110 protein-coding genes, 3 rRNA genes, 1 pseudogene, 2 riboswitches and 2 other annotated features (2 of these 118 only partly in view) are annotated in these 115,343 nt (G+C 42.6%); of the genes and pseudogenes, 31 read left to right on the top strand and 83 right to left on the bottom strand.

Annotated features, from left to right (window positions below):
- Together icd and citZ are read right to left on the bottom strand one after the other, a co-directional pair.
- Positions 1-941 carry the 5' portion of an NADP-dependent isocitrate dehydrogenase gene (icd, locus tag HUS26_RS03655; RefSeq protein WP_173915863.1) on the bottom strand. 334 nt of this gene lie to the left of the window's left edge, so 941 of the gene's 1,275 nt are visible here — the first part of the coding sequence; it begins with the start codon at positions 939-941; its stop codon lies beyond the left edge, outside the window.
- Between the two features lie 112 nt (positions 942-1,053).
- A complete protein-coding gene (gene citZ / locus HUS26_RS03650) occupies positions 1,054-2,169 on the bottom strand; it encodes a citrate synthase (RefSeq protein ID WP_173915862.1) in 1,116 nt (371 codons plus the stop codon).
- Between the two features lie 203 nt (positions 2,170-2,372).
- Here citZ and ytvI point away from each other — a divergent pair, with 203 nt between their 5' ends.
- Positions 2,373-3,473: a sporulation integral membrane protein YtvI gene (gene ytvI, locus HUS26_RS03645; protein ID WP_173915861.1), complete on the top strand. Its 1,101-nt coding sequence runs from the start codon at positions 2,373-2,375 to the stop codon at positions 3,471-3,473.
- Between the two features lie 599 nt (positions 3,474-4,072).
- Here ytvI and HUS26_RS03640 read toward each other — a convergent pair.
- The 8 genes from HUS26_RS03640 to dnaE all read right to left on the bottom strand — a co-directional run bounded on the left by HUS26_RS03640 (position 4,073) and on the right by dnaE (position 14,811).
- Positions 4,073-4,465: an FxsA family protein gene (locus HUS26_RS03640; RefSeq protein ID WP_173915860.1), complete on the bottom strand. Its 393-nt coding sequence runs from the start codon at positions 4,463-4,465 to the stop codon at positions 4,073-4,075.
- 103 nt (positions 4,466-4,568) lie between these two features.
- Positions 4,569-6,329, bottom strand: coding sequence for a pyruvate kinase (pyk, locus tag HUS26_RS03635; RefSeq protein WP_173918734.1), 1,761 nt, complete (start codon positions 6,327-6,329; stop codon positions 4,569-4,571).
- A 35-nt stretch (positions 6,330-6,364) separates the two neighbouring features.
- Positions 6,365-7,324, bottom strand: a complete 960-nt coding sequence (gene pfkA, locus HUS26_RS03630; RefSeq protein WP_173915859.1) for a 6-phosphofructokinase — start codon at positions 7,322-7,324, stop codon at positions 6,365-6,367.
- Between the two features lie 166 nt (positions 7,325-7,490).
- Complete coding sequence (gene accA, locus HUS26_RS03625) at positions 7,491-8,453, bottom strand: acetyl-CoA carboxylase carboxyl transferase subunit alpha (RefSeq protein WP_173915858.1); 963 nt, start codon at positions 8,451-8,453, stop codon at positions 7,491-7,493.
- Positions 8,450-9,310, bottom strand: a complete 861-nt coding sequence (accD, locus tag HUS26_RS03620) for an acetyl-CoA carboxylase, carboxyltransferase subunit beta (RefSeq protein WP_173915857.1) — start codon at positions 9,308-9,310, stop codon at positions 8,450-8,452. Before accD ends, accA begins: the two co-directional genes overlap by 4 nt.
- 90 nt (positions 9,311-9,400) lie before the next feature.
- Positions 9,401-10,015, bottom strand: coding sequence for a FadR/GntR family transcriptional regulator (locus HUS26_RS03615; protein ID WP_173915856.1), 615 nt, complete (start codon positions 10,013-10,015; stop codon positions 9,401-9,403).
- 74 nt (positions 10,016-10,089) lie between these two features.
- The gene (locus tag HUS26_RS03610) at positions 10,090-11,328 is read right to left on the bottom strand and encodes an NADP-dependent malic enzyme (protein WP_173915855.1); all 1,239 of its coding nucleotides are present in this window, start codon (positions 11,326-11,328) and stop codon (positions 10,090-10,092) included.
- A 114-nt stretch (positions 11,329-11,442) separates the two neighbouring features.
- Entirely contained in the window at positions 11,443-14,811 is a 3,369-nt protein-coding gene (gene dnaE, locus HUS26_RS03605; protein ID WP_173915854.1) for a DNA polymerase III subunit alpha, read from the bottom strand.
- Between the two features lie 129 nt (positions 14,812-14,940).
- Here dnaE and HUS26_RS03600 point away from each other — a divergent pair, with 129 nt between their 5' ends.
- Positions 14,941-15,273 (top strand): YtrH family sporulation protein, encoded by a 333-nt coding sequence (locus HUS26_RS03600; RefSeq protein ID WP_173915853.1) that lies wholly within the window; start codon positions 14,941-14,943, stop codon positions 15,271-15,273.
- Complete coding sequence (gene ytrI / locus HUS26_RS03595; protein ID WP_173915852.1) at positions 15,273-15,776, top strand: sporulation membrane protein YtrI; 504 nt, start codon at positions 15,273-15,275, stop codon at positions 15,774-15,776. The genes HUS26_RS03600 and ytrI overlap by 1 nt, the downstream gene beginning before the upstream one ends.
- Positions 15,777-15,812: 36 nt before the next feature.
- Here the strand turns inward: ytrI and HUS26_RS03590 are convergent, their stop codons facing one another.
- Positions 15,813-16,748, bottom strand: coding sequence for a bifunctional oligoribonuclease/PAP phosphatase NrnA (locus tag HUS26_RS03590; protein WP_173918733.1), 936 nt, complete (start codon positions 16,746-16,748; stop codon positions 15,813-15,815).
- 124 nt (positions 16,749-16,872) lie between these two features.
- On the opposite strand from HUS26_RS03590, the gene HUS26_RS03585 reads away from it, so the two are divergent.
- Positions 16,873-17,178 carry a YtpI family protein gene (locus HUS26_RS03585; RefSeq protein ID WP_371809535.1) on the top strand — a complete coding sequence of 102 codons (306 nt, stop codon included), beginning with the start codon at positions 16,873-16,875 and terminating at the stop codon, positions 17,176-17,178.
- Between the two features lie 143 nt (positions 17,179-17,321).
- Here HUS26_RS03585 and HUS26_RS03580 read toward each other — a convergent pair whose 3' ends face one another.
- The 9 genes from HUS26_RS03580 to HUS26_RS03540 all read right to left on the bottom strand — a co-directional run bounded on the left by HUS26_RS03580 (position 17,322) and on the right by HUS26_RS03540 (position 25,741).
- Complete coding sequence (locus HUS26_RS03580; RefSeq protein WP_173915850.1) at positions 17,322-18,629, bottom strand: DRTGG domain-containing protein; 1,308 nt, start codon at positions 18,627-18,629, stop codon at positions 17,322-17,324.
- Positions 18,630-18,778: 149 nt separating this feature from the next.
- Complete coding sequence (locus HUS26_RS03575) at positions 18,779-19,459, bottom strand: metal-dependent hydrolase (RefSeq protein ID WP_173915849.1); 681 nt, start codon at positions 19,457-19,459, stop codon at positions 18,779-18,781.
- 23 nt (positions 19,460-19,482) lie between these two features.
- Entirely contained in the window at positions 19,483-21,033 is a 1,551-nt protein-coding gene (locus HUS26_RS03570; protein WP_173915848.1) for a polyamine aminopropyltransferase, read from the bottom strand.
- Positions 21,034-21,227: 194 nt separating this feature from the next.
- Positions 21,228-21,623, bottom strand: coding sequence for a DUF350 domain-containing protein (locus HUS26_RS03565; RefSeq protein ID WP_173915847.1), 396 nt, complete (start codon positions 21,621-21,623; stop codon positions 21,228-21,230).
- Positions 21,624-21,636: 13 nt separating this feature from the next.
- Positions 21,637-22,305 (bottom strand): DUF4247 domain-containing protein, encoded by a 669-nt coding sequence (locus HUS26_RS03560; RefSeq protein WP_173915846.1) that lies wholly within the window; start codon positions 22,303-22,305, stop codon positions 21,637-21,639.
- 63 nt (positions 22,306-22,368) lie between these two features.
- Complete coding sequence (locus tag HUS26_RS03555; protein ID WP_173915845.1) at positions 22,369-23,040, bottom strand: PspA/IM30 family protein; 672 nt, start codon at positions 23,038-23,040, stop codon at positions 22,369-22,371.
- Positions 23,041-23,058: 18 nt separating this feature from the next.
- Positions 23,059-23,568: a DUF4178 domain-containing protein gene (locus tag HUS26_RS03550; RefSeq protein WP_173915844.1), complete on the bottom strand. Its 510-nt coding sequence runs from the start codon at positions 23,566-23,568 to the stop codon at positions 23,059-23,061.
- A gap of 126 nt (positions 23,569-23,694) precedes the next feature.
- Complete coding sequence (gene ald / locus HUS26_RS03545) at positions 23,695-24,813, bottom strand: alanine dehydrogenase (protein ID WP_173915843.1); 1,119 nt, start codon at positions 24,811-24,813, stop codon at positions 23,695-23,697.
- Positions 24,814-24,982: 169 nt separating this feature from the next.
- Positions 24,983-25,741 (bottom strand): SDR family oxidoreductase, encoded by a 759-nt coding sequence (locus tag HUS26_RS03540; protein ID WP_173915842.1) that lies wholly within the window; start codon positions 25,739-25,741, stop codon positions 24,983-24,985.
- 200 nt (positions 25,742-25,941) lie between these two features.
- Here HUS26_RS03540 and HUS26_RS03535 point away from each other — a divergent pair, with 200 nt between their 5' ends.
- On the top strand, positions 25,942-26,394 hold the full coding sequence (locus tag HUS26_RS03535) for a universal stress protein (RefSeq protein ID WP_173915841.1): 453 nt from the start codon (positions 25,942-25,944) through the stop codon (positions 26,392-26,394).
- Positions 26,395-26,504: 110 nt separating this feature from the next.
- Here the strand turns inward: HUS26_RS03535 and HUS26_RS03530 are convergent, their stop codons facing one another.
- The 4 genes from HUS26_RS03530 to HUS26_RS03515 all read right to left on the bottom strand — a co-directional run bounded on the left by HUS26_RS03530 (position 26,505) and on the right by HUS26_RS03515 (position 30,451).
- Complete coding sequence (locus HUS26_RS03530) at positions 26,505-27,017, bottom strand: molybdenum cofactor biosynthesis protein B (protein WP_173915840.1); 513 nt, start codon at positions 27,015-27,017, stop codon at positions 26,505-26,507.
- Complete coding sequence (locus HUS26_RS03525; RefSeq protein ID WP_254434130.1) at positions 27,014-27,838, bottom strand: EcsC family protein; 825 nt, start codon at positions 27,836-27,838, stop codon at positions 27,014-27,016. The genes HUS26_RS03530 and HUS26_RS03525 overlap by 4 nt, the downstream gene beginning before the upstream one ends.
- Before the next feature lie 307 nt (positions 27,839-28,145).
- Entirely contained in the window at positions 28,146-29,333 is a 1,188-nt protein-coding gene (locus HUS26_RS03520) for an acetate kinase (protein ID WP_173915838.1), read from the bottom strand.
- A gap of 125 nt (positions 29,334-29,458) precedes the next feature.
- Positions 29,459-30,451: a class I SAM-dependent methyltransferase gene (locus HUS26_RS03515; protein WP_173915837.1), complete on the bottom strand. Its 993-nt coding sequence runs from the start codon at positions 30,449-30,451 to the stop codon at positions 29,459-29,461.
- Between the two features lie 417 nt (positions 30,452-30,868).
- Here HUS26_RS03515 and HUS26_RS03510 point away from each other — a divergent pair, with 417 nt between their 5' ends.
- Positions 30,869-31,672, top strand: coding sequence for an NAD kinase (locus HUS26_RS03510; RefSeq protein ID WP_173915836.1), 804 nt, complete (start codon positions 30,869-30,871; stop codon positions 31,670-31,672).
- A gap of 153 nt (positions 31,673-31,825) precedes the next feature.
- Here HUS26_RS03510 and HUS26_RS03505 read toward each other — a convergent pair whose 3' ends face one another.
- The 4 genes from HUS26_RS03505 to ezrA all read right to left on the bottom strand — a co-directional run bounded on the left by HUS26_RS03505 (position 31,826) and on the right by ezrA (position 37,892).
- Complete coding sequence (locus HUS26_RS03505) at positions 31,826-33,415, bottom strand: amidohydrolase (RefSeq protein WP_173915835.1); 1,590 nt, start codon at positions 33,413-33,415, stop codon at positions 31,826-31,828.
- Positions 33,416-33,482: 67 nt separating this feature from the next.
- Positions 33,483-34,685: a tRNA uracil 4-sulfurtransferase ThiI gene (thiI, locus tag HUS26_RS03500; protein WP_173915834.1), complete on the bottom strand. Its 1,203-nt coding sequence runs from the start codon at positions 34,683-34,685 to the stop codon at positions 33,483-33,485.
- Between the two features lie 14 nt (positions 34,686-34,699).
- Positions 34,700-35,830 (bottom strand): cysteine desulfurase family protein, encoded by a 1,131-nt coding sequence (locus tag HUS26_RS03495; RefSeq protein ID WP_173915833.1) that lies wholly within the window; start codon positions 35,828-35,830, stop codon positions 34,700-34,702.
- Positions 35,831-36,197: 367 nt separating this feature from the next.
- Entirely contained in the window at positions 36,198-37,892 is a 1,695-nt protein-coding gene (ezrA, locus tag HUS26_RS03490) for a septation ring formation regulator EzrA (RefSeq protein WP_173915832.1), read from the bottom strand.
- Between the two features lie 160 nt (positions 37,893-38,052).
- On the opposite strand from ezrA, the gene hisJ reads away from it, so the two are divergent.
- Positions 38,053-38,856 (top strand): histidinol-phosphatase HisJ, encoded by an 804-nt coding sequence (gene hisJ, locus HUS26_RS03485; RefSeq protein WP_173915831.1) that lies wholly within the window; start codon positions 38,053-38,055, stop codon positions 38,854-38,856.
- On the opposite strand, the gene refZ is transcribed toward hisJ, so the two are convergent.
- The gene (gene refZ / locus HUS26_RS03480) at positions 38,843-39,448 is read right to left on the bottom strand and encodes a forespore capture DNA-binding protein RefZ (RefSeq protein ID WP_173915830.1); all 606 of its coding nucleotides are present in this window, start codon (positions 39,446-39,448) and stop codon (positions 38,843-38,845) included. The two genes, hisJ and refZ, sit on opposite strands and share 14 nt — an antisense overlap.
- 124 nt (positions 39,449-39,572) lie before the next feature.
- On the opposite strand from refZ, the gene HUS26_RS03475 reads away from it, so the two are divergent.
- Together HUS26_RS03475 and rpsD are read left to right on the top strand one after the other, a co-directional pair.
- Positions 39,573-40,052 carry a GAF domain-containing protein gene (locus tag HUS26_RS03475; RefSeq protein WP_173915829.1) on the top strand — a complete coding sequence of 160 codons (480 nt, stop codon included), beginning with the start codon at positions 39,573-39,575 and terminating at the stop codon, positions 40,050-40,052.
- Positions 40,053-40,485: 433 nt separating this feature from the next.
- A complete protein-coding gene (gene rpsD, locus HUS26_RS03470) occupies positions 40,486-41,088 on the top strand; it encodes a 30S ribosomal protein S4 (protein ID WP_173915828.1) in 603 nt (200 codons plus the stop codon).
- 311 nt (positions 41,089-41,399) lie between these two features.
- Here rpsD and HUS26_RS03465 read toward each other — a convergent pair whose 3' ends face one another.
- Complete coding sequence (locus HUS26_RS03465; RefSeq protein WP_173915827.1) at positions 41,400-41,555, bottom strand: hypothetical protein; 156 nt, start codon at positions 41,553-41,555, stop codon at positions 41,400-41,402.
- Positions 41,556-41,861: 306 nt separating this feature from the next.
- Entirely contained in the window at positions 41,862-43,133 is a 1,272-nt protein-coding gene (gene tyrS / locus HUS26_RS03460; protein WP_173915826.1) for a tyrosine--tRNA ligase, read from the bottom strand.
- Positions 43,134-43,179: 46 nt separating this feature from the next.
- Positions 43,180-43,387: a binding site (T-box leader), on the bottom strand.
- 122 nt (positions 43,388-43,509) lie between these two features.
- Here tyrS and HUS26_RS03455 point away from each other — a divergent pair.
- The 4 genes from HUS26_RS03455 (at position 43,510) to HUS26_RS03440 (ending at position 49,244) form a co-directional block, all read left to right on the top strand.
- Entirely contained in the window at positions 43,510-46,635 is a 3,126-nt protein-coding gene (locus HUS26_RS03455) for a transglycosylase domain-containing protein (protein ID WP_173915825.1), read from the top strand.
- 128 nt (positions 46,636-46,763) lie between these two features.
- Positions 46,764-47,417, top strand: coding sequence for a GNAT family N-acetyltransferase (locus HUS26_RS03450; protein ID WP_173915824.1), 654 nt, complete (start codon positions 46,764-46,766; stop codon positions 47,415-47,417).
- 1 nt (position 47,418) lies between these two features.
- Positions 47,419-48,072, top strand: a complete 654-nt coding sequence (locus tag HUS26_RS03445) for an acetoin utilization AcuB family protein (RefSeq protein ID WP_173915823.1) — start codon at positions 47,419-47,421, stop codon at positions 48,070-48,072.
- Positions 48,069-49,244, top strand: a complete 1,176-nt coding sequence (locus HUS26_RS03440; RefSeq protein ID WP_173915822.1) for an acetoin utilization protein AcuC — start codon at positions 48,069-48,071, stop codon at positions 49,242-49,244. The genes HUS26_RS03445 and HUS26_RS03440 overlap by 4 nt, the downstream gene beginning before the upstream one ends.
- A gap of 292 nt (positions 49,245-49,536) precedes the next feature.
- Here the strand turns inward: HUS26_RS03440 and HUS26_RS03435 are convergent, their stop codons facing one another.
- From HUS26_RS03435 to HUS26_RS03370, 14 genes and pseudogenes are all read right to left on the bottom strand, one after another.
- Positions 49,537-49,815: an OmpA family protein gene (locus tag HUS26_RS03435; protein WP_173918732.1), complete on the bottom strand. Its 279-nt coding sequence runs from the start codon at positions 49,813-49,815 to the stop codon at positions 49,537-49,539.
- Positions 49,816-49,839: 24 nt separating this feature from the next.
- A pseudogene (gene motP / locus HUS26_RS03430) lies at positions 49,840-50,668 on the bottom strand (flagellar motor protein MotP).
- A gap of 47 nt (positions 50,669-50,715) precedes the next feature.
- A complete protein-coding gene (gene ccpA, locus HUS26_RS03425; protein WP_173915821.1) occupies positions 50,716-51,717 on the bottom strand; it encodes a catabolite control protein A in 1,002 nt (333 codons plus the stop codon).
- 185 nt (positions 51,718-51,902) lie between these two features.
- A complete protein-coding gene (locus tag HUS26_RS03420; protein ID WP_173915820.1) occupies positions 51,903-52,961 on the bottom strand; it encodes a bifunctional 3-deoxy-7-phosphoheptulonate synthase/chorismate mutase in 1,059 nt (352 codons plus the stop codon).
- 167 nt (positions 52,962-53,128) lie between these two features.
- Positions 53,129-53,455 carry a bacillithiol system redox-active protein YtxJ gene (gene ytxJ / locus HUS26_RS03415; protein WP_371809533.1) on the bottom strand — a complete coding sequence of 109 codons (327 nt, stop codon included), beginning with the start codon at positions 53,453-53,455 and terminating at the stop codon, positions 53,129-53,131.
- A 168-nt stretch (positions 53,456-53,623) separates the two neighbouring features.
- Positions 53,624-54,049 carry a YtxH domain-containing protein gene (locus HUS26_RS03410; RefSeq protein ID WP_173915819.1) on the bottom strand — a complete coding sequence of 142 codons (426 nt, stop codon included), beginning with the start codon at positions 54,047-54,049 and terminating at the stop codon, positions 53,624-53,626.
- Positions 54,049-54,483 (bottom strand): DUF948 domain-containing protein, encoded by a 435-nt coding sequence (locus HUS26_RS03405; RefSeq protein WP_173918730.1) that lies wholly within the window; start codon positions 54,481-54,483, stop codon positions 54,049-54,051. The genes HUS26_RS03410 and HUS26_RS03405 overlap by 1 nt, the downstream gene beginning before the upstream one ends.
- 161 nt (positions 54,484-54,644) lie before the next feature.
- The gene (gene murC / locus HUS26_RS03400; protein WP_173915818.1) at positions 54,645-55,952 is read right to left on the bottom strand and encodes a UDP-N-acetylmuramate--L-alanine ligase; all 1,308 of its coding nucleotides are present in this window, start codon (positions 55,950-55,952) and stop codon (positions 54,645-54,647) included.
- A gap of 210 nt (positions 55,953-56,162) precedes the next feature.
- Positions 56,163-57,275 carry a nicotinate phosphoribosyltransferase gene (locus HUS26_RS03395; RefSeq protein ID WP_173915817.1) on the bottom strand — a complete coding sequence of 371 codons (1,113 nt, stop codon included), beginning with the start codon at positions 57,273-57,275 and terminating at the stop codon, positions 56,163-56,165.
- 98 nt (positions 57,276-57,373) lie between these two features.
- A complete protein-coding gene (locus HUS26_RS03390; RefSeq protein WP_173915816.1) occupies positions 57,374-60,004 on the bottom strand; it encodes a DNA translocase FtsK in 2,631 nt (876 codons plus the stop codon).
- 150 nt (positions 60,005-60,154) lie between these two features.
- Positions 60,155-60,760 carry a YtpR family tRNA-binding protein gene (gene ytpR, locus HUS26_RS03385; RefSeq protein WP_173915815.1) on the bottom strand — a complete coding sequence of 202 codons (606 nt, stop codon included), beginning with the start codon at positions 60,758-60,760 and terminating at the stop codon, positions 60,155-60,157.
- Positions 60,761-60,762: 2 nt separating this feature from the next.
- On the bottom strand, positions 60,763-61,581 hold the full coding sequence (locus HUS26_RS03380; protein WP_173915814.1) for a DUF1444 domain-containing protein: 819 nt from the start codon (positions 61,579-61,581) through the stop codon (positions 60,763-60,765).
- 290 nt (positions 61,582-61,871) lie between these two features.
- The gene (locus tag HUS26_RS03375; protein ID WP_173915813.1) at positions 61,872-62,189 is read right to left on the bottom strand and encodes a thioredoxin family protein; all 318 of its coding nucleotides are present in this window, start codon (positions 62,187-62,189) and stop codon (positions 61,872-61,874) included.
- A gap of 36 nt (positions 62,190-62,225) precedes the next feature.
- Complete coding sequence (locus HUS26_RS03370) at positions 62,226-63,242, bottom strand: PTS transporter subunit IIC (RefSeq protein WP_173918729.1); 1,017 nt, start codon at positions 63,240-63,242, stop codon at positions 62,226-62,228.
- Positions 63,243-63,448: 206 nt separating this feature from the next.
- On the opposite strand from HUS26_RS03370, the gene HUS26_RS03365 reads away from it, so the two are divergent.
- Positions 63,449-63,889: a YtoQ family protein gene (locus tag HUS26_RS03365; RefSeq protein ID WP_173915812.1), complete on the top strand. Its 441-nt coding sequence runs from the start codon at positions 63,449-63,451 to the stop codon at positions 63,887-63,889.
- A 21-nt stretch (positions 63,890-63,910) separates the two neighbouring features.
- Here HUS26_RS03365 and HUS26_RS03360 read toward each other — a convergent pair whose 3' ends face one another.
- Positions 63,911-64,429 (bottom strand): DUF84 family protein, encoded by a 519-nt coding sequence (locus HUS26_RS03360; RefSeq protein WP_173915811.1) that lies wholly within the window; start codon positions 64,427-64,429, stop codon positions 63,911-63,913.
- 78 nt (positions 64,430-64,507) lie between these two features.
- Positions 64,508-65,575, bottom strand: a complete 1,068-nt coding sequence (locus tag HUS26_RS03355; protein ID WP_173915810.1) for a M42 family metallopeptidase — start codon at positions 65,573-65,575, stop codon at positions 64,508-64,510.
- Positions 65,576-65,726: 151 nt separating this feature from the next.
- Between HUS26_RS03355 and HUS26_RS03350 the strand changes: the two genes are divergently transcribed.
- The gene (locus HUS26_RS03350) at positions 65,727-66,047 is read left to right on the top strand and encodes a PepSY domain-containing protein (protein WP_173915809.1); all 321 of its coding nucleotides are present in this window, start codon (positions 65,727-65,729) and stop codon (positions 66,045-66,047) included.
- 46 nt (positions 66,048-66,093) lie between these two features.
- Here HUS26_RS03350 and HUS26_RS03345 read toward each other — a convergent pair whose 3' ends face one another.
- On the bottom strand, positions 66,094-66,954 hold the full coding sequence (locus HUS26_RS03345; protein WP_173915808.1) for an MBL fold metallo-hydrolase: 861 nt from the start codon (positions 66,952-66,954) through the stop codon (positions 66,094-66,096).
- Between the two features lie 62 nt (positions 66,955-67,016).
- Positions 67,017-67,658, bottom strand: coding sequence for a tRNA (guanosine(46)-N7)-methyltransferase TrmB (gene trmB / locus HUS26_RS03340; protein ID WP_173915807.1), 642 nt, complete (start codon positions 67,656-67,658; stop codon positions 67,017-67,019).
- 268 nt (positions 67,659-67,926) lie between these two features.
- On the opposite strand from trmB, the gene HUS26_RS03335 reads away from it, so the two are divergent.
- Positions 67,927-68,085, top strand: coding sequence for a hypothetical protein (locus tag HUS26_RS03335; protein WP_173915806.1), 159 nt, complete (start codon positions 67,927-67,929; stop codon positions 68,083-68,085).
- Between the two features lie 246 nt (positions 68,086-68,331).
- Here HUS26_RS03335 and HUS26_RS03330 read toward each other — a convergent pair whose 3' ends face one another.
- Together HUS26_RS03330 and HUS26_RS03325 are read right to left on the bottom strand one after the other, a co-directional pair.
- Complete coding sequence (locus tag HUS26_RS03330) at positions 68,332-69,144, bottom strand: phosphotransferase (RefSeq protein ID WP_371809532.1); 813 nt, start codon at positions 69,142-69,144, stop codon at positions 68,332-68,334.
- A gap of 147 nt (positions 69,145-69,291) precedes the next feature.
- On the bottom strand, positions 69,292-70,188 hold the full coding sequence (locus tag HUS26_RS03325; protein WP_256371074.1) for a diacylglycerol kinase family protein: 897 nt from the start codon (positions 70,186-70,188) through the stop codon (positions 69,292-69,294).
- A gap of 86 nt (positions 70,189-70,274) precedes the next feature.
- Here HUS26_RS03325 and HUS26_RS03320 point away from each other — a divergent pair, with 86 nt between their 5' ends.
- Together HUS26_RS03320 and HUS26_RS20195 are read left to right on the top strand one after the other, a co-directional pair.
- The gene (locus tag HUS26_RS03320; protein WP_173915805.1) at positions 70,275-70,514 is read left to right on the top strand and encodes a hypothetical protein; all 240 of its coding nucleotides are present in this window, start codon (positions 70,275-70,277) and stop codon (positions 70,512-70,514) included.
- Entirely contained in the window at positions 70,511-70,672 is a 162-nt protein-coding gene (locus HUS26_RS20195; protein WP_173915804.1) for an EAL domain-containing protein, read from the top strand. The genes HUS26_RS03320 and HUS26_RS20195 overlap by 4 nt, the downstream gene beginning before the upstream one ends.
- Before the next feature lie 91 nt (positions 70,673-70,763).
- On the opposite strand, the gene HUS26_RS03310 is transcribed toward HUS26_RS20195, so the two are convergent.
- The 4 genes from HUS26_RS03310 to HUS26_RS03295 form a co-directional block, all read right to left on the bottom strand.
- Positions 70,764-71,420: a hypothetical protein gene (locus tag HUS26_RS03310; RefSeq protein ID WP_173915803.1), complete on the bottom strand. Its 657-nt coding sequence runs from the start codon at positions 71,418-71,420 to the stop codon at positions 70,764-70,766.
- A gap of 141 nt (positions 71,421-71,561) precedes the next feature.
- Positions 71,562-72,119 carry an RNA 2',3'-cyclic phosphodiesterase gene (thpR, locus tag HUS26_RS03305; RefSeq protein WP_173915802.1) on the bottom strand — a complete coding sequence of 186 codons (558 nt, stop codon included), beginning with the start codon at positions 72,117-72,119 and terminating at the stop codon, positions 71,562-71,564.
- 65 nt (positions 72,120-72,184) lie between these two features.
- Positions 72,185-73,564: a dipeptidase PepV gene (pepV, locus tag HUS26_RS03300; protein ID WP_173915801.1), complete on the bottom strand. Its 1,380-nt coding sequence runs from the start codon at positions 73,562-73,564 to the stop codon at positions 72,185-72,187.
- An 8-nt stretch (positions 73,565-73,572) separates the two neighbouring features.
- Positions 73,573-74,583 carry a potassium channel family protein gene (locus HUS26_RS03295; protein ID WP_173915800.1) on the bottom strand — a complete coding sequence of 337 codons (1,011 nt, stop codon included), beginning with the start codon at positions 74,581-74,583 and terminating at the stop codon, positions 73,573-73,575.
- A gap of 158 nt (positions 74,584-74,741) precedes the next feature.
- On the opposite strand from HUS26_RS03295, the gene HUS26_RS03290 reads away from it, so the two are divergent.
- A complete protein-coding gene (locus HUS26_RS03290) occupies positions 74,742-74,960 on the top strand; it encodes a DeoR family transcriptional regulator (protein WP_173915799.1) in 219 nt (72 codons plus the stop codon).
- 43 nt (positions 74,961-75,003) lie between these two features.
- Here HUS26_RS03290 and HUS26_RS03285 read toward each other — a convergent pair whose 3' ends face one another.
- Both HUS26_RS03285 and HUS26_RS03280 read right to left on the bottom strand, forming a co-directional pair.
- Positions 75,004-75,729 (bottom strand): pseudouridine synthase, encoded by a 726-nt coding sequence (locus tag HUS26_RS03285; RefSeq protein ID WP_173915798.1) that lies wholly within the window; start codon positions 75,727-75,729, stop codon positions 75,004-75,006.
- Between the two features lie 9 nt (positions 75,730-75,738).
- Positions 75,739-77,358 carry a polysaccharide biosynthesis protein gene (locus tag HUS26_RS03280; RefSeq protein WP_173915797.1) on the bottom strand — a complete coding sequence of 540 codons (1,620 nt, stop codon included), beginning with the start codon at positions 77,356-77,358 and terminating at the stop codon, positions 75,739-75,741.
- A gap of 100 nt (positions 77,359-77,458) precedes the next feature.
- Here HUS26_RS03280 and HUS26_RS03275 point away from each other — a divergent pair, with 100 nt between their 5' ends.
- On the top strand, positions 77,459-78,721 hold the full coding sequence (locus HUS26_RS03275; RefSeq protein ID WP_173915796.1) for an NAD(P)/FAD-dependent oxidoreductase: 1,263 nt from the start codon (positions 77,459-77,461) through the stop codon (positions 78,719-78,721).
- 17 nt (positions 78,722-78,738) lie between these two features.
- On the opposite strand, the gene HUS26_RS03270 is transcribed toward HUS26_RS03275, so the two are convergent.
- From HUS26_RS03270 to leuS, 7 genes are all read right to left on the bottom strand, one after another.
- Positions 78,739-78,996 (bottom strand): hypothetical protein, encoded by a 258-nt coding sequence (locus tag HUS26_RS03270; protein WP_173915795.1) that lies wholly within the window; start codon positions 78,994-78,996, stop codon positions 78,739-78,741.
- Positions 78,997-79,066: 70 nt separating this feature from the next.
- Positions 79,067-79,180 (bottom strand): 5S ribosomal RNA (rrf, locus tag HUS26_RS03265).
- Between the two features lie 71 nt (positions 79,181-79,251).
- Positions 79,252-82,173: ribosomal RNA gene (locus HUS26_RS03260) — 23S ribosomal RNA — on the bottom strand.
- Positions 82,174-82,342: 169 nt separating this feature from the next.
- A 16S ribosomal RNA gene (locus HUS26_RS03255) occupies positions 82,343-83,911 on the bottom strand.
- Together the 16S, 23S and 5S rRNA genes form the textbook arrangement of a ribosomal RNA operon.
- Before the next feature lie 358 nt (positions 83,912-84,269).
- Entirely contained in the window at positions 84,270-84,605 is a 336-nt protein-coding gene (locus HUS26_RS03250) for a rhodanese-like domain-containing protein (protein ID WP_173915794.1), read from the bottom strand.
- Positions 84,606-84,623: 18 nt separating this feature from the next.
- Positions 84,624-84,935, bottom strand: coding sequence for a rhodanese-like domain-containing protein (locus HUS26_RS03245; RefSeq protein ID WP_173915793.1), 312 nt, complete (start codon positions 84,933-84,935; stop codon positions 84,624-84,626).
- 128 nt (positions 84,936-85,063) lie between these two features.
- Positions 85,064-87,478, bottom strand: a complete 2,415-nt coding sequence (gene leuS / locus HUS26_RS03240; RefSeq protein WP_173915792.1) for a leucine--tRNA ligase — start codon at positions 87,476-87,478, stop codon at positions 85,064-85,066.
- A 52-nt stretch (positions 87,479-87,530) separates the two neighbouring features.
- Positions 87,531-87,745 (bottom strand) — a binding site (T-box leader).
- 359 nt (positions 87,746-88,104) lie between these two features.
- Here leuS and HUS26_RS03235 point away from each other — a divergent pair.
- Positions 88,105-88,677 carry a class I SAM-dependent methyltransferase gene (locus HUS26_RS03235; RefSeq protein ID WP_173915791.1) on the top strand — a complete coding sequence of 191 codons (573 nt, stop codon included), beginning with the start codon at positions 88,105-88,107 and terminating at the stop codon, positions 88,675-88,677.
- Here the strand turns inward: HUS26_RS03235 and HUS26_RS03230 are convergent.
- Positions 88,672-89,715, bottom strand: a complete 1,044-nt coding sequence (locus HUS26_RS03230; protein WP_173918726.1) for a tetraprenyl-beta-curcumene synthase family protein — start codon at positions 89,713-89,715, stop codon at positions 88,672-88,674. The two genes, HUS26_RS03235 and HUS26_RS03230, sit on opposite strands and share 6 nt — an antisense overlap.
- Before the next feature lie 53 nt (positions 89,716-89,768).
- Positions 89,769-90,539, bottom strand: a complete 771-nt coding sequence (locus tag HUS26_RS03225; RefSeq protein ID WP_173915790.1) for an alpha/beta hydrolase — start codon at positions 90,537-90,539, stop codon at positions 89,769-89,771.
- Between the two features lie 61 nt (positions 90,540-90,600).
- On the opposite strand from HUS26_RS03225, the gene HUS26_RS03220 reads away from it, so the two are divergent.
- Positions 90,601-91,113 (top strand): gamma carbonic anhydrase family protein, encoded by a 513-nt coding sequence (locus HUS26_RS03220; RefSeq protein ID WP_173915789.1) that lies wholly within the window; start codon positions 90,601-90,603, stop codon positions 91,111-91,113.
- A gap of 54 nt (positions 91,114-91,167) precedes the next feature.
- On the opposite strand, the gene metK is transcribed toward HUS26_RS03220, so the two are convergent.
- Complete coding sequence (gene metK / locus HUS26_RS03215; protein WP_173915788.1) at positions 91,168-92,370, bottom strand: methionine adenosyltransferase; 1,203 nt, start codon at positions 92,368-92,370, stop codon at positions 91,168-91,170.
- 175 nt (positions 92,371-92,545) lie between these two features.
- Positions 92,546-92,657: riboswitch (SAM riboswitch) on the bottom strand.
- Between the two features lie 60 nt (positions 92,658-92,717).
- The gene (locus HUS26_RS03210) at positions 92,718-93,098 is read right to left on the bottom strand and encodes a thiol-disulfide oxidoreductase DCC family protein (protein ID WP_173915787.1); all 381 of its coding nucleotides are present in this window, start codon (positions 93,096-93,098) and stop codon (positions 92,718-92,720) included.
- A 164-nt stretch (positions 93,099-93,262) separates the two neighbouring features.
- Here HUS26_RS03210 and pckA point away from each other — a divergent pair, with 164 nt between their 5' ends.
- Positions 93,263-94,855 (top strand): phosphoenolpyruvate carboxykinase (ATP), encoded by a 1,593-nt coding sequence (gene pckA, locus HUS26_RS03205; protein ID WP_173915786.1) that lies wholly within the window; start codon positions 93,263-93,265, stop codon positions 94,853-94,855.
- Between the two features lie 65 nt (positions 94,856-94,920).
- Here pckA and ytkD read toward each other — a convergent pair whose 3' ends face one another.
- From ytkD to HUS26_RS03160, 9 genes are all read right to left on the bottom strand, one after another.
- Positions 94,921-95,391 (bottom strand): RNA deprotection pyrophosphohydrolase, encoded by a 471-nt coding sequence (gene ytkD / locus HUS26_RS03200; protein WP_173915785.1) that lies wholly within the window; start codon positions 95,389-95,391, stop codon positions 94,921-94,923.
- A 145-nt stretch (positions 95,392-95,536) separates the two neighbouring features.
- Positions 95,537-95,872: a hydrolase gene (locus HUS26_RS03195; RefSeq protein WP_173915784.1), complete on the bottom strand. Its 336-nt coding sequence runs from the start codon at positions 95,870-95,872 to the stop codon at positions 95,537-95,539.
- Between the two features lie 61 nt (positions 95,873-95,933).
- Positions 95,934-96,689, bottom strand: a complete 756-nt coding sequence (locus HUS26_RS03190; RefSeq protein WP_173915783.1) for a hypothetical protein — start codon at positions 96,687-96,689, stop codon at positions 95,934-95,936.
- A 79-nt stretch (positions 96,690-96,768) separates the two neighbouring features.
- A complete protein-coding gene (menC, locus tag HUS26_RS03185) occupies positions 96,769-97,863 on the bottom strand; it encodes an o-succinylbenzoate synthase (RefSeq protein WP_173915782.1) in 1,095 nt (364 codons plus the stop codon).
- Between the two features lies 1 nt (position 97,864).
- A complete protein-coding gene (locus HUS26_RS03180) occupies positions 97,865-99,328 on the bottom strand; it encodes an o-succinylbenzoate--CoA ligase (RefSeq protein WP_173915781.1) in 1,464 nt (487 codons plus the stop codon).
- 109 nt (positions 99,329-99,437) lie between these two features.
- Positions 99,438-100,256 (bottom strand): 1,4-dihydroxy-2-naphthoyl-CoA synthase, encoded by an 819-nt coding sequence (gene menB, locus HUS26_RS03175; RefSeq protein ID WP_173915780.1) that lies wholly within the window; start codon positions 100,254-100,256, stop codon positions 99,438-99,440.
- Between the two features lie 36 nt (positions 100,257-100,292).
- Complete coding sequence (menH, locus tag HUS26_RS03170; protein ID WP_173915779.1) at positions 100,293-101,093, bottom strand: 2-succinyl-6-hydroxy-2,4-cyclohexadiene-1-carboxylate synthase; 801 nt, start codon at positions 101,091-101,093, stop codon at positions 100,293-100,295.
- Between the two features lie 5 nt (positions 101,094-101,098).
- Complete coding sequence (gene menD, locus HUS26_RS03165; RefSeq protein ID WP_173915778.1) at positions 101,099-102,829, bottom strand: 2-succinyl-5-enolpyruvyl-6-hydroxy-3-cyclohexene-1-carboxylic-acid synthase; 1,731 nt, start codon at positions 102,827-102,829, stop codon at positions 101,099-101,101.
- Positions 102,829-104,220: an isochorismate synthase MenF gene (locus HUS26_RS03160; RefSeq protein ID WP_173915777.1), complete on the bottom strand. Its 1,392-nt coding sequence runs from the start codon at positions 104,218-104,220 to the stop codon at positions 102,829-102,831. The genes menD and HUS26_RS03160 overlap by 1 nt, the downstream gene beginning before the upstream one ends.
- A 215-nt stretch (positions 104,221-104,435) precedes the next feature.
- On the opposite strand from HUS26_RS03160, the gene HUS26_RS03155 reads away from it, so the two are divergent.
- The 4 genes from HUS26_RS03155 to HUS26_RS03140 all read left to right on the top strand — a co-directional run bounded on the left by HUS26_RS03155 (position 104,436) and on the right by HUS26_RS03140 (position 106,868).
- Positions 104,436-105,377 (top strand): 1,4-dihydroxy-2-naphthoate polyprenyltransferase, encoded by a 942-nt coding sequence (locus HUS26_RS03155; protein WP_173915776.1) that lies wholly within the window; start codon positions 104,436-104,438, stop codon positions 105,375-105,377.
- 203 nt (positions 105,378-105,580) lie between these two features.
- Positions 105,581-105,976 carry a hotdog fold thioesterase gene (locus HUS26_RS03150; RefSeq protein ID WP_173915775.1) on the top strand — a complete coding sequence of 132 codons (396 nt, stop codon included), beginning with the start codon at positions 105,581-105,583 and terminating at the stop codon, positions 105,974-105,976.
- A 22-nt stretch (positions 105,977-105,998) separates the two neighbouring features.
- On the top strand, positions 105,999-106,370 hold the full coding sequence (locus HUS26_RS03145) for a hypothetical protein (protein WP_173915774.1): 372 nt from the start codon (positions 105,999-106,001) through the stop codon (positions 106,368-106,370).
- Positions 106,371-106,379: 9 nt separating this feature from the next.
- Positions 106,380-106,868 (top strand): TspO/MBR family protein, encoded by a 489-nt coding sequence (locus HUS26_RS03140; protein WP_173918725.1) that lies wholly within the window; start codon positions 106,380-106,382, stop codon positions 106,866-106,868.
- Between the two features lie 52 nt (positions 106,869-106,920).
- On the opposite strand, the gene HUS26_RS03135 is transcribed toward HUS26_RS03140, so the two are convergent.
- Positions 106,921-107,511: an ECF transporter S component gene (locus tag HUS26_RS03135; RefSeq protein WP_371809531.1), complete on the bottom strand. Its 591-nt coding sequence runs from the start codon at positions 107,509-107,511 to the stop codon at positions 106,921-106,923.
- Positions 107,512-107,660: 149 nt separating this feature from the next.
- Positions 107,661-107,804: riboswitch (FMN riboswitch) on the bottom strand.
- Positions 107,805-108,035: 231 nt separating this feature from the next.
- Positions 108,036-109,094: a M20/M25/M40 family metallo-hydrolase gene (locus HUS26_RS03130; protein WP_173915773.1), complete on the bottom strand. Its 1,059-nt coding sequence runs from the start codon at positions 109,092-109,094 to the stop codon at positions 108,036-108,038.
- A gap of 119 nt (positions 109,095-109,213) precedes the next feature.
- On the opposite strand from HUS26_RS03130, the gene HUS26_RS03125 reads away from it, so the two are divergent.
- Positions 109,214-109,768 carry a thioredoxin family protein gene (locus tag HUS26_RS03125; protein ID WP_173915772.1) on the top strand — a complete coding sequence of 185 codons (555 nt, stop codon included), beginning with the start codon at positions 109,214-109,216 and terminating at the stop codon, positions 109,766-109,768.
- Between the two features lie 157 nt (positions 109,769-109,925).
- Entirely contained in the window at positions 109,926-110,924 is a 999-nt protein-coding gene (locus HUS26_RS03120; RefSeq protein WP_173915771.1) for a TrkA family potassium uptake protein, read from the top strand.
- Here HUS26_RS03120 and HUS26_RS03115 read toward each other — a convergent pair.
- The 3 genes from HUS26_RS03115 to HUS26_RS03105 all read right to left on the bottom strand — a co-directional run bounded on the left by HUS26_RS03115 (position 110,904) and on the right by HUS26_RS03105 (position 114,196).
- Positions 110,904-111,323, bottom strand: coding sequence for a YugN-like family protein (locus HUS26_RS03115; protein ID WP_173915770.1), 420 nt, complete (start codon positions 111,321-111,323; stop codon positions 110,904-110,906). The genes HUS26_RS03120 and HUS26_RS03115 overlap by 21 nt on opposite strands.
- A gap of 96 nt (positions 111,324-111,419) precedes the next feature.
- On the bottom strand, positions 111,420-112,766 hold the full coding sequence (locus HUS26_RS03110; RefSeq protein ID WP_173915769.1) for a glucose-6-phosphate isomerase: 1,347 nt from the start codon (positions 112,764-112,766) through the stop codon (positions 111,420-111,422).
- 263 nt (positions 112,767-113,029) lie between these two features.
- A complete protein-coding gene (locus HUS26_RS03105) occupies positions 113,030-114,196 on the bottom strand; it encodes an iron-containing alcohol dehydrogenase (RefSeq protein ID WP_173915768.1) in 1,167 nt (388 codons plus the stop codon).
- A 146-nt stretch (positions 114,197-114,342) separates the two neighbouring features.
- Between HUS26_RS03105 and HUS26_RS03100 the strand changes: the two genes are divergently transcribed.
- Positions 114,343-114,585 carry a DUF378 domain-containing protein gene (locus HUS26_RS03100; RefSeq protein WP_173915767.1) on the top strand — a complete coding sequence of 81 codons (243 nt, stop codon included), beginning with the start codon at positions 114,343-114,345 and terminating at the stop codon, positions 114,583-114,585.
- A 57-nt stretch (positions 114,586-114,642) separates the two neighbouring features.
- Here the strand turns inward: HUS26_RS03100 and yugI are convergent, their stop codons facing one another.
- Complete coding sequence (gene yugI, locus HUS26_RS03095) at positions 114,643-115,029, bottom strand: S1 domain-containing post-transcriptional regulator GSP13 (RefSeq protein WP_173915766.1); 387 nt, start codon at positions 115,027-115,029, stop codon at positions 114,643-114,645.
- 156 nt (positions 115,030-115,185) lie between these two features.
- Between yugI and HUS26_RS03090 the strand changes: the two genes are divergently transcribed.
- On the top strand, positions 115,186-115,343 hold the 5' portion of the coding sequence (locus HUS26_RS03090; RefSeq protein ID WP_254434129.1) for a helix-turn-helix domain-containing protein. The gene runs 199 nt beyond the window's last position; only the first 158 of its 357 coding nucleotides appear in the window; it begins with the start codon at positions 115,186-115,188; the stop codon falls past the right edge of the window.

The following is a 115,343-nucleotide window of genomic DNA, read 5'->3' as shown; positions in this document are numbered from 1 at the left end:
ATATAGTCTCCATTTAAGTTCATAGTAGCTACAACATCAAATTCTTTTGGACGTGTAAGAATCTGCTGAAGGAAGATGTCTGCAATCGCATCTTTAACTATGATTTTACCTTCTGCTTCGGCTTTGTCCTGAGCAGCATTTGCTGCATCTTTTCCTTCTTTTTCAACGATACGGTCGTATTCAGCCCATGTGAATACTTTATCTCCGAATTCTTCTTCAGCTACTTCATAACCCCAAGCTTTAAAGGAGCCTTCTGTAAACTTCATAATGTTTCCTTTATGAACAAGAGTTACATTTTTTCTGCCTTCGTTAAGAGCAAATTCGATAGCAGCACGTACTAAACGCTTCGTTCCTTCTTCAGAAACCGGTTTGATACCGATTCCAGAAGTTTCCGGGAAGCGGATGTTATGTACACCCATTTCATTCTGTAAAAAGTCGATTACTTTTTTAACTTCCGGTGTACCTTTCTGCCATTCGATTCCCGCGTAGATATCTTCTGTATTCTCACGGAAAATGGCCATATCAGTATCTTCCGGGCGTTTAACAGGTGAAGGTACGCCTTCAAAATAACGGACAGGACGCAGGCAGGTGAATAAATCAAGCTCCTGGCGCAGCGCTACGTTTAATGAACGGATTCCTCCGCCGATTGGTGTAGTTAAAGGACCTTTTATAGCAATCTTATACTCGCGAATGGTATCAAGTGTTTCAGCAGGAAGCCATTCTCCTGTTTTATCATAAGCCTTTTGACCAGCTAATACTTCTTTCCATTCAATAGATTTTTCACCATTGTATGCTTTATCAACAGCTGCTTCGATAACTCGGCTCGCAGCGGCCCAAATATCCGGACCGATTCCATCACCTTCAATGAAAGGGATAATAGGACGATTAGGTGTTTCTAAGTTTCCTTTTTGATCTACTGAGATTTTCTGTGATTGTGCCAAAATGAACCCTCCTAAGTTTATTGCATATATGATCGGGGGATAAATCCTCCCCTACTATCATACGTTATATTATTCATAATAAAAAGTGAGAAAAGCTAAAGACATTACTACCTTAGCGATCTTCAATCGGCGTGTAAGTCTGTCCTTTTGGTCCAACATACTCCGCACGAGGACGAATTAAACGGTTATCCGCATACTGCTCGAGAATATGAGCAAGCCACCCAGATACGCGGCTTACTGCAAAGATTGGTGTAAATAAATCATGATCAATGCCAAGGCTGTGATAAACAGATGCAGAATAGAAATCTACATTTGCCGGAAGGCCTTTATTCTCTTTAATATACTCTTCAATTTTGATAGACATTTCATAGTATTTAGAGTGACCTGTCAGTTCAGTCAGCTCGCGGGACATTTCTTTAAGGTGCTTCGCACGTGGATCGCCGTTTCTGTATACACGGTGTCCCATTCCCATGATCTTCTCTTTGTTTTCGAGCTTCTTCTCAATTGCCGGAATAGCATTATCCACAGATCCAATTTCAGTAAGCATAGCCATTACTTGTTCGTTCGCACCACCGTGAAGCGGTCCTTTAAGTGCGCCGATGGCTGCTGTAATTCCGGAATAAACATCGGATAAGGTTGCTACACATACACGGGCTGTGAATGTAGAAGCATTAAGCTCGTGATCTGCATGTAATACGAGAGCTTTATTGATAGCTTCGATCTCAACATCTTCTGGCTCTTTGCCATTAAGCATATATAAGAAGTTAGCGGCAAAGCTTAACCCGCTTTTTGGAGATATAGGTTCTTCACCTTTCCTAATTCTGGAGAAAGCGGTGACTATGGAAGGGATTTTCGCCTGTAAACGCAGTGCTTTACGCTTGTTGGCTTCTTCTTCCATTTCATCTGCTTCGCTGTCAAATAGTCCAAGCATTGAAATGGCCGTTCTTAAAGCCGCCATTGGGTGTACAGTTGAAAGATCATAAGATTTAAGATGATCAATGACCTCTTTTGGAAGTTCCATGTTTGTGTTTAGTTCTTCTTTAAAACCATCCAGTTCCTGCTTCGTTGGAAGTTTTTGATTCCAAAGCAAGTAAACCACTTCTTCAAAGCTAGAGTGGTTGGCTAAATCATCAATATCATAGCCCACGTATGTAAGCTTATCATCAATGATCGAACTAATTTTAGATTCTGTCGCTGTGATACCTTCTAAACCTTTAGTTGACGCCATAAGATCTCTCCTTTTGAAATAATGCTACATTCCCTCCTGAATAATGAGAAAACGCTTTACTTATTGCTCATTTATTTACTAGGATTTCTTCCCCACCGACAATTATAAAGTATTCTGACTTGAATGTGAATTGAAACCGGTTAATTTCCAACAATTTATAGCAATTTTTCCTATTTTTCATAGAAGGGAGCGTAAAAATTCAAATGATAACGATGAAACATTTCCAGCGTTTTAGTTTAATCATTGGGCTGCTTTTTATGACAATTGCCTTACTGGTCAGTGTATGGAAATACCTGTTTCCATTCGTTGCGGCTTTGGCAGTGTCCTGGCTTCTCCAGCCGTCTATCCGCTGGCTTCACAAATATATGAAGCTGCCTAAACCCTTAGCCATTCTATTACTGCTCTTTTCGATTAGTTCAATATTGCTGGGTCTTACCACCCTCCTTCTTACAAAAGCCATACATTTTATTCAGAATCTCACAAATGAAGATTTCTCTTCCTACATTTTAATTGTCGAACGAATTTACATTGAGTTTATTAATTGGCTGGATACAGTCTTCAACTATATTAATTATTGGCTCGGCTCCCTAAGTTTAGAATGGAGAGAGACCTTTTACAAATCTATTGAAGAGACAAAGCAAAATGCTATGCAGGCAGGCATGAATCAGCTTCAGCATCTGCTGGAGCTGTTTACTGGAGGATTGTCCAGCCTTCCCGGCTCTTTCATGGCTTTTGGTATTTTCCTGATGGCTACTTTTTTTCTCAGTAAAGACTGGGAGAAAATCAAGGAGCATACAGTCGAAAAGCTTCCCGTCCAACTAAGCGAAAGAAGCAATCAGTTATCTAAAAGCTTTAAGCGCACCATTCTGCAAATGATTAAAGCCCATATAATTCTTATGATAATTACGATCGTTATGGTGTTTACAGGGTTATCTGTGATCGATGCTCCTCACCCGTTACTGATAGCATTAACTGCAGGTATCCTCGATTTAATCCCTTATATCGGGACAGGCGTAATTTTTATTCCGTGGATCGCTTATTTATTTTTTACTGATCAATACTCACTGACGATTCCATTATCAACTTTGTATATTTTAATCATTATTACCCGGCAGGTAATTGAACCAAAAGTTCTGGCGTCTCACTTTGGAGTTCACCCTCTTATTTTGTTAGCTGGTTTGTTTTTAGGCTTTCAACTTTGGGGAGGCTATGCTTTAATTGTTTCGCCCCTTATCATTGCATTTTTCAAAGTGATCTATTCCTCAGGGCTGTTGAACCAAGTGTGGTCGTTTATAACGAAATAAAAAAAGAACTGGGTATTCACCAGTTCTTCAGCTTGTAGAGAGAAACCTCGTGCTTTTGAAACGACCAACTTCCTTTCAAAGGATAAGATGCAGCGAAGGGCTTCGGGAAACGGATCGCTTTCCATGGGCGTACGGTGAGCTTCCTTAAGGCTTCGCCTTTTAGGGATCTCACCTTGTACGTTCCTCCCATAGGAGTCTTACCGTTTCCCTTCGCCTCTATCCTCATATGTTTTTCTCTCCCGTTCTATAAGCTCTCTTCCCGGGGTCTACACTCTTAAGGATGCAGGGTACCGGGTGAAAGGTCAGCTGATTCCTCTTCTCGCATGAGGAGGATTCCATTCACCTTTTTCTTGTAATGGGAAGGGAAGCACCGAGACTCCTGCGGGAGACGCAAGACTGGCAAGACTCCACAGGGCTTAAAAGCCCGAGGAGGCTTGCCGTCTTCCCCGTGGAAAGTGAGGTGGTTCCCGGTCCATTCATCCCCTTTTATGGCCGATGGAATCCTGCCTGCCACACTAGCTTTAACAGGAAACTCCATGAGAAAAAAACTGTTGAGACTTTCTCGACAGCCTGAAGAACTGTGTACCAGTTCTTTTAGATTACCTGCGATAAATAGTGATCGTATTTTTGTTTGTTAATTTTACAATCAGCTTTCGCACGCTTCCTTTAAGCGGCCTGCGCGTAGAAGGGATTAATAAAACGAACCCTATCGTATCCGATACAAAACCCGGGGTCAGCAGAAAGGCCCCTCCTACTAAAATGCATGCCCCATCCAGCAGAGCATCACCCGGAGCCTCACCTCTTGATGCGGCCTCCTGGATTTTTCGGATCGTCTCCAGTCCCTGCTGCTTAGCGAGCCAGGCACCGATAACGCCGGTTGCGATTATTAATAAAATAACCCACCATGGGCCTACGAGATTTCCGGCCCATATGAGAATACCTATTTCTACAGCTGGCATAATTAAAATCAACAGCAATAACCAGCGGAACATATGAATTCTTCCTTTCTCTGTCTTTTCTTCTATTATAAAAGAAATAAGACCTTCAGGCTAAAAAAAAGACAGAGAGCCTTCACACTCTCTGTCTATATTTTTTCTACAGAACGCTCGCATGTCCTTCGTAAATATCTCCACGTGTACTGTCCATCGTAATATCCATACCATCTTTAATGGATTTAAGTGCATCTTCTACGCCAACGATAACAGGAATCCCGAGGCTGAGCCCTACTACAGCCGCGTGCGAAGTTAATCCGCCCTCCTGAGTAATAATGCCTCCTGCTTTCTCAATAGCCGGCATCATATCACGGTCTGTACCATAAGTGACAAGGATACTGCCGTCTTCTATACGGTGAAGAGCATCCTCAGCATCTTTAGCCACTACAGCGCGGCCGTAAGCTGTCTTGCGTCCTACTCCTTGTCCTTTTAAAAGTACGTCTCCAATAACGTGTACCTTCATAAGGTTTGTGTTTCCACTTTCACCGACAGGCACTCCGCCCGTGATAATTACACGGTCGCCGCGAGTCACTACACCTGAGGCAAGACCTTTGTCTACAGCTACATCAAGCATGTCGTCTGTGGAATGGGATTTTGGTCCCATCACCGCGTAAACTCCCCATACGAGAGATAATAGGCGATTTACACGTTCATTCGCCGTAATCGCGACAATTGGTGCCTGCGGACGATATTTGGAAATCATACGGGCTGTATGGCCGCTTTCTGTTGGTGTAATTACAGCATTCACCTGCAGGTTAATAGCGGTATGAGTTACAGACTGGCTGATTGCATCCGTAATCGTCATATCACTATGCTTGGAACGTTCGCTTAAAATCGCCTGATAATTTAAGCCTGTCTCTGTTTTCGTTGCGATATTGCTCATCGTCTGCACAGCTTCTTCCGGATAATCCCCGGCAGCAGTTTCCCCAGAAAGCATAATAGCATCTGTACCATCAAAGATAGCATTCGCTACGTCAGAAGCTTCCGCACGAGTAGGTCTCGGATTGCGCTGCATGGAATCCAGCATTTGTGTAGCGGTAATAACTGGCTTGCCGGCACGGTTACACTTCTTGATCAATGCTTTTTGAACTAACGGCACATCCTCTGGAGGAATTTCAACACCTAAATCACCGCGGGCCACCATAAGTCCATCACTGATTTCCAGGATTTCATCGATATTGTCGACACCTTCCTGGTTTTCAATCTTAGGAATGATTTGAATGTGTCCTGCATTGTGTTTTTCCAGAAGCTCTTTGATTTCAAGTACATCAGAAGCACGTCGTACAAATGAAGCAGCAATGAAGTCAACATCCTGCTCGATTCCAAACTCAATATCCCGCGCATCCTTTTCCGTGATCCCCGGAAGGTTCACACTAACGTTTGGCACATTGACACCTTTTTTATTTTTAAGGACGCCATTGTTTAAAATAGTTGTTTTAAGTTCATTGCGGTCCTTCACGATTTCTTCAACCTCAAGCTCAACAAGTCCGTCATCCAGAAGAATTTTGGAACCAGGATGTACGTCGTTGATTAATCCGGGATAAGTGACAGAGAAGCGCTCCGCATCTCCTTCAATTTCATCCATCGTAACGTAAACAGTTTTTCCTTTTTCCAAATAAGCTTCTCCATCTTTTAACTGGCCTGTTCTGATTTCAGGACCTTTCGTATCCAGCAGAATGGCCACTGTTTTGCCTGTGGCAGAAGCTGCTTCACGGATATTTTTAATACGTGCTCCGTGCTCTTCAAAATCTCCATGCGAGAAATTAAGCCGGGCCACGTTCATACCTGCATTAATAAGCTTTGTCAGCATTTCAGTCGACTCAGATGCCGGGCCTATCGTACTTACGATTTTTGTTTTTCTAATCATTCTTTATCCTCCTCAAAAGCCAATCCTGTCAATTATATTGATAATTCTTTAGAAAGCTGATACATTTCCAAATCAACTTTGTGCTCGCGACTTAATACTTCTAAGATATCATGGTTAACCATTTTATTGTTCTCTATCCCAACCATAATTCCGGCTTTTCCATCCATGATTAAATCCACAGCATAAGCACCTAGACGACTTGCCAGTACACGGTCACTTGCCGTCGGTGATCCACCGCGCTGGGTATGCCCTAACACGGTAACTCGTGTTTCAAGATCCGTCGCTTCTTCAACTCTTCGGCTGAATTCATGACCGCTTGTTACTCCTTCAGCAACGATAATAATGCTGTGCTTCTTCCCGCGGTCATGGCCACGCTTTAAGCGTTCGATTACTTCATCAAATTCATCGTCCATTTCCGGGATGATAATGCTTTCTGCTCCATCCGCTAAACCTGACCAAAGTGCAAGGTCGCCGGCATCTCGTCCCATAACTTCAATTACATATGTTCTTTCATGAGAGGTTGCAGTATCGCGGATTTTATCAATCGCATCGATGACCGTATTTAAAGCCGTATCAAACCCAATCGTGAAATCAGTTCCGGGAATATCATTATCAATCGTACCAGGCACACCAATACAAGGATACCCCTGTTCTGTTAATTTCTTGGCACCCCTGAAGGTTCCGTCGCCTCCAATTACAATCAGGCCTTCAATTCCATGCTTCTTCAGCTGTTCAATTCCTCTAAGCTGTCCTTCCTCCGTCTTAAATTCTTCTGAACGAGCAGAATAAAGCATCGTTCCGCCGCGCTGAATGATGTCACCGACAGAACCCAGTTCTAATTTCTCAATGGAACCTTCCATCAGCCCCTGGTAGCCGTGCTTAATGCCGTAAACCTCTAAATTATGATAAATGGCTTTACGAACCACAGCACGAATGGCTGCGTTCATACCTGGAGCATCTCCTCCACTAGTTAAAACTCCAATCTTTTTCATTGCCTTCACCTCAAAAGTTATACTTTTTTACTGTGTGCCCAATTGCCGGCTGAATCAAACTTCCCGAGCAATGAAAGCGCAAACAGTGGGATAAGATGACAAAAGCCGCACATATAAGCAAGTGCGACTTTTCCAATCTAGGACGTTTTCTAAAATCCGTGTCCTATTATATATCAAGTTGTTGATAATCGCCAATCATTTTATATTTTTCAAAGCGCTCATCCAGTAATTGGTTTTTCGGCTTCTGTAAAAGCTCGTCCAAAGCAATCTCGATATGCTTTTTCATTCTTTGTGCCTGTTCTTCAATATTGCGGTGTGCTCCACCACGGATCTCAGCAATCACTTCATCAATGACGCGCAGTTCTTTCAAATCTTTTGCCGTGATCTTCATCGTTTCCGCAGCCCGCTGTGCTAAGTTAGAATCCTTCCAAAGCAGAGCTGCAGCTCCCTCTGGGGAAATAACGGAGTAAGTAGAATTTTCCAGCATAAATATCCGGTCGCCAATACCCAGTCCAAGGGCACCGCCACTTCCTCCTTCTCCAATGACAACACATATGATCGGCACAGAAAAACCAGCCATCTCTACCAAATTTCTGGCAATTGCTTCACTCTGGCCGCGCTCTTCCGCAGCTTTGCCGGGATATGCCCCCTTTGTATCTATAAATGTAATTATTGGGCGGTTAAACTTATCCGCCTGCTTCATAAGACGAAGGGCTTTCCGATAGCCTTCAGGATGCGGCATTCCAAAATTACGCTTAATATTTTCTTTCGTATCTTTACCTCTCTGGTGGCCGATTACAGTCACAGGCTTTCCATTAAATTTGGCAATACCTGAGACAATCGCCTCATCATCACCGTAAAGACGATCCCCATGAAGTTCCAGAAAATCTGTAAACAAATGCTCGATGTATTCTAAAGTTGTCGGTCTTTCCGGGTGGCGGGCCATCTGGACGCGGTCCCATGGTTTCATGCGGTCATAAACATCTGTTTCGAGCTTTTCCAGCCTTTTTTCAAGTGTTGAGATTTCTTCACTTAAATCCATTTCACTTTCAGCGGTTAAACGCTTGAGCTCAGAAATTTTTTCCCGCAGCTCGATTACCGGCTTTTCAAAATCGAGTACATGCTTCATTCTACTTCCCTCCTTTCCTGATGGATATCTAATACAGTGGACAATGTCTCTTTCATATCATGGCGGTGGACAACACGGTCGATCTGTCCATGATGAAGCAGAAATTCCGCTGTCTGGAAGTCATCTGGTAACTTCTCCCGAATTGTCTGCTCAATAATGCGCCTCCCGGCAAAGCCGATGAGCGCTCCAGGTTCAGCAAAATTATAATCACCCACAGAAGCAAAGCTGGCTGAAACTCCTCCGGTCGTCGGGTGTGTCATTACAGAAATAAACAGTCCTCCGCTTTCGCTCAGACGTTTTAATGCGATGGACGTTTTACCCATTTGCATTAAGCTGAGTACACCTTCCTGCATTCTTGCCCCGCCTGAAGCTGTAAAAATAATAAAAGGGATGTTTTCTTTTCTGGCTTTTTCCACCGCGTTCGTAATTTTCTCGCCAACTACAGACCCCATGCTTCCCATTCTAAATCGGGCATCCATAACAGCTACAGCCGTTTTCAATCCATTGATGGAAGCCTTCCCGGTAACAACAGCTTCATTCAGAGCAGACTTTTGACGGTCTTTCTCCAATTTTTCTTCGTAGTCAGGAAAGTCAAGCGGGTTCGCTGATATCATATTTTCGTCCCACTCTTCAAAAGAATTCTCATCAAAGAGATAATCGATCCGCTCATATGCAGTAAGTTTATGGTGATGACCGCAATGAGGGCAGACATTCATATTACGATATAATTCTTTTCTGTAAAATATTTTTTGGCAGCTCGGGCATTTTTGCATCAGCCCTTCTGGTACATCCTGCTTTGCTTCTTTGCTAGGGATCGAAGCATAGCGTTTTTTCTTGCTGAAAAAGTCTCTAAGCAAGGTGATTCCTCCTTTAAACAAGGCTCTCTACTAGGTCATCATATATAAAGTAAGCTATATTTTATGCCGAAGGGTGTCGAAGCTGTAATATTAGTTGAGAGATGCCCGATCTTCATAAATAGCGATAATGGTATCTTTGCTTTCATGCTGTACGGCTTTATATAATTTTCTGTACAAATCATCAGGATAAGCGAGCTCATGGACGGTAGACGCGAAACCACACACCAATTGCCACATCGATAATAATAAAGGATGATTGCAGCGGTCGAATAAATAAGTAAATAATTGTTCGTGATATTGGCTTGGTGTATCTACATCTATAAATTGTCTCATTTCCTCTAATTGATTCTTGGAAAGTTGACCTGATGTGAGAAACAGCACTTCTTTTTCCAGCATTTCCTTAGCTGTTACAAGCTCTTCCCTCGTCCTTGTATCATTTAAAATAAATTTCGATAATAGTTCAACCATATGGTACGGGCGGTAGGCTCTCATGAAGGTGCCTTCCCCGCGCCTTGTTTCTATTAACCCTAAGAGTTCAAGAGCACGCAATGCTTCTCTAATAGACGATCGGCCAACCTGCAGCTGCTCACTTAACATTCGTTCAGACGGCAGCTTATCCCCAGGCTGAAGCTTTTCACTGTCTATATATGCTTTAATCTGCTCTAGAACTCCTTGATATACTTTTTCTTTAAAAGGATAGGTCAAGTAATGGAGCCTCCTTCTAGCAATCCAAACATGAAAGAGAAAAGCCTAAACGGCTTTTCTCCAGGTCCACTCCTCTAATCTTCGTCGATTAATGTGAGCTGTCTTGTTTTTTCTGCAACCTCTTCAGGGTCCACATGGTGTCTGGCAACTCCTGATTCCATGGCAGCCTTGGCAACACTTGCCGCTACAGCAGGTGCAACTCTTGCGTCAAAAGGTGCTGGGATCACATAATCCTCATTTAGGTCCTCTTCGCTGACCAGCTCTGCTATTGCTTCTACAGCAGCAATTTTCATTTTTTCATTGATTCGAGTGGCCCGAACATCAAGAGCTCCCCGGAAAATTCCAGGAAAAGCCAGGACATTATTTACCTGATTTGGAAAATCCGAACGTCCTGTACCAATAACACGGGCACCTGCTTCTTTTGCATCTTCCGGCATGATCTCAGGTTCAGGGTTAGCCATTGCAAATATTATGGCATCATCGTTCATTTTTGAAACCATTTCTTTAGAAAGAGCTCCACCTACGGATACACCAATAAATACATCGGCGCCTTCCATAACTTCTTCCAGGTTTCCAGACTGCTTGTACTTATTCGTAATCTTGGCGACTTCATCTTTAACATCGTTCATTCCTGTCGGGCGCCCTTCATAAATCGCACCTTTGGAATCACACATAATAATGTCGCGGACGCCAAAATGATATAGCAGCTTAATAATCGCAATACCAGCAGCCCCTGCACCATTAGCAACTACTTTGATTTCAGAAAAGGACTTTCCGGCAATTTTAAGAGCGTTCACTAGACCAGCAACTGTAACAATGGCTGTGCCGTGCTGATCATCATGAAATATAGGAATATTTGTTTCTTTCTTAAGTCGATCTTCGATGATGAAGCAGTTTGGTGCTGCAATATCTTCTAGGTTAACACCGCCAAAAGTAGGTTCCATCAATTTTACTGTCTGGACAATTTCGTCGATGCTGCTTGTATTTAAACAAATTGGAAACGCATCCACTCCGGCAAAGCTCTTAAATAAGGCCGCTTTACCTTCCATTACTGGAAGTGAAGCTTCTGCTCCAATATTCCCAAGCCCTAAAACAGCAGATCCATTACTCACAACGGCTACCATATTCCCTTTCATGGTATAATCGTAAACCGTTTCTTTATGATCATAAATTTCTTTACAAGGCTCTGCTACTCCTGGAGAATAAGCTAAGCTTAAATCCCTCGCATTTCTTACCGGGACTTTGGATACAGTTTCTAATTTTCCTTTATTGGCACGGTGGATATGAAGTGCTTCATCACGCAAGTTTGACACAAATACACGCTCCTTTAAAACTTTAGAATAGGCCGATTTTAGTGGTCAGACCACCATTTAACTCCTTAATTATAACAGATGAATGCTATGTGTAAAGAAGATCAAAAAACTGGACTAAGATTTTTTGAAGTCGGCATCCTTTTCGTGATAAGCCTGCAGGACAACGGAGGACTCACCAAAGAATTCATGTAATTTATTCAGACACTTTTCTGAAGCAGACAGTGAATAAGAAGACTCCAGCTGATAGGTTTTTCGGTCTTCAGATATAAAAATTATTACAGGTATATTACCCGGGAAATAGGAAGAAATTTTTCTAAGCCTATCAATTGAGTTCTGTTCTTCTTTAAGGGAGACTTTAATAAATAATCTTTTTCTTACTCTAGGTTCTTTATTCAATTCCTCATAAGGCGTTATGCTGTTAATGATCCACTGGACCTTTCCATTTCTCGATTCCACCTTACCCTCGATGAGGACCAGCATTTTCTCCCCCAGCCATTTCCTGGCTTCGCGGTGAGCATCCGGAAATAAGACAGCTTCCATTTCTTCCGTTTCATCGCTTATCGTTAAAAAAGCCATTGGATCTCCGCGTTTCGTTCGGATTTCTTTTATTTTTTCTACGACGGCTGCCGTTTTGACAGCTTTTCCTTTGCTCGCTTCTTTGCTCCTTCTCAGATCCACGTACCCTTTATCCATTAACAGTCTCCGATGGTTTTCGAGCGGGTGCTCGGAAAGGTAAGTCCCAAGCACATCTTTCTCCATCGCAAGTTTCTTCAAAACGGGAAACGGCTCCATCCGTTCGGCCGGTTCATCCATGCTTAAATCGTTATCGAATAACCCAGGCTGGTCCTGAAACTCCTTAAAGAGCTCCCCCTGTTCAAGAGCCTGATCCACACTTGCCAGAAGGCTTGCCCGGTTCTGCTGCAGTTCATCAAAAGCTCCTGCCATGACCAGTGCTTCAATGACACTGCGAGTAATGTGCTGGGAAGGAAGACGAAGGCAAAAATCATTTAAATGCTTATATCGCCCTTTTTTCCTTTCTTCAACGATTTCCTTTACTGCTTGAAATCCTACTCCTTTTATCGAGAGAAGGCCAATCCGAATGGCTCCCTGTTCATCAATCGCATACGCATAACTTTGGTTGATAGATGGGCTTTTTACTTTAACGCTGAACTCCCGCGCTTCCCGTATATAGGCAGCCAGCTTCTCATGATCTCCGAGTGTTGAATTAATTAATTCAGCGATAAAAAGAGCGGGGTAATGGGCTTTGGCAAAGGCTAAATAGTAAGAGATCACACTGTATGCGACTGCATGGCTCCGGTTAAACCCATAGTTGGAAAAGCGGACAATCCAGTCAAATACTTCCACAGCGACTTCCCTGTCGTACCCCTTGCTCTCGGCCCCCTCAATAAAGCGGTTCCGCTGTTTCTCAAATACGTTCTGCTGCTTTTTACTGACAGCCCTTCGCAATAAGTCGGCCTCTCCTAAAGAGTACCCTCCGATTTTCTGGGCAACCTGCATAATTTGTTCCTGATAGATAAGCACACCATACGTTTTGCTTAGGATGGGTTCAAGGTCCGGGTGAGGATATTGTACTTGCTCTCTTCCATGCTTTCTATTAATATAGACCGGAATATATTCCATAGGGCCCGGGCGATAGAGAGCATTAACAGCGACAATATCCTCAAAGTGAGTAGGTTTTAGTCTTTTTAAAACGTTTTTCATCCCTTGGGATTCAAGCTGAAAGATTCCGTTAGTCTGGCCCTGCCGCAGAAGTTGGAGTGTTGGAGCATCATCGAGACTCAGGGCCTCAAAATTAAACCCGCTGTCTTTATAATTATTGATCTTTTCTTTTAACTTTCTAAGCAGCGTTAAATTTCTAAGCCCTAAGAAATCCATTTTAAGCAGCCCGACAGCCTCAATATCCCCCATTGCCAATTGAGTGAGATGTATGTTTTCCTGTCCCTCCATTAGCGGGGTATAGTTGGTAAGGGGCTTTTCACTTATGACGACACCCGCGGCATGTGTAGAGACGTGCCTTGGCAGACCTTCGAGCTTATGGGCTATATGGAAGGCTTTTTTCAGCTTTTCCGATGACCTGATATAGTCTTTAAGCATCTCTGATTCCTGGACCGCCTTTTTTAATGACCGTGAGCCCGAAGACGGAATATGGTTCAGAATAAAGTTGACGTCATCTGTTTCTACGTCAAGTGCTTTAAATACTTCTCTCAGCACACTGCGAGTTGCAAAGGTGCCAAACGTACATATTTGCGCCACATGATTTTTTCCGTACTTGCCGGCTACATATTCGATCACTTCATCCCGGCGGTCATCGGGAAAATCAATATCGATATCAGGCATTGAAATCCGTTCCGGGTTTAAAAACCTTTCAAATAATAACCCGTAGGCTAATGGGTCTACTTGTGTAATTCCTAAAAGATAGCTGACAATCGATCCTGCGGCAGACCCTCTTCCAGGCCCTGCTTCAATCCCCTGCTTTCTTGCGTGTTCCACAAAGTCCCAGACGATTAAAAAGTAGTCACTGAATCCCATATTTGATATAACCTGTAATTCATGAGCCAGCCGTTCCTTTGCTTCTGGCCTTGAAGCTCCATATTTGATGCAAAGCTGAGTTTCGCAGAGATTTTTCAAATATTTATCAGCATGAACTCCATCGGGCAGAGGATAAGCAGGGAGCAGCTGCGTATCTAGCGGTATAGATATATCACATAAATCGGTCAGTTCTTCATTCGTCTGTAATACTTCCGGCCAGACTTCCTGAAAGTATTCCTTCATTTCTTTCTGCGATTTTAAGTACTGGTGATTGTCCAAGTTATGATTATTTTGAAAAACACGGCCTTCATCCATCGACCTCAGACAGTGATACGCTTCTGCATCTCCTTTTTCCAAGTAACGAACATCGTTTAAATAAACGGCGGGAATCTCTCTTTCTTCACACCACAGTTTCAGAGATTTATGCATTGGCCGTTCAGTATGCAGGCCGTAATCTTTCACACCCATATATAAGTGTTCGAAATGACTGCTCCATTCCCCAAATTCTTCTTCCACGCGATCAAAGTTATGATTTATTATAGAAGCCCCCCACGAGGTATCTCCTATAGTGACAACGACGATCAGCCCTGCTGCCTTCCCCTTCACGTCTTCCAGGCTCAGGGCTTCTTCTCGAGTCTGAATCATCGTACTTAAACACAATAGAGACTGATAGCCCTGGTTGTTTTTGGCCAGTAGAACAACAGGGAATGATTCGCTCTTGAAGTTTAAATCTGCCGTCATCCCTATCAACGGCTTAATTCCTGCATTCCGGCAAGCCTTATAAAAAAGCACCGCCCCGCTCATCACTTCATGGTCCGTTAACGCTAAAGCAGAAAAACCCAGCTTTTCTGCTTGTTGAACTAAAGACGGAATCTGGATGGTGCTTTTCATAAGACTGTATCCACTATGTACCTGCAAGTGAGTTAAAGACAAAACGAACACCTCTTTTCTATATTAATTATATGGATTTCCAATCTCTTAAGAAAGTGTCTTGCATATATATTTACTTTAAAGAATAGTTTTTACTAATAGGGGAAGTCTCACACGAAAGAGGTATTAATTATGGAAGAGAGACTTGTGATTTCTATGATTCAATGTTTCTTTATTGCATTTGGGGTCATAATGGGGGGGACGTTAATTGGTAGTATCGGCAGTTTCCTGACAGGAGAAGCTCCGTTCACCTCTATGCACCGGATAGCAAAAGGACTTAGGATTTGGGCTATTGTCGCCGCAATCGGAGGAACTTTTGACGCGATCAGCAACTTTGAGAAAGGGATATTTGAAGGCTCTACGTTCGATCTCTTTAAGCAAGTGATGATTATTGTCGCAGCCATGGGCGGTGTCCAGGCAGCCTTGTTTATATTTGAGCTTCTGGTAGGTGAGGAGGTTATTTGATGTACCTTCCCCCTCAGTTAAGAACCAAGGAGTGGCGGCGTTTTTTTGCCGGCTGTGCTTTGGGCATGATCACAGGGTATATTTTATTCGTGTTTATTAATGATCAGCTTCATGAACATCTCGAGGAGGAAAACATTCAGCTCTCCACCGAGTTAAACGAACTGGAAACAAAATACGACCATTTACTGAACGCGGAGAAAGAAGAAGATGAGCAGAGGAACGAAGCACTGACGATCCAGGAAATATCTCCTTCCTTCACGAATACAAAGGCGCTGCAAATAGACAAGCTGACACAGCACGAATTATCATTTATGGTTCGCAAACAGCTTGAATCAATTACAGGGGAAAGTATTGAAGAGATTGCTGATCACAGCGAACTAATTCTTTCAGCTATTGAAGGGAAACCTTTTGTGATCGAAGACTTCACCTACAAACTCGAGGTCGTTCAGCTCATCATTTCCAATCGGGTCGATTTAAAATTAAAAATATCTATAGAAAGTTAAGAGAGTTGTCCTATTCGGAAACTCTCTTTCTTGTTATTACTTAAATTCCATACAGACATCTCTCAGTTTTTGTTCAATAACCTCTGTTTCTTCCCAGGACTCTGCGGATGCTCCAGCTGCCATCGGATGGCCGCCTCCATTATGCTCTGCCGCAATTCCATTGATTACCGGACCCTTAGACCGTAAACGGACACGGATCTGGTCTTCTTCTTCAATAAAGTAAGCCCAAGCAAGGATTCCGTCCATGTCTCCTAATAAGCCGACAAGAGCACTCGTTTCTGAAGCGGTAACCTGAAATTTTTCAAGGATCTCATTCGTTAGCCTTACTGTGCTGTAGCCTTCAGGGTGAACGGTAAAGTTCTGCAGTACATACCCTTTTAATTTAGCCACATTTATCGGAGTGCTGTACATATTGTTATACATTTCAGAGCGGTCGAAATTATAATTCACCAGTTCTGAGGCAGCTCCAAAGGTTTCTGTTGTCGTACTAGGAAATAAAAATCTACCTGTATCCCCAACAATACCGGCATAAATCAATCGAGCGGCTTCATCATTCATTTTTAAATCTTCCGTACTCTTCCAAAGCTGAAAGATCATTTCACTTGTAGAACTTGCCGTTGTGTCCACCCAGTTGATATCCCCATATTCATCCACGTTCGGATGATGGTCAATTTTAACCAGCATTTTTCCCGAATTGTATCTCTGATCATCAATTCTTGCCTGATTCGCTGTATCACATACGATTACCAGCGCTTCCTTGTAATCTGCATCCGTTACCTTATCCATCCTGGCAAGGAAACTCAAAGATGGCTCTTCATCGCCGGTTATATATACATTTTTATCAGGAAAGCTGTTTTTGAGCAATTCAGCCAGTCCGGCCTGCGAACCGTAGGCATCGGGATCGGGCCTTACATGCCGGTGAATAATAATGGTACTAAAATTATAAAAGGCTTCAGCTATTTGCGTTTTCATTTCCATATAATCCCTCTTTCTATATTTCCTTTGCTCATTATCCCATATCTTATCATTTACTGGTAGCCATATAGAAGAAAACAAGCTACAATTAACATCGGAATAAATTTAAAATCAGGAGTCGATGTTGTTGGTTATCTTTCCTATTATTATTCTCATTTCTTTCGTTCTTTATCTTTATTATAAAGTAATGGTATGGAAAACTAAGGATTCACTTCAGCAAGAATACTTAAACAGCCGCTCTAAAATATTTATGGGCATTTTTATATTTTTCTTCGGGATTAATCAATACCTTTTCTATGAAACACGTCTATCTTTATTTATTGGAATCCTGTTTCTTATCATTGGGGTCTTTCAATTTCGCTATGGCATTAAAGCCACCAGGCACTATCAGAACGAATATCAAAAGCACCGCGTTTCAAAGAATTAGACCCTGATAGTTAGTAACGGGGAACCTGCCCGCTTTTAAGCGGCTCCTCATGAGGCGGGGGCGTTCGATGTTGCTGTCTTGATCAGTAACTGAAAAAAATTTAATATGTACTGAAAAAAGTCGCTGCTTCCAGCGACTTTTTTTTAGCGGTCAATCAGCTGGGCCATGAGCAGCCCCTTCCCTACGATCGATTTATTGTGATAAACCCCTACCTCCAGCTTTGCAAACTTCCGGCCGATTTCAAGAAGCTGCGGCTTGATTTCAATAATGCTTTCTAATTGCACGGGCTTGATAAAGAGGAGGGATATGTTTTCTACTACTAAGTTCCCTTTTTTATGTCTACTTAACAGACGGCTGGATGCCTCCGTAATCAAGGTTGTAAAAACACCGTAAGATAAGGTTCCTAACTGGTTAGTCATTTGAGGGGTAACTGTCGTATGAAGGCTGAAATCTTCTTCTTCGCTGATTTGCAGCTGGCTGGCCACTAAATCTTCAATCGTTTCACCAATCTGAGGCTGCCTCTGTAAATTTTGAAGTGCTTTAAGTACATCCTGCCTGGAAACGATACCTTGAAGTTTATGGGACTGATCCACAACGGGCATCAGCTCAATTCCTTCCCATACCATCATGTGAGCTGCATTCGTTAAGGATGTAGTAACTTGTACAGTCATAGGGTTTTTGGTCATAACCTTTTCAATGGAAAGAGAGGCGTCTTTATTGATGACGTCTTTAGATGTCACCATTCCGACTACTCTATTTTTGTTATCGACGACCGGAAACCTGCTGTGAAAAGTCTGTTCATTGAGCTCATGCCACCTTGAGATCTGGTCATTTACTTTTAGAAAAATCGACTTCTCAAATGGTGTATAGATGTCATCAACGACTACAATTTCTTTTTTAATCAGCTGGTCATAGATCGCCCGGTTTATCATTGTGGCGACGGTGAAGGTATCATAACTAGTGGAGATAACAGGCAGCTTTTTCTCATCTGCCAGCTTCTTAACTGTTTCTGTCGTATCAAATCCGCCCGTTACAAGAACTGCCGCACCTTCCTTAACAGCCAGCTCATGGGCGTTCGTACGGTTACCAACTATAAGTAGAGAGCCCGCTTCTGTATAGCGCATCATCGCTTCCAGCTTCATTGCTCCCACTACAAATTTATTTAGTGTTTTGTGTAAACCTTCGCGGCCGCCAAGCACTTGGCCGTCAACGACTTTCGTGATTTCCGCAAAAGTAAGCTTTTCGATATTTTCTTTTTTCTTTTTTTCGATCCTTATTGTTCCTACACGCTCAATTGTACTTACTAAGTTTTGGTTTTCCGCTTCTTTTATCGCACGGTAAGCGGTTCCCTCACTTACATTAAGAGCTTTTGCGATTCCTCTAACAGAAATCTTACTTCCTACTGATAATGAATCAATATATTCAAGGATCTGTTCATGTTTCGTAGCCAATAAAGATCACCATTCTTTCTAACTGTACTAATATAACCTGCCGTTATTGTTATTATACAAGTGATACAGTTTTCCTGCAATGGCTGCTCCGTTGCACTGGCCCAGACGAAAAAAGCCCACAAAAAATTGTGGGCTTTAAAGCAAATCATTTACAGTTCTATAGACTCTCCAGGCTCCAGCACTTTACCTTGGCCCGGTTTTACCTTTTCTGCAAAGGCACGGCCATCTTGCTCTATCAATTCAAAGGTGTTGTAGTGAATCGGCACCACCTGTTTCGCCTTAATCCATTCGGCAGCAAGCAGAGCATCTTCAGGACCCATTGTAAAGTTGTCACCGATTGGCAAGAAAGCTAAATCAATATCGTTCAGCTCTCCAATCATTTTTAAATCGCTGAACAATCCGGTATCCCCGGCATGATAGATCGTCTTACCTTCAGCTTTTAGTAAAATCCCTGTAGGCATTCCGGTATAAATCACCGTTCCATCTTCTTCTGTATAAGAAGATCCATGAAAAGCCTGTGTCAGCTTGACGGTTCCAAAATCAAATGTATGACTTCCTCCGATGTATATTGGATGAGTCTTTAATCCTTTAGTTCCTAAGTACTCCGCTAACTCAAAAGGAGCAATCACTTGAGCATCGCAGCGTTTCGCGATATCCACCGTATCTCCTACATGGTCATTATGGCCATGTGTTAAGAGAATGACGTCGGCATGGACCTCATCAGCGTTTAAATCTGTATTTCCATTCTCTGAAATAAAAGGGTCGATTAAAACCGTTTTTCCATTAACCTCAACTCTTACAACAGAATGTCCATGAAATGATACATTCACACTACCACTCCTTAACATAAGAATTAATAATTCTGCCAAGCCTGTTCATATTTTTGAATTAAATTTGGGTCTATTAATGTATTAGGGGTTAATGATACAGGCTCGCCCTCACGATTTACGATTTCCCTATCTTCATCTTTCCCAAACACCGTCATGGCCTCCAGCATATCATTTGTTAAAAAACCCGCATGTTCCGGCAGCTCAATGTCGCTGACATCGATTGGCTCACGGCTCGCCATAATAAACCCCCAGTTTCCAAAACTCGGGATATCCACATGGAAATTCTCAGTTTCTAATCCGGCCGACTGAATGGTTTCATCGATTGTCCAATATACCTCTGTCGCAAAAACAGGACTTGTCCCCTGAATCATAGCTGCCCCTCCAGGTACGAGATGATTTCTGAGGAGAGAATAAAATTCCCGGGTGTATAGCTTATTTAAACTCTCATTGTTAGGATCCGGCAAGTCCACAATAATGACATCATAAAAACCATCATATTCTTCTAAGTATTCGAAAGCATCCGTGTTTTTAACTTCTAAGCGCGGCTCTTGAAACACATCCTCATTTAACTGCCTGAGATGATAGTTCGATGCAGCCAGTTCCGTTACAGCGGGGTCTAAATCAACTAATGTGACATTCTTCACTTCCTCATAAGTGAGGACTTCTTTGGCAGCAAGCCCATCACCGCCTCCTAAAATCAGCACGTTATCTATATTATCGGCAGCCCCCAATGGCGGGTAAACCAATGTTTCATGATATCTGTGCTCATCCGAGGAACTAAACTGCAGAGAACCATCCAGATAGAGACGGGTATCTCCCTGTTCCTTTGTTAATATAATTTTCTGGTAAGAACTCTGTTCACTGTGAATAATCGGATCCTGATATAATTTCTGCTCAAATGAAAAAGCCATTTCCTCTCCGAAAAAGAGGCCGCCAATGAGTGCGGCACCAATAACCGCAGCTGCTGTCGAGTGAAAGACAAGGTTTTTAATTTCTGATCGAAACAAATATAAAATTAAAACAGCTACTAGTAAGTTAATACAAGCCACAAAGAAAGCAGTTTTCACCATGCCCATCTGCGGCCTTAAGTAAAAGGCAAATAATAAACCGCCGATCAGCCCTCCAGCATAATCAGAAAATAATACTCTTGCTGTACTGCGGCTGAGCTCAACTCCGATTTCGTTTGCTTTCCTGATGAGAATGGGAAGCTCAACACCAGTAAGGGCTCCGATCGTAAAAGTAATCATGTATAAAAACAGTGCATCCGTTCCGCTTGGGGCAAAAGCGGTCATCCCAAACATTGTAAAGCTTGAAAATCCCCCTATTAATGCTACCAAAAACTCAATCCAGACGAATGTAATAATCAGCTGGCTCATTACCTTTTCACTAAGGCTCGCGCCAACACCCATTCCTGTAAGGAATAAACTGATGGTAATCGTGTACTGTTTTACTCCGTCACCTAAAATATAAGACCCGAGGGCACCAAATAATACTTCAAAAATAATTCCGCATATTGAAACAATGCCTGAAGCCCAGTAAATAAGCCGGCTTTTCTTTTCGGCAGATGCTTCCATTTCCTTCACTCCGTTATAATTCCTGTTGTAGCTGTTAGCTATTAGTGTTGATATTTCGGTTGTCTGGGAAATGCCCAGGCCTCCTAAAAGACTAAAAGAGAGGAATCTACTCTCTTTTTAGTGACTTCTATGACGATTTCCGGCTCATCAGCAATATTTTTCAACTTTTTTGAGTAAATTCCGGGGCAGGTTGATTATGTAATGGAAGCACCTATGACAAAAGCCAACCCTATTGAAACCCCTATAGATATGATGCCCACGGCAGTGTTATTATTTTTAAGCTCTGTTTCTACAGAGAATTTCTTCGTAAAGAATTCAAATAACAGATAGGCCGCCATTTGTAATACGATACCGAAGATGCCCCAAATTAGAGTATCCCATATGGTAAAACTATGATAAATCGCAAAAGCAAGGACGATGCAGATGCCGATAATCTTGCCTGCAATCGACATAGCAACCGCCTGATTGCCGGATTTCACTTCTTCCCAGTCGTTGTATTGCTTTGTTATAAATTCAAATATTACTAATCCTATTAAAACAACGATTACGCCAATGGCAAAGTAACCCAATGTCGCTAAAAACGGTTCCATGTAAATGCCTCCTTTATTTTCCTGTACCAGGTCCTCCACCACGATTGGAAGAGCCCCTTAACGTCCCTGTGGAATTTGAATTATAACCTCCGTACATCGAATATCCGCCGTAACATCCGCCGGCTTCACAGTTTGACGCCCTTCGCTGCGCCCAGTCGTTAGACCCAAGCATACGGTTCAGCAGTGAATAAGCCAGCAGCCCCTGGAAAAAACTCGGGGAATAATTATTGCGGACAAACTGGTCGCTCGCTAGTTCAATCAGTATAAGGCCTGGCTCTTCATCACTCTCCTGTAGAATTACAAAGTCATCAGGATAGATCAGAACTTGTTTTTTGTCCTGCCGCTCGCTTATTTCCTCCGGCTCCAGCTTACCGGCTATCTCATCCGCTGTTTCTTTTAAGGTTAACTCCTGTGTCATGTAAATCTCGGCAATTCCCCGGTCTGATTCAACTGTATCCAAAAGCGGAAACCCGTCATCGATAAGATCCCGGATCGATTCAGCCTCAGAATCTCTAATCTGTTGAAGAACTTCACTCTTAGATGGTTCATCAGGCAGTTCACCATATGTATCTATTGTGTTAGAACCAGACATCCCTCTTGGGGTGCCGCTGTCCGCAAAAGACTGGTACCCGACTACAATGGCTATTGTAATGACGATAAACAGCCCTATATAATCCTTCATTCCTTAAGCCCTCCTCTCCCCAAAAATGAGTTGTGCCTGACAATGCCAGGCACAACGTATCCATTACTCTTTGTTCATTTTTCTTTTTAGGGCAGCCAGTTCATCATCAATGCTGTCGTTTTTATCTAATTCAGCGAATTCATCATCAAGAGAACGATTGGATTTAGAGAGATCTTCACTCGTCTCGGCTTCTGCTTCATACTGCATGACTTTTTCTTCCATTCGATCAAACCCTTGACGCGATTCATCACTTCCAATGTTAGACATTGTACGATTCATCTTAGTACGTGTTTGCGCTGACTCTGCTCTTGCTTTTAAGGAGTCTTTCTTCAATTTCATTTCTTGATATTCTTTCTTCATTTCATCTAATTTCTGGCGAAGACTGTTCGAATCCTGCTGGGCTCTTTCATAAGAAGCCTTAAATTGATCCGCTTGATCCTGCTGGTTCTTTTTATCTTCTAAGGCGCGTCTTGCAAGATCGTCATTGCCTGCTTCAATTGCTTTTTCAGCTTGCTGCATGCGCTTATCTGCTAACGCTTGTGCATCATCGTATTTTCTTTTCATCATTTTTTCATTGGCGATCTGTTTAGCCACAGCACTCTCTGCATCGCGGATATCATTCTCCATATCACGCATAAACTGCTCCAGCATTTTCACCGGATCTTCTGCTTTATCTAACATAGCATTTAATTCAGCACCGACAACCGTTTTAACTCGATTAAAAAATTTAAACATATAGTTTGTCCTCCTTCTTTATTTAGAACCTGCAAGAATTTGAATTTCGTATTCTTCTACATCATACCCGAGACTGGCCTCTATTTCACTTCCCCACGACTCTAAAGAGAGGTACTTCTCTTCATCCTCTGAAATGTATTCGGCATATCGGGCTGTTCGTCCGTTAACATTTTGACTGCGGCCTTCACCTGTTACATAAGCCTCACCTTCCTCATTCTTATGATAAGTCACACCCTCATAATCTAATTGTTTAGGGAATGAATCCACAGGCAGCTTAATCGTTTCGTACATCCCAAGCTCCAATACATCATCCATTTCTGCAGAAAGCCATTTTACATTTTTTCCTTCAAGCAGCTGATAAGAATACCATTCATACGCACCATCGCGATAGGTAATCTTTCCCACTACTTCATAATCCATCAGATCGTATGTGACGATATCCCCCACTTGAATATTCAGCGGAGTCCTTTCTTTTACTTCCGTGGTATTGCTTTTACTTTTAGAAAATAATCTTGAAAAGAATCCCAAAACTGCACCTCTCCTTCTACTTTAGCCCTGCTGTACCTATATGTACGGACTAAGGTCCTCTTTTGTTTCACTTTTTTTCATTCTAACAAAAAACAGCAGAACTTTTGGGTTCTGCCGCTCAATCATTTATTCGTTTAGTAATTCGATAGCATCCGAATACGATAATCCATGAGCTTCTGCGACCGCTTCATACGTCACATAGCCATTTAACGTATTGATGCCTTTATAAAGGGCAGGGTTGTCTAAGCACGCTTTTAGATACCCTTTATTAGCAAGCTGAAGTGCATAAGGTACGGTAACGTTCGTAAGGCCGATTGTCGATGTTCTCGGTACAGCTCCCGGCATATTGGCTACAGAATAATGCAGAACCCCGTATTTTGTATATGTCGGGTTATCATGGGTTGTAATTCGGTCTGTTGTTTCGAAAATACCGCCCTGGTCAATGGCTACATCCACGATAACTGATCCTTCCGGCATATTCTGAACCATTTGCTCTGTCACAATTTTTGGCGCTTTCGCTCCTGGAATGAGAACGGCACCGATAACTAAATCAGACTCTTCCAATGCTTCCTGAATATTTAAAGGATTAGACATCATCGTATTGATTTCTCTGCCGAAAATGTCGTCAAGCTGGCGTAGACGCTCAGGATTTAAATCAATGATCGTTACATCAGCACCGAGACCGGCAGCGATTTTAGCAGCGTTCGTTCCTACTACCCCTCCACCAAGGACGGTTACTTTCCCGCGTCTTACCCCCGGAATTCCTCCAAGCAGGACGCCTCTTCCGCCGTGGGACTTTTCTAAAAATTGAGCTCCGATCTGAGAAGCCATTCGTCCGGCCACTTCACTCATTGGAGTAAGCAAAGGCAGGGAGCCGTTATTTAACTGAACGGTCTCATAAGCAATGCCGACTACTTTCCGTTCAATCAGCGCTTTAGTTAAGCCGGGTTCAGCAGCTAAATGCAAATAAGTAAATAATATAAGTCCTTCATAAAAATAACCGTATTCCTCAGGCAGCGGCTCTTTAACCTTCATAACCATTTCCTGAGACCATGCTTCTCCGGCAGTATCCACTAATAGAGCTCCAGCTTGCGCATATTGTTCGTCGGTAAACCCAGACCCTAAACCCGCGCCCCTTTGAATAAAGACCTGATGTCCGGCTTCTGTTAAGCTCATAACTCCAGCAGGCGTCATCGCCACGCGGTTTTCATTATTTTTGATTTCTGTTGGTACGCCAATTTTCATTGCAAATAACCTCCCGGCATCCATTTAACGGACAAATGTCCTCTTATTCGCTTGCCAATATAATCCTAACAATATAGGCTTTAATAGATGCATTTCATGTAAGCCCTTACATTGTATCAGAATTCGCAGAATAACCCTACCGTCTGCAAAAAATGCAAATTTTCAAAAATTAACGGTGGCGGTGTATAACGTCTAATCCTCCTGTTACTTCATAGATTGTCCCAGTAATCATGTCTGAATCCTCTTCGCACAGAAATGCAATTGTCCTGGCAATATCTTCTCCCGTTCCCGGCCGGCCGATAGGTGTATCGGGATCCTTTAAATTTCTCCCTTCCTCAATCGAAGCCTCTTTCATCTGTCCTGTTATGTTTCCCGGACAGATCATATTTGAAGTTATACCATGCTCAGCCTCTTCAAAAGCAATACTTTTTGTCAATGACACCAACCCCACCTTTGCCGCGGCAAACGCAGAACGGTAGATCCACCCTGAAGCACTGTCGGCGCCTTGAAACCCATAATTAATAATTCGCCCAAACTTCTGTTTGCGCATATATGGAATGGTTAGCTTTAAAAGATGGAAAGCTGCATCTAGGTTTCCACGAATCATGGAATTCCATTCATCTGAAGAGTAATCCATTAATTTTTTTCTTTCAAAAATGTACGGGCCGGCATTATTGATCAGAAAGTCTACGCGGCCAAATCGTTCGATGGCTTTCTCTACCAGGCGGCTGAGGTCCTTCTTTTCTCTCACATCTACCTTGACTAATTGAATCCTGTCTTTTTTATCTGCAAACTCTTTGACCAATTTTTCCGCTCTGGAAAAATCGGTTAAGTATGTAACCGTTACTGAATAACCCGCGTTCAGGAAGCTTTCCGTCACTTTACGTCCTAACCCTTTAGTACCTGCAGTGATAATGGCGTGTCGCAAAACGGCATCCTCCTTAAATCAAATGGCTGTATTTTTAATAGTTTTCTCCGATATCTATACTTTACAACAAGTCGGCGATAACTATCATATCAAATGCTCGGCAAACGCTTTACTTGTTCACAAAAAGACCTTTTTCCCCTGTCATCAACAGGAAGATATCATGATATAATAAAGGTAACAAAAGGAAGGGAGTGTCCATTATGCCACATGAATACAAGCATATTGTCGTAGCTGTTGATGGTTCCGAAACTGCAGAGGTAGCCTTTAAAAAAGCAATTGATATCGCTAATCGTAACGATGCCCAGCTTGTTTTATCCCACGTTGTAGATACAAGGGCTTTCTCCACAGTAGAGGCATACGATCGTTCATTAGCGATACGCGCAGAGAAATATGCAAAAGAGCTTCTTGAGGAGTATCAGCAAAAGGCAGAAAAAGCGGGTGTAAAAAATGTGAAAGTGGACATCGAATACGGTTCTCCAAAAGTGAAAATCGCAAAAGATGTAGCTCCCAAGCATCATGCGGACTTAATCATATGCGGGGCGACCGGCTTAAACTTAATGGAACGGTTCTTTATTGGAAGCGTTTCCGAACACATTACCAGATATGCCAAGTGTGACGTTCTGGTCGTTAGAGAGCCTCTTTCAAAATCCTAATCTTTGTTCTCGTATAGTTCGTTTATTGCTCAGGAGTCACGACGTATTCGATTCTAGTGCTAGGCTAAAAAAACTTGTAAAGAAACTTAGAGTTTCTTTACAAGTTTTTTTTACAGATCTTTTTGAATCTCTCTTATGATGTGGCCTAACTCTGGTAAGATAAGTTTATGTAAAGCAAGGCGGACGGCTCCAGATGAACCCGGCATGGAAAAAATCATTGTATCTCCTGCCACTCCCGCTGCCGCTCTTGAGAGAAGTGCGGCAGATCCAATATCCTCGGTATAGCTGAGCATGCGGAAGATCTCTCCAAATCCCGGCATATCTTTTTCAAAGAGAGGAGTAACTGTTTCAATCGTAACATCCCGCTTCGCCATTCCCGTTCCTCCATTTAGTAAAATGGCATCTATATCGGCTTTTTCAATTCCAGTCATAACTGCTTGCTTGATTTGTTCTGCTTCATCTTTAACAATCATGTAATTACTAATTTGATGGTCTTCTTCCAATAGACTTTCTTTAATATACCTTCCGCTCTTATCGGTTTCTTCTGTTCTCGTGTCACTTATTGTGATCACCATACACCTGACCGTAGAAGGTGCCTGTTTTTTATGCTCACTTACACTCAATTTCCTTCCTCCTCCCACAAATATCGATACTGATAAAATTTCGTTGCGAACTCAGCGACTTGTTTCGTTAAGCTGTAATTAGCCTGAGCACCAATTGCAACACTGATTAAAGGAATACCCTGGAAAAGTTTTTTCCTAAACATCATAATAAACACTGATTTAAAAACCTGTTTAAGCGGCTGTTCTAACCAGGTCTGATCTGTTAACCGGTCATCTCCCATATATACATATGGATTTCCCTCGTTTTTTATCTCTTCCACCAGTTCTTCCCACGCCTTGGCTTGAAGCCTTTTAGGCAGTGTTGCTGCATGGAAAACTTTTAAAGAAAGCATCATCTCGTATGGATGGTTCATTTCATGCCCAAAAGTAAGACCGATCAGCTGAACGGTCCTTAAGTTCATAGCGACCATAAGTGGAAAATCAATGCTTAACAGCAGCCATCCCCCTGTCCCTGTCACGCCTCCTTGAGCAAAGGCATAAAGCCGGCTTTTCGCAGTCTGTTGATCTGCAATGTAAGTAAGCTGGTCAATTGTTAACTGCTTCATCTCCCAGATTTCTTTAATATCCCCAGAAAATACACGTCCTACAGAAAGGATCCTTGCTCTGGCATCTTCCTGGAAGCTGGAACCCTGCAGAAAAGCATGGGTATGGAATAACCAGTCATCGAGCTTAGAGAAAAATTTGCTGGATAAAGACGGACTCATTTGCGCTAAAGACTGATTGATCCAGTTGGAATACACCATTTCGAAATCATTCGCTTCATAATTAGCCTGCCGCTTCTGCCACAACTCTATATTCTCAGCCACTCTTTGTTTTGACAAAATTATCACTCCTAATGAATCAGCTACTACTATTGTATCCTTATCACCAGGATTTGAGAAATAACTTCTTTTAAATTTTACCAAGAACAAAGGCTTAAAGCGCCCTGGTAGACACGAAACGCATAAGCAAAACGGCCGGAGGAAGGTGTCCTTCCCTTTTAGCAGGCCGGATGGCTTATGACGCAAGTGTCTGGGCGCTGGAGCTGGATGCCGCACTTTTAAATATATATCCACAGCTTGGAATTTTATAATTTCATGGACAATAAAAAAACAGGCCTGGCTTATTAAAAAGCCGGCCTGCATGATCCTATAGTCCTTTTTCGACTGTATCTCTTGCAATCATTACTTCTTCATTGGTTGGAATAATCATAACTTTAACCGGGGAGTGAGGATAGTTCACAAATGCTTCTTTTCCACGTACCTGGTTTAAAGCAGGATCCCAGTATACACCCATGAATTCAAGTCCTTTAAGAACTCTTTCCCGGATGGACGTGCTGTTTTCTCCAACTCCTGCTGTGAAAATAATACCATCGATTCCATGCATACGGGATGCATAAGATCCGATATATTTGTGGATTCTTGCCGCGAATACTTCAAGAGCAAGCTCTGCACGTTCGTCTCCTTCAGCTGCCTTCTGCTCAATATCACGAAGGTCACTTGAGAAACCGGACAATGCAAGCATTCCACTTTCTTTATTTAAGACGTTCATAACTTCTGCAGCTGACTTGCCTGTCTTTTCCATAATGAAAGGAATTAAGGCAGGGTCGATATTCCCTGAACGTGTTCCCATCGTTACACCAGCTAGTGGTGTGAAGCCCATGGAAGTATCGATGGATTTACCGCCTTCAATGGCAGCAATACTTGCCCCATTACCTAAGTGACAAGAAAGCAGTCGAAGCTGATCAAGCGGACGACCGAGCATTTCTGCCGCACGCTCAGATACATACTTGTGAGAAGTCCCGTGGAACCCGTACTTACGAATTCCGTACTCCTTATAGTACTCATAAGGAAGGCTGTACAGATAAGACTGTTCCGGCATGGACTGGTGGAAAGCCGTGTCAAAAATAGCTACGTGCGGCACGTTAGGCAGCACTTCGCGGAAAGCACGGATCCCCGTTAAGTTCGCCGGGTTGTGCAATGGTGCTAAATCAGAAACATCCTCAATTTCTTTCACCACTTCATCTGTAATTAAAACAGATTCACTAAAGCGCTCGCCCCCGTGTACAACCCGGTGGCCGACTCCGTCAATTTCATCTAATGACTGAATAACACCATGTGCTGTCAGCTTTTCAAGAAGCATTTTAACAGCTACTTCATGATCATCAATATCCGTAACTGTCTCATCCTTCTCCCCATTAAATTCGATTGTAAATACGGAATCATTTAATCCGATACGTTCTACTAAACCTTTAGTTATAACCTTTTCTTCCGGCATTTCAATTAATTGAAATTTTAAAGAAGAACTTCCTGCGTTAATTGCTAATATATTACTCAACGTCGTTCATCCCCTTAAAAATAGGCTCGCTTCTTTCTACCACTACCATTTAACCACCCGTAACTATTGATTTCAAGGCGTGAGACATTTGATAACGTTTACTTTATATATTCTTTATTTTCCCACTATTTTGCCGTTTTATAATCGTCAAACCAGCGGTTCATCTGACCGAGAATATCCGCCATTGCCTGCGGGTTTTTAAAAGAAGGAAGTTTCGCTAATAGAGCCTGCTTTGGTGCTTTAGAGCCGCCGCCTTTTTTCTGGAGAATTAAGATACTTTTCCCATGTTTTTCATTTTTAAACAAGGAATCCGAGAGCTGAAGCATTCCGACGATATGCCCTTCCTCTCTAAGAAAAGTATTTAGGGCATGGGATTGATCACTTTCGAAAAGAAAATTAGGCACTATAAACATCAAATACCCACCCGGTTTGGTGTAGTTTAAGCTTTGTTCAATAAAAAGGTGGTGGGCATAGGAATGATCATGCTCTGCTTTTAACGTGTATTTCGCTGCCTGCTCATCATCAGGATAATAACCAACAGGAAGATCGGAAACAACAAAGTCGACCGGCTCCATTAAAAACGGACGGAGACTGTCCTGATGGAAGAATTCTACTTTGTTTTTCTGAAGGTTAGCATTAGCAACCGCCAGCTGAATCAGCGTCTGGTCGACTTCACTTGCAAAAGCTTCGGTTTCTTTGTCACCAAGCTGGTTTAATACGGAGGTCAGCAAATTGCCTGTACCCGCCGCTGGATCAAAGATCTTAAAGACGCTCTCGTCTTCTAACAGTTTGGAACTGATATACCCCATAAACATCGCGACAGAGTCAGGTGTAATTAAGTGCTGATGCTGGGTAGCCCCTTTCATTCCTTTTAAAATTGCTAACTGGACCGCTTTTCTCAATTCTTCCTTAGTAAAGCTGTCAGCTTTTACTTTTGTCAGCTGATTTAATAGATATGTCTGCACGTTTTCTGGAATATCATCAAACGGCTGGCCGTTTGACAGCGTGTCTATCGATTCGGTCAATGCTTCTAAATACGTAAGATCCAAGTCCCTCTCTAACGTTTCTGCTGTTTCATCCAGCCACTTAAACAATTGTTCCACATGTTCTTGTTTCATTGTTTATCCCCCTAGCTTCACATAAAAGGACGCCCTTGCTTCGATCAACAACGGGGCGTCCCTTCTTAGCGCTCTTATAGTCTATAGTTGATCATAAATGATTTTACTTACGACTTCAAGAAATCTATATATTCACATCTTCCTTCAACTATCTATTCGAACTCTTTATGATAGGCTGTTCAATTTTTGATTTTGAAAATCGGAAAGGGGGAACTTGTCACTTTTTACGTTTGAAGTTAATCGAACTTCCTTTTTTTAAAAAACTCCCCGCTCGTCACCTGTCTGCGGCGTCTCTGCCGCCCTTTTTTTAGCAGGAGTCTCACAGAACTCCTTTCTTTTCCTGAATAATATCAATAATGGTGTTTAACAGCGGCTAATGATAAAATACAGACAGATATTGTATTAGGAGGTTTTTCCATGTCCAATCAACGAAGAAATCTTTACTTTTACTATCATCCTGATAAAGAACTAGACGAGAAATTAGAACCGCTGATTAAATTAGCGAAAGAAAATGACTTTTCAATTGTTGAAGACTCTAAAGATGCTAATATTATTATTTCCGTCGGCGGGGATGGTACCTTTCTTCAAGCTGTCAGAAAAACTGGCTTCCGTCAGGACTGTTTGTATGTAGGTGTCCGCAGCGAGGAAGAAGCAGGCCTTTATTGTGATTTTAACCTCGATAATTATAACGAAATGGTAGATTCCATGATGTATGACGAGCTGGAAGTCCGCCGTTTTCCTATAATCGAAGCTACGGTAAATAACGACTCAACGTTTTACTGCCTGAATGAATGCAGTGTCCGCTCCACACTGATCAAATCCATAGTTATTGATGTCTTCATCGATGAGATTCATTTTGAAACCTTCCGCGGTGACGGTCTAATTGTAGCGACACCGACAGGAAGTACGGGCTACAACAAATCAACGAAAGGGGCAGTCGTCGACCCTAAAATTCCGTGTTTCCAAGTGAGCGAGCTAGCTTCTCTTAATAACAACCGCTACCGTACACTCGATTCCTCGTTTATTCTTGGCTCTGAACGTACCTTGAAGCTGGAAGTCATTCAAGATGGTAATGACTTTCCATTAATCGGCATGGATAACGAAGCCCATTCGATTCGCAACATCCGTGACGTTACGGTCAAGCTTAGCGACAAAATTATTAAGACAGTTAAACTTAAACACAACTCCTACTGGGAAAGAGTTAAACGTACATTCTTATAAACGCAAAAAATCCAGCCTTTTAACTAGGGCTGGATTTTTTGGCAGAAGACAAATTCATTCCGAGTTCAAGGACTTCCTGCAGATGCATGCTGGAACCTGAGGCACCTTCACCTTGAATGGAGCCGGGAAGATTCTAACGTAAACATAGATGTTTTAGAACCTCTGGTACATAATATCTTCATCAACGACGGTGAGCACAACGGTCGCTTCTGCTAATTCATGAGGTTTTATCGAAAATAGATCACGGTCTAATACAGTGAAGTCCGCTGTAAATCCTGGAGCAATTATGCCTTGTGAATCTTCTCGCCCCACAGCATGAGCACTTCCTTTTGTATATAAAGAAATGGCTTCAAAAATAGACAGCCTTTCTTCCGCCTGATAGACTTCATGATCATAGCTTGCACGTCTCTCAACTGCTGCCCGTATACCGAGAAGCGGATTGATTTCTTCAATCGGCGCGTCCGATCCTCCCGCGCAAATAATGCCAGCATCTAATAATGTTTTCCAGGAGTAGGCTGTTTTCATTCTCATGTGCCCAAGCCGATCCATAACCCAGGGAAAATCAGAAGCTACAAACGTCGGCTGGATGTCTAAAACAATGCTTAGCTTCTGAAGCTTTTGGATCAAGGATGGATTCAAAATTTGAGCATGAATGAGCCGGTCACGCTCTCCTGTCTTAAGAGGATGTTCGCTTAATACAGAAATAACGGCTTCTGCAGCACCGTCTCCGATGGCATGCACGGCAACCGGCATATTCCGTTTTCTCGCTTTAAGGACCAGCTCCGTTAATTCTTCTTTTGTATGAATGGCGACTCCACAGTTCCCCGGATCGTCGGAATATTCTTCTTTCAGCCAGGCCGTTCTGCCGCCGAGAGCCCCGTCTGAGAAAATTTTCAGGGCTCCCAATTCTACGAACTCATTTCCTTTTTTAAAGCCCATTCCTTCTTTATCAACCTCTTCAATGACACCGTGATGAACGAGCAGGTGGGCACGGAATTTCACGCGCTTACCATCAATCGTGTGCAGGAAGGCATCAAGTGTTTTCTTAAAGCCGCCATAATAATTTAAGTCTTCACTATGGCCTCCTACTAGACCATAAGCATGCATATCCTTTACTGCGAGTTCGGCTGCTTTGTGTAAGTACTCAGGTGTAACCTCAGGCATGGCCTCTTTCACTAAATCCTGTGCCTTGTCATGAAAATAGCCGGTCGGTTGATCGTTTGAATCTCGAACAATCAGCCCGCCTTGAGGATCAGGAGTTTTAGTGGTAATCCCCGCAAGTTCGATCGCCTTTGAATTTGCAATTAAAGCATGCCGGCAGACACGGGTAAGCATAATCGGGTGCTCTGTTGAGATTTCATCTAATTCATCTTTATGTATAATCCGTTTGTCTTCCCATTGATTTTCATTCCAACCATCGCCTACAATCCAGCTTCCCGGCTCTACCTGCTCCGCATACTGGCTCAGCGCCTGCTTGACTTCTTCAGCTGATTTCATAAACATTAAATCCAGACGCATCAGCCTTTCGCCATGCCCCATAATGTGCAGATGGCTGTCGGTAAACCCTGGGTACATGACCGATCCTTTTAAATTGTGTTCTTCAGAAATCTGTCCCTTATAAGCGGAGTAAAGATCCTGGGTATCCCCTGTGGCTGCTATCCGTCCATTGTCGGTAACAACCGCTTCCACCCAGTCACCTTCCTCTATCATCGTATAAATCTTGCCTCCATACCATAGCTTCATAATGGAAACTCCTTCTTCCGTTAAAATATAAGCTCACTATTTGCATAGTGAGCTCTGTTGTTCCTTATTATAACAAACTTTCAAATGGATCATCGTCTTTTTGCTCGTCAGAGACTTCCACCATCTCTGTAAGCTCGACCGCTTTTGCAATGTCTTCTTCAAAAGAAACACTGGATTCATAATAGCTGGCATTCGCTCTAGTGGGTTTCGTCTTAGGAGCTTTCGGCACAAATATAGTGCAGCAGTCCTCATAGGGTAATGTTGAAATCTTATAAGTGTCTATCTGTCTTGCTATTTCAATAATATCCAGCTTGTCCATGGCGACTAACGGACGGATAACAGGATAATTTGTAACTTCATTAATGGTGTTCATGCTTTCCATCGTCTGGCTTGCCACCTGACCGAGGCTTTCTCCTGTAGTAAGTGACAAAATCTCACGATTACGTGCAATCTGTTCACTTATTCTCATCATCATTCGGCGCATAATCGTCATACCGTACCCTTCTGGCATTTCTCTATGAATCTTCTGCTGGATTTCTGTAAAAGGCACTACATGTACAATAACCTTATGACCGTACTTTGATAGTTCGCCGGCTAAATCAAGAACTTTCTGTTTGGCTCTTTCACTTGTATAAGGGGGAGAGTGAAAATGAACCGCTTCGATTTGCACTCCCCGTTTCATCGTTAAATAGCCGGCAACCGGGCTGTCAATTCCTCCTGAAAGCATAAGCAGCGATTTACCGGTTGTTCCAACAGGCAGACCTCCAGCTCCAGGGTAATCTTTTGAAGTAATATAGGCAGCATCATTTCGAACCTCTATCTTCAGCTCTATATCAGGATTATGGACATCCACCGTAATTCCATCTGTATTGGCGAGGATATGGCCGCCTACTTTGTAATTTAAATCCTGTGAACCTATTTTAAAGCTCTTATCAGCTCTCCTAGAAGAAACTTTGAAGGTTTTTACGGTTGGATCATCCTGAAGAGCAAACAACGCCGCATCTTTAATTTTTTGCTCTTCTTTTTCTGTTTTTACAGCAAAGCTTAATGAGTGAATGCCGAATATTTTCTTACACTCGTCTATTACAGCATGCGGGTCTTCTCCATTAAGCAATACATACATTCTGTCTTTTGTTTTCTTAACCCGCGTATGGTCAAACCTGCTTAACTTTTTGATCAGCTGATTCTGCAGTTTCCTTTCAAAGTATTTACGATTCTTCCCTTTAATGGCCATTTCACCATAACGGATTAATATATGATCAAACTGCATGGTATACTCCCTTTCTATCCTTTCAAATAACGAATAATGTCTTTTAGTTCCTTAATAAAAGTCTCAGCTTCTTTCACTGTATTTTGATAAGACAAGCTGATTCTCAGTGCCGAAGTAGTGACAGCAGGATTCAGGTTGCAGGCTTTGAGAACAGCACTTACATCTGGTTCTTTTGAAGAACATGCGGACTTTGTGGAAACAAAAATACCGCGCTCAGCCAGTGCATGAACCACTACTTCCGGCTTCAAGCCGGGAATTGATATGTTTAATATATGAGGGCTGCCTTTCTCCGGGGAGTTGATAGTGACCGGATCCATACTATCTAATTTCTTACGAAGAAAGTTTCTAATCGTTAATAAGTCAGCGAGATGGTCTTCTTCCTGCTCCTGAATCAGCCTGAGGGCTTTAGCAAAGGCCACCATACCAGGAAGGTTCTCGGTGCCTGAACGACGGTTGTCTTCATGACCTCCCCCGTGTAAAAGCGGGAATAAACGAATTTCCTTTCGAGCATAGAGCATTCCTGTACCTTTTACCCCATGAATTTTATGACCGGATAAGGAACATAAATCAATGTGGCAGTCCTTAAAAGGCAGAGGGACTTTACCAACACCCTGTACATGGTCAACATGAAAGAAAAGCTTCGGGTGCTCCCTGGCAATTTCCCCTATATCCTTAATCGGCTGAACCGTGCCAAGTTCATTATTTACAGACATTATACTAATTAATATCGTGTCTTTTCGAATAGCCTGCCTGATCTCTTCAGGGTCAACATGACCTTCAGAATCGACATTAACATACGTAACCTCAAAGCCGAGCTGCTCTAGCGCACGAAAAGCTTCCAACACAGAAGGATGTTCTATTTTTGAAGTAATCAAATGCCGGCCTCTCGTTCTGTGCTGAAAAGCAATTCCCTTAATCGCCATATTGTTGGATTCTGTACCTCCTGATGTATAGACGATCTCTTCGGGCAGGACAGCTAGACGATGAGCGATTGCCTCTCGTGTTTTTTCCATGAGCCGTTCTGCTTCAAGGCCTAGCTGATGTACAGAAGAAGGGTTGGCAAAGTATCGAGCCGCAGCCTGCTGATACGATTGCAGCACTTCTGTATGTGGTTGTGTGGTTGCACTATTATCAAAATAAATCATGGTCGTTTCCCCTTTAAAAGATTGCCGTCTTCTTATATCCTGTTCCTTACTATAAAAATAAACCATAGGAACATGAAAATAGCTAGCCTCCTGACTGAGGCTAGCTCTACTTCATCAATTAATGTTGAGTGTATTCAAAATCGTGTCAATGGTCATCTTTTCATTTCCACTTATATCATTCACCCACTGTTTCGTCAATACATGCTCCTCAAAGACCGTCTGCTGCTTCTTTTCTTCTTTACATGAAACAGGAACTGCATGGGCCTTGAAGATTCACGTTCGGTGAACGCCATTGGCAGGTTGCTGCCAGCTGAACATCGCCATTACAGACAAACCAAGAAGCATCCATTTCCTCATAGTTCACACCCTAAATAGGGACTTCTTCTTTTTCCTCTAATTTAGATAAAGCACCTGGCTCCACTTCTTCAAGAGCAGCGGCTGCCCGTTCCAGGGCTTCTTCATAACGGTATGCCCTAAAATCGTTTTCCGCCTCCATAAGCTTGGCCGCCACTAAAGGATATTGACTGCGGTAACGGTTCGTATACTGAATAACTTTTTCCGCCATGTGAGCCTGATGGAGCAATGCTTTCGCCTGACTGTTGACTAATTCAGCGTGCTGCATAGCTTCCTCAAGTTTTTGATGAACATCAGCCATATCAAGCGGCTGCTTTTTTTCAAGGCTAAGAAATACTTCGTCAATATGTTCGCTCGCATGCTGCATGCCTTCAAAGAACATGGACGGAATACCGGGCAGGTTGCTCCGCTTCAAGCGTCTGTCTGTATCATTCACAATCTGCTCTATCTGGACAAGCTTTTCTTTTGCTTCCAGTTCATCACTGCGAAGCGTCTGCACTCTCTCACTAAAAATCTGATGTTTCTCTTTCAGTTCTGACGCTTGCTCTTTAATAATGTCTAGTTCATCTCTCATATCAGTAAAAGCGGTCTCGTTATCAGATAGCTTCTTATCAAAATTAAGATACTTTTTCTTTAACTGTGTCATCAGCTGATCAATTCCGCGGTAAGATTCGATGTCTTCCTCTTCCATCTGATAAGTGACCTTCAAATCATCGATGTCCTGTTTCGTTTGATTGACGATCTCTTCCAATTCTTCAAGCTGAAGCTGAAGAGAGGGATGGTGCTGATCTACATAACTGTGAGCCAGCGCTTCCTTTTCAAGCTCCTGATACATTTCCTGAATTCTTGGATCTAACTCATCAATTAACGCTTGAACATCTTCACTGTCGCCTTTTTCGAGACGTTCTGTATGTTTCTTAAGCAGTTCACGATAATTTTCGATTTCCGGCTGCAGGCCTAAATGCTGCACACGGTAGCCCTCTTCTTCCATTTCCTCTATGCCCTGATGCAGTTCTCTTAACTGGTCGGGCAGTTCCTTTTGTGTTTTCCGCAGCAGTTCAGGGAAAACAGCGATTTCTGTGGAGAGAACTTCAAGCTGCTCTCTAACCGATTGCACAAGACTGTTAGCTTCCAGATAATTCCCTTCTGAAACCAGCTCTTCATAATGCTTCAAGCCCGCTTCCAGCTCTTCCGCTCTGCTTTCGAAAATCCGGGCAGCTTTTCCGAACTGATGGCGGCTATGTATAAGGGATTTCTTTAATTCTTTTAACTCTGGGTTTAAAGCCTCGATTTCCTGGCGGCTGCTCTTCTCGGAGTCTAACAGGTCTTCAAGTTCTTTAAACATCGAGGCAATATCCTGTTCGATTGCCTGCAGCTTCTGTTCAGAATGATTCAGTACTTTCCTTACCTTTTTCAGGCGGTACCGGTCCGCTGCTTCTTCTGCATCAAACAAATCCTCTTCCAAATTTGGAAGCTCTTTTGTAAGAATTTTGTCCCAGCGTTCCCTCCACGCTTCAAATCTTTCCTGGGTTTCGCCAGAGAGGTTAAGGGCTTTGACCCTCGAGAGTTCATCCGATACATTTCGATGCATGATGTCCATTTTCCAGCCTTCTAAACGATCGACTTCATCATACACTTTTTTACGCCAAATAAGTCCTGCAATTATTAGTGCAATCAGCACTAATATTCCCCCAATTACGTACCTCATAGATAGCCTCCTTACAAATCCTCAGCAAACGAATCTCTTTCGTTAAAAAATTAATTTTAGTTGTTTATTATGATACCATGATAAGGATTGATTTGGCTAAATTATTTCAAATTAATTAATAGATTAACAATAACTTCTATTGACTCAGGAGGAATTTGTCATGATTGATGGACATGTCCATACACCTTATTGCCCTCATGGTTCAAATGCAGCGCTAGAAGAGTACATTGACCAGGCCATCAAGTCAGGGTATTCTTCGATTACATTTGCCGAGCATGCCCCCCTTCCAGAGACCTTTATCGATCCTGTTCCAGAACAGGACAGTTCTATGGAGCGAAGTCTCGTCGAACCATATATAAAGGAAGTCCAATCGCTTAAAAAATCCTATTCCTCTGATATAGAAATCAAATTGGGATTCGAAGTCGACTATATCAAAGGGTATGAAAAGGAAACGGAAAGTTTTTTAAATCAATACGGAAGCAGCCTTGACGATAGTTTATTGTCTGTTCACTTTCTGCCGGTAAAAAAACAGTGGTTCTGTATCGATTACAGTCCAGATGTCTTTTCGGCGGCCTGCCGAGCGATAGGTTCTATTGACGAGTTGTATGAACGCTACTATAAGCTTTTAAAGGATTCTGCACATGTAGATTTAGGGCCTTATAAGCCTAATAGAATCGGTCACATGACGCTGATTAGAAAATTCCACCATATATATCCTTCTCCTGAAGGGTGGAAGAAACAGGCTGCAAGCTTCCTGTCCGTAGTTAAAAATAACGGGCTTGATCTGGACTACAACGGAGCCGGAACTCTTAAAGAGTATTGCAGAGAATCCTATCCTCCACCAGATTTAGCGAAAATGGCATACGAAAAAGGCATCAGCCTTATTTACGGCTCTGATGCCCACGATCCAAACGGAATTAAGCAAGGATATGAAATTCTTAATCAAACACTTATGAAGATATAACTTTCATCTCGCTTCTCGGCTGTTTCTTAATCATTAATTCTGCATACAGATTAACGAAGTGATGGACTGACTCTTCGCTCATGTGCGCCTCACTTAATTCCTGAGGCATCATGTAAGGGACATTGATCAACCCTTTGAACTGAAGAAGATATAAATTCTCTCTATAAGTAAGGTCTCTTTTACTATTCTTTTGAAATAACAAATGAGACAGCAAATGGTTTTCTTTCGCTAAATACGTGACAAGCATCTCTTTGGCAAACACGGTATTTAAAGAAAGTTCACGATAAACTAAACAAGATAGTTGATAATTCACCTGTTTATAATGTAAAATCCCTTTAATTAAGGGCAGCAGATCCGTGACAGGGCCTTTGTCTGCTTCCCGCTCAATCATTTCCAGGTAGGGTTCGAAATATTGGATAGCCAGTGACTCGAATAAGCCTTGCTTACTCTTGAAGTAATAATGAATCAAGGATACATTGACGTTCGCCTTTTTGGCGATATCACGAACAGAAGTTCCATTAAATCCATTGCTGTAAAACAAACGACAGGAAACATCTAACACTTTTTGCCTTGTATTCATTTCGCGGTTCATATTTGATTCCTCCCTACTTATGAGTTTTCGAGGTTTTCACTTAAAATCCTTTAAGAATCGTACATCAATAACCGACATGATCAGCACGATATTGTCGAAATCACTCTATGAGGAGGAAAAAATTATGTTTCAAGCTACTCAGTATAAAGGTACAAAAGACGAACAATATCAGCTGCTCATTAAACAGCTCGACGCGCTGTTGAAAGATGAGCCGGATGTTATTGCTAATTTATCTAACGCTTCTGCACTGCTGAATCAATTTTTAGAAGACACTAATTGGGTCGGCTTTTACTTATTCAAAAATGACGAACTTGTGTTAGGACCTTTTCAAGGCTTACCGGCTTGCGTAAGAATTCCTTCTGGTAAAGGAGTTTGCGGAACAGCCGTTTCCGAACAGAAAACTCAGCGTGTTTATAGTGTCAAGGAGTTCCCAGGGCACATCGCATGTGATGCGGCGAGCCAGTCAGAAATAGTGGTTCCTATTATAAAAGATGGCGAGATTTTCGGAGTTCTTGATATTGACAGTCCTTCTGTTGGAAGGTTTGATGAGACGGATGAGAAATATTTAAATGAATTTGTGAAAACTTTGGATAAATATATGTAAAAGATGAGTTCTGCAGCTTGTAGAGAAACTAGACTTCTCTGCAAGCTTTTGTTTGTCTCTGGGAGGGAAGTTCCCTTTGCTGGTGGTTTCGGCTGGCCGTTTTTCCACAGGAGTCTTCGTGTTACTCCCTCCTACTGTATAGGGCGCGAACTAAAAAACTTTCTTTCTCCCCGATCATCCCATCTGGGTGATTTTTTTCTTTCTAGGAATTATGGTTGACTTCTGCTTGTTAAAACATATATAATAGCCTTTGTGTAAAATAAACGGCAGCCTATGTGAATCCGGCGACTGTTTTCATTTTATTCCTCATGATGAGGTGCATCGTGTAACTCTCTGCTGCTGGAGCGATGGTGCATGAAAATAAAATGTGCAGCGTTACAAGGAACACACTGTTTTTATTTTATGCAAAATAAAATAAAAGGAGGAAATACCTATGGCACGTTATACAGGTTCTACCTGGAAAAAATCACGTCGTTATGGCATTTCTTTAAGCGGAACTGGTAAGGAGCTAGATAAGCGCCCTTACGCTCCAGGACAACACGGTCCAAACCAACGTAAAAAACTTTCTGAATATGGTCTTCAGCTTCAAGAGAAGCAGAAGCTTCGTTTCATGTACGGATTGACTGAGCGTCAATTCCGCCGTCTGTTTGAAGAAGCAGGTAACATGAAAGGAATTCACGGTGAGAACTTCATGATTCTTCTTGAATCTCGCCTGGACAACCTGGTGTACCGTTTGGGACTTGCTCGTACTCGCTCTCAAGCGCGTCAGCTAGTTAACCACGGCCACGTAACTGTAGATGGCGGCCGCGTAGACATCCCGTCTTACCGTGTGAAGCCTGGTCAGGTTATTGGTCTTCGTGAAAAATCTCAAAATTTAGATATCGTACAGGAAGCTGTTGAAGTAAACAACTTTGTTCCTGAATATGTAACTTTTGATGAAGAAAAACGTCAAGGAACGTATTCCCGTCTTCCTGAGCGTTCTGAGCTTCCAGCTGAAATCAACGAAGCTCTTATCGTTGAATTCTACTCTCGTTAATTGTAGTCTTCATTATAAAAAACTCGCTATCCTCTATGGACAGCGAGTTTTTTTTATATCCTTTTTTGGTTGGCCCTGCGTAAAGAAATGGTCTTCTCTCGATGCAAAATACTATAGTTTAATTCTTTAATACCTGCCATTAATTATCAGCATGTTTTTATAAATTATCCAAAATCCACGCTCATCCAGAGCGTGATTTTCCAGCCGGCTTTAATAAAATAAATAAAATTTCGTGAAAAAACCTTCGAAGATACCCTTCGAAGGTTTCTTATGCTCAACCTTAAGCATCTATCTGCTTGTCCTTAAAATGATTATTGTGAGTTCTGCTGCATGCCTCCAGCTAAATTAGAAACATTTTGAAGCATGTTTGGAAGCTGATTAGCCTGACCTGTCATCATGCTGTAGGTGGCTGCACCTATACCAATAGAAGCAATAATTGGAAGCCATTGAATATTTCTGTTTCTCATGAAAATATCCTCCTCACACATCGTTTTGGTGGAGCTTTTATATTTTGGCACTTTCCTAATGGAATATGAGTGTTAATCGTTGCCAGACTTTAATAACAAAGCTATATCAATATTTAATGTTGATTTTAAAAAGGAAACCTGCTCGATTTCCGCGGAGAACGGTCAAGCCTCCTTGCTCGTGACCCTGGGTTACAGGCCGCCGTTTTTTAAGCAGGAGTCTCGCAGAACCTCTTGCTTTCTGGATAATATCTACAATGGCGTTTAACAAAAAAGAACCGTGACACCCAGCCACGGTTCTTCTCACAATTAGGAAGTGTAGCGAATGAGGAAGTATTTCTTCTTCCCTCTTCGAATGATTGTAAATCTGTCTTCTATCCTGTCTTCTGCCGTAATTGTATGCTGAAGATCTTGATTTCTTTCCCCATTGATATAAACGGCCCCATTTTTAATATCTTCTCTCGCTTGACGTTTGGATGATGAAATTCCTGCCTGTACAAGCAATTCAATTAAGGATGCTTCTTTTTCTTCAGTTTCAAAAGCCGGAACATCTTTAAACCCTTGTTCTATTTCTTCACCTGTCAAAGCTTTAATGTCACCGCTAAACAGTGCTTCTGTAATGCGCTGCGCCTGCTTAAGGGCTTCTTCATCGTGGACAAGCTTTGTCATTTCCTCGGCAAGACGCTTTTGAGCTGCTCTCTTTTCAGGCTGAGTCTCTACTTCTTTTTCAAGTTCAGCGATTTCCTCATGGGAAAGGAAAGTGAAGTATCTTAAAAACTTCACGACATCGCGGTCATCGGCGTTAATCCAGAATTGGTAAAATTCATAAGGAGAAGTCTGTTCCGGATCCAGCCAGATCGCTCCTCCTGCTGTTTTCCCAAATTTGGAGCCGTCCGCTTTTGTAATTAAAGGCATTGTTAAACCGTAAGCTTCCGTTTCTTTTTCACCGGCAGCTGAACGGCGGATAAGTTCAAGTCCAGCTGTAATATTTCCCCACTGGTCGCTTCCACCGATCTGAAGAGTACAGTCTTCTTTATCATTCAATTTCTTAAAGTCTAATGACTGCAGGATCATGTAAGAAAACTCAGTGAAGCTAATGCCGCTTTCGATCCTGGACTCCACTGAGTCTTTTGCCAGCATGTAATTTATCCCAAAGTGCTTTCCTGTGTCGCGGAGAAAATCAATAATGGTCATTTCTGAAAGCCACTCATGATTGTTACGGGCAACCGCCGCATTCGTTCCCTCGTCGAAATTAAGCAGTTTAGCCAATTGGTTTTTAATACTTTCACTGTATCCTAAAACAACTTCTGCTGAATTCAACTGCCTTTCTGTAGAACGTCCGCTTGGATCACCAATCATTCCTGTTCCGCCGCCAACTAAAGCGATTGGACGGTGACCAGCTAATTGAAACCTTTTCAGCATAAGGATCGGCAGCAGGTGCCCAATATGAAGACTGCTTCCTGTCGGGTCGAACCCGCAGTATAACGTCACTTGCTTTTCATTTAAATGCTTTCTTAATCCTTCTTCATCTGTTACTTGATTAATGAGTCCTCGTTTTTCTAAATCCTGTAGAATATCCATACCTCGTTCACTCCTTTTTATGATCACAAAAAGACCCCATCCCTGGAAAAGGGACGAGGTCTTGTCGCGGTACCACCCTAATTGCACATATTATGTGCCACTCTCTTTAATAACGGCTCATCACCGTCTTCTGATTCACACCAGAAGATGCTCCCGACCGTAATTCAAAAATTATTTTGTGCTAACTTCCACCCGCCGTTAGCTCTCTTAAGAACAGGGAATAATTTTCTACTTCAATCGTTCATAGCTCGCTCATTTAACTGTAATCCAATTTATAGCATAATCAAAACAGGAAATCAACTATTTTTTCTATCGATTTATGTCTGTTAATGTCCGCTTATGTTATAATATTATGTGGAATTTAGGAGGTTTTCTTATGTCGAAAAAGCCAAATAATAAAATAAATTGGAAGGCCATTAAGGCGAAAACTACTACCTTATGGGGAGAAACGTTGAGAAAATCCCGATCCTTATGGGAAAGATCAAGGCCTTTAGTGAAGTCTTTATGGGGAAAAACTCAGTCCCTATGGGGAAACGGCACGATCCAGAAAAATTTCAGAATTGGATACGATGTTGTTTGGAACGTCATTTTATTTTTTATTTTAATCGGAATCATAGGTTTATTTTTTGCCGGCGGTGTAGGAGCGGGTTATTTCGCTTCACTTGTTAAAGACCAGCCTGCACAAAGCCCGGAAGAAATTCAGTCAGAAATTTATAATTATGAAGAAACATCACAAGTATATTTCGCCGGGGAAGAATTACTCGGTGAAGTACGCACAGACCTTTACCGTGATGAAATCTCACTTGATCAAGTGGATAAAAACTTAAAGAATGCGGTCATCGCTACAGAAGATGAGTATTTTGAAACCCACGATGGTGTCGTCCCAAAAGCCGTATTGCGGGCGATCGTTCAAGAGGCTACGAACTCTGCTGTTAAAACGGGAGGAAGTACATTAACTCAGCAGGTCGTTAAAAACCAGATACTCACAAATGAAGTCTCTTTTGAACGAAAAGCAAAAGAAATACTTATTGCTATGCGTATCGAAAAGTTTTTTGAAAAAGAAGAAATACTTGAAGCTTACTTAAACATTGTGCCATTTGGCAGAAATGCAAATGGAGATAACATAGCAGGTGTAAAAACAGCAGCTGAAGGAATCTTTGGTGTCGGTCCTGATGAACTTTCAATTGCCCAGGCTGCTTTTATAGCTGGTTTACCCCAGAATCCATTCAGCTATACACCTTTTCTAAACAATGGAGAAGTTAAGTCTGATGAAAACCTCCAAGCCGGCATTGAGCGAATGCACGAAGTTTTAAGCCGTATGTACAGCGCTGGATATATCTCTAAAGAAGAATACGATAAAGCAATGAAATTTGACTTGAAAGAAAACCTTCGGGAACCTTCCTCAAGAGCTAGAGAAAAATATCCATTCTTAGTAACAGAAGCCAACAAGCGGGCTAAAGATAAGATGGTTGCATATTTAGCTGAAAAAAATGGAGATTCATTAAAAGATATCCGCGGGGATGAAGAGCTTAAAGCTGAGTATGAAACGCTTGCTGAACGCGAACTGAGCTCAGGCGGATATAAGATTCATACGACCATTGATAAAGAAGTATATGAAGTTATGCAGAAAATAAAAGACAACTATACGAACTATGACAGCACCCGCACCGTTACTGTTGAAGAAGAAGGAGAAACAGTAACGAAGGAAATGCCTGTTGAAGTCGGAAGTACACTTATTGAAAACTCGACTGGTAAAATCCTTGGATTCATTGGGGGACGCGACCATAACCGGGAGCAGGTTAATCACGCGACCCAAGCCAGAAGATCTCCGGGAAGTACAATGAAGCCGTTGACCGCTTATGGACCGGGAATCGATATGGGCGAAATCCATCCTGGATCTGTATTTACTGATGTCCCTTATCAATATCCTGGGACAGATACTGATGTCGGCAACTATGGCGGCGGCTACAATGGATTTGTTTCGGCACGAGAAGCTTTAAAGCGGTCGTTGAACATCCCGGCTGTTAAATCCTATACTTCTATTCTGGATAAAAATCCTGGTGAATACTTATCCAAAATGGGATTCTCTACTATTCCAGAAGAAGCTTATCAATATCCTTCTCTGGCTTTAGGTTCTGCTGAAGTAATTAACGAGGAAATGACTAATGCTTATGCTGCTTTCGGAAACATGGGTAATTTTGTCGATGCTTATATGATTGAGAAAATCGAGACGAAAGAAGGCGAAGTTATTTACGAACACGAAGCTAAAGACACAGAAGTGTTCAGCCCTCAGGCATCCTATCTCACTATAGATATGATGCGCGATGTATTATCATCCGGTACGGCATCTGGACTTAAAGGACAACTGACCCACCCAGGTGTCGACTGGGCAGGTAAAACCGGTACATCTCAAGATTATAAAGATGCCTGGTTTATTGCAACAAACCCTAACGTAACGATGAGCATGTGGATGGGATATGATTACAATGAAAGATTAAATCGAAATGGATACAGCTCAAGAAATACTGGGCTATGGGCTAGGGTTGTTAATGCGGTTACAGAAATCCGGCCTGAACTTATGGCACCGAGTGCCAGCTTTGAGCGTCCAGGCGGAATTGAATCGAAATCTTATTGTGCTACTTCTGGATTGTTAGCCTCTGACTTGTGCTCATCTGCAGGGTTATCAAGAAGTGACCTATATATTTCTAAATTCGCTCCAACGAAAAAAGATGACAGCTTAACAAGCGGTGACTTTGTAGAAATTAAAGGAGATCTTTATCCTGCCGGCAGCGACACTCCTGGAGAATTTATTATTAATGAAGGTGGTGGAGTCACTCTGTCCCCTGAATTTATAGAAGAAAACAATTATGATTCTCCGGAAATTCTCAAGCATTTAATCCCTGACGACTGGGATAACGTTGCTATTTCTTCTTCAGGATCGTCTGGGGGAGGAACGGTTGAAAATGATAATTCGAATCCATCAGCACCTGGTAATGTGTCCACGGGCTCATCCCGGCTTTCCTGGTCCCATTCTTCCAGTGATGATGTTGTAGGTTATCGCATCTATCGGGCAGGTACTTCGGGCGGATCTTTCTCTCAAGTCGGGTCCACACGTGGAACAAGCTTCAGTCTGGAAGGAGACGGCGTTTATGCTGTCCGGGCAGTAGACTACTTCGGTCAGTCTTCCGGCCTTTCTTCTACTGTAGAAGTTGGAAACACTGAACCATCCAATGAGAACAGTGGATCCAATAATAGTGACTCCAATAACAATGATTCTGAAAGTGAGGAAAATGGCGAGAGCAGCAGTTCTGACACTAGTTCAGAAGGTGAGGAATCAGAAGGTGATTCCTCTGCTGAAGACGAACAGTCTGAAGAAAATTCTGAGGAAGCAAATACCACTTCCGAAGATCAGAACGAAGAAACTGAGTCTGAAGAGGAGTCTTCCGAAGATACATCCAATGAGGATTCTGCTGACCCTGAAGAATCCGAAAATACTCAATAAGAAAAGATCAAAATAACTTCCAGTCATGCCTAAGACTGGAAGTTATTCTTGTTAGTTCATTTAATTTCATCCTTACTCATGTATAATGTAACTAGATGATCAGATCTTTTTTGATAGGTGGTGACGCTATGGAACATATTAAAACATTTTATGAGCAGACTTTTGAGATTAACAACGGTTCAATGACTATCCAAGGTCCCCTTTCCTCGCAAGAGCTAAGCCGATACTCTTTTCACGAAGACTTAAATGCTTTTCGCCCTCCTGCCAAACAGTTTGAGGCCTTAAAGAGTATTGCCGACTTCCCAGAAGGAAGAATCATTGCCGCTACACACAATGATATGATCGTTGGATATGTAACCTACCTTCACCCAGACCCTATGGAGCGCTGGTCGGAAGGAAATATGGAAAACTTAATCGAACTGGGAGCTATTGAAGTGGCCCCGGAGTTTAGAGGTTACCGAGTAGGCTCCAGGCTGCTGGAATTATCGATGCATGACGAATATATGGAGAATTATATTATTATTTCTACAGAGTACTACTGGCATTGGGATTTAAAAGGCACTCGCTTAAGCATTTGGAACTATCGTAAAGTGATGGAGAAAATGATGGGTGCTGGCGGCCTGACCCCTGCACCGACAGACGATCCTGAAATCATTTCCCACCCTGCCAACTGTTTGATGGTTCGAATCGGAAAAAATGTGCCCGAAGAATCTATTGAACAGTTTGATGAACTGCGCTTTTTAACGAGAAACAAATATCGAAAAGCAAGGGGAGAAGTTTAATATGCTTGTTGAAGAAGTTATGAAGCGAGAAGTCATTACATTGACACCTGCAGATTCTATCGCTACAGCTGTTAAATTGTTAAATCAGCATCACATTCGCCACATCCCCATCGTAGACGATAAAAACTGTGTCGTCGGCATCGTTTCCGACCGTGATGTACGGGATGCCAGTCCATCTATCTTGGACAAGAATGCACAAGACGAAGCTGTGCAGCTGCGCAACCCTATTGAAACAATCATGACATCTCCGGTAACAACCGTACACCCGTTAGATTTTGTTGAAGAGATCGCCTCTATTTTTTATGAGCAGGAAATCGCCTGTGTACCCGTAATGAAAAATGACAAGCTAGTAGGCATTGTCACGGAAAAAGATATGCTTCACACGCTGATTCAGTTAACCGGTACCCACGTTCAAAGTTCTCAAATAGAAATTAAAGTCCCAAACAAGCCGGGGATGCTTCCACAAGTAATGCAGATCTTCGGAAAAAGAAAAGTTAATATCAGCTCTGTTCTTATCTATCCTTATCAAGCAGATTCTTTTTATAAAATTATAGTTGTCCGAATCCAGACGATGAATCCTTTACCAACAATTCAAGACTTAAAAGATGCTGATTATGAGGTATTATGGCCTAAAAATCCGGGGGACCCCTCATGAACTGTGAATCACATTTTGTATTTACCGATGAATTCACCAATTACAAATTCCGGGACGATCACCCTTTTAATCAGCTGAGAGTGACAATGACAAAGGATTTACTGGAAAAGGAAAATGCACTGAAACCTCAACAAATCATTGCACCGCGCATGGCTTCTGATGAGGACTTGAAGCTTTTTCACAGTTCGGCTTACGTCGAAGCAGTGAAACGCGCGAGCCAGGGTTTATTAAGTGAAGAAGAAGGATTTGAATACGGGATAGGAACAGAAGATACTCCGATGTTTAAGGGCATGCATGAGGCTTCTTCCCTGCTTGTGGGAAGTACTTTAAGCGCGATTGATGCCGTAATTAATGGTGATACACAGCACGCCCTGAACTTAGGCGGCGGGCTTCACCATGGGTTTGAAAGAAAAGCTTCAGGATTCTGTGTATATAATGACGGAGCAGTTGGCATTAAATATATTCGAAAGCATACTAATTATAAGGTGTTATATGTTGATACTGACGCTCATCATGGGGATGGCGTTCAATGGGCTTTCTATGATGACCCTAATGTTTGTACATTCTCTATTCACGAAACAGGTAGATATCTTTTCCCGGGCACCGGTAATGTAAACGAACGAGGCTTGAAGAAAGGCTATGGCTACTCGTTTAATTTACCGATCGATGCTTTTACGGAAGATGAATCTTTTTTAGAAGTCTATGAATACGCTTTCAAAGAAATCACTGAATATTTCCAGCCTGATATCATTATTACCCAGAATGGAGCGGATGCTCATTATTTAGACCCGCTTACCCATTTGTGTTCCACCATTAAGATCTATGAGAGAATTCCAATGATTGCCCATGAGCTTGCCCATAAATACTGCAGCGGACGATGGGTTGCCCTTGGAGGCGGCGGCTACGATATTTGGAGGGTTGTCCCTCGAGCATGGTCCCAATTATGGAAGGTGATGAGCACAGGCCAGCCTTTTTCAGGGCAACTTCCCGCCGAATGGGTGAACCATTGGCAGAAAGCCGCGCCTGTTGAATTACCGACAAAATGGGAAGACGAAGACAAAGCATACAAACCTATACCAAGAAAAGCAGAAATCACTGAAAAGAATAATAAAATACTAAATAACTGTATGCAGTTCATTCATAATCAGAAAAAGTTTAATTCATCTTTATGATTTAGAAAAAGAGACACCCTTACCGGTGTCTCTTAGTCTGTAGAAAAACCCCGAACGTCCGAGCCTCCTCACGAAAAAACCTCTCTGCGGGGGCCAGAGGTGCCCGTTATCCCCTCAGAAGCCTCACCCCCAGTTACTAGCTATAGAGCCTTTATAGAGAGGCCTGCCGGGCTTTTTTCTATATTTTCATTTATATTAAAGGTGTGCCCTAACATCAAACTTTTCTATTTTGAACACACAACCAGGTAAAAAATAAGCTGTCGAGACATTCTCGACAGCCATAATGAAAATATTAAGGTGTAAAGTCAGGTGTTAAAATAACGATTTCTACTCGACGGTTCTTTTCCCAGTTTTCTTCTGAATCGTTAGGAGCAATCGGCCGGGTAGCCGCAAAACCGGCCGCCGATAATCTGATGGGATCTATATTATCATTTTTAGAAGTTAAAAAACGTATGACACTGCCTGCCCTCGCTCCCGACAACTCCCAGTTCGAAGGGTATTGGTAAGTAGCAATAGGACGATTATCTGTATGACCTTCTACTTTTACATGATTCGGCACATGTTCAAGCAGAGTCCCAACCTTAAGTAAAAAGAATTATCCCTGCGCTTCATTGACTACATCCTTATTCTCTTCATCTTTTGCTTCTTCCCTTATTTTCTTGTCCTCATCCGAAAGAAAGGCACTCAGCTTTTCTTCTAGAATTTTAGGGTTCTGGCCTGACTGTACACCGATAACTCCTTCGATAATTATCTGCTTTAAGAAAATTTCTTTATCTGTTTTATTCGCCAGTTTGCCCGTCATTGGCAGAAAAACCAAGTTAGCAAGCAATGTGCCATACAAAGTTGTCAATATAGCTACAGCCAATTTTGGCCCCAGTGTTTCAGGGTCAGTCAGTGACTCCAGCATAAGGACTAAACCAATAAGAGTACCTATCATTCCCCAGGCAGGAGCGTACTCTCCTGCCTTTTCAAGGATGGTGCGTCCTCTGTAATGGCGTTCTTCTATCGCTGTGATCTCAGCGTTCATAATATCATTAATAACCTCAGGATCAAGGCCATCAACAGCCAGAAGTTACTCCCTTTTTTATAAAAGGATCGTCCACATCTTCCAATTCTGCTTCAAGAGCCAGGAAACCTTCTCTTCTCGCTCTCTCGGACAGCCGGACAAATAATTGAATGAGCTCCCTTAGATTCATATCATTTTTCTTGAATGCTTCTTTCACAACTTTAAGGGTCAGTTTCATTTCACTTAAATTAAAATTGACCAGTAAAGCAGCAAACAGCCCCCCTAGTACGATGAAGATCGAGGAGGCGTGTATAAAAGAAACTACACTGCCAATCCCTGCATTCGTCATAATTCCGAACATCACCATTAAAAAACCAAGGGTAATACCTAGAGGGGTTAATAAATCTCGTTTACTCATTCATCTCTCTCCCCGATAAAAATACTATGCTTGTATTTATATCGGCATTATTTTCCTTGTGTTGAGTTTCTTTCAATAATTCGATGAGGTAAAGTTACGTTTTGTTCCTCAACTTCTTCCTTATTCATAAATTTAGTAAGCAGTCTCATCGCTACCGCCCCGATATCATACATCGGTTGAACAACAGTTGACAGAGTCGGGCGCACCATTGTTGCAAGTCTTGTGTTATCAAATCCAAAGACTTCAACATCCTCTGGTACAGACAAGCCTTTATCCTGCGCTCCATGAATTACTCCAAGGGCCATTTCATCAGAGGATACGAAAATCGCATCTGGTTTCTCTGAAGCGTCCCAAAGCTGTTCAAAAGCTTCCAGGCCTGAGTCATAAGAATAATCCCCTGTTGTAATTAAATCTTCATTAACGTCTACGTTACTTTCTTTAAGTGCGCGTTTGTAGCCATCAATTTTCTGAGAGTTAATCTCTGTATTTTCAGGCCCTGAAACGAAAGCAACTTTCTTATTGTTATGGGATAAAAGCAGTTCTGTAGCTTCAAATGCAGCCTCTTCATAATTGATGTTTACAGAAGGTGTTTCTCCTGTTTCATCAATAGTTGCCGCAAGAGCCACAGGTACCGGGGAGTTTTTAAACTCACGAATGTGGTCATCGGTAATTTTTCCACCCATAAAGACAAGCCCGTCCACTTGCTTGCCAAGCATGGCATTGATCAAGTGTAGTTCCTTATCTTTATTCTGGTCAGAGTTACTTAAGATAATGTTATAGTTATACATTGTCGCAATATCTTCAATTCCTCTTGCAAGCTCTGCAAAAAAGATACTTGAAATATCCGGAATGATTACACCGACCGTGGTTGTTTTCTTACTTGCAAGACCACGCGCTACAGCATTCGGACGATATCCGAGGCGCTCAATGGCTTCATGTACCTTCTTACGTGTGGCCGGTTTCACATTAGGATTTCCATTAACTACACGGGAAACCGTGGCCATTGATACGTTTGCTTCTCTTGCTACATCATATATTGTTACATTCATACTGCTTCCTCCTTCGCCGAACAGGGTCAACGACTTATTGATAAAATAATCATACGATAGTTGTACACGTTCCGCAATGTTCGACTTTTTCTTCTCCTTATAAGTACCTTCCCTATTATAACGGATTTTCATTCAACAAAAAAATAAGTCAGGCTGAAATAAGCAGCCTGACTTAGTAATTCCCTTTATTTTGTAAGTTCTTTCATAAAATTTTCAAAGGTTGGAATATCCATTTGCTGAGCCGAGTCAGAAAGGGCAACTGCCGGATCCGGGTGTACTTCTGCCATTACACCATCTGCGCCTACTGCTAGAGCCGCTTTAGCGGTTGGAAGAAGCAGATCTCTGCGGCCGGTTGAGTGTGTAACGTCCACTAGAACCGGTAAGTGCGTTTCTTGTTTGAGGATCGGTACAGCAGAGATATCAAGCGTGTTACGCGTCGCTTTTTCATAAGTGCGGATGCCTCGCTCACATAGAATGATATTTCCATTACCGCGAGAGATAATGTACTCTGCCGCATTGATAAATTCTGAAATGGTTGCTGATAATCCGCGTTTTAACAGCACCGGCTTATTCACTGAACCTGCAGCTTTCAGCAACTCAAAGTTCTGCATGTTACGCGCACCGATTTGAATCACATCAAGGTACTCTACTGCTTTTTCAATATCAGCTGGGTTTACAATTTCACTCACAACAGCTAGATCGTGCTCATCCGCTGCTTCCTTAAGAATTTTTAACCCTTCAAGGCCTAGGCCCTGGAAATCATACGGAGATGTACGAGGTTTAAAGGCTCCCCCACGTAATAACTTAATTCCTTGCTTTTTCACTGCTTCGGCTACAGTTGACACTTGCTCGTAGCTTTCTACAGCACAAGGCCCCATAACGAAATGAGGTTTGCCGTCACCTATACGATCACCTTTAATATCAACGATCGTATCTTCAGGTTTTTTCTTACGTGAAACTAGAAGGGCTTTTCGATGGTCATCTTCTTGCAGTTCAAGTCCAGCCTTAAAGATTTCTTTAAAAAGATGAACGACCGTTGAATCTTCGAACGGGCCATCATTTTTCTCAGTAATCTGGTCGAACATTACTCGTTCCCTAACAGGGTCGAAGCGGTTCATTCCCTGTTTTTCTTTAATCTGGCCAATATCCTTTACCAGTTCACCGCGTTTATTAATTAAATTCAAAAGCTGTAAATTGACCTCTTCAAGCTGACCACGCAGCTCGTCTAGTTGTTGGTTGCTCATCACAAATCCTCCTACATAAAGTTTAATAATTTGAATAATTCTTTCTTAGATAATTAGGGACAATTATAGCTAATATTCTCGTTCTTGTCACCCTTTTCAGAATTATTCTTTAGAGAAAATTATAAAAAAAAGAAAAATCACTTAAAAGAATATTGCTTCAGCTTCAATTATAATTGGGAAGCTTCTTCTTTTAAAGAGGTTTGCGTAATCTTCCAATGGCTGTCATGCCATACCACGGAATTATCCTTAAATAATAATACTTGCGGAGATTCGTGTTTTACCTGGTAAGTATCCGCAATGGACAGGCTCAGTTTCCTTGACTCCTGAACGTGTAAAATAAAGCAAGGATACGAGGATTCCTCGCAAAAAGCTTCGAATTCACGCTTGGCTGATTCACTGATCGGACATGTCAGACTGTGCTTTAATAAAAAGAAAATAGGATTCTCTTCTTGGATTTTAGACAGCTTTTCGTTTGTATCAATTAATTTTAGCATAGGAATAGCTCCTTTCTTATGATTGGTTCGGTTTACTATCATTTTTGAATTGAGGAGGATTTCCTCCTGCCTCATGTGGGGCCGCTTAATAGCGAACAGTCCGCCATCTCTAAAGAACCTTAAAGATAACTAAAAAATCAGAGGCTGAAAGAACAGCCTCTGATCTTATTAAAGGTTTGATGATGTAGTTGAATTCTGCTGCTGCTCAAGCTCTTGTGCTGCTTCTTCAATAGCCTCAGCGACTTCCTGTGCCGCTTTTTCAGCTTCTTCATCTTCATTGTTTTTTCCGCTTTTCACTTTTTCTTGAAGATTCTTAGTGGAATCCTTTACCTTCGCACTAAGCTCCTGAGATTTTTCAGTGATATTTTTAGAGAACTGGGAAGAAGAATCTACCGCGCGGTCTTTCCATTCGCCGGCACGTGCCTTCCATTCCGTGGAGCTTTCGTTGATTGTGCCACGAAGCTCTTTTCCTGACTTAGGTGCCAATAGCAGTGCCACGACTGCTCCTACTGCTCCTCCGATAAGAGATCCGAATACAAAATCTCTTCCTGCAGATTTTTCTTGATCTTTCACATTTTGATTTTGGTTACTCATTATACCCTGCCTCCTGTTTGATTAATATCATCTTTCTTGGCTTTTTTCCATAAATTCAAAGCAACTTGTCCCCATTTCATGGCTTGAGCTGCTGAATCTGTGTGGTTGTGGGCGGAATCCTGCAGACCTCTAGAAAACGTGCGGATTGACTGGTTAAACTCTTGAACAGTATCTCCAATTCCTTTAATCCCGTCTACTAAAGTATTAAGTTTTTGAGATTTTTCGCCTACATCTTCAGCTAATTTATTGGTTTTATTCAATAACGCTGTTGTTTCAAGGGTCATCCCTTCCATTTGTTTCTCTACACCTTCTAAGGTGTCAGCTACATTGTTCATTGTCCGGCGTACCGCTGTAAGTGTTCTTGCAATAAAAATTACAAGGACAGCGAAGGCCAAAGCCGCAATCAATGCTGCAATGTATAAGATGATAACCATATCCAAAGCCTTACACTCCTCCACAATATGTATTTACCACAATTAGTATGTACCACTTGTTGAGAAAATATAAACACTAATTGCCTTTTGCTTATATATTCTATGAAACGTTGTAAAAGTCCTTCTTAAAATTCTCAAAAAATAGAAAAAGCGTGCAAAAACTACACGCTTTTTTCCTGTCCTTGTGTTTCATAAGCCTGCTGGAATTTCTGAATGTCGCCGGCTCCCATAAACAGAAGTACTCCTTCTGAATGGCTTTCAAGCTGTTCTGTTTCCTCAAGCTCCAGTAATTGAGCCTCAGGAATAAGTTCCTGTAAATTTTCAATAGTAAGCTTGCCGCTGTCCTCACGGGCAGACCCGAAAATATCGCATAGATAAACAGCATCCGCTAACTTAAGGCTTTCCGCAAATTCATTTAGGAACGCTTTTGTTCTCGTGAAAGTATGGGGCTGGAAGATAGCTACCAGTTCACGATCAGGATATTTCTTTCTTGCTGTATCAATCGTTGCTGTAATTTCAATAGGGTGATGTGCATAATCATCTACTAAGACTTGATCTTTCCATTCTTTTTCATCAAATCTGCGCTTTACACCGCCAAAAGTGGACAGCTTGCTGATCTGTTCAGTTGTCATTCCTTCATAGTGACATAAAGCGATAACGCTTAAGGCATTTAGAACCGTATGCGTCCCAAACTGAGGAATGGTAAAAGTAGCATAAAACGTATTGCGCACAAAAACGTCGAACGTCGTGCCCTGCTCACTTTCTGTCAGGTTTTGGGCCTGGAAATCATTCGTATCTGACAAGCCGTAATACAGCACGGGAACGTTTGCTTGGATATGCTGCAGGTGTTCATCGTCCCCACAGGCGATGATTCCTTTATTCACTTGTTTTGCCATCTGCTGGAAGGCCTGAAAGACATCATCAATACTCGTAAAATAATCCGGATGGTCAAAGTCAATGTTTGTCATGATTGCATAATCCGGGTGATACTCAAGGAAGTGGCGGCGGTACTCACAAGCTTCAAAGGCAAAGTACTTGCTGTCTTCGTGCCCTTTCCCTGTCCCATCTCCAATTAAATAAGATGTATGATAATTCTCTGACAGAACATGTGCTAATAAACCTGTAGTTGATGTCTTTCCATGGGCACCAGTAACAGCAATGCTTGTATATTTCCCAAGCCATTCCCCTAAGAATTCGTGATAGCGGAAAAAAGGAAGTCCCAGCTCCTTGGCTTTTACGATTTCTTTATGTTCATCGTTAAAAGCATTTCCTGCAATCACCGTTAGTCCTTCATGAATGTTATCAGCAGAGAAAGGCAGAATTTCAATATTTTTTTCATTTAACGAGGCTTCTGTAAAAAAGTGTTTCTCTATATCAGAGCCCTGCACAGTCTCACCTGAGTCATGCAATATTTGTGCGAGCGCACTCATTCCTGTTCCTTTTATACCAACAAAATGGTAAGTAGTCATACATAAGAACCTCCAAAGTAAAGTGGAACACTTTAATTATTATATGTATCTTTTCTGAGCATGCGAATGCTTCCTATACATATTATTTTTTACAAATCAATAATTTATTCTAACACGTATACCCGATAAGAAAAAGCGTAAAACGACATGAAGCTTACTCCCTTGTATCTTTCCAAAAAGAGCAAGCTTCCTTTTATAATTTATAATGATTTATCCCTGTACGTAATCCACTTTCTCAAGTCGTGGATTCGGATGGTAGCGACGTCCTTCTTTAGCTTCATGTTCTCCATTGATGATTACATTATCACCAGTAAAGCCTATTTTGATCTTAAGAAGGCTGCCACCGACGCCGTACATATCAACCGGCACTTTCAATTCTTCAAATGAACGAATGCGATCTTCAGTGAACCCGCCGCTCACTACAATTTTCACATGCTGAAAACCTTCCTCATCAAGGGCTCTTCTTAAGGCGAAAACTAGCTCAGGGTTAACACCGCGAGGATCAAAAGTCCCCATCAGGTGTTCATTTCGCAGGAAATACTTATCGACTAAATTTCGAGAAGTATCTAGCCTTACCCCTTTAAGTTCATCGCCAAATTCTCTGGCTACTTTTAAGGAATCTGTAATGACGTCATTATTGTAATCGACCAGTGCCATTAAATCATCTTCAGGGAACTGAGCACTGTAAGCTTTCGTTGCAGCTACAACATCACCTTTAAACATTTGGATCAAGGCATGAGGCATTGTACCCATCCCTCTTTTCCCCCACCATTCGTTCATGGCCTGAGTAGCCTGGGCCGTCGAACCGCCTATAAAAGCGGAATAGCCATCACCAGCCTGCTGTGTAAAGTGATCATCACGGTCTCCCATGAAAATGATCGGCTTCTGTTTACCAGAGGTGCGAGCTGCTTTAACGACATTATAGACATTAGTCGCTACTGAAGTTCTGCGGGCGAGGATACCATCTATGATTCCTTCAAGATAGCCAAAATATTGATAAGGACCCGTTATCGTGAGGACCGTCTCATAAGGTTCTATCCGATCTCCGTCCTTTAATGAATGGATCTCCAGTTCTTCCGGATGATCAGCAAACGTATGGATCAAAGCAATGGCTTCGTCCGTTCCGCATAAGACAGCATGGTCCTTTTGAAAAAATTGCATCGTCACAATGTTGTCTTCTAAATAATTCTCAACAATTTCCTTCGTTTTAAGAAAATAAACAGCAGAAAACCAGCCCTCTGCTACACGTTCATCAAATTTAAAAGTTTTGTTTGTTAAACGGGATATTTCCCCGTTTAATTTCTTTTCGATTTCTTTTTTCATGATTAAACTCCTTAAACATTCAGCGTCCGTCGATCGCAGTTTCTCTGTCAATCATATAGAATTAGTGAGCTTTTCACAAGTCCTAAGGGAAGAACTGCTTATCTTGCTTTTATTTCTTCAACCTGCTGTCTTGTAAGCAGAATATCCCGAGGCTTGCTCCCTTTAGCCTCAGAGATAATTCCATACTCGGCCATTTGATCGATTAAGCGGGCGGCGCGATTATAGCCCACTTTAAAGCGTCTTTGCAGAAGAGAAGCACTGGCTCCATTATGTTCTACCACAAATTCAACAGCTTCATCGAACAGATCGTCCGTTTCTTCCTCTGTAGTTACCTGCTTAATAAGTTCATCCTGCTCAAACAGATAGTTAGGCGGCGCGATTTTCTTCACATATCCTGTAATTCTTTCGATCTCATCATCAGACACAAAGGCCCCCTGGATCCGAAGCGACCGGCCGGAACCATTCTCAATAAAGAGCATGTCCCCTTTTCCTAAAAGCTTCTCAGCTCCCCCTGAATCGATGATTGTACGAGAGTCTACCTGTGAAGAAACGCTGAACGCAATTCGCGTCGGAATGTTTGCTTTAATCAGTCCTGTTATGACATCAACAGATGGTCTTTGCGTAGCAAGCAGCAGATGAATTCCGCAAGCTCTTGCCTTCTGGGCAATTCGGCAGATGGAATCCTCTACATCCTGCGGTGATACCATCATAAGGTCTGCAAGCTCATCGATGACAATAACTAAATAAGGAAGCTTTTCTGAGGTGCGGCCTTGGCGAATCATTTTTTCATTATAACGTTCAACGTCACGTGCGCCTTCTGCCACAAATTTCTCATAACGTTCTTCCATTTCTTTTACTGCCCATTTCAAAGCAGTGGTTGCTGCTTTGACGTCTGTGATTACAGGGGACACTAAGTGCGGAAGACCATTATAAGGAGCAAGCTCTACCATTTTAGGATCGATTAAAAGAAACTTCACATCATCGTGGTGGGCTTTATAAAGCATACTAATGAGAATTGTATTGATGCAAACACTCTTACCTGATCCGGTCGCTCCTGCTATAAGACCGTGCGGCATTTTCTTTAAGTTAGTGACAACAGCATCTCCGCCGATATCCAACCCTAATCCTACAGTCAGAGGTGAATCCTCCTGATTAAAGGCTTCTGATTCTAAAATTTCCTGCAGTCCTACCATTTCCGGTTTCTGATTAGGAACTTCTATTCCTACCGCCTGCTTGCCGGGGATAGGAGCTTCAATCCGTATATCCCGGGCTGCCATGCTAAGTTTAATATCATCGGCTAAGTTCGTAATCTTACTTACCTTAACACCCGGCTCTGGCTGTACTTCAAATCGTGTCACAGCAGGCCCTTTCATAGCATGAATAACTTTTGCCCTTACGTGAAACTGGCGCAGTGTCGTTTCCAGCAGTTCCATTTGGCCTTTCACCCATGAATCGTCAATGCTTGCTGCACGTACCTTATCGTTGAGCAGATGAAGAGGAGTTGAATTCTGTTTCTTTTGCTCCGTCTTTTGTACAGGAGGCTGCTCCTCTCTTCTGCTCAATTCTCTATTTAGAGTTTTTTTTTGGCTGTCTCTTGTTCTTTTGTCTCTTGGAGTCATTAAGACATTGAAAGGAACACTTTTTCTCTCTGTTGTTCTTGCTCTCGGTTTCCGGGAAAAAGCCGGAGACTCGTTGATTTCAGTCTTCGGTACCGTTTCCTGTTCTTCTTGTTCTTCTTGTTCTTCCTCTTCCACTTGTACTACTTCCCGTGGGACTTCTTCATAATCCGTTTCTAGCGGGACTTCTTCAGCAGTTTCCTCGTGTTCTGTTTCTTCTTTGCTAGTTAGCGGAGAACTGGAATCTGGCTCATAAGAATTCTCTTCATGAACTTCTTCTGTATCAAGCGGCCAGTCGTTCTCAGCAGGTTCTGACACACTCTCCTGCTTGTCCTCTATTTGCAGCTTCTCATCTTCCTCCGTTACTGAAGCAGCCGTTTCACGAGCAGCGTCCTCAATTTCTTCTCTAGCTATATCTTCATCTATTTCTTCATTTTCTTTATTTGCTAACTGCTTTTCTTTTTTTGAACCAATTTTTCCTAATACGCGCTGGCGAATGGCCTGCCAGTGCTCTTCATCCAGTCTGGCTTGCTCCATGCTTGATGTTTGACTTGGCGCTTCCTCCTGGGGTGGGAGTTCCCCCATATTGGATTTCGTATTTAACACACGCTGGCGGATGGACTGCCAGTGTTCTTCATCGAGTCTCGCCTGCTCCATGCTTGCAGTTTTGCCTGTTTCTTCCCTTGGACCAAAGAGTCTTTCTGCATTGCTCTTAGGTGTATTCCTGGGATGAAATCCGTACACAGGCGATGGAACATTTGTCGGTGTAAAAGGCGTTGATTCTGTTTCAGGTTTTTCTTCTTTTTTAGGTGTTGTTTTTTTCCTCTTATAAGATTCACTGTGATCCGGAGATTGATAGCTTCGATTATACCTTCTAGGGGGGCGTTCCCTATGTGCAGGCTTTTCCTTTGTTTCATTATGATCGGGTATAACCGGGAATCGGAAATTTCCCTGCTTCGGGTATTTATAAGTCATCCTCGTATTAGCCACAGACTCTTTCTGTTCCTGGTTGTCTTGTCTTTTACGTACTGATGAATCTTTCTTTGGTGCGTAATTGTGTTCATCTTCTGGCTCAAGAAACTGTTTTAGTTTGTTTTTAAAGTTATTCCACATCTATCTCACACTTTCTTTAGAATACTTAAGGATATGTATAGTTTAACAGGTTTTCCAGGGATTTTGGTTTACATTTCCTTAAAAAAGTGGTTGATCGACAAAAAAAGAAGCAAAGGGCATAGTACTCGTTTCCCCTTTACTTCTTTAGACTTAAAAATTATAAGGCTGTCCTGCATCATAGGACTCATTTAAAACAAGAATCCCTTTTTCTTTAGGGGCATTTTCCAGCCCCAGCTCTTTTGCTGAACAAATCATTCCGCTGGAAGCCACTCCGCGAAGCTTCGCATATTTAATCTTCATCCCGCTTGGCATAGCAGCTCCTACTTTAGCCACTACGACTTTCTGGCCAGCATCCACATTAGGTGCCCCGCAGACGATTTGAAGAGTTTCATCACCTACGTTTACCTGGCAGACACTTAATTTATCTGCGTTTTCATGAGGTGTTTTTTCTTCAACATATCCAACCACAAACTTAGGAGATAAGTCAAAATCAAGTTCGTCGTCTAAATTATTCTTTTTGAAAAGCTCCTTAATTTTATTAAGGAGTTCTTCCGTAAGAGTAATCTTACCGTGCTCCTCAAGTTTAAAATGGCTGGACGCATGAAAAATGTTGTAGCCAAGAAGATCTCCACTTTCTTTATCGGTAATTTTAGCGATATCTCCATATTTTTCAAACGTTGTGTTTAGTCGATCTCCTTCTTTAACAGGGAAAATTAAAATATCCCCTACTCCTTTAGGATTGTAAAATACATCCATCATCAATCTTCCTTTCTGTTCTGTTTCGGTCTCTTTTGGGCGAGGATGAAAATGGGTTCCAATGTCTTGTCCTCATAGAGAAATGATAGTGACGTGACAGGAACGGTTCCTTCTGCAAAAAATTTCATTGCCATCTGGGCTAAAATGTCATAGCCTTCGGGATTTTTAACATCGGCAAAAATGATAACGTCCTGATGAGGAATGCTAATTGCCAATTCCCCCTCGAACTCGGCTTTTAATTTTTCCAGCAGCGCTTCATTTAAAATGCGGCTGGCATCATACCCATCCTGTGTGGAATGGAAGTAAAAATCGTTATCATAAACGGTATCCTTCTTCATTTCCACGGGCAGTGACCTTACGTTAAAGCTGGCTACTTCTTTAATCCTTTCAGCAGACCAGCCCTCTCTTTCCGCCATAGCTTCATCGATTAATTGATAAGACTTCCCAAGATCCAAAGCATAAAAGACGGTCGTTTCAGCCGTATGTTCTGAATGTATAAGCTTTTTGCCCTCCGATGTTTTCTTTGGAAAGGAGCCGGCGCGGATAACAGGGAAGATCTGCTCTTCTTTGCCTTCCAAACTGTGAGTTTTGTTCATAATCCGAAGGGCTTCCGTCACATGATCTTCCAGTTCATTGATCGCTGGTTCTCCGCGGCTTTCATATTTTGCGATTACATTAGGAAGTGTAATCGTTATCCCTTTTCCTGATTCTTTCCACTCTACACGAAAAGTATCTTTATCTCTGTTAAAGCTTGTTGTCCACTCATCGTTCTTCAGACGTTCTTCCAGTATTTTTTTCATTTTTATACTAGTGATTTTCATGAGCGATATTCCTCCTTCTACGGTAAGAGGTTGATTCCGCTGTCTATTTTAGCATAACTGGCTCTAAGAAACGAAATAAAGGACGCAAAAAAAAGAACAAGATGTATATAAACCTCCAGCCTGTTGAAAAAACAGCGGACTGTGAACATTACCCTGCCTAGCCAGGGAAGGTCAGTGAGGTATAGGAGTTTCTCTTCCCGGCTACATGCGATTCCGTTTGAGCGAACAGAAAAAAGCTTGTAGAAAACCCGGGGGGTTCTCTACAAGCTTCAAGATGTAATTACAGCTGCTTAAACACTTAACTGATTAATAAAATCTTCAATTTCCTGCTGTGTTTTGGCATCTTTACTGACAAATCGTCCCACTTCTTTTCCCTTATCAAAAGCTAGAAAGCTAGGAATACCAAATATATTATATTCTGCGCAAATATCTATAAATGGATCACGATCTACATATACAAACGTCCAATCCTTATACTTCTGTTCAATTTCCGGAAGAATAGGTTCAATAATTCTGCAATCAGGACACCAGTCGGCAGAGAATAGAAAAATCGTCTTTTCCTGTGCTGTCAGATCTTTAAATTGATTTTCTGTTTCAAGTTTTTTCAAAGTATAAGCACCTCCGAAAATAATTCTAGCATACCTTTACTGATATTCAATTACCATGTCTCCAGATTTAATCCACCCTTTACTCCTTAACCAGAAAGCGAGCAGAAAGCTGATTACTGCAGGTGCAATAAAATGTAATATAAGCATGATAAAAGCGATATCCCAGGCAAATCCATAGGTTTCAAACGTCATAATTTGGCCAACTAACCCACTCGTCCCCATGCCTGCTCCGGCCGCATTATTTTCAAGTTGCAGCCAGACCGTAGATACAGGTCCTAGTATAGCTCCTGCAACCGTAGGAGGAAGCAAAATAATCGGCTTTTTAATAATATTTGCTACTTGAAGCATAGAGGTTCCGATCCCCTGAGCAACCGCTCCCCCTATTCCGTTATCACGATAGCTGATCGTTGCAAAACCCACCATCTGAGCGGCACATCCTACTGTAGCTGCTCCAGCCGCTATTCCGTCAATCGAAAGCATAAGAGCTATGGCCAGGCTTGAGATCGGAGCCGTCAGTGCCAAACCCATTAGTACGGCGATAACGATCCCCATAATAAAAGGCTGCTGATATGTTGCCCAGTTAATAATTTCCCCAAATCCTGTCATAAATTGATTGATCGGAGGACCGATAAAAGAACCTACCGTAAAACCAGTAAAGATAGTTACAAACGGCGTTATAATAATATCCAGTCTCGTTTCCTTGCTAATCAATTTTCCAACTTCCGTGGCAATTAACGCTGCTGCATAACTGCCCGCCGGCCCTCCAAGCTCCGCTCCAAAGGAACCACTGAACAGTGCCGCAAAAATGACAAGAGGAGGAGCTTTTAACCCATACGCGATTGCAACTCCAATCGCGCCGCCCCAAATTTTCACTTCCATTGCAAAGCTGCCCATTTCCTGCAGCATACTTATGTCCAGCTGATCTCCGATTGTCTTAATAATTAACCCGATAATCAGCGATGAAAATAACCCAAGGGCCATATAGCTTAAAGCCGTTATTAAATAAGTGTGGGCACTGATATGTACCCCTTTCTTTTCCATGAATTTGTTTATCAAAGCCATCTCCCCCTTCCTTTAACGCTCTTTATAGTACAAGATATATTTACATGTGTAAAGACACCCGAGAGTTATATTTCTCTAGATAGTATGTTTATTCACCGCAGCGGCTATTAAAAAAATACTATCAGAGTAAATAATTGGACAGATTTGGCTTTAATTCGTCATACTAAACTTATCTAAAGGATGAGGAGGATGTACTTATGGAATTTACTATTTATCTTGCCGGGCAGATTCATGATGACTGGCGCAGTGAATTAAGAGAAAAAGCTAAGAAAAAGGGATTGTCCCTAAACTTTGTAGGCCCCCAGGAAAATCATGAGCGCTCTGACCAAATTGGTGAAGAAATATTAGGGGAGCAGCCAGGTAAAGTATTCATGGATGATGCAGCTTCTGATATTAATAACTTTCGCACAGAACTTCTTCTGCAGAAGGCCGATGCTGTAATCGCTCTCTTTGGCGAAAGCTACAAGCAGTGGAATACGGCTATGGATGCCGGAATTGCACTAAAGGCTAATAAACCGCTAATTTTAATCCGTCCAGAATCGCTGATACATCCGCTTAAAGAATTATCCAACCAGGCAAATGTAACGGTAGAAACGATCGACCAGGCGCTTGAAGTCCTTGCCTATGTATATGAATAAGAAAAGAACACCTGATATTCATCAGGTGTTCTTTCTTTCTAAGTGAGCGTGTTCCCACTGCCCTTTTAACAGTTTAACCACATGAGAAAACATCTCTTCCCGCTGAACTTGGTGATTGGTAAAGATGCCGACCGCACCTTCTTTATGACTGACATTTGCTTTTCTCGTATAGGCATCCATAACCTCACCCAGTTCCCGGCCGGTTTCAAGACCTTCCTGAATTTCTTCAGGGAGCGGAATCCGGGCGCCACTGGCTTTATAAATATTTTCTTTTTTGTCTACCAGCGCCCCCCAGTTACAAAGATAGAGATCTCCCTCTATTTCCATAACTCCGCCTTCAAGACCAATTCCCAGTTCACTTTTTTTCATCATGGCACATTCGCGAGCCCTGTTTATCGCACCTTCTAATGTTTCTTCATCTGAAAAAGGCTGGGCTGCAACTTTCGATTCCACTTCTACTTCTACAATGTCGTCAAACGGAAATTCTTTTTTTACCGCTGCTACTTTTGTTGGATTGAATGAACCTACATGTATTCTCACTACGTCAAGCCTCCCGTTTTCCCCTGTGTTTAGGATTATGGTAACACAAAGCCGCTGCACCTGACAGCGGCCTTTTGTTTACACCCTTGATTTGATGGAGTCGACCGTGCTTTGGTCGGTTGCTTTAACAAGACGTACAATTAATTCTTTAGCTGCCGCATAATCATCTACGTGAATGATTGAGGAGGATGTATGGATATACCTTGAACAAATTCCTACAACAGCTGAAGGAACGCCCTTGTTTGTCGTATGCACCCTGCCGGCATCTGTACCTCCTTGGGAAATAAAATACTGATACGGAATATCATGTGTTTCTGCAGTATCTAAGATGAAATCTCTCATACCTCTATGAGTTACCATGGACTTATCGAGGATGCGAAGCAGTGCTCCTTTTCCTAATTGACCAAACTCCTTATCATCCCCGCTCATATCGTTCGCAGGAGAGGCATCAAGTGCATAGAACACATCAGGGTCAATCATCTGTGACGCTGCCTGAGCACCTCGCAGCCCCACTTCTTCCTGAACCGTTGCACCGGAAAACAGGTGGTTCGAGAGCTTTTCATCCTTTAGTTCTTTTAACAGTTCAATCGCCAAACCGCATCCATATCGATTATCCCAAGCCTTAGCTAAAATTTTCTTTTCGTTAGCCATAGGAGTAAACGGACAAAGCGGAACCACCTGCTGGCCTGGCTTAACTCCAAGAGCTTTCACGTCTTCTTTATCATCTGCCCCGATATCTATAAGCATATTTTTAATCTCCATTGGTTTTCTCCGCTGCTCTGGTGTCAGGTTATGCGGGGGAATCGAACCAATCACACCAATTACAGGTCCATTATCCGTCATCACTTGGACCCGCTGGGCTAGAAGAACCTGGCTCCACCAGCCGCCTAACGTTTGAAAACGTAGCATTCCATTTTCAGTGATTTGTGTTACCATAAAGCCGACTTCATCCATATGACCCGCTACCATTACGCGAGGGCCTTTGCCTTTCCGGACACCAAAGACGCCCCCGAGGCCATCCTGGATTGTTTCATCAGAATATTTTTCAAGTTCGTTTTTCATAAAGCTGCGTACAAGATGTTCATTACCTGGAGCGCCAGGAAGTTCTGTTAGGTTTTTAAACAAATCCTGTGTGACTTGATTCATGTTTATGTACATCTCCTTTTCTATTATCTGGTTATAGTTTATCGGAAAAACGAGTTCGTTTCTACAAATCCTGTTCGATGTTTTAATTTCCTTTTAGCGGGAAATTCTAGTATACTGAGAGATAGTATACTGAATTAGAGGTGAGTGAACTATGAATTGGAAAAAAGTTGCCATAGCTGCAGGTGTTGGAGCCCTGGCAGGGTATGTTGTAAAAGAACAGGTAGCAAACAAACAAGGCGTCACTCCAGAGAAAGCTCTTAAAATTGCCAAAGAAGCATTTAAAAAGCAAGGACCTATCAGCGGTTCCTGGATTTACATGAAACCCGAAGAGTTTAACAAAAATGGAATCAACTACGATGTGTACCGTGGTGGAATTTCCAAGAATCAAGATGGTGAAACGTCTCAGTACGAATTCTTTATCGATTCCGAAACTGGAACGATTATTGATGTAGCTGAGCAAAGCGCTTCCTAAGAAACGCTTGGAAGAGCCCCCGCTCCTAAAGGACGGGGGCTTATTTTTATGTCTCTGAATATGTAGATTTAGGTTTATTGGCTTGATCAATCACCTGTCCATTTTCATCAAATTTCAAGGCACGGTAAATTGCATCATGATAGAAGGTGTACCACGCTTCCCTCTCATAGCCAAACTTCATCCATCTGTCTTTTTCATGTACAGAAGTTACTGGATAATCATCGTATGCGAGGGCCCATAATGGATTTTGATGCGCATGGGTCGGCATCAAATCTGCCATATGAATAAACATTTCCCTTCCCTGTTCAAAAATAATAATTGAATGGCCGTCACTGTGTCCGCTTGTATGAATCATCTGCAGTCCTGGTACGACATCTGCCTTTTTATCAAACGGCCGAACTTGCTCTTGTACTGGCTTCCAGTTCGATTCCCAGTACGTGTTTTGTGAACGCATATTTGGCTGCCGCACTTCATCCCATTCCACCTGGCTCGTATAGATCTCTGCGTTAGGGAAAGCTGATACTAACTGGTCTCCTTCATAACGTGTCAGCCCACAAGCATGATCAAAATGCAAATGGGTCATGCAAATCATATCAATATCCTCTCTTGATAAATTCAGCTCCGCCAAGTCCTCATCAAGATGGGATTCTTCTTTTACTCCAAAGTTTCTTTTCTGCTTATCGGTTAATTTGTCATTTCCAATTCCTGAATCAATCAAAATATTTTTGGCGTCCACCTGCAGAAGAATGGGGTCTGTCCGCAGCTCGATCTGGTTCTTTTCATTTACTGGGTACTTTCGGCTCCACAATGCACGCGGCACGACCCCAAACATCGCTCCTCCATCTAAATGAGTAACTCCCCCATTTAACCAGGTGAGTTTCGCTTCACCTATGACTATCGATTCCATAAAAATTCACCCCCGGTATTATGATGTCATTTTATCATACCAGGGGTGAAATGAAAGCGATATCATTTATTAAATCTTGTGCGGCAGCGATAGATCGGCTGACCTTTGGCTGAGAATTTTTCTTCATACTCCGTCATGACATTTAAATCATCCTCCAGCTGATGTAAATCGAGCGAAACTTCCTCAATAATCATTCCATACTGGGAGAAGCTTGCCAATGAATACTCAAACAAGCCGCGATTATCGGTTTTAAAAGTAAGCTCGCCTTTATCTTTAAGTATTGCTTCATACTGCTCCAAGAACGTGCGATAAGTCAGTCGGCGCTTCTCATGACGAGTCTTTGGCCAAGGATCTGAAAAATTCAAGTAAATGTGATCTACTTCGTTTTCACCAAACATTTCTCTTAAATCATCTGCGTCTTCATTCACTAACCGTACATTCTCCGCTTCAGATGCCAACACTTTCTTCAGGGCGCCAACAATCACGCTCTTAACTCTTTCTACTCCGATAAAGTTATATTCTGGATGCTGCTTTCCTATCCCGGCGATAAATTGTCCTTTACCAGAACCAATTTCTAAGTGGAGCGGCTGCTCTTGATCGAAGGTTTCCTGCCACTTCCCTTTATAATCAAATGCATTTCCCACGACAATGTGGTTATTTTCTTTCATAAAATCATCTGCCCAAGGTTTGTTTCTTAAACGCATACTTCGATTTCCTCCTTCTTGTCTTTCAAAATCTTATCATGAAAACGCCGTTTGTTAAAAGTTTTTATAATAAATGGAGGATTACGGTGTATGAAGGTCTAATTCGTACTATCGCTTATCATTCAATAGTTATGTAAGGATTACTGAAAGGAATGCTCATTGAGAAGGGAATTTACTAAAAACTAACTGTTGGGTTGTAAGCGCTTCCTGATATAAGCTTGTAACTACGTAATTATAAAATACTTTATTGGGAGTGTAGCTTACCTTTATGAAACTTTTGACTAAATCTGCTGAAATGCTCGTTTTGTCCGTGTTTTCTGTTCTTTTCGCTGGTTATGCCGTATTTGTTTACCCTTTTGAAAAGCTAAATGAAAAACTAAGTACGGAAGTTCGTGAGAAAAAAGTTAAATATGCTACCTTTTCTTAAGGTTTAAATAGAAATAAACTCTGCATCATCTGGTTCCCTAGCCGGATGATGCAGAGTTTTTTTATAGATGAAAAATGAAGAAAGAGGCTGGGGAAACGAGTGATTCCCATCCCCCTACTTTTATTCTTCGCAAATTAAACTCCCTTTTCCCACAATAGGATGTCGTTTGCTGGCATACTTTTGTAAAGAAGTTTCCCACTGGCTGCAAAAGAAAAAATCCCTCTTTACGAGGGATTTTTTCTTTTATTATTTCAAGTGATGGCGAACCATCATATCATTTAGTTTCTTTATACGAATTGAGGCCTCTTTATCCTCACCGCGCATCATATGCCACTGAATAAATGACAGTGATTGAGAAACGGCATACCATTTCATTCGCTCCATTAAATGATCTGTAGCCGTAATTCCATATTGCTGCATCCATTTTCCCCAGTTTTCCTCAGGGATGTAAGTATAGAGCAGCATCCCTAAATCTAGAGCCGGATCGGCTACCATAGCATTGTCCCAATCAATTAAATACAGCTGATTGTTAGAAGATAGCAGCCAGTTGTTATGATTCGTATCACAGTGACAGACGACATGGATATCGTTCTGTACGTACTGCACTCTATTCTCAATATATTTAAGGGCATGATGGACTTCTATTCGAGGGCCCACCTGATCCAAAATCTTTTGGTTTTCTTTAAGGTCGATTAGGACATCTTCCGGTTTTAAAGGATGCTTGCCTATTCTCATCAGCATATCCAGCAATTCTGTGGAATGATGAATTTTACTAAGCAGGGCAGCAACACGCGGGTGTTTCATCTCTTCCGTGTTTAACTCCCGGCCTTCCAGCCATTCCTGGGCAGTTATAACATCCCCGTTTTCCAGCCTTTTTGTCCAGACTAGCTTAGGTACGATACCTTCAGCAGAAAGTACGGCAAGGAAGGGGGAAGAATTTCTTTTTAAGAATAAACGTTTACCCTCGTTTTGAGCATAATATGCTTCTCCTGTTGATCCTCCAGCAGGAATAATTGTCCAATCTTGTCCTAAAATGTCCTCCAACCAATTCACCTTCAATTCCTCAAATCTTCCTGTGATGGTATCACGTTTATCGTGTATTCTAGTATATCGCACTTTTAAATAGATCTGTAGTCATTATTTCATAGTTCTAATAGACACTCTAATTAAGGTTAACCTAAAAGTGCTGATGTTTTCAAGAAAAAACTATACTTTCAAGATAAAGGAGCTGACCTGTTTTGACTTTCTAATCGTACAATCTTCTATTTTAATAGGCTGTCCATCCACCTGTCCTGAGATGATTTCCTTAGGAAAAACGCGAACTTCTCTCCCTCTGAATTCGTGGACTTCTTTTAACCCCGTATGTTTACCGAAAAAAACAGTAGCAAATAGCAGCAGTATTTTCCACTTAGGCATAGCTTCTACTATAATAATAGAAAATTCCGGACTATGGATAGAAGATTGAGGGGCGATCTTCATTCCTTTCCCGTAATAAGGGTGATTTGCAGTCGTCACCATCGTAAACTGCCTGCATTTCAGCTTCTTTTGATCAATGATTACTTCAGCTTCAAAGAAATCATACGTTCGAAGGGACTGCAGCAATGCCCATACATAAGGAAATGACCATTTAATAAGCCTGCTCTGTTGAGCCGCCTTTCTCACTACTTCACCATCAAGACCAAACCCGATGCTGTTAACGAAAACTCTCTTTTTAGAGTGTGCCGCCTGGTGATACTCCCCAATTTTCACTTGAGTAAACTGGGGTTGACGGAGTATTTCTTTAAATCTTTCCACACCTTTAGTTTTCATATCTGTACCCCGTGCAAAGTCATTTCCCGTTCCAGCAGGAATAAAACCTACAGGAGTCGAAGGAAAGTCAGTAAGCCCGTTCATTACTTCATGGAGTGTCCCATCCCCTCCAATTACTATTACATGATCTATTGTTGTATGGTGCAGCTTCATAAGCAAACGAATCAGCTTTTCTCCATGACCAGCACTCTCTGTTTGATAAGACCTGCATTTTCCCTGTGTGAAAAGGGGTTCCTTTTGAATTAACTTTAACAGCTTTAAAGCTTTTCCATTTCCGGCATGGGGATTGGTTATAATAATGTTAATAGGTCATTTCTCCCATCAGAGTAATAGAATGTGACAATGCTATTATACTATAGTTAAAAAGAGTTGGCTTTTCAATGAATGGCATTTGTGAGGTGTGGGGTACAGCTGTACCGATTGCGGAAGAAGGCAGCATCCGTATCAAGTCTAAATCTGCGTCCTCAGCATTAAATGCTCCCTGTGAAAGAGAGGAAATCCTCATCGACTCAGGATACAGTACACTTGAAACACTTTCTACGCTTTGCCCGGATTTTGTAAAAATTGACCGCCACTACATTCAGGACTGTCATAGGGATAGCAATTCATTTATCAAGTGATTGAACGTGCGGAAAGATTTCATATTTCCTTACTGGCAGAAGGAATAGAAACGTTGGAAGAATGGAAATGGCTCCAAAGCACAGGGATTTCATTAGGGCAGGGCTATTATTTCGGAAAACCACAAAAAAAACCAAAAGATGAGCTTATTCTTCCATAACCTCAAGCTTGAGGTTCCCACTCCGCCCGCTGTACTGCCACTGTTCTCGTATGCTCGAGAAGTTTCTCAGCTACCTTTAGCTGACCGTGTTTTAGAGGCACAGACAACATTTTTTTCTTTGCAGCCATTGCTCAATATTATGTTTATCTATGTAGATCGTCGAATACGGCTGATAGCCAGTCTGAAATGTGTGGTTCCGCCCAAGTACTGTTTTTTTATAGTGAAAATCTAATCCGTATGAGTGGATTACGCTGCGTAAGAAGGTTTCGGTACGGTTTAATCGTAACAGCGGGCTGACTATACTCTCGAGCACTCCGTCTCGGTTAATCGTCCAGTAATTTTCTTTGCTCGGATAGACGATTGATGCCTGTTGATCCAGGAAAGTAATAAGTTCAATCTCATAAGACCCTATTAACAATATTTCAGCATCCATAGGAACTTCCTTTAATTCTGCTACAGGCTGAAACATTACGAGATAATTGTCTGGAATCCGCTGAAGCAAAAGACTTAACCGTTCATCACTTTTGACCACAGGATCATAAAATGATGTTTCGCACAAAGTTGACGAGGCCCCTTTCAGCTGAAAGGGGAGGAGCTCATCCAAGAAGTATTGTTTCAGTTCATCTTCAGACTCGAGAAGAACCCATTCCTGTACCTCTTCCTGAATAGGTTTTTCGGGAGCTTTCTTAAAAAAAAAGTGAGAAAGACTTAAGCTTGCCCCGTTTCTCCGGTACCGTTTCCTCCACATCGACCTGTTCTCCATCTTCCCACCTTCTTTGTAACTTCCTCCACTTTTCCTGCTTTAGACGAATATATTTCTTTGAGTATTGATAAATATCCGTTTCATACCTTGAAATATGGTCGAACATTTTTATAAGCTGAGCCATTATTAAGGTTTTCCTTTCTTCAATTCATATTCAGCCACTTTATGATATTTAGGTGTTTCTTTAGGAAGTATTTGATAAACAAAAAAGCGGTGAACGTCCATTTCTATAGTTTCTTCAAACTTATCTGGATGGTCAATGAGAGGAGACTGCCCGCTTCTCCATTTCTTGGCAAGTGTAATATGGGGAGAATACTTCCTATTTTCTAAAGAGTAACCGGCTTTCTTTCCCGCCTGTTCCACAAGATTCTGAATTTTCTCGAGCGCAGACGGTAAACTGACCTCAACGTGAAAAACTCTCGGGTTCCTCGGATTGCCGAAATAACCTGCAGGTCCTGCCGAAAGCGAAAAAGCTTCAGGCCAATCAACTTCATTTAAGTTATTGAGAAGAGATTGCAGCTGATCCTCAGAACTCGGACCTAAAAACTTTAGGGTGATATGAAAATCTTCAGGGTGTGTCCATACTTTGTAGTCCATATGTTCCTTTAAAGAAGCCTGCCATTTGGAAAAAAGCGGAACTAGAGACGGATCAACAGGAATGCCAACAAAATAATGTGAAGTCATACTTACTCTCCTTTTTTATCGGTTGAATATCAGCTAATGATAGACTGCCCCTCAGACTTTTCATATTATTCAGCAGTCAGCCGATAAATTGCTTCAGCATAAATGGCAGCTGCCTTCATCATGTCAGAGATCAGAACATGCTCATTTGCCTGGTGAGCCGTATCTGGACTGTCCTTGAACAAAGCGCCGTAAGCTACACCGCTTTTTAAAGCTCTTGCATAGGTAGCCCCTCCCATAGATTGTGGAGATGCCTGCTCGTTTGTCCATTTATTATAAACGTTTAAAAGGGTCTGGACATTTTTATTCTCTTTCTCTACATATAAAGATTGCAGATGATCATAGAGCTCAAAATGCCCGCCTGCTTTTTCTGCAAATGCTTCCAACCTTTCCATCACCTTTTGATAACGTGTAGTTACAGGATAGCGGACATTGACACCCACTTTACACTTATCACCTTTTTTCCAATCGATGGAACCGAGGTTTAAGGTTAATTTTCCTGAAGGTTCATCGGAAATGGAAAGCCCGATCCCTTCTCCTGCAGAATTAGACAAGCCGTGGTTTAACTGCTGCACGAAGCATGCTTGAGATGTGCTAAGTGGCAGGCCTCCATTAAACTGGAGCAGGCTTGAAACAGCATTTATCCCTTTTTCAGGGGTGCTTGCATGTGCCGTTTTCCCGTTTAATAGGAGCTTTACTGTACTGCCTTCCTCCTGTACGGTCCCGTTCAGTTGATGTTCTTTTAAAAACCGGGAAAAACTCTCCTTAAGTTCGCCAGCTTCTCCTTTTATTACAGCTTCAGCTGTTGCAGGGACCATATTTAAACGGTCTCCCCCGCTGAGAGATTCCAACACGGTCTCGCCGCTCCCCTCATTGGCCGGAAAAGTAATGTAGCCGTCGATCAGCCCCTTTTCGGCATGTATCACAGGAAAAGAGGCATCCGGAGAGAAGCCAAATACAGGCATCTCTTCTTTATTAAAATAATAATTGATGCCGTGCCAGTCTCTTTCTTCGTCTGTACCCAAAATCAGCCGGACTTTTTTATCGGGCATAAACCCCTTCTCCTTTAAAAATTTCATAGCGATGTAAGCTGCTATAACCGGTCCTTTGTCATCCTGGGCTCCACGGCCAAAAATTTTCCCATCCTTAATAATAGGTTCAAAAGGGTCACTGTCCCACCCCTCTCCTGGAGGTACCACATCTAAATGGCCGAGAATCCCGATGATTTCTTCCCCTTCTCCAAACTCCACATGGCCGGCATGGCCATCAACATTTTTCACTTGAAACCCGTCTTCTTTCGCCATATCAAGCATATAATTTAAAGCCTGATCAATATGCGGACCATATGGATACCTTTCACTCTCTACATAAACACTTTTTATTTTTAACAGCTTACATAGACGATTAACATACTCTTCTTCTTCCACTGGACCTAATGAAAAATTCATAACAGGATTCACTCCTTAATTTTTTGGTAGGTTTCCTGATCACAAACGACGTATAACTCAGCATCTACTGGCAGTTCTTCTTCTAGCCGCCTGTTAATTGTCAGGTCATCTCTATCTGCTATTAAAGTAGCTCCTTCACTTAGAAGATCTTCAAATGCATCGCGGTAAGTTTTCCATTTTGACTTTCGATCCACGTGATAGAGATCATCCCCTACTGACCGGCTTAACAGCTGACTATAAATACTGGAAACGCCTTTTCTAAATGCTGAGCGGACAGCTAAAGATGAAATGGTTTCATTCGATACAATAAATTCATCTACACGAGCATGCTTAAAATTAGGGATATGACGTTCATCCATAATCTCTACAACTGTTTGAATGTGAGGAGCAAGACTTTCAATTGTAGAAGCGATTAGCAGAGTTTGTCCATCAGCCATTTGCTCATTGACAAATGAATCATCAGCAAATATGAGTACAGCTTTGGCTTGACTGACATTGGCTTTTTTCAGAGTAGTCTGATCTGAAGCATCTCCTTTTATGTAATGAATGTTGTTTTTAAGAACCGGGGCTTCTTTCAAATGATCGATAATTATAATCTCTGCATCGGGATTCGTACCATTAATTTCTTCTACGGCAAATTTAGCTTTTTGGGACCAGCCAATAATAATAAAGTGATCACGATCTTTATACACGATATCTCCCTCCACTCTTTTCTTTCTAAATAGAGCAAAACCTTCAATTATTTTTCCAATAACTACCCCTATTAGGCCAATCCCAATAATATACAGAATGATCGCGACCCAGCGCCCTGCCGCCGTAGCAGGAGAATAGTCTCCATACCCCACTGTAGTAACAGTAGTCATTACCCACCAAAAGCCTTCAAAATACGTCGGAAATGTTTCTGGTTCAATGAGGACAATCAGCCATGTGGCCACTATAATGAGTGCCCCGCTAGAGATAAATAATAGGTAATTATTTATTTCCGCCATTTTCCGAAAAAACCTTTTTAAGATCAGCACGTTTATCCCGCCTTTGTTACCGATTTGTAAAGTTCCTTGAATTATCTGTTAAATCTAAAAATTTTAGTGGCTGTGTTTTACACCTTGTTGTAAAATAAAAATAACTTCAAGATTCACGAGCACCACAAAATTTTATTACTGATACAAGGAGTGGTTTTTTGAATCATCCATCATCCCGTATGTTAGATCGAATTAAAGCAGTTTACTTGTACATCCAAAAGCAGGGAATGGTGACAACTAATCAGCTAGCTGAAGAATTCGGTATTACGGATCGGACGATGCAAAGAGACTTAAGTGTTTTGGAGTACAATGGACTTGTATCTAGTCCGCACAGAGGAAAGTGGATAACGACAGAAAAGAAAGTAAAAATATCTTAATATATGTAAAACAGACACCCGGAATTTAATTCCCGGGTGTTTTCTAGTCGTTCAACTTTGTAATTGTTAAAAGATAATCAAGCTCATCGTCACCGAGTTCCCTGTATTCCCCAAGCTCCAGCTCTTCATCAAGGTGCAGTTCTCCAATCTTAAGCCTTTTTAAATAAGTGACCCGTTTTCCTACAGCTTCAAACATGCGTTTCACCTGATGGAATTTGCCTTCAGTAATCGTAAGTTCAATTTCTGATATATCATTTGACTTAAGAATTTCTAGCTCTGCCGGTTTTGTTACATAACCGTCGTCTAATTCAATCCCTTTTGAAAAGGCAGTCACATCCTCTTCACTAACCTTTCCATCGATCGTCGCGTAATACGTTTTCCCTATGTCCTTTTTAGGAGAAGTCAGCCGGTGTGCCAGCTGACCATCATTCGTAATAAGCAGCAAGCCTTCGGTATCTTTATCAAGGCGGCCGACAGGAAAAGGTTCAAATATCTGATCTTCTGGCTGAAGAATATCGATGACTGTCATATCGTGAGGGTCCTCGGTTGCTGAGAGCAAATCTCCCGGCTTATTAAGCATCAGGTAAATATATTTCCTATACTCCACTGTTTCTCCCATAACTGTCACAACATCTTTCTCTGGATCAACATGTGTTTTCGGACTCTTTTCCGGTTCGTTGTTTACTCTAACCCCGCCGCTCTTGAGAAGGTTTTTAACTTCTTTTCGGGTTCCATACCCCATATTTGCAAGCAGTTTATCGATTCTCATATATTTCACCTACCTTCTTAGAAATTTATCTAACACACGGACTCTGCCGCCAAGAATTCGTTCAAGCAACGTAGTCTGATAAGCCATCCAAAGGTATAGCAGCCCGCCGAGGCCCGCACTTATCAGAAGAATAAATAAAGCAGCTAACCGGTTTTCCATCGGGTCCCAGGCGAGTGAGAACGTCCACTTAATTACCCAGACGGCCGCACCCATTAAAGCAGTCAAAATTAATATGAGCAACGTCCGTTTAAATACGTGCCGGTAAGAAAATTGTATGGAGCTGTGTATTTTCCACAGGTTTAAAGATACAGCAATTAATACGGCAGTTCCTGTAGAAATTATGGAACCTTTCGCTCCAAATAAAATAATAAACCATGAGTTGGTAAGCAGCTTAATTAACAACCCGGACCCTAAGCTGATCAGGGCAAAATTTTGCTGGTTAACGCCCTGTAAGATGGCGGAAGTCACGGTATAAAGCGCAAATAATAAGCCGACAGGCGCATACCACCTGAGCAGTTCTCCATAATAACCGAGCTGCTCATCGACACCATAGAAAGAACCAAACGCCTCAAATGCTAATATGGATAGCCCTACTACAGCGGGAATAATTAAGAGAGCTATGATTTGCAGAGCCTGGTTAATCTGATGATTCAGCTGGTTCATTTTCTGGCCGGTAAATGATTTAGTAATGGCCGGCAGCAAGGCTAAAGATAAGCCAATCCCTAATGTTACCGGAATAATGACAAGCTTGTGGCTCAGCACGTGGATCGCTGATAAAGAGGCGTCCGAAATCGATGACAATCCGGCAGCTGTCATAGCTTTGTTGAATGTAAACTGGTCAATCAGCTGATAAAGAGGTGTTGCAATTCCGACTAATATGAAAGGACCTGCATAGCTGATTAATTCTTTAAACATATCTTTTTTCGATAAATCATACGTATATTCCTGCTGTTCCAACTGACGATCCAAGTAAGGCTTGCGCTTTTTCCAATAAATAATTAAAACGATCAGCGAAGCAATCCCGCCAATAAAAGCGGCGAAAGTAGAGAAGCCGATCGCCATTGGAATACCGCCATCCATTAGATAAATCACAATATATACAGCTACTAATAAAAATGCTATCCGAACGATTTGTTCAATAACTTGGGACACTCCAGTGGGAGCCATCGATTCATTCCCCTGAAAGAATCCCCTGATGATACTCATACTAGGAATAATTAATAAGGCAAAACTGACCATACGAATAACCATTGCCGTATCTGCTACAGAAGCAGCACTATCTTCTCCTGACAAGCTGAACTTAGCAATAGTTTCCGCACCAAAAAATAACATCAGAAATGTGACTAGCCCTGTCAATGCCATAAGCTGCATACCTGACTTAAACATCTCTCTACCTGTTTGATAGTCTTCCAGTGAATTATATTTTGATACAAACTTTGAAACAGCCATAGGCACGCCAAGTGTAGATAAACTCAGCAAAATGTTGTATGGTGTATAAGCGTAGAAATACAGAGACATCCCCTCTGGTCCTACCATCTGTTCAAATGGAACGGTATAAATCATACCGAGGAACTTTGATAAAAAAGTAGCACCTGTTAAAATCATCGTGCCTTTTAATATTTTCGACATAATAAAACCTTCACCTTCATTAGTTTATAATCAACTTTGTCTATTTTATCATAAATCTATCGAAAACCATCATCAAACGACAAAAGAAAGGAAGTCACCCATGTGCTATCAAGTCATCGTCATCGGCGGCGGGCCATCCGGCTTAATGGCCGCCATTGCAGCAGCAGAGCAGGGAGTAAAAACACTGCTTATCGATAAGGGAAAAAAACTCGGAACCAAACTGGCCATCTCCGGCGGAGGGCGCTGTAATGTGACCAACCGTCTTCCTGAAGAAGAAGTAATTAAACACATCCCAGGGAATGGACGATTTTTGTACAGCCCATTTTCCGTTTTTAATAATTACGACATCATCGAATTTGTTGAAAACCTCGGTGTCTCACTTAAAGAAGAAGATCATGGACGGATGTTTCCGGTAAGCAATAAGGCGAAAGACGTGGTAAATGCCCTCCTGCATCAGTTGGATTCCTTAAACGTAGAAGTCCGAACGGAAACTCCTGTAGAAGCGATCAATTACGGTGAAGATACCCATCAGGTTATATTGAAATCGGGAGAAAAACTGAACACTTCCTCGGTTGTTCTTGCTGTCGGCGGAAAAGCCGTCCCTCACACGGGATCTACCGGCGATGGCTACTCCTGGGCCAAGCAAGCCGGACATACAGTAACAGATCTTTTTCCTACTGAAGTGCCTCTGCTGTCCAGAGATCCGTTTATAAAGAAAAAAGCCTTGCAAGGTCTTTCCCTTAGAGATGTAAGTGTATCGGTTCTAAATGAAAAAAATAAAAAAATCATCACTCATAAGATGGACATGCTCTTTACTCACTTTGGTTTGTCAGGGCCAGCTATTTTACGATGCTCCCAGTATGCGGTAAAAGAGTTAAGGAAAGGCCGGTCTTCTGTTATTATTGAAATCGACTGTCTGCCAGAAGAGAAAGAACAGCAGCTGATCGATTCACTGCAGAAACAAATCAAAGATCATCCAAGAAAATCGTTCCGTAATGTTGTAAAAGGTCTTGTGCCTGAACGGTTGCTGGATTATCTTCTGGAACTCGTGAACATTTCCTCACAGGATAACGCTGCAAATATTTCGAATCAGCAAATTCGAGAATTCGTTCAGTTTATCAAGCACTTTCAAGTGAATGTTTATGACTCTCAGCCGATGGAAAAAGCATTTGTCACAGGCGGGGGAGTGTCCATTAAAGAGATCGTTCCAAATACAATGCAGTCAAAATTAATGAATGGGTTATATTTTTGCGGGGAAATCCTCGACATCCATGGCTATACCGGCGGATATAATATTACGGCTGCTATGGTAACAGGACGAGTAGCAGGGATGCATGCTGCCTATGAATCGATGGTAAATTAAAAAGTCGAGGGGAATCATTAGATTCTCCTCGACTTTCTTTTATTATAAGCGGATATATGGCCTAACTCTTCATTAATAAGTATCTGCATATCTTCTCGGTCAGCTTCCGTAAGAACGGGGTCTCTGGCATCCCAATCAAGTGTATACACGAGATAGTAGTTCCTCATTCTTCTAAAATAAATAACGGAATGGGGAAACTTACTAAAATATCCTCTTACTTTTTTGATTCCTGAGTAACTCCACCTGACAAGTTCGATATATTTCACCTCAGACATTTTTTATCCACGTTCCCTTTAGGGAAAAATAAAAAACCTTAGAAGAATATCTTCTAAGGTTTCATCTGTGACGAGGCAGCGTCCTACTCTCACGGGGATATACCCGACTACCATCGGCGCTGAAGAGCTTAACTACTGTGTTCAGCATGGGAACAGGTGTGACCTCTTCGCTATCGCCACCTCATCTATTATATTAGAGGTGAACCCTCAAAACTGGATAAGACTGATTGGAATCAAACCGTCATAATGTCTAGTAAAGTTAAGTCATCGATTGATTAGTATCCGTCAGCTCCACGTGTCACCACGCGTCCACCTCGGACCTATCGACCTCATCGTCTCTGAGGAATCTTACTAACTTATTGTTAGGGGAAATCTCATCTCAAGGGGGGCTTCATGCTTAGATGCTTTCAGCACTTATCCCGTCCACACGTAGCTACCCAGCGATGCTCCTGGCGGAACAACTGGTACACCAGCGGTGTGTCCATCCCGGTCCTCTCGTACTAAGGACAGCTCCTTTCAGATTTCCAACGCCCACGACGGATAGGGACCGAACTGTCTCACGACGTTCTGAACCCAGCTCGCGTACCGCTTTAATGGGCGAACAGCCCAACCCTTGGGACCGACTACAGCCCCAGGATGCGATGAGCCGACATCGAGGTGCCAAACCTCCCCGTCGATGTGGACTCTTGGGGGAGATAAGCCTGTTATCCCCGGGGTAGCTTTTATCCGTTGAGCGACGGCCCTTCCATACGGTACCGCCGGATCACTAAGCCCGACTTTCGTCCCTGCTCGACTTGTAGGTCTCGCAGTCAAGCTCCCTTGTGCCTTTACACTCTGCGAATGATTTCCAACCATTCTGAGGGAACCTTTGGGCGCCTCCGTTACTCTTTGGGAGGCGACCGCCCCAGTCAAACTGCCCACCTGACACTGTCTCCGGACCGGATCACGGTCCTGGGTTAGAATGTCCGTACAGCCAGGGTGGTATCCCACCAGCGCCTCCACCGAAGCTAGCGCTCCGGCTTCTCAGGCTCCCACCTATCCTGTACAAGCTGTACCAACATTCAATATCAGGCTACAGTAAAGCTCCACGGGGTCTTTCCGTCCTGTCGCGGGTAATGCGCATCTTCACGCATAGTATAATTTCACCGGGTCTCTCGTTGAGACAGTGCCCAAGTCGTTGCACCTTTCGTGCGGGTCGGAACTTACCCGACAAGGAATTTCGCTACCTTAGGACCGTTATAGTTACGGCCGCCGTTTACTGGGGCTTCGGTTCAACGCTTCGCTAAAAGCTAACGCATCCCCTTAACCTTCCAGCACCGGGCAGGTGTCAGCCCCTATACTTCGCCTTACGGCTTCGCAGAGACCTGTGTTTTTGGTAAACAGTCGCTTGGGCCTTTTCACTGCGGCTCCTCGGCAGAGGAGCACCCCTTCTCCCGAAGTTACGGGGTCATTTTGCCGAGTTCCTTAACGAGAGTTCTCCCGCTCACCTTAGGATTCTCTCCTCGCCTACCTGTGTTGGTTTGCGGTACGGGCGCCTCTTTCCTCACTAGAGGATTTTCTTGGCAGTGTGAAGTCCGGAGCTTCGGTACTTTATTTCCCTCCCCATCACAGCTTGACGTTGCCGGACGGATTTGCCTATCCGACCGTCTTGCTGCTTGGACGCACTCTTCCAATCGTGCGCACTCCTTATCCTCCTGCGTCCCCCCGTCGTTCAAACGGAAAGGAGGCGGTACAGGAATATCCACCTGTTGTCCATCGCCTACGCCTTTCGGCCTCGGCTTAGGTCCCGACTAACCCTGAGAGGACGAGCCTTCCTCAGGAAACCTTAGGCTTTCGGTGAAAGAGATTCTCACTCTTTTTTCGCTACTCATACCGGCATTCTCACTTCTAAGCGCTCCACCAGTCCTTACGGTCTGACTTCGCCGCCCTTAGAACGCTCTCCTACCACTGATCCATCAGGATCAATCCGCAGCTTCGGTGGTGTGTTTAGCCCCGGTATATTTTCGGCGCGGAGTCACTCGACCAGTGAGCTATTACGCACTCTTTCAATGATGGCTGCTTCTAAGCCAACATCCTGGTTGTCTAAGCAACTCCACATCCTTTTCCACTTAACACACACTTAGGGACCTTAGCTGGCGGTCTGGGCTGTTCCCCTCTCGACCATGAACCTTATCACCCATGGTCTGACTCCCAGAACAAAGTCATTGGCATTCGGAGTTTGACTGAATTCGGTAACCCGGTAGGGGCCCCTCGTCCAATCAGTGCTCTACCTCCAAGACTTTCTATTCTGAGGCTAGCCCTAAAGCTATTTCGGAGAGAACCAGCTATCTCCGTGTTCGATTGGCATTTCACCCCTACCCACACCTCATCCCCGCAATTTTCAACTTGCGTGGGTTCGGGCCTCCAGTCAGTGTTACCTGACCTTCACCCTGGACATGGGTAGATCACACGGTTTCGGGTCTACGACCGCATACTCAAATCGCCCTATTCAGACTCGCTTTCGCTGCGGCTCCGCTTCTCATCAGCTTAACCTTGCATACGGTCGTAACTCGCCGGTTCATTCTACAAAAGGCACGCCGTCACCCATGAATGGGCTCCGACTACTTGTAGGCACACGGTTTCAGGTTCTCTTTCACTCCCCTTCCGGGGTGCTTTTCACCTTTCCCTCACGGTACTGGTTCGCTATCGGTCACTAGGGAGTATTTAGCCTTGGGAGATGGTCCTCCCGGATTCCGACGGAATTCCTCGTGTTCCGCCGTACTCAGGATACACTCCGGAGGAGAAAGGATGTCGAGTACAGGGCTGTTACCCTCTATGGCGGATCTTTCCAGATCACTTCGTCTATCCTCTCTCTTGGTAACTCCAAAGGAGTGTCCTACAACCCCAGAAAGCAAGCTTTCTGGTTTGGGCTGATTCCGTTTCGCTCGCCGCTACTTGGGAAATCGCGTTTGCTTTCTCTTCCTCCGGGTAATGAGATGTTTCAGTTCCCCGGGTCTGCCTTCCATAACCTATGTATTCAGTTATGGATACTGTTCCATTACGAACAGCGGGTTTCCCCATTCGGAGATCCTGGGATCAAAGCTTACTTACAGCTCCCCCAGGCATTTCGGTGTTAGTCCCGTCCTTCATCGGCTCCTAGTGCCAAGGCATCCACCGTGCGCCCTTATTCACTTAACTTTTAAATCGTCGTGAAAAGACGTTTCTTACTTTGGTTTGATGTCTTGTCAAATCTTATCCAGTTTTCAAGGTTCACATTGAGAAGATCCTTTGATCTCTCAAAACTGAACAACCAACCATGTACGTCCTCCGAAGGAGACGGCTAAAAAGCCGTTCCTTTTATCCTTAGAAAGGAGGTGATCCAGCCGCACCTTCCGATACGGCTACCTTGTTACGACTTCACCCCAATCATTGGCCCCACCTTCGGCGGCTGGCTCCATAAAGGTTACCTCACCGACTTCGGGTGTTGCCAACTCTCGTGGTGTGACGGGCGGTGTGTACAAGGCCCGGGAACGTATTCACCGCGGCATTCTGATCCGCGATTACTAGCGATTCCGGCTTCATGCAGGCGAGTTGCAGCCTGCAATCCGAACTGAGAATGGTTTTATGGGATTTGCTACACCTCGCGGCTTCGCTGCCCTTTGTACCATCCATTGTAGCACGTGTGTAGCCCAGGTCATAAGGGGCATGATGATTTGACGTCATCCCCGCCTTCCTCCGGTTTGTCACCGGCAGTCACCTTAGAGTGCCCAACTCAATGCTGGCAACTAAGATTAGGGGTTGCGCTCGTTGCGGGACTTAACCCAACATCTCACGACACGAGCTGACGACAACCATGCACCACCTGTCACTTGGTCCCCGAAGGGAAGACCCTATCTCTAGGGTGGTCCAAGGATGTCAAGACCTGGTAAGGTTCTTCGCGTTGCTTCGAATTAAACCACATGCTCCACCGCTTGTGCGGGCCCCCGTCAATTCCTTTGAGTTTCAGCCTTGCGGCCGTACTCCCCAGGCGGAGTGCTTAATGCGTTAACTTCAGCACTAAGGGGTGGAAGCCCCCTAACACCTAGCACTCATCGTTTACGGCGTGGACTACCAGGGTATCTAATCCTGTTTGCTACCCACGCTTTCGCACCTCAGCGTCAGAAACAGACCAGAGAGTCGCCTTCGCCACTGGTGTTCCTCCACATATCTACGCATTTCACCGCTACACGTGGAATTCCACTCTCCTCTTCTGTCCTCAAGTTCCCCAGTTTCCAATGACCCTCCACGGTTGAGCCGTGGGCTTTCACATCAGACTTAAGGAACCGCCTGCGCGCGCTTTACGCCCAATAATTCCGGACAACGCTTGCCCCCTACGTATTACCGCGGCTGCTGGCACGTAGTTAGCCGGGGCTTTCTCGCGAGGTACCGTCAAGGTACCGCTCTATTCGCACGGTACTTGTTCTTCCCTCGCAACAGAACTTTACGATCCGAAGACCTTCATCGTTCACGCGGCGTTGCTCCGTCAGACTTTCGTCCATTGCGGAAGATTCCCTACTGCTGCCTCCCGTAGGAGTCTGGGCCGTGTCTCAGTCCCAGTGTGGCCGATCACCCTCTCAGGTCGGCTACGCATCGTCGCCTTGGTGAGCCGTTACCTCACCAACTAGCTAATGCGCCGCGGGCCCATCTGTAAGCGATAGCTCAGAAAGCCATCTTTTACTCTTCCCTCATGCGAGGGAGGAGATTACCCGGCATTAGCCCCGGTTTCCCGGGGTTATTCCGGTCTTACAGGCAGGTTGCCCACGTGTTACTCACCCGTCCGCCGCTCATTCCACTAACGTCACCCCCGAAGGGGATCAGTTAGCTTCCTGCGCTCGACTTGCATGTATTAGGCACGCCGCCAGCGTTCGTCCTGAGCCAGGATCAAACTCTCCATAAAAGTAGTTTGACTTGCTCATTTGCACACCGAATGTGCTTGTTTGAATTCTCTCTATATAATAGAAAGAATAAATTGACGTACTGGTTGGTTCGTTCAGTTTTCAAAGATCAAATTGATAACAACTGCCTTGCGACAGTAAATAAATTCTAGCATAATTCGTGCGAATATGTCAATAAGATTAATAGATTTTTTGAATCTTTTATGACAATTAGATTGAAGCCGCTTTTGAAAAGTCAGCAACGTTATTAATATTACCAGCCTTAATGATTTAAGTCAACACTTTTTTATAAGTATTGATATTTTTAAATAGATCCATTTACAGAGCCTATAAAAAAGAATCAGCTTTTAAAAAGCTGATTCAAACGGCCTTAATATAATATACCGACTTGCCGCGTTTCCTCTTGATCATACGCGCTGCCAGCCGGGCCCCTCTTTTGTTATCTGTAACTAAAAGGATTTTTTTTGGACAATTAAATTTTCCTTTTAAAGCGCGGGGCAAATAATCCAGTGGTATATTTTCTGCTCCCGGATAAGGGGATCGATAAGCTGAAATATAGTCCCTAATATCGATGACACAAAAATCATCCGTTAATTGAGACTGTTCATCCACAGGTATTAAATTCTGCTTTTGATATACAGTTTTTGAAAAAAGAACTATAAAACCAATAACTAAAAGGATGGTCAATTCTAGCATTCCAGCGACTCCTCTAATTTAAAGTACAACTTCACCCTTCCAATCCAGCATTCCGCCTTTAAGGTTATTTACGTTATGAATACCCTTGGATTTCAGATACTCAGAAGCATTCATACTTCTTTTCCCTGAACGGCAGACCATCACATATTCTTCTTCAGGGTTTAGGCTGTCAGCAGCTTCAGGAATTCGGCCAAGCGGAATATGCGTCGCTGTTGGAATCATCCCTTGAGCTACTTCTTCATCTTCTCTCACATCTATAATCTTAAGGTCTTTATTTTCGTCTAACGCTTTCTGTAATTGCTCTGGAGTCATTACTTTTATTTCGCTCATTTAAAAATCTCCTCCTAATATAGGATTACTACGGTTAATTTTAATAAATTTCATGGGGGAGTCAAGAAATTGGCTTTGAAAAAGCCATCCTCACTAATAAAGAGGATGGCTTTTAAAGATTAGTGAAACTAATTAGCAACAATATTGACTAGTTTTCCAGGAACGGCGATTACTTTGCGGACCGTTTTTCCTTCGAGCCACTCTTGAACGCTTGGGTTCTCAAGAGCCGCTTTCTCTAAGTCTTCTTTTGAAGCATCCGGGTTCACCATCATTTTAGCTCTGACTTTACCCATGACCTGCACGACAATTTCGACTTCATCTTCTACCAGCTTAGACTCATCGTATGTCGGCCAAGTTTCGTAAGTGACGCTCTCTTCATGGCCTAATTGCTCCCACAGTTCTTCTGCAAGGTGTGGAGCCACAGGGGAAAGCAGTTTAACAAAACCTTCTACATAGGCTTTTGGCAGTTCATTGGCCTTATATCCTTCATTAATAAATACCATCATTTGAGAAATTCCTGTATTAAATCTGAGTTCTTCAAAGTTTTCCGTTACTTTTTGCACGGTTTGATGATACGTCTTCTCAAGTGTTTTATCATTGCTGTTTTCTACAATAGCACCGGACGGCTTGCCGTCTGTTACAAACAGACGCCATACTCGGTCAAGGAATCTTCTAGCTCCGTCGAGCCCGTTCGTTGACCAGGCGATAGAGGCTTCAAGAGGTCCCATGAACATTTCATACAAACGAAGAGTGTCGGCTCCATGAGTAAATACAATATCATCAGGGTTTACAACATTTCCTTTTGACTTACTCATTTTTTCATTGCCTTCTCCTAGAATCATGCCCTGGTTAAACAACTTTTGGAACGGCTCTTTTGTCGGAACTACTCTCGCATCGTAAAGGACCTTGTGCCAGAACCGTGCGTATAGAAGGTGAAGAACCGCATGTTCTGCTCCTCCAATATATACGTCAATCGGCAGCCATTTCTTCAGTTTATCGAAATCTGCAAAGGCTTCGTCATTGTGCGGATCAATATAACGAAGAAAATACCAGCAGCTTCCGGCCCACTGCGGCATCGTATTTGTTTCGCGGCGGCCTTTCAATCCAGTTTCAGGATCTGTGACATTTACCCATTCATCAATATTAGCTAAAGGAGATTCTCCTGTACCTGATGGTTTAATTTCCGTTGTTTTTGGAAGGGTAACAGGCAGTTCTTCCTCTGGTACCGCAGAGATCGAACCGTCTTCCCAGTGAATAATAGGAATTGGCTCTCCCCAGTATCTCTGGCGGCTGAACAGCCAGTCGCGCAGACGATACGTAGTTTTTCTCGTGCCTTTATTATTCTCTTCGAGCCACTTAATAGACTTTTCAATCGCTTCCTCTTTATCCAGTCCGTTCAGAATTCCTGAATTGATATGTTTGCCATCCCCTGTGTAAGCTTCTTCATCTACGTCTCCGCCTTCAAGGACGGCGATAATCGGCAAATCATATTTTGTGGCAAATTCGTAGTCGCGTTCATCATGGGCAGGAACAGCCATAATTGCTCCGCTTCCATATCCCATTAATACGTAATCAGCGACCCAGATCGGCAATTTATTTCCATCGATAGGGTTAATCGCATAAGATCCAGTAAATACACCTGTTTTATCTTTCGCTAAATCAGTTCGTTCAAGCTCACTCTTATTCTTTGCAGATTCTACGTACAGGTTCACTTCTTCTTTATGCTCATCCGTAACTATCTCACTTACTAAAGGATGCTCAGGAGACAGTACCGCATAAGTTGCACCGTATAAAGTGTCCGGGCGAGTAGTGAACACATCGAAGGAGGCGTGATGATGGGCTACATCAAAATTAATCTCAGCTCCTTCTGATTTACCAATCCAGTTGCGCTGCATATCTTTAATGCTCTCTGGCCAGTCCAGATCTTCTAAGTCTTCAAGCAGACGATCAGCATAAGCTGTAATCTTAAGCATCCACTGTTTCATCGGACGGCGCTCTACCGGGTGGCCGCCTCGTTCACTTTTACCATCAATAACTTCCTCGTTTGCTAACACTGTACCCAGAGCCGGGCACCAGTTCACAGGAACTTCATCAATATAAGCAAGGCCTTTTTCGTAAAGCTTTAAAAAGATCCACTGTGTCCATTTATAGTAGTTAGGATCGGTTGTATTCACTTCTCGATCCCAATCATAAGAGAAGCCAAGCTCCTGAATCTGTCTCTTAAAAGTACTGATATTCTGTGCTGTAAATTCTGCCGGGTCATTCCCTGTATCAAGAGCATACTGTTCAGCCGGAAGACCAAAAGCATCCCATCCGATCGGGTGAAGAACTTCATATCCCTGCATTCTCTTCATACGGGATAAAATATCTGTCGCTGTATAGCCTTCCGGGTGACCGACATGAAGTCCTGCCCCTGAAGGATAAGGAAACATATCTAATGCATAAAATTTCTCTTTATGAGAATCCGAGTTTGTTTTAAATGTTTCGTTTTGCAGCCAATAGGACTGCCATTTCTTTTCAATTTTCTTATGATCAAAAGCCATTGAAATTCCTCCTACTTCGAATAATAAAAAAAGCCACTCATCCCTAATAAAACTCAGGGACGAGAGACTTCTCCCGCGGTACCACCCAAATTAGCGCACTAAGACGCTCACTTAGAATGGATAACGGCCATTTACCGGAGGAAGCTATTTTAAAAATCACTTCCCCGACATCCAAGGTGAGTTCATATAAGGACAAGGACCGCTTTCACCAACCGCGGACTCTCTATATCTTGCACTCCTATTACTATTCCTTTTCAACGTCATTACATATCTACTCGTAATCTTAATGAAAGCCCCGGCCTTTGTCAAGCAATGGAAAAAGATGTTTATTCAAAACGAGGAAAAGGTAATTTAGTATATATCTTAATTCTAAGGAGGTCTAGTAGTCTTGAAGAAACCCATTCGAAAAACTGCCAGTGCGAAGGCTTCCTCTTATAAGACGAAGAAGACCCCAAAAAGAACCATCCAATCTGCGAAAAGTAATTATTTAAAAAGGTAAGGATATATTAAGAAGAAAAAAACCGCATAATAATGTGCGGTTTTCTTATGGGCAGACTTTTAGAATTGATTACATTCATGCTAAACTAACTTAGCCTGAATCATATTTTAAAGGAGCACTATTATAAATGAAACTAAAAAGAGTTATTCCTTTTGCACATGAACTTATGAAACTTTCCCTTGAAGAGGGTGACATAGCAATTGACGGCACTTGCGGCAATGGGCACGACACGGCTCTGCTTGGAAAGCTCGTCGGCAGCAGCGGCCATGTCTATGGATACGATGTTCAAAAGCAAGCCATTGATAACACGAACAATAAGCTGGAAAAACTAAATTTAAAAGATCGTGTTTCGCTTATTCATGACAGCCACCATAAAATAGAAGAAACAATTCCTAAAGAGCATCTTGAAAAATTAAAAGCTGCTATCTTTAACCTCGGATACCTGCCGGGCAGTGACAAAAAGGTGGTTACCAGCTCAGATGAGACGATAAGCGCCGTCTCTGCTATCCTTGAACACCTTCTTCCCGGCGGTATTGTTGTTTTAGTGGTTTATCACGGCCACCCAGGGGGAGCAGAAGAAAAAGAAGCAGTTCTTCAATATGCAGAAAGCTTAGAGCAAAAGAATTATCAGGTCATGCAATACGGGTTCATCAACCAAAAGAACAACCCGCCTTTCATCATTGCTATTGAAAAACTATAAGGCAGCTTTTATTCCTCTCAACCGATTGTACATTTTTGTATTTAAATAGAAGAACGTCGCTTTCTTGCCGCTAGCTTTAAGCATCGATCGTACAAAGCTTTTCGCATGCTGCATCGCCTTTACTTTACGATCGGCTAAATACATCCCGACTAACCCTTCATGAACCATCTCGTGAAACCCGCGATGAGGAAGGGACTGAATGGAGTGATTGGTCTGCTTTACAAAATAGACCAATCGCTCCTTCATCATTTCTTCATGATCATAATATGAGCAGAAGTTTAAATCTCCTTCTTCTTTATCCTCTTCCTGATCAATATAGTAATCCAGCAAAATATGGAGCCCCTGCATATATGGGAAATAGCTTTCCTCTATTCTTTGGGCCAATGATTCCTCCATCTCTCCCCCAAGTGCGTACGATACGAGGCAGAAGATCCCCAGCGTAGAGCCAGTACAGGCAGAAAATTCATACCACTTAAGGTTTGAGCACATGTCCTGATGAGTTTCAAACCAGCTCATTAACCGAGGAAGCCTCTCTTCTTCTTTTACATGCTTATGTACTTGAAGATCATTGTAAAGATAACCAAGCTTCGTCGTGTATTTTTCGGTGACTGCATAAGCCTCTGATTGCCGTAATACGTCTTGGCACGTTTTCACTAAATCCTGGAGGTAGTCCCCGTCGTTTTTTTCTTCACGAAAAGCATAATAATCCTTCAGCTCATTAGATGGAGTTAAGGCATCCGTCATTGATTGATGCAGCTGCCGAAAGTCCTGCGGATCCATGGACGTACTTCGGTCACAAAGATTATCTAAATAATCACTGATTGTCTGGTAGGCTACTATAAAACGAACCGCTTCACCTAGGTTCTCTCCAGCCAGCAAAGCATACACCCCTCCGCCTTCACAGTGAAAGGTTTTAGAATCTATACTGGCTAAGGCCTGCATACGAAGCTCCAGATCAGGAATACATTCCGCTTTTTTCTTCCAATAATTCAGCTCATGATGCACCCGTGGAAAAATGTCTTTATACACTTTAACCATTAATGGCACTGCACGTGTTGGAATCCTTACAGACACGACAATCTCTCCTTTACCTATTTCCTGCTGGACAATTGCTGTTCCATAAAATTAAGCATATACAAATAAGCCTGCTCCCATTCACCTTCATTAAAAAGCTCGTGATAAAATAAAGGCCACTCTTTATACATTTTTTCTTCCGTTTTTATTAAATGAAACCATTCATACGTTTTCTGTGCATCTACTATCACATCTTTCCCCGCCTGCATTACCAATAAAGGCAAGCCTGGAAAGCTGCCGGCATGCTTAAACGCTAACTGAATAGCTTTCTGAAATTCCCGGTACCACCTAACGGACACCTTTTTGAGCATGAGTTCATCTGTTTGATAGCTTTCAATAACCTCAGGATTATTTGTCACCATCTCCGGCTTTACAGGTGATGATACGAGCAGACCCGGACACACTTTGTTTAAAACTCTACCTGCAATCTCCATAGGTTTTGAAGCTCTCTGCCCGAGTCCAAGTGCCGGAGAAGACAAAATAACCCCATCCAGATGAGGCTGCAATTTTTGCATGAACCTTATAACAATCAAACCGCCCATGCTGTGGCCTAGTACAAATAAGGGGATTTCATCTTCAGCTTCATTTATCCATTCCATAACTTTATGTAGATAATCATCAAAAGACTTGATGTGTCCTCTTTTCCCTTCTGACTCGCCCTGACCCGGCAGATCGCCAGTAATCACACGATAACCGTCCTGCTCCAGTCTTTCGATCACATGAGAGTAGCGCTTTGAATGTTCAAAAGCGCCATGAACAATAATAACCGTTGCTTTTGGACGCAACATTTAATCGTTCCCCCTGCCATTTGCTATACTAAAACTACCTATTATTATAAGGGGGATATCGATGATTTGCGAATATAATGGAAAATTCCCGCAAATTGATTCTTCTGTATTTGTTGCAGAGGATGCTGTCATTACGGGAGAAGTAAGTATTGATGAAGAATCAAGCATATGGTTTAAAACCGTCATTCGGGGAGACGTGGCCCCTGTAAGAATCGGACGCCAGGTGAACATACAGGATTTAAGCATGCTGCACCAGAGCCCGAACCGCCCGCTGATTATTGAAGATGGAGTAACGGTCGGCCATCAGGTGACCCTGCATTCCGCCCATATAAAAAAGAATGCGCTTATTGGAATGGGTTCTTTAATACTAGACGGAGCTGAAATTGGAGAACAGGCGTTTATCGGAGCGGGAAGCCTTGTACCTCCTGGTAAAAAGATCCCTCCGCGCACCCTTGCGTTAGGCCGGCCCGCCAAAGTTGTAAGAGAGTTAACAGCAGAAGATTACAAAGAGCTGGACCGAATCAGGAAATCTTATGTAGAAAAAGGACAAGCTTATAAAAAACTTCAGAGCTAAATAAAAAGCCGTTACCCTTTATTCGGGTAACGGCTTTTCTTCTTTTCGCGGACTCTAGTTAAGGCCTAAGCGATCTTTTAACTGCTCCGCTTTATCTGTTCTTTCCCAAGGGAACTCTACATCTGTACGTCCGAAATGGCCGTAAGCAGCAGTTTGGCGGTAGATCGGACGGCGAAGATCAAGCATTTTAATAATGCCGGCTGGACGAAGATCGAACAGTTCACGTACAACTTCTACCAGCTTCTCTTCTTCTACTTGACCTGTTCCATTTGTATTAATAGAAATGGAAACAGGCTGTGCCACTCCAATAGCATAGGCAAGCTGAACTTCACATGAATCAGCTAATCCGGCAGCTACGATATTCTTAGCAACATAACGAGCCGCATAAGCAGCTGAACGGTCAACTTTCGTCGCGTCCTTACCGCTGAATGCGCCTCCGCCGTGACGGGCATAGCCTCCATAAGTGTCTACAATGATCTTACGTCCGGTTAAGCCTGCATCCCCTTGAGGACCTCCAATTACGAAACGGCCTGTTGGATTAATAAAGTATTTCGTCTTATCATCAATGAGTTGAGACGGTACAACCGGAACAATCACTTGCTCATGAAGATCTTTCTGGATTTGTTCCAGTGTGACCTCTTCAGCGTGCTGAGTAGATATTACAATTGTATCTACACGAATGGGCTTGTCATTTTCGTCATATTCTATAGTTACCTGAGTTTTTCCATCCGGACGCAGGTAATCCAGAGTTCCATCATTGCGAACATCTGAGAGGCGCTTGGCCAGCTTGTGAGCGAGGGAAATTGGAAGAGGCATTAATTCTTCAGTTTCATTATTGGCAAAACCGAACATTAACCCTTGGTCTCCGGCTCCGATGGCTTCGAGTTCTTTATCGCTCATCTTGCCTTCCCTGGATTCTAATGAGACGTCAACTCCTCCTGCAATATCAGGGGATTGCTCATCAATAGCCGTTAATACAGCACAGGTATCTGCATCGAAACCATATTTGGCTCTCGTGTAGCCGATGTCTTTAATCGTCTGGCGGACGATGGCTGGAATGTCCACATAAGTACTTGTGCTGATTTCTCCTGATACTAGAACAAGCCCTGTAGTGACGGTAGTTTCACAAGCTACCCGTGCATTGGGATCGTTTTTTAATATTTCATCTAATATTGAATCTGAAATCTGATCACAGATTTTGTCCGGGTGACCCTCTGTGACAGATTCTGATGTGAATAACCGGCGGTTGGCAGGCATTCTGTAAACTCCTCCTTCTGTTAAGTACAAAGATTCGACGGAACTCTTTACCCGTATCTTTTAGAAGTTTATAAACGTAAAAATTCTTAACAAACAGAATTTTGTGGGTATCGATATGTGCTTTTAAAAAGAAAAAACCCTTCCTACACTCGAGGAAAGGTGCTGTTTCCTTTCGCTCTTATCGTCCAAAGCCACGTATGACTTTGCTTCAGGTTAGCACCATGCCAAGTGAATGACGGGTTGCCGGGTTTCATAGGGCCTGTCCCTCCACCAGCTCTGGATAAGAGAGTATCCGTTCGGACTAATAGTATCGAAATAGAGCATACATGTCAATTAATATTCCAGGTTTATGAAATGGAGCACGACCCATTAATACACTGTTTCTTGAAGATATTGTAGCGGTTTCTTGCGATCCCTTTATAGAGAGGATGGCCGATAAGTGAAACACCAGGAATATTAATGAGGAGGCCGAGAGTAAACAGCGTCGGCATTCGCAGTAATAAGTACTGTAATGCCGCAAATCCCCGCTTCACTTCATTTTTATGGGTGATGACGTGAATTTCTTTCTTAAGGGTTCTTACACTGCTTGCAGAAATCTTATATTCTTCCGCAAACTGTTGAAGAGGCTGCCACTCCATTTTCCGAAACCAATCGAGCGGCTGAAGGATACTTTTCGTCTGCTGGCACAGATAACAATCTTCATCAAATAATATTTTCACTTTGCTCATCATTTCACATCCCCTCAATAACATTATATCCCAGTAATGAATAAAATAAAAAATAAGCATTTTTTAAATTAGTATGGATTATTAATTCTAATGTGTTATACTTTATTTCAAAGTTGACCATTGGCTCCATTTAAAATATTTACAGTAAAGGCGGGTAGACACATATGAGTACGATTAATCAAATGTCTGAGCTTAACCAATTACTAACCCAACCAAATGTCCATCACCATTTATCCGTTCCTCTATTAGTTGAAAAAATACTATCTCGCAAAGAAGGAACGCTGACAAATAGTGGTGCAATTCAGGCTACGACGGGTGCTTATACGGGTCGTTCCCCTAACGATAAGTTTATCGTAAAAGATGACGATTCTTCTCATTATGTGAATTGGGGGAAAACCAATCGCCCGATTGATGAAGATGTGTTCGTTAATTTATACCACAAGGTTTTGGACTATTTAAAAGGAAAAGACGAAGTGTTCGTCTTTAAAGGGTTTGCCGGTGCTGATGAACGATACAGACTTCCTATCCAAGTCATCAATGAGTTCGCCTGGCATAACCTGTTTGCTCATCAAATGTTTATCCGCCCGGACAGCGAAGATCTCAACGAACATGAAGCGGAATTCTCTGTTATTTCAGCTCCAACCTTTAAAGCAAATCCCGAAACGGATGGAACGAATTCAGAAGCGTTTATTTTGATTTCCTTTAAACATCGGATCGTCCTCATCGGGGGAACCGAATATGCTGGAGAAATTAAAAAATCTATCTTCTCAGTTATGAACTTTCTCCTGCCGCAGAAGAACGTCCTTCCTATGCACTGTTCGGCCAATGTCGGAAGTGAAGGGGATGTAGGATTATTCTTCGGTTTATCAGGAACAGGAAAAACGACTCTTTCTGCCGATCCTAACAGAAGGTTGATCGGTGATGATGAACACGCATGGTCCAACTATGGCGTTTCGAACATTGAAGGCGGATGTTACGCGAAATGTATCAACCTTTCTGAGGAAAAAGAACCTCAGATCTATAACGCCATTCGTTTTGGCGCCGTACTGGAAAATGTCCTTCTTGACCCTTATTCTCATAAGCCCGATTATGAAAATACGACATTAACCGAAAATACAAGGGCCGCTTATCCACTGAATCATATTAAGAACACAGTGGTACCCAGCGTAGCAGGCCACCCGAGAACCATTATTTTTCTAACAGCAGATGCTACCGGGGTGCTGCCTCCGATCAGCAGGTTATCTAAAGAACAAGCGATGTACCACTTCCTAAGCGGCTATACGAGTAAGCTGGCTGGAACCGAACGCGGGGTTACTTCACCGCAGGCTACCTTCTCGACTTGTTTTGGTTCGCCTTTCCTTCCATTAGCACCTTCCGTTTATGCGGAAATGCTGGGAGAAAAAATTGACCAATTCAATAGTGAAGTATATTTAGTGAATACAGGCTGGACAGGTGGAGCTTTTGGCCAAGGAAAGAGAATGAACCTATCTCACACAAGATCGATGGTTCATGCTGCCCTTGAAGGCGAACTGAAATCTACTGAAACATATACAGATCCAGTATTTGGTCTTGAAATTCCAACTCACTGCCCGGGAGTGCCTGATGAAGTGCTTATTCCAAGAAAGGCCTGGAAAGATACAGCCGCCTATGATGAAAAAGCACATGAACTTGCTTCTAAGTTCCATGAGAATTTCAAGCAGTTCACGATAGCCAGCCATGAAATTAAAGATGCTGGACCTTTATTTGGAAGATCATAATTAACGTATCCTCATCTCCTCATATATAGATAAAGCCGTGCTGATAACAGCACGGCTTATTTCTTTTATAAGTACTTCTCTTCTATTATTTTTAAACATTGAGGGAGTACTTCATCCTTCATCATAAAGCTGTACAGTTTATTTTCTTTCAGGCTGTCCGGCAGCCGGCTTAACAATACCGGTCCCTCTGTTTCATAATAATGAGGCTGATCTTCCAGCTTTTCGATATAGGCGTAATAGACATTTTTAATAATCGTCCCGCCTTTACCGGATACGTAATATTGCCCGATGTAGTTTAATTTATCTACGTAGGCACCCGTTTCCTCGAAAACTTCTCTTAGTGCTGCCTGCTCTGCTGTTTCGCCTTTTTCCACTTTGCCTCCCGGGAATTCCAGACCTCTATCTTTATGCTTAGTTAACAGCCATTGATCTTGAAATCGGCAAATAACCCATACATGCTTTGGAGCCGTTGAAAACGGATGGTCCTCAAAGGATAGTTTTACTTGGTTTCGATAAAAATCATAAAAAGTCTTCACGTAAGATCATCTGCCTTTAATACGAAGTTATGTATTTTTAATACTTTCCTCTATTTTAAATCGTATCATAAGCGAAGAGTAATAAAAACTCCTGAAAAAGCCGTAATTTATTAAATGAGGCTTAATTATAAGGAAAGCCGCTTCCTTATTGAAGCGGCTCTTCGTTTTTTAAATCTTCCAAAACACCCATTTCAGTAATATGATTTTTCGTTTTTTCATCGCCAAGTTCGTAGATCATTCGAAAAGCGCCTTTCATGCCATCATCATATTCATCATTATCCATATCCTGATGATACGGTTGAAAAGGAATATGAGCACGATAGAACGAGCGGGTGTCCGCATTGTCAATCTCATCAAATATCTCTCTCAGCAGCAGCAGATCGTATTCATCTGCATAAATAATAAAATCATCATTATTTCCATCATGGTTGATTGATATTTCTTTCGTTCCGATATTCACATAATATGGTTTCTTACTCATAAAAAAAACCTCCTTAGCTGTAGGTTTTACAAACAAAGAAGGTTTTATTACGGCTTTTCCATCATTTAAATCTCTTTGGACAAACCTTGCAGTAATCACTGTCTGTATGGAGCCTGTGTGATAAACAGCAGCATTTCCTCTGTCTTGCTCCTGTTTCCAATTTGGGCTGTTCCAGAAAGTAGGTAAAAGGATTATGACTCGTCCCAAACGTTTCACCCGGCAGATCTCTGACGATATAGTAGAAATCCTGCTTCATCCGTTCTGTTTCTTCCGCTGAATACCATTCGGCCAACTGCCTTTCATACAGCCGAAACATATAAACAGAAATATTTTCCCACATGACGTCCATGGATAGGCGGGTCAAGTGATTGATATGCAGAAATACTGGACGCACAATTTCTTTAAATAGATGGTCCAGCTCTTCTCTCATCCACTGCTCCCGCGTTTGGTCAACCGGCTGAGTCACCACTTTAGACAGCAGGTGCAGACGCGGCAGCCACTTTTTCTTCTCATCCACTCTTATAAGTTCCACATTGTCGAGGTTCATATTAGGGAACTTATTAAAAAGTGTCATCGAAGCCAACGGAATCGTAGCGATAAAGTTCGCATAGCGTTTAGATAAAACAGATGCCGTCGTTAAAAAGAACTCGGACTCCATATACGCATGAATCTCATCGAGGGTTTCCTGAACTCCTTTTTTGTTCTGCAAAACCTCTCCTTTAACCACACCTAATATATCTTCAGATGGTGTTGAGTCTAAAAAATATTTAAAATTCTCACTTAGAAAAACTTCTTCATCCCTTGTTAATGAAACCATTATGTCACCTCTGCCCGTCATTCAAATCTTCTGTTTTTAAGTGTATGATTCAAGCTCGAAATTGTCAAAAAGGGCTGCCTTATAACGTAAAGCGATCTTCCTGCTTTGTGAAGCTGCGTAACACTTCTTTATTTATAGAAACACCTATCCCTTTTCCATGAGGGACCTGCATCATTCCGTTATTTACTTCAAAGTAAGGATTAATAATATCTTTCTCAAAATAACGCAGCGAACCGGACAGGTCGCCAGGATATTGGAAGTTAGGCAGCGAGGCGAGCGCAAGGTTGTGAGCTTTCGATATGCCTGTTTCGACCATACCGCCGCACCAGACTGGAATGTTATGGGATTGGCATAGATCATGAACGTGAATGGCAGCAGACAAGCCGCCAATCCGGCTGATCTTAATATTCATAATCCGGCAGCTTCCAAGGGCGATGGCCTGTTTTGCATCTTCATAGCTTTGGATAGATTCATCTAAGCAGAGAGGTGTCTTCATTTGCTTCTGAGCCTGCTGATGCAAATAAAAGTCTCCTGATGGAAAGGGCTGTTCAATCATTAACAGACCGAGGTCATCAAGTTTCACGACTTCTTCCAAATTCTCTTCCTCATACATCCCGTTGGCATCGATCATAAGAGGAAGATCTGGATGCGTCTCCCGGACAGATAAAATCATTTCTCTTTCCTTGCCTTTTTCAACTTTCAGCTTAAAACGGGTGTACCCCTCATCTAATAAGGAATCAATTTCTTCCGCTGTATAGCTGCTCAAGCTGATCACAGCCCCTGCTTCCACTTCTTCTTTCACTCCTCCAACCAGACAGCTTAAACTTACATTTTGCTGCTTGGCAGCTAAGTCCCAAAGCGCTCCTTCAAGGCCGGCTTTTGCCATCGGATGTCCTTTTACAAAAGACACGGCTTTATGAAACTGCTCTGGCTTTTTTAAACCTTTTACTGCTGGAATTAAAAAATTACTTAGAACATGCCTCGCCGTCTGGATCGTTTCGGAAGTGTAAAAAGGAGAAGGAAAAGCCGTAACTTCTCCCCAGCCGCTTAATCCAATATGATCTTTTGCTTCGACTACGATAACCGGCCGTTTTTCCAGAGTCCCCTGATGTGTAACAAACGGCTTTTTTAACGGCATTTCAACCTGGATAAGCCTTACTTCTTTGATATTCATATTAATCCCTCTCCTGTATATATTCAGGGAGTTTTCTTCTTACTAATTTGTTAGATGCATTTCTCGGCAGTTCATCAATAAAGTAGACTGCTCGAGGGAACTTGTAGCTGGCTAGCTTGTCTTTACAGAAATCCAGCACTTCTTTGGAAGTAAGACTTACTCCTGGCTTCAGGACGATAAAGGCGGCGGGTGCTTCTCCCCACTTCTCATGTGGCAGGCCGGTAACGGCGACCTCTAACACTTGAGTCATTCCCTGCAGCACGCTTTCTATTTCTGCCGGATATATATTTTCCCCGCCTGATATAATCATATCCTTCACGCGGTCGACGACATATAAAAAACCGTCATCATCCAGGTAGCCTAAGTCTCCTGTAGCCAGATAATCAGACGATACTAGAGGATGATTATAATAACCTCGAGTAACCATCGGACCTTTCACAAAAATTTCACCGACCTGATCTGCCGGTACTTCTCTTCCTTTAGTCATAATCTTTAAGCTGGCCGTGCCTAGTGCTTTTCCAGCCGAGCCAATTTTTCTAAAGGCGTCATCCGGGCTTAATGTAGAGATCTGTGAACTTGTCTCCGTCATTCCGAAGGACTGAAAAACAGGAAGCCTTCTTTCTTTGGCTTCTTCAAGGAGCGGTACAGGCACTGGGCCCCCACCAAGCAGCGCGCCTCTGAAATGTGGGGGGAATTCTTTGAGGTTACTGCTTAACAGCCTTTGAAGCATTACGGTGACTATGGAAATTAAAGTAACCCCTTTATTTAATATCTGATCGATCACTTTTTCCTGATCAAACCCTTTAAGAAGCACGATGGGCATCCCATAAATCATATTTTTCATAATTAAAGAAAAGCCGCCAACGTGAAAGACAGGAAGGCAGACTAGCCACTTGTCATTTGAATGCAGTCCGAGGTTTAACGAAGATCCAATTGCGCTGAACCAGTGGTTGCCGTACGTGTGCATCACGGCTTTCGGACGGCCTGTGGTACCAGAGGTAAACATCATCGTAAATACATCATCTAATTTTAAAAATTCGTGAAGCGGATAAGTTTTATCACTTTGAGGCATATCCTCCAGGGAATAGAGAGTAAGAGGATCCTGTATGCCATCTTTAATCTGATTAGCTTTTTCCATCTGATCGTGATCCGCTGCAAGATGACTCACGTCCGCATCATTCACTTGAAACATGAGATCATTGACTGTTAACCGCGTATTTAAACAGACAGCGACTGCTCCAATGTAGCTGACGGCATGCACAAGTACCGCATACTGCACATGATTGGCGGCCAGTATCGCAATGTGGTCCCCTTTTTTAACTCCGCATTCAATTAAACCGTAAGCGGTCTTCCTGCTTTGATTTCTTAATTCAAGAAAGGTAAGTACGGATCCATCTTCTAATTCAATTGCAGGCCTACCAGGCTGCAAATCTGCCTGTTTCTCAAGCCAATGAGGAATCTCCATGATTGTCCCACCTTTAAATGTTCTCTAATAAAAAGGACTAACCCTAAAGGGCAGTCCTTTTTGTACGCTGTGGCATAACAATACCTTGAATAATAGTATTGCTAGCTTATTAAGGGAATCTTGGGAACTGATCGAAATTAGGCTTGCGTTTTTCTTTAAAGGAATCACGGCCTTCTTTCGCTTCATCCGTTGTATAGTATAACAGTGTAGCGTCTCCGCCCATCTGCTGCAGCCCGGCTAAACCATCTGTATCCGCATTGAAGGAAGCTTTTAAGAAACGAAGAGCAGTTGGAGATTTCTCAAGCATCTCACGGCCCCACTGCACAACCTCATCTTCAAGTTGTTCAAGAGGTACGACTGTGTTTACCAGTCCCATATCCAGAGCTTCCTGAGCATTGTACTGGCGGCATAAGTACCAGATCTCCCTGGCTTTCTTATGACCTACGATACGAGCAAGCAGCCCGGCACCGTAACCGGCATCAAAGCTCCCTACTTTCGGTCCTGTCTGCCCGAAGATCGCGTTGTCCGCTGCGATGGTTAAGTCACAAACAATATGTAGTACATGACCTCCGCCAATCGCGTAGCCGGAAACTTCTGCTACAACCGGCTTAGGAATAACACGAATCAGACGCTGTAGGTCCAATACGTTTAAACGAGGAATCTTATCGTCGCCTACATAGCCGCCGTGGCCTCGTACGCTCTGGTCTCCACCTGAGCAGAAAGCAGCGTCTCCAGCCCCTGCTAGTACGATTACACCGATTTTGGAATCGTCACGCGCATAAGCAAATGCGTCAATTAATTCCTGAACCGTCTGCGGACGAAAAGCATTCCTTACTTCTGGTCTGTTTATTGTAATTCTTGCAATTCCTTCAAAAGTTTCGTACAAAATGTCATCATACGTACGTTCTGAAACCCAATTATACTTCATTACCTTTTCCTCCCAACGTGCTTTATTACACAATGTTTATTGTAACATGAATTCTTCTACAATTTCAGCGAAAATCTCTGGCTTCTCTACATGTACAGCGTGCCCGGCTTCACGGATTTTATAAACGCGAACTTTCAGGGTTAACTTTTCCATCTCTTCATTGATCCTTAGGAACTTCTCATCCTCACATCCCGTGATAAGCAGAACATCTACTGACAGCTCGGGAAGCTTATCCCACCAGGAAGGCTGCCTGCCTGTCCCCATACCCGCCAGCGATTGAGCCAGACCTGCGGCCGTGTGGCTCAGCCGTTCGGTTCTTACCCGGTCCTGTACCTCTTCTGGCAGGGACTTTTGCGTATGAAAAAGGGGGAGGTTTTCCCAGAGGTTTACAAAGCTTTTCAGTCCATCCTTATGAAGCATGTCGATAAGTGTCTGATCCTTTGCCTGCCGGGCCATCTGTTCCTCAGTTACAGACAGCCCTGGTGAAGAGCTCTCTAAAACGAGTTTTTCTACAAGTTCAGGATATAAGAAAGTAAAAGAGAGAGCAGCACGCCCTCCCATTGAATAACCGATCAGGCAGACTTTCGGTACATTCAATTCATTAAGTATCAGTGCCAGATCATCACAAAATTGTTCCATACTTATTGATCCGATCTCGCCTGTTTTCCGGTGGCCTGGCATATCCAGTTTGATCATCCGCCAATCTTCAGTGAATAAAGAGATGGATTCGTCAAAGGTATCCCCACTGCCCGTAAATCCATGTAGAAAAAGCAAAGGTATGCCTTCCCCGCCGAAATCTTCAACCCAATACTTTTTATCTTGGACTTTTACATACATCTTTTTCACCTTCTTAAACGAACAGCCTCTTCGATATTTCTCCAGCGATCTTTATGAAACTCTACATGGGTCGTTCGGCTTGTCACAACTTCAATCACTTGAAGCCCTTTTTCTTTATAGCTGATGGATAAGGCTTTCTTATAATCTTCCCAGCTAGCTACTCTTTGAAAATTTCCGCCGTAGGTTTCCACTATCCGTTTAAAATCAATACCAAGCGGAGTGCCAAAAAGCTCTTCAAAGTGTTCGCTCTCCCCTACTTTTGGAAGATAGGAGAAGATTCCCCCGCCATCGTTGTTAATCACTACTATTGTAAGGTCAATGTCCTGTTGTTTAGCAGCTAACAATCCATTTATATCATGAAAAAAAGAAACGTCGCCTATTAATAATGTCGCCGGCTTCCCGCTGGCAGCAGCTCCAATCGCCGAAGAAACGACGCCGTCAATGCCATTAGCCCCGCGGTTAGCCATCAGCTCGACCGACTTTGGAGTAGACATGAAAAAGCTGTCTACATCACGAATCGGCATGCTGTTGCCGATAAATAAAATCGATTCATCCGGTATGGCTTCCGACAAATAAACTACAGCGTGTCCTTCATTCAGCTCTTCTGACGGTTCTCGGAGCATCTCTTCTTTGGCGAGGATGTTTAATTCCTGCCATGTATTCAGCCAATCATTTTCCTTGCTGCCCTCTTCAAGCTTACCTGCTAATTGAACACTAAAAACACGGGGATTGGACCAGATGAACTGAGTCGATACTCCAGCGGGTTCGCGGTAACTGCTGTGCTCATCCACTACATAATGGCTGATCGAAGAAGAATGCAGCTGAATCCATTTTAAATAAGCTTTAGAAACAGGCATCGCCCCAAAACGAATAATGTAATCAGGACGCAATTGATGCTTAATCTCCTCACCTTTTAATAAGGCGTCATAATTTTCAATGATATTTCGTTTATCGTGCTTCCCAGTCCTTAACCGGGAGAGAGGGTCGGCAAAAACAGGAACGCCAGCTTTAGAAGCAAAGTTGGTCAGTGAGTCTGCTAATTCAGCATCCGTTTGCGGTCCGCATACGATTAATCCTTTTTGATCGCTTAAAAGCAATTCTTTAAAGGTTCTTACTTGTTCTTCTGTTAACTTTGTTTCTCCACTTAACGGTTCAGAAAGTGATGGGGCACCTTCACTCCAAAGTCCATCCAATGAAAAATCAGGGACTAGCGGCTCACGCAGCGGAACATTGATATGAACGGGCCCCTGCTGACCGGAAGTACTCTCCTGTACAGCACGCGCCGCCTGCTTACGGGCATAAAAAAGCATGGTTTGATCCGGTAACGCAAGATCATGGAACCATTTCACGTAAGATCCATACATGTTCAGCTGTTCAATAGCCTGCGAGGCTCCTACGTCCCGAAGCTCGTGTGGACGGTCTGCCGTTAAAACAACCAAAGGAACCCTGCTATAGTATGCTTCCACTATAGCAGGGTAGTAATTGGCTGCTGCTGTACCGGAAGTGCAAACTAAAATGACCGGTTTTTGCTTCGCTTTTGCCAATCCTAGAGCAAAAAAAGCAGCAGATCTTTCATCTAAATTAATCCAAGTGTTCATGTCTTCATGTTCACGAAATGCCAAAGCCAACGGTGTTGAACGTGAGCCCGGAGAAATGACGGCATCCTCCAACCCCGATCTTACAAACTGGTCGGCAAAATGTGTGATATATCTCGAAAGGTCTAGTACATGCTCCATCAGTATCCCCCTAAGACGGACAGCATAGGTTTTAATTTAACCCCTGTTTCATCGTATTCTGTTTCAGGGTCAGAATCTTCTACTACTCCGCACCCTGCAAATAATGAGGCTTCATCTTTTTGAATAAGTGCTGACCGAATAGCTACGGCAAACTCTCCATTATTGCGCCCATCAAACCAGCCGACCGGTCCTGCATACCAGCCGCGATTCAGCACTTCATGATTGCGGATATATTCGACCGATTTTTTCTGCGGCATTCCGCCGAGAGCCGGTGTTGGGTGAAGCCTTGAGACGACATCCAATAAAGTATAACCCTCTTCTAGCGTTGCGGTAACCGGTGTATATAAGTGCTGAAGGTTACGCAAAGGATAAAGGACCGGCTTCTCTGGAATATCGATATTGTAACAGCACGCTTCCACAGCCTGCCGGATCATTTGAACGACGAATTCGTGCTCCTGGCAATTTTTAGGATCATCAAGCAGGGCCTGTCCCAGCTTTTTGTCTTCCTCATCATTTTTGCCGCGGGGGGTTGTACCCGCCAGGCAAGTGGATACAAGCTGCTGATTATCTACTTTCGCTAACCGCTCAGGCGTGGCGCCGATAAAATGTTCACCATCGCTTTCCACTGTAAAAATGTAGCTGTTTGGCTGAGTAGCTGCCAGCTTCTCGATGACGGCTGCCAGCTGAACGTCTTCTTTAAACGCCACACGAAGCTCACGAGCAAGGACCACTTTTTCCAGCTCGCCATTTTTTATATCTTCTGTAGCTTTTTTTACACTGTCCTTCCATTCTTCAGGCTGAATCTCGCTTGTATTTGTACATACCGGCAGGCGGACCTCCGTACGTTCTCCGTGTAGAAGATGGTTCTTGTCACTCTTGATCTGATGAAGGATCTGCTGTTTATGATCCTCTTTGAAAATCAAAAGGTTTGTTGTTAAGAAGGAACTGTCCCCTTTGTTAGTAAGCAAATACATGGGAATGGTCATCTGACTATCCGGGAAAGCCTCCCACGGGAAAGCTTTTTCCTCCTTCGAATCGAAGCTGAACCCGCCTATTGCTACTAAACCGGTCCCCTTCTCACTAAACATATCGTAAACGTGAGCCTTCTGCTGCAAGGCTGTCCACATCGCTTCAATTTCATTAAATCGATGTTGGTCTCCGGAATAGACACGTTTTGCAGAACCAGCACCAGCTAAAACAAATTCTTCATCTGCACTTCTCCAATATAAACGGTGCGATGAGACCTGCTTAGCTCTGTCCAAGAAAGCGATGCTGTCCGCTGTATCGATTTGTTCTACATAACTTATCATTTGCGGCTCTCCCTCTAGAGCCGCCCGGTTTATTGCTTCCTCTACGATTGCATCAATCTGAGGTATTTTTACATGAAGCATTAAGATTCCTCCCATCCCTAACCAGGGACGCTCTCATTTAATCGGTCTATTATCATTCTCTTTAAAAAAGCAGACCCTCTTCTATTTTATTCTCTTTCAGTCCAGGACTCAAGGAATCCTCACTATTTCCAGCATATTCTTACAAGGATTGACACTTGGGGACCCTTTCCCTAAACTTAAATTGATATTATATTACTACAAGGGAGATGAACTCCATGAGCTCGGTTCCTAACCAAAATATGAAAGCTTCCTTGAATGAACGGGACGGTTTTCAAGTATGGTGGAGATTAATGCGTCCTCATACCCTGACCGCTGCTTTTGTACCTGTTTTTATAGGATCTGTATTAGCTGCCCTTGATGGTACATTCCATTTTGGGCTGTTCTTGGCCATGTTACTAGCATCCATACTTATACAAATAGCTACTAATATGTTCAATGAATATTACGATTATGTCAAAGGACTGGATAACGAAAATTCAGTTGGAATTGGAGGGGCGATTGTAAGGGATGGAATAAGCCCGCGCACCGTGCTTCTTTTAGCCAACGGCTGTCTTGTAACTGCTGCCATTTTAGGCTTTTACATCTGTGCTTCTTCAAGCTGGTGGATCGCCGTTATCGGGCTGGTATCCATGCTGTTTGGGTACTTATATACAGGTGGACCTTACCCGATCGCCTATACTCCATTTGGCGAAGTAACTGCCGGCTTTTTTATGGGTCCGATTATTATTGGCATCAGTTATTTTATCCAGACGTTAAGCCTTAACTGGACAGTGCTTCTCATTTCCCTGCCAGTCGCTATCTTCATAGGGGCGATCTTGCTTGCCAACAATATCCGCGACCGAGTCGGCGATGCAGAGAATGGTCGCAGAACACTTGCAATCCTGTTCGGCCACCAGGGGGCTATTCGTTTTCTCACTATTATTTTTGCAGTAGCCTACATTCTTACAATAATCTATATCTTGATTGGCAGCCTGCCTGTCTGGTCCTTCATAACTTTGCTAAGTTTGAAAAAAGCAAACCAGGCAGTTAAAGGATTTATGGGGAAAAGCCAGCCTTTAGAAATGATGCCGGCGATGAAGGCGACTGCCCAAACAAACACTATATACGGCCTGATGCTTGGTATTTCCCTGCTGCTACAGTTAATTATACCTCTCTAGCACTACTTAAAAGGGGACTAATGGGGCGGGAATCACCTCGCTTTTTAGCGGACGATCGTCCAAACCTCCTTGAGAAACCCACTCTGCGGGGTCTCGGATCGTCCGTTTTTTAAGCAGGAGTCTCGCTGCTCCCCTACCCATTACGAGGAAAAAGGGGGAGGTTTGATTTGTATACATAAGGGAATTATTAAAGGAGCGATCACATGAAAATCTCAATGAACAATACACTTATGGAATCGTTAGGAATGGAAGTTGTTAAGGCGACTCCTTCAGAGGTGACTCTGAGTATGCCTGTCGATAAAAGGACGCATCAGCCGATGGGCTTTTTACATGGAGGTGCTTCCGCAGCTTTGGCAGAATCAGCCGCAAGCATCGGAGCTTTTTTAAATATAGACAGTGATAAACAACAAGTCTTTGGGATTGAAATAAATGCTAACCATGTTAAAAGCGTCCGGGGAGGCAAGGTTTATGGTAAAGCAACACCGCTTCATTTAGGTAAAACAACGATGGTCTGGGAAATTGCAATTACCGATGAAGAAGATAATCTTATCTCAGCCTCCAGGTGTACGATTGGAGTAGTAGCCCTGAAGAACTCCTAACGACAGGAAAGGAGTTTTAAATATGTTATCAGAAAAGCAGATTCAAGATTTCAAGAAGAAACTAGAAGAAATGAAAGAGGAAACCGAAGAGGATTTAGAAAAATATCAGAAGGAGAAGGCTGACGAGGACTCTTCCAGTGACTATGAAGGGGAATTATCCAGCGTCTCTGACCATCCGGGCGATTTAGGAACGTTCCAGCATGAACGTGCAAAGGAACAAACGTTACATGAACAGACAAGGGAAAAATTAATTGACATTAATGATGCTCTCCAAAGAATTGAAGACGGGACTTATGGCAAAAGCGTGGTCTCAGGAGAACCAATTCCACTAGAAAGACTGGAGGTTATGCCTACTGCCCGAATCAATGTAGACGAAACAGAAGAGCAGTCTTAATATCTTATGATAAAAAAGGTCCCTAAGGCTGTTACTGTGTTTCTTCTTATTTATGGAGCATTTTCCCTTGCAGGCTTTCTTTTTCCAATCGATGAAAACTGGTATAACCAGTTAGATAAACCAGCTTGGACCCCGTCTGGCGGTACGATCGGAATCATTTGGATGATTCTTTTCACCTTTATCGCTTTTTCAATAACTTTTGCGGTCTGGAAAATTAGCTTTTCCAGCCTGCCCAATTCTCTAATAACAGTTTTCATCCTGAATTATTTGCTCAATCAGCTGTTCAGCTTTTTCCAGTTTGAACAAAAGGACCTGCTGCTCGCTTTTATTGACTGTATTTTTGTCTCGATCACTTCTGTTATGTTATCCGTTCTTTTGTGGAAGGTCAGTAAGCTTTGCAGTCTTTTGCTCGTACCTTACATTTTATGGAGCAGTTTCGCCACCTTCTTAGCTTTTACCATCTATCGAATGAATCCAGCAGAAACGATGTTTTACTAATCAAAAAGGCAATCAAAAAAGAGCTGTCCAGCCGAGCCGGACAGCTCTTTTCTTAGGCAGCCGATGACCTCTGCCACACCTTCTGTTGAAACCAAGGTTTTAATTTAATAAAAACAGGAATGAACAGTGATCCTGCAATAATACCTTTAAGCAAATTAAACGGAAGAATTCCAACTAAAATTGTGCCCCACTTTACCTGTGCGCTCATTGTCTCCCATCCCATAAACCAGGCGTAAGCAGGAAGAATGACGAAGTAATTAAGAATACTCATGCCAACCGCCATAACGGCAGCCCCTGTAACAAGTCCAGCTATTAAACTTTTCGTGCTCTTAAACTTGTGATAAATCATAGCAGCAGGTACAACAAAGAGTGCTCCTGCTGAAAAGTTAGCTGCAACCCCAACTGGATCAGCCGCTCCTGTATAAATCAGGTACAGCAGATTTTTAAGAGCTTCCACTACAATTCCTGCAGCCGGGGTAAACATCAGCGCAGCTATCAATGCCGGCAGCTCACTGAAATCAACTTTTAGATACGGCGGCAGCATTGGAAGCGGAAAATTGAGAAACATTAAAAGCATAGAAATAGTCCCAAACAACGCCATTAGTACAAGTTTTAATAACTTTGATTCTTGATTAAAATACACTTTGTGTGCCCCCTTCATCTTTTTATATCGATTCGCATCCCAGATGAAGGTGAGCTCTATGCACAAAATAAGCCCCTAAAGCTATAAAAGCTTCAGGGGCGTCATTGTCCATAGTCAAATAAAGATAGTTGAATACTATCTTAACTGCTCGACATCTTCTCCCATCCAGACTGTAACTGTCGGCCCCGGAATTGCACCAGATCCACCGCAAGGAATATCCTTAACGGGTCACGGACTTAAAGCGTTCGCTTATTACCGCCGGTCGGGAATTTCACCCTGCCCCGAAGATTTGAATCGATATATGATTGTAGATTAATTCTATATATAATACGGGAATTGCGCAAGTATAATTTACTGGAGGTTACTGAAGAGCTGCTGGATTTGGATTTTTTCATCGTTTAGACCGTCTTTCCGGCGCTTACCTCCCATATGAAGGCGTTCATCCCTCTCTGAAAATCCCTTCCCTGATCCAATAAGCAAAAAAAGCACCCGCTCACATAGCAGGTACTTTCCTTAGTTCATCATTAATCATCGAGCGGGTTTAAACTTTCCGTTCCTGTTAAATTTTCGATCATATGGACTAAAAGATCAATTTCCTGATCGATATCCTGTAGGCTTGCTGTTTCTACCGGTGAGTGCATGTACCTTAAAGGCAAGGATACAAGGCTGACAGGAACTCCTTTTCCGGTAAGCCTCATTCGATCAGCGTCCGTTCCAGTTGCCCGCGATGTTAATTCATACTGAACTTCTAAGTTGAGAGACTTGGCACTAGATAAGAGCAGCTGATTGATTTTTCTATTAATCGGGGCGCCTTTCGCTAATACTGGCCCGCCTTCCAGCTTAACATCACCATACTTGTACGTATTTACTCCAGGATAGTCTGTCGCAAATGTGACGTCACAAGCAACCGCCATTGCCGGCTCTACACCAGCCGCTGCAAAATAAGCACCGCCCATGTTTGTTTCTTCATTAACGGTACTTGCCGCATATACGCCTACTTTCAATTCTTTTTTAGATAACCTTTTGATTACCTCTCCGACGATAAACTGCCCTGTACGGTTATCCAGGCCTCTACCCGTTATAAAACGGTCCATTAGCAGCTCTGGTTCACGCTTATAAACCGCCAAATCGCCAATGCTTACAAACTGGCTGATTTCTTCCTTCGAATTTGACCCACAGTCAATAAATAAGTCTTCTAAGCCAAAGTCACCTTTTAGTCCTCCGTGGTGCTGAGCATTCACTCCAATAACTCCATCGAGCGTTTTGCTTTCCCCAAGAACGGTCACTTTCATTCCTACAGCAGCCTTAGGATTAATCCCGCCCATCTTTTCGAAATGAAGGAATCCTCGATCGTCAATTCTGTTTATGACTAAAGCTATTTCATCACAATGACCTGCCAGCAGGACTTTAAACTTCGCATCAGGGTTCAACACGGCAATTGCGTTCCCTGCATTGTCAGTTTGTATCTTATCAGCATATGGTTCCATTTCTTTTATCCATTTCTTCTGAATGTTCATCTCCAGGCTTGAAGGAGATGGTGTTCTCAATAATTCAAATAAAAAATCCTTTTCTGTTTGATCCATATGTAATCCCTCCTTGGTTCATCTAAATTATACCATTTTAAAAGCAATAAAAAATGTGCTTAATGTTTTATCAAATAGGGTACGTAAAAGAGTATGTAATGACGAGGAGGTTTTCTTTTATGGAATTGAACGACTGGTTTTTAAAAGGGGTTACAGCCCAGGAATATGTAGATTCAATGAGCAAAAATAAAGAAAGCTTTATATATATTTATGAACATTTTAAAGTGCCGACAGAGGATGAACCTTTATTTGGTTTGCTTAGAAGTAAAAACTTACGAGCGATCATCTTAACAGAAGACTGGTGCGGAGATGCGATGCTTAATATTCCTATCTTCTTAAGACTTGCAGAAAAAGCAAGGATCAATACACACTTCCTGCAGAGAGATAAAAACTTAGAATTAATGGACCAATATTTAACGAATGGAACTTCACGATCCATCCCTAAAATTATAGTTATTGATCAGGACGGAAATGAATATTTAAACTGGGGTCCGCGGGCACCTGAGGTCCAGAAATTTCTCGATGAAGCTTCCTCCCATCTTCCAAGTGAAAATAATGAAGACTTTAAAAATAAGCAGGAAGAAATGTACCAGTTTATTACAAAAGCCTTTCGAGACAATGAAGATTTCCGCGCTTTCGTTTACCAAGACCTTAAAGAAGCGTTGACTAATTAATAATAGCGTCCTATCTATCTTATAGGATGCTTTTTTTGTAACCCTTATGTTTTATTACTGGGTAATTTATGGAAAATACCACTCCAGCCCCGCGGCATCATGTTTGAAATCATCCCCAAACAGCCATACTTAGTAAAAAAAAGAGGGGACAGCAATTATGCAGCAATGGATACGATTATATTTTCAGCTTCCTTTATTTTTAAGGCTGCTTGCCACCGTGCTCGTAATGATGATCTTCTTCGGTATGATGATTCATTTAATTGAGCCTGTGAATTTCCCTACCTTTTTTGATGGGGTTTGGTGGGCGTTTGTTACGGGAGCCACCGTGGGCTACGGTGATTATGTTCCTCTAAGTGCGCCCGGCAAAATTATGGCGATCTTTCTTATCTTAACCGGAGGAGGGCTTGTCACTTTTTATATGGCTACTTTGTCGGCAGCTACCGTTAAGCATGAACAGGATTTATCCAAGGGAAAAGTTCATTTTAAAGGAATGAATCACATTATTCTCGTTGGCTGGAATGAAAGAACTCGCCAGCTCATTGAAATGATGGAAAATAATAAATGTAACGATTATATCGTACTCATCGATCGCACGATGAACAAACTTTACGAGAACCATACTCACGTTCATTTCATACATGGCGATCCTACGATGGAAGAAACGTTAGAAAAGGCAAACGTTTCTCAAGCCAAAAAAGCAATTATAACGGCCGATCAGTCAAAAACAGAGCGGGAAGCTGACCAATCGGTTATCCACCAGATCGTTTCTTTAAAAGGACATCACCAGGATCTATTTATAATTGCAGAAGTACTTACTAACCAGCAGAGAATTAATGCTGAGCGTGCAGGCGCGGATACGATTATCCGTTCCAATGACTTTATGAGCAGCCTGCTCTACCATGAATTGTTTCACACAGCCCCTGTGGAGCCTTTTCAGCTGTTATTAGACTTATTAACAGAGCGGCAATTCCACGAAGAGCCTGTCCCTCCCTCTTTAAGAAAAGAAAAGATGGGAGAGGCGGTTGATCTTTATTTCAGCAAAGGAGAGTTCCTGATTGGTTACCGCAAAAATCAGAAACCCTCTTTCCATATAAACAGTTCGACTCCCTTAGAAGACGTTGAAACGTTTATCGTATTAATCCCGATTAGAACTTAATCGGCTTTCAACTTCCTGTAATAACTCCCGGCCTTGTGGAATGAATTTTTCAGGCACTTTGGCATCTTTATCTTTAGGTTCCTGGAATTGATCAATCATGGCGCGGAAGTTACCTTCACGAACATGATCATCGATTCCATCCTGGTAAAGATGCGTGAGCAGAAAAGGCTCTCCGACTCGTACGATAGGTGAAGAAGTAGGAGAATCCAAGTCTCCGCTTACTGCGGTAAAAGGAATCCTTAAGAAATGATAGCCTTCTTCGTTTGCCAGCTGACAATCAAAATAACCGTGATCGTAATCCCAGTTATCCGCTAATTTGAACCCAAGCGGTGTAAGCTCCTGTTCTAATGTACTAAACGAGTAAGGTTCACCTGTGAGTATTGATTCTAATGCATACATTTAATCACCCCTCTTCAATAAATCTGTTACTTTATTTTGTCCAAAAAAAAGCACCTTGCTCATCCAATTAATGGATGCAAGGTGCTTCTCTAACCCTTACAGGCGTTTTTCCAGCTCTTCTTTTTCTTTTTCGAAACCTGGTTTGCCAAGCAGTGCAAACATATTTTTCTTATAAGCTTCAACTCCCGGCTGATCAAAAGGATTAACTCCAAGGAGATAGCCGCTTATGGCACATGCTTTTTCAAAGAAATACGCCAGATAGCCAAACGTATAAGCGTCTAGTTTAGGTACGTGGACAATCAAGTTTGGAACCTGCCCGTCTGTGTGAGCAAGCATTGTTCCCTGATAAGCTTTTTCATTTACATAATCAACTGTTTGTCCTGCCAGGTAATTAAGCCCGTCGAGGTTCTGCTCTTCTTCTTCAATCGTGTAATCTGATTTCGGTTCTTCAACATGAAGAATTGTCTCGAACAGGTCACGACGGCCATCCTGTACATATTGACCTAAAGAGTGAAGGTCTGTAGAGAAGTTCGCAGAGGAAGGATAGATACCTTTTTGGTCTTTTCCTTCACTTTCCCCAAACAATTGTTTCCACCACTCCGAAAAATACTGAAGAGAGGGTTCGTAGTTGATTAACATTTCGATTGTTTTGCCCTTGTTGTAAAGAACATTACGGACAGCTGCATATTGATAGGCAGGGTTTTCCGAAATTTTCTCAGAGCTCAGCTCTGTTCTGGCAGCTTGAGCACCTTGCATCATTTCCTCAATGTCCACTCCGCTTACAGCGATCGGCAGCAGACCAACGGCAGTTAATACAGAGTAGCGGCCCCCTACATCATCAGGTACAACAAATGATTCATAGCCCTGTTCATCGGCAAGCGTTTTAAGAGCTCCTTTTGATTTATCGGTCGTTGCATAAATTCGCTTCTTAGCCTCTTCTTTTCCATACTTCTCTTCTAAGAATTTACGGAAAGCACGGAAAGCAATAGCTGGCTCTGTCGTAGTCCCACTCTTTGAGATGACATTCACAGAAACATCTTTGCCTTCAAGTACATCGAATAAGTCATTTAAATATGGAGCACTGATACTGTTTCCGACGAAAAAGACTTGAGGAGTCTTACGCTGCTCTTTGGAGAGCACATTATAAAAGCTGTGGTTCAGCATATCAATGGCTGCGCGAGCCCCAAGATAAGAGCCGCCGATTCCAACAACTAACAGGACATCTGAATCTTCTTTTATTTTAGCCGCAGATTTCTGAATGCGGTCAAATTCTTCCCGATCATAGTCTTCCGGAAGATCCAGCCATCCTAGAAAGTCGTTACCTGGTCCTGTTTTTTGATGAATTGCTTCATGGGCCAGTTCTACTGCACCCTGCATGTACTCTAGTTCATGTTCTTCAAAAAAAGGCAGCGCCTTATCGTAATCAAAACGAACATGTGTCATTAAATTCCCTCCACGTTATAAGTATATTTTTTATATAATCAATTTAACTTTATCGAAACGGGAAGTTCAAATCAAGTAACGTTATAATTGTAAGCGTATTCATTTATAAAATAAGCACTGTTTAGTTTCAATGCTGCTTTTTTACCAAAAAAAGAGAGAAGCCCCTCTCTTATTAGCACTATTATTTAAAAGTTACTCCATACCCCTTCGTTGCTCAAACATGAAAAACGCAGGGTAAATTTCCCTGCGTCATTTGTTATCCATTATTTGGACATTTCCAGGATTTCTTTCACGTCCTGCTCATCTAATTTTGTAAAGTTACCAAATTTACCACGTTTCATCGCGCGATTGACGATAACATCAAACTTTTCATCATCAATATCGTAGTCAGCAAGTGTTTCCGGAGCACCGATTGATGTCCAGAAGCTGCGAAGTTCTTCGATTCCTTTTTCTGCCGTTTCACGCTCGGTAGAATTTTTATTATCAACGCCGAAGACATTAACAGCTAATTGAGCGAACCGCTGAACATTTACATCTAAGTTGTGTTTCATCCAGTTAGGGAAAAGGATTGCCAGTCCTCCTGCATGTGGGATATCGTATACAGCGGAAACCGCGTGTTCAATATTGTGAGTGGCCCAGTCGCCGCGGTATCCCATTTGGAGCATACCATTTAAGGCTAGCGTGCCTGAATACAAAATGGTTTCACGATGCTCATATGATTCAAGGTTATCAAGCAATTTAGGAGCTGTTTTAATCACTGTGCGTAAAACTCCTTCGATCATTTCATCCTGTACGGGAGATTTAGTGTCATTATGGAAATACTGTTCGAATAAGTGACTCATCATGTCCACAATGCCATAAATCGTCTGATCCTTTGGTACTGTCATCGTGTTTTGCGGATCCAGAAGGGAGAACATTGGGTAAGTGTATGGAGCATAACCCCAGCCATACTTTTCATTCGTTTCCCAGTTTGTAATTACGGCGCCTCCGTTCATTTCAGAACCGGTAGCAGCCAGCGTGAGAACTGTACCAAAGGGGAGTGCACCATCCGGAGTTGCCTGGCGTGTTACAAGATCCCACGCATCTCCGTCATATTTTGCACCGGCAGCGATCGTTTTCGTACAGTCGATTACACTTCCGCCGCCTACAGCAAGAAGAAAGTCAATTCCTTCTTTTTTACAAATATCAACGCCTTTTCTTACTGTAGTCAAGCGTGGGTTAGGTTCAACACCTGCAAGCTCATGCACTTTTACATCGGCTGACTCTAACTGTTTTAGGACTTGATCATATATTCCGTTCTTTTTAATGCTTCCTCCTCCATATACGAGAAGGACTTTTTTTGTATCTTTAGGCAGCTGTTCAGGCAACTGTTCTACCTGATCTTTACCAAAAATTAATTTTGTTGGATTGTGAAACATAAATGTATCCATGTTCTATATTCTCCTCTCCAATAATAACGATACACTTCCCATTATCCCTGACTTACCTCCGTTTCTCAAAAGAAATGCACTATGTATAAAATTGCTCTAAAACGCTCAACCTAGAAACATTATGACTGAAAGGAGGATACAAAATCATGAGTTGGATTCAAAGAGTAGCACTTTTGCTAGTTATTATCGGAGCGATAAACTGGGGACTTATTGGATTGTTTCAATACGACCTTGTAGCCGGCTTATTTGGCGGCGGTGAACAAAGTGGAGCTTTTGCTCGTGTGATTTATACGCTCGTTGGAATTAGTGGACTTATCACCATATCCATTTATTTTTCACGTGCAGCTGAAACTACAGATGCTACACGGGAAGCTCCACAAAACCAATAGTCTTCCGGCTATTAACATAAAAAAACCCGACTCTAAACGAGACGGGTTTTCTCTTGCTTATTTGCGGAATTTTTCACGATCATCGGATTGTTTAATCCAGTCTTCCAGCTTGTCTTTAAGGGTGTTGAACCCTGCAGAAGCTTCCTCCTGCTGCTGCTTTGGCGCCTGTTTACGCGGACGACGCTGCTCCTGCTTAGGTGCTTCTTGAGTCGCACGAATGGAAAGAGAGTATTTATTGCTTTGCTCATCGATGTTTAGAATTTTAACTTGAACTTCGTCACCTTCTGTAAGGTGTTCGTTAATATCCTTTACATATCCGTGTGTTACTTCAGAAATGTGAACAAGACCTTGTACTTTTTCATCCAGTGCAACGAAAGCACCATATGGCTGAATCCCAGTTACTTTTCCTTCTAAAACTTGACCTTCTTGAAACTTATCTGACATGCTATACAACTCCTGATATAAATTATTCGTTTCTTTTCACGCAATTATTGATTTTATCATAACTTTTCTATTTAAGCAAAAAACAATATTTTTAGCAGTGATTCATTTACCTCTTTTTGGGAATCGCGTGCTATAATAAGGGTATGGGAGGAGTGGATGGAAATGTCCATTGGGGAAAACATTAAAAAGTATAGGGAATTAAAAGGTTTCACTAAAGAAGAACTATCTTTTAAATCACGGATAGGTGTGCAAGTTCTTGAAAGTTATGAACGTAATGAACGAATACCTGAGTTAGATACTATTTTAAAAATTTC

This window comes from Halobacillus sp. Marseille-Q1614, from assembly GCF_902809865.1.
Taxonomy (GTDB): domain Bacteria; phylum Bacillota; class Bacilli; order Bacillales; family Halobacillaceae; genus Halobacillus_A.
This window is presented reverse-complemented; position numbering and strand designations above follow the sequence as displayed.

Bases quoted from the DNA above. Each gene is read 5' to 3' on its own strand.
- HUS26_RS03225 (WP_173915790.1), bottom strand. From the start codon at position 90,539: ATGTTGCGTCCAAAAGCAACGGTTATTATTGTTCATGGCGCTTTTGAA.
- HUS26_RS03130 (WP_173915773.1), bottom strand. From the start codon at position 109,094: ATGGATCAAACAGAAAAGGATTTTTTATTTGAATTATTGAGAACACCA.
- ytrI (WP_173915852.1), top strand. From the start codon at position 15,273: ATGTACCTTCCCCCTCAGTTAAGAACCAAGGAGTGGCGGCGTTTTTTT.
- HUS26_RS03230 (WP_173918726.1), bottom strand. From the start codon at position 89,715: ATGGTTAAAGTGTATAAAGACATTTTTCCACGGGTGCATCATGAGCTG.
- leuS (WP_173915792.1), bottom strand. From the start codon at position 87,478: ATGGCTTTTGATCATAAGAAAATTGAAAAGAAATGGCAGTCCTATTGG.
- HUS26_RS03380 (WP_173915814.1), bottom strand. From the start codon at position 61,581: ATGAAAATCACTAGTATAAAAATGAAAAAAATACTGGAAGAACGTCTG.
- HUS26_RS03355 (WP_173915810.1), bottom strand. From the start codon at position 65,575: ATGAATCAAGTCACACAGGATTTGTTTAAAAACCTAACAGAACTTCCT.
- trmB (WP_173915807.1), bottom strand. From the start codon at position 67,658: ATGCGTTTAAGAAACAAACCTTGGGCAGATGATTTTATGAAAGAAAAT.
- HUS26_RS03495 (WP_173915833.1), bottom strand. From the start codon at position 35,830: ATGATTTATTTTGATAATAGTGCAACCACACAACCACATACAGAAGTG.
- HUS26_RS03465 (WP_173915827.1), bottom strand. From the start codon at position 41,555: ATGAGAAACAGAAATATTCAATGGCTTCCAATTATTGCTTCTATTGGT.
- HUS26_RS03235 (WP_173915791.1), top strand. From the start codon at position 88,105: ATGAAACTAAAAAGAGTTATTCCTTTTGCACATGAACTTATGAAACTT.
- HUS26_RS03405 (WP_173918730.1), bottom strand. From the start codon at position 54,483: ATGGTTATCATCTTATACATTGCAGCATTGATTGCGGCTTTGGCCTTC.
- HUS26_RS03600 (WP_173915853.1), top strand. From the start codon at position 14,941: ATGGAAGAGAGACTTGTGATTTCTATGATTCAATGTTTCTTTATTGCA.
- HUS26_RS03250 (WP_173915794.1), bottom strand. From the start codon at position 84,605: ATGCTAGAATTGACCATCCTTTTAGTTATTGGTTTTATAGTTCTTTTT.
- HUS26_RS03350 (WP_173915809.1), top strand. From the start codon at position 65,727: ATGAATTGGAAAAAAGTTGCCATAGCTGCAGGTGTTGGAGCCCTGGCA.
- HUS26_RS03150 (WP_173915775.1), top strand. From the start codon at position 105,581: ATGAAAATCTCAATGAACAATACACTTATGGAATCGTTAGGAATGGAA.
- HUS26_RS03440 (WP_173915822.1), top strand. From the start codon at position 48,069: ATGAACTGTGAATCACATTTTGTATTTACCGATGAATTCACCAATTAC.
- HUS26_RS03280 (WP_173915797.1), bottom strand. From the start codon at position 77,358: ATGTCGAAAATATTAAAAGGCACGATGATTTTAACAGGTGCTACTTTT.
- HUS26_RS03210 (WP_173915787.1), bottom strand. From the start codon at position 93,098: ATGAGCAAAGTGAAAATATTATTTGATGAAGATTGTTATCTGTGCCAG.
- pfkA (WP_173915859.1), bottom strand. From the start codon at position 7,324: ATGAAAAAGATTGGAGTTTTAACTAGTGGAGGAGATGCTCCAGGTATG.
- HUS26_RS03190 (WP_173915783.1), bottom strand. From the start codon at position 96,689: ATGGTTTCATTAACAAGGGATGAAGAAGTTTTTCTAAGTGAGAATTTT.
- HUS26_RS03585 (WP_371809535.1), top strand. From the start codon at position 16,873: ATGTTGTTGGTTATCTTTCCTATTATTATTCTCATTTCTTTCGTTCTT.
- HUS26_RS03285 (WP_173915798.1), bottom strand. From the start codon at position 75,729: ATGAGAATCGATAAACTGCTTGCAAATATGGGGTATGGAACCCGAAAA.
- HUS26_RS03180 (WP_173915781.1), bottom strand. From the start codon at position 99,328: ATGGAGATTCCTCATTGGCTTGAGAAACAGGCAGATTTGCAGCCTGGT.
- HUS26_RS03560 (WP_173915846.1), bottom strand. From the start codon at position 22,305: ATGAAGGATTATATAGGGCTGTTTATCGTCATTACAATAGCCATTGTA.
- HUS26_RS03475 (WP_173915829.1), top strand. From the start codon at position 39,573: ATGTTTCAAGCTACTCAGTATAAAGGTACAAAAGACGAACAATATCAG.
- HUS26_RS03245 (WP_173915793.1), bottom strand. From the start codon at position 84,935: ATGAGCGAAATAAAAGTAATGACTCCAGAGCAATTACAGAAAGCGTTA.
- HUS26_RS03590 (WP_173918733.1), bottom strand. From the start codon at position 16,748: ATGAAAACGCAAATAGCTGAAGCCTTTTATAATTTTAGTACCATTATT.
- menD (WP_173915778.1), bottom strand. From the start codon at position 102,829: ATGGAGCATGTACTAGACCTTTCGAGATATATCACACATTTTGCCGAC.
- HUS26_RS03555 (WP_173915845.1), bottom strand. From the start codon at position 23,040: ATGTTTAAATTTTTTAATCGAGTTAAAACGGTTGTCGGTGCTGAATTA.
- pepV (WP_173915801.1), bottom strand. From the start codon at position 73,564: ATGAATTTTTCATTAGGTCCAGTGGAAGAAGAAGAGTATGTTAATCGT.
- HUS26_RS03310 (WP_173915803.1), bottom strand. From the start codon at position 71,420: ATGTGGAGGAAACGGTACCGGAGAAACGGGGCAAGCTTAAGTCTTTCT.
- HUS26_RS03195 (WP_173915784.1), bottom strand. From the start codon at position 95,872: ATGAGTAAGAAACCATATTATGTGAATATCGGAACGAAAGAAATATCA.
- HUS26_RS03535 (WP_173915841.1), top strand. From the start codon at position 25,942: ATGCCACATGAATACAAGCATATTGTCGTAGCTGTTGATGGTTCCGAA.
- menB (WP_173915780.1), bottom strand. From the start codon at position 100,256: ATGAAGTATAATTGGGTTTCAGAACGTACGTATGATGACATTTTGTAC.
- ytxJ (WP_371809533.1), bottom strand. From the start codon at position 53,455: ATGCTAAAATTAATTGATACAAACGAAAAGCTGTCTAAAATCCAAGAA.
- HUS26_RS03505 (WP_173915835.1), bottom strand. From the start codon at position 33,415: ATGAAGCTATGGTATGGAGGCAAGATTTATACGATGATAGAGGAAGGT.
- thpR (WP_173915802.1), bottom strand. From the start codon at position 72,119: ATGACTTCACATTATTTTGTTGGCATTCCTGTTGATCCGTCTCTAGTT.
- HUS26_RS03420 (WP_173915820.1), bottom strand. From the start codon at position 52,961: ATGAGCAACCAACAACTAGACGAGCTGCGTGGTCAGCTTGAAGAGGTC.
- ald (WP_173915843.1), bottom strand. From the start codon at position 24,813: ATGAAAATTGGCGTACCAACAGAAATCAAAAATAATGAAAACCGCGTG.
- HUS26_RS03155 (WP_173915776.1), top strand. From the start codon at position 104,436: ATGAGCTCGGTTCCTAACCAAAATATGAAAGCTTCCTTGAATGAACGG.
- ccpA (WP_173915821.1), bottom strand. From the start codon at position 51,717: ATGAATGTAACAATATATGATGTAGCAAGAGAAGCAAACGTATCAATG.
- HUS26_RS03510 (WP_173915836.1), top strand. From the start codon at position 30,869: ATGTCCAATCAACGAAGAAATCTTTACTTTTACTATCATCCTGATAAA.
- HUS26_RS03395 (WP_173915817.1), bottom strand. From the start codon at position 57,275: ATGAAAAAAGAAATCGAAAAGAAATTAAACGGGGAAATATCCCGTTTA.
- HUS26_RS03455 (WP_173915825.1), top strand. From the start codon at position 43,510: ATGTCGAAAAAGCCAAATAATAAAATAAATTGGAAGGCCATTAAGGCG.
- HUS26_RS03270 (WP_173915795.1), bottom strand. From the start codon at position 78,996: ATGTCTGAGGTGAAATATATCGAACTTGTCAGGTGGAGTTACTCAGGA.
- HUS26_RS03115 (WP_173915770.1), bottom strand. From the start codon at position 111,323: ATGTATGCATTAGAATCAATACTCACAGGTGAACCTTACTCGTTTAGT.
- HUS26_RS03160 (WP_173915777.1), bottom strand. From the start codon at position 104,220: ATGCTTCATGTAAAAATACCTCAGATTGATGCAATCGTAGAGGAAGCA.
- citZ (WP_173915862.1), bottom strand. From the start codon at position 2,169: ATGGCGTCAACTAAAGGTTTAGAAGGTATCACAGCGACAGAATCTAAA.
- thiI (WP_173915834.1), bottom strand. From the start codon at position 34,685: ATGCAGTTTGATCATATATTAATCCGTTATGGTGAAATGGCCATTAAA.
- HUS26_RS03515 (WP_173915837.1), bottom strand. From the start codon at position 30,451: ATGAAACAAGAACATGTGGAACAATTGTTTAAGTGGCTGGATGAAACA.
- HUS26_RS03100 (WP_173915767.1), top strand. From the start codon at position 114,343: ATGAGTTGGATTCAAAGAGTAGCACTTTTGCTAGTTATTATCGGAGCG.
- HUS26_RS03275 (WP_173915796.1), top strand. From the start codon at position 77,459: ATGTGCTATCAAGTCATCGTCATCGGCGGCGGGCCATCCGGCTTAATG.
- accA (WP_173915858.1), bottom strand. From the start codon at position 8,453: ATGAAGCATGTACTCGATTTTGAAAAGCCGGTAATCGAGCTGCGGGAA.
- HUS26_RS03105 (WP_173915768.1), bottom strand. From the start codon at position 114,196: ATGGATACATTTATGTTTCACAATCCAACAAAATTAATTTTTGGTAAA.
- HUS26_RS03120 (WP_173915771.1), top strand. From the start codon at position 109,926: ATGCAGCAATGGATACGATTATATTTTCAGCTTCCTTTATTTTTAAGG.
- HUS26_RS03345 (WP_173915808.1), bottom strand. From the start codon at position 66,954: ATGGAATCGATAGTCATAGGTGAAGCGAAACTCACCTGGTTAAATGGG.
- refZ (WP_173915830.1), bottom strand. From the start codon at position 39,448: ATGAACCGCGAAATGAATACAAGGCAAAAAGTGTTAGATGTTTCCTGT.
- ezrA (WP_173915832.1), bottom strand. From the start codon at position 37,892: ATGAGGTACGTAATTGGGGGAATATTAGTGCTGATTGCACTAATAATT.
- ytpR (WP_173915815.1), bottom strand. From the start codon at position 60,760: ATGGATGTATTTTACAATCCTAAAGGAGTAGGGGATATTTTAATTTTC.
- HUS26_RS03125 (WP_173915772.1), top strand. From the start codon at position 109,214: ATGGAATTGAACGACTGGTTTTTAAAAGGGGTTACAGCCCAGGAATAT.
- rpsD (WP_173915828.1), top strand. From the start codon at position 40,486: ATGGCACGTTATACAGGTTCTACCTGGAAAAAATCACGTCGTTATGGC.
- metK (WP_173915788.1), bottom strand. From the start codon at position 92,370: ATGCCTGCCAACCGCCGGTTATTCACATCAGAATCTGTCACAGAGGGT.
- HUS26_RS03390 (WP_173915816.1), bottom strand. From the start codon at position 60,004: ATGTGGAATAACTTTAAAAACAAACTAAAACAGTTTCTTGAGCCAGAA.
- ytvI (WP_173915861.1), top strand. From the start codon at position 2,373: ATGATAACGATGAAACATTTCCAGCGTTTTAGTTTAATCATTGGGCTG.
- HUS26_RS03640 (WP_173915860.1), bottom strand. From the start codon at position 4,465: ATGTTCCGCTGGTTATTGCTGTTGATTTTAATTATGCCAGCTGTAGAA.
- hisJ (WP_173915831.1), top strand. From the start codon at position 38,053: ATGATTGATGGACATGTCCATACACCTTATTGCCCTCATGGTTCAAAT.
- HUS26_RS03565 (WP_173915847.1), bottom strand. From the start codon at position 21,623: ATGGAACCGTTTTTAGCGACATTGGGTTACTTTGCCATTGGCGTAATC.
- HUS26_RS03145 (WP_173915774.1), top strand. From the start codon at position 105,999: ATGTTATCAGAAAAGCAGATTCAAGATTTCAAGAAGAAACTAGAAGAA.
- menH (WP_173915779.1), bottom strand. From the start codon at position 101,093: ATGTATGTAAAAGTCCAAGATAAAAAGTATTGGGTTGAAGATTTCGGC.
- HUS26_RS03450 (WP_173915824.1), top strand. From the start codon at position 46,764: ATGGAACATATTAAAACATTTTATGAGCAGACTTTTGAGATTAACAAC.
- HUS26_RS03110 (WP_173915769.1), bottom strand. From the start codon at position 112,766: ATGACACATGTTCGTTTTGATTACGATAAGGCGCTGCCTTTTTTTGAA.
- yugI (WP_173915766.1), bottom strand. From the start codon at position 115,029: ATGTCAGATAAGTTTCAAGAAGGTCAAGTTTTAGAAGGAAAAGTAACT.
- HUS26_RS03320 (WP_173915805.1), top strand. From the start codon at position 70,275: ATGAATGGCATTTGTGAGGTGTGGGGTACAGCTGTACCGATTGCGGAA.
- HUS26_RS03410 (WP_173915819.1), bottom strand. From the start codon at position 54,049: ATGAGTAACCAAAATCAAAATGTGAAAGATCAAGAAAAATCTGCAGGA.
- tyrS (WP_173915826.1), bottom strand. From the start codon at position 43,133: ATGGATATTCTACAGGATTTAGAAAAACGAGGACTCATTAATCAAGTA.
- HUS26_RS03220 (WP_173915789.1), top strand. From the start codon at position 90,601: ATGATTTGCGAATATAATGGAAAATTCCCGCAAATTGATTCTTCTGTA.
- HUS26_RS03570 (WP_173915848.1), bottom strand. From the start codon at position 21,033: ATGGAAGCATCTGCCGAAAAGAAAAGCCGGCTTATTTACTGGGCTTCA.
- HUS26_RS03445 (WP_173915823.1), top strand. From the start codon at position 47,419: ATGCTTGTTGAAGAAGTTATGAAGCGAGAAGTCATTACATTGACACCT.
- murC (WP_173915818.1), bottom strand. From the start codon at position 55,952: ATGACTACTTACCATTTTGTTGGTATAAAAGGAACAGGAATGAGTGCG.
- HUS26_RS03335 (WP_173915806.1), top strand. From the start codon at position 67,927: ATGAAACTTTTGACTAAATCTGCTGAAATGCTCGTTTTGTCCGTGTTT.
- HUS26_RS03365 (WP_173915812.1), top strand. From the start codon at position 63,449: ATGGAATTTACTATTTATCTTGCCGGGCAGATTCATGATGACTGGCGC.
- menC (WP_173915782.1), bottom strand. From the start codon at position 97,863: ATGAATATCAAAGAAGTAAGGCTTATCCAGGTTGAAATGCCGTTAAAA.
- pckA (WP_173915786.1), top strand. From the start codon at position 93,263: ATGAGTACGATTAATCAAATGTCTGAGCTTAACCAATTACTAACCCAA.